The 115,343-nt window shown below is 66.3% G+C and carries 107 protein-coding genes, 4 tRNA genes and 2 pseudogenes (2 of these 113 cut by a window edge); 59 read left to right on the top strand and 54 right to left on the bottom strand.

Annotation, left to right across the window (positions count from 1 at the left end):
• Positions 1-64, top strand: partial view of a flavin-containing monooxygenase gene (locus AAFP35_RS16495; RefSeq protein ID WP_419222728.1) — the 3' portion only. It extends 1,535 nt beyond the left edge of the window; only the last 64 of its 1,599 coding nucleotides appear in the window; the start codon falls outside the window, past its left edge; its stop codon occupies positions 62-64.
• Positions 65-170: 106 nt separating this feature from the next.
• Here the strand turns inward: AAFP35_RS16495 and rplL are convergent, their stop codons facing one another.
• Together rplL and rplJ are read right to left on the bottom strand one after the other, a co-directional pair.
• Positions 171-560, bottom strand: a complete 390-nt coding sequence (gene rplL, locus AAFP35_RS16490) for a 50S ribosomal protein L7/L12 (protein ID WP_164310988.1) — start codon at positions 558-560, stop codon at positions 171-173.
• Positions 561-635: 75 nt separating this feature from the next.
• On the bottom strand, positions 636-1,160 hold the full coding sequence (rplJ, locus tag AAFP35_RS16485) for a 50S ribosomal protein L10 (RefSeq protein WP_419222708.1): 525 nt from the start codon (positions 1,158-1,160) through the stop codon (positions 636-638).
• 279 nt (positions 1,161-1,439) lie between these two features.
• Between rplJ and AAFP35_RS16480 the strand changes: the two genes are divergently transcribed.
• Both AAFP35_RS16480 and AAFP35_RS16475 read left to right on the top strand, forming a co-directional pair.
• Positions 1,440-2,669 carry a glycoside hydrolase family 76 protein gene (locus AAFP35_RS16480; protein WP_419222707.1) on the top strand — a complete coding sequence of 410 codons (1,230 nt, stop codon included), beginning with the start codon at positions 1,440-1,442 and terminating at the stop codon, positions 2,667-2,669.
• 154 nt (positions 2,670-2,823) lie between these two features.
• Positions 2,824-4,869: a CocE/NonD family hydrolase gene (locus AAFP35_RS16475; RefSeq protein WP_419222706.1), complete on the top strand. Its 2,046-nt coding sequence runs from the start codon at positions 2,824-2,826 to the stop codon at positions 4,867-4,869.
• A gap of 16 nt (positions 4,870-4,885) precedes the next feature.
• Here the strand turns inward: AAFP35_RS16475 and AAFP35_RS16470 are convergent, their stop codons facing one another.
• The gene (locus tag AAFP35_RS16470) at positions 4,886-5,386 is read right to left on the bottom strand and encodes a TIGR04338 family metallohydrolase (RefSeq protein ID WP_419222705.1); all 501 of its coding nucleotides are present in this window, start codon (positions 5,384-5,386) and stop codon (positions 4,886-4,888) included.
• Between the two features lie 80 nt (positions 5,387-5,466).
• Here AAFP35_RS16470 and AAFP35_RS16465 point away from each other — a divergent pair, with 80 nt between their 5' ends.
• A complete protein-coding gene (locus AAFP35_RS16465; protein ID WP_419222704.1) occupies positions 5,467-6,432 on the top strand; it encodes a hypothetical protein in 966 nt (321 codons plus the stop codon).
• Positions 6,433-6,452: 20 nt separating this feature from the next.
• Here AAFP35_RS16465 and AAFP35_RS16460 read toward each other — a convergent pair whose 3' ends face one another.
• The 10 genes from AAFP35_RS16460 to AAFP35_RS16415 all read right to left on the bottom strand — a co-directional run bounded on the left by AAFP35_RS16460 (position 6,453) and on the right by AAFP35_RS16415 (position 14,374).
• On the bottom strand, positions 6,453-7,310 hold the full coding sequence (locus AAFP35_RS16460; protein WP_419222703.1) for a DUF2786 domain-containing protein: 858 nt from the start codon (positions 7,308-7,310) through the stop codon (positions 6,453-6,455).
• Positions 7,311-7,422: 112 nt separating this feature from the next.
• Positions 7,423-7,881 carry a VOC family protein gene (locus tag AAFP35_RS16455; protein WP_419222702.1) on the bottom strand — a complete coding sequence of 153 codons (459 nt, stop codon included), beginning with the start codon at positions 7,879-7,881 and terminating at the stop codon, positions 7,423-7,425.
• Positions 7,878-8,324 carry a helix-turn-helix domain-containing protein gene (locus tag AAFP35_RS16450; RefSeq protein ID WP_419222701.1) on the bottom strand — a complete coding sequence of 149 codons (447 nt, stop codon included), beginning with the start codon at positions 8,322-8,324 and terminating at the stop codon, positions 7,878-7,880. Before AAFP35_RS16450 ends, AAFP35_RS16455 begins: the two co-directional genes overlap by 4 nt.
• An 11-nt stretch (positions 8,325-8,335) precedes the next feature.
• Complete coding sequence (locus tag AAFP35_RS16445) at positions 8,336-9,289, bottom strand: L-lactate dehydrogenase (protein WP_419222700.1); 954 nt, start codon at positions 9,287-9,289, stop codon at positions 8,336-8,338.
• A gap of 199 nt (positions 9,290-9,488) precedes the next feature.
• Positions 9,489-10,205: a 50S ribosomal protein L1 gene (rplA, locus tag AAFP35_RS16440; protein WP_419222699.1), complete on the bottom strand. Its 717-nt coding sequence runs from the start codon at positions 10,203-10,205 to the stop codon at positions 9,489-9,491.
• 414 nt (positions 10,206-10,619) lie between these two features.
• The gene (rplK, locus tag AAFP35_RS16435; RefSeq protein ID WP_419222698.1) at positions 10,620-11,054 is read right to left on the bottom strand and encodes a 50S ribosomal protein L11; all 435 of its coding nucleotides are present in this window, start codon (positions 11,052-11,054) and stop codon (positions 10,620-10,622) included.
• A gap of 127 nt (positions 11,055-11,181) precedes the next feature.
• A complete protein-coding gene (gene nusG, locus AAFP35_RS16430) occupies positions 11,182-12,036 on the bottom strand; it encodes a transcription termination/antitermination protein NusG (RefSeq protein WP_419222697.1) in 855 nt (284 codons plus the stop codon).
• A 75-nt stretch (positions 12,037-12,111) separates the two neighbouring features.
• A complete protein-coding gene (gene secE, locus AAFP35_RS16425) occupies positions 12,112-12,561 on the bottom strand; it encodes a preprotein translocase subunit SecE (RefSeq protein WP_419222696.1) in 450 nt (149 codons plus the stop codon).
• Between the two features lie 38 nt (positions 12,562-12,599).
• A tRNA-Trp gene (locus tag AAFP35_RS16420) sits at positions 12,600-12,672 on the bottom strand.
• A gap of 295 nt (positions 12,673-12,967) precedes the next feature.
• Entirely contained in the window at positions 12,968-14,374 is a 1,407-nt protein-coding gene (locus AAFP35_RS16415; protein ID WP_419222695.1) for a PLP-dependent aminotransferase family protein, read from the bottom strand.
• On the opposite strand from AAFP35_RS16415, the gene AAFP35_RS16410 reads away from it, so the two are divergent.
• Positions 14,373-15,320 (top strand): DMT family transporter, encoded by a 948-nt coding sequence (locus tag AAFP35_RS16410; RefSeq protein WP_419222694.1) that lies wholly within the window; start codon positions 14,373-14,375, stop codon positions 15,318-15,320. The genes AAFP35_RS16415 and AAFP35_RS16410 overlap by 2 nt on opposite strands.
• A gap of 123 nt (positions 15,321-15,443) precedes the next feature.
• Here AAFP35_RS16410 and AAFP35_RS16405 read toward each other — a convergent pair whose 3' ends face one another.
• From AAFP35_RS16405 to AAFP35_RS16385, 5 genes are all read right to left on the bottom strand, one after another.
• Positions 15,444-16,538 (bottom strand): fused (3R)-hydroxyacyl-ACP dehydratase subunits HadA/HadB, encoded by a 1,095-nt coding sequence (locus AAFP35_RS16405; RefSeq protein ID WP_419222693.1) that lies wholly within the window; start codon positions 16,536-16,538, stop codon positions 15,444-15,446.
• A gap of 294 nt (positions 16,539-16,832) precedes the next feature.
• Positions 16,833-17,000, bottom strand: a complete 168-nt coding sequence (gene rpmG, locus AAFP35_RS16400) for a 50S ribosomal protein L33 (protein ID WP_003929651.1) — start codon at positions 16,998-17,000, stop codon at positions 16,833-16,835.
• Positions 17,001-17,083: 83 nt separating this feature from the next.
• Positions 17,084-17,157, bottom strand: a tRNA-Met gene (locus AAFP35_RS16395).
• Between the two features lie 21 nt (positions 17,158-17,178).
• Positions 17,179-17,251: transfer RNA gene (locus AAFP35_RS16390), tRNA-Thr, on the bottom strand.
• Between the two features lie 135 nt (positions 17,252-17,386).
• Positions 17,387-17,467, bottom strand: a tRNA-Tyr gene (locus AAFP35_RS16385).
• A 293-nt stretch (positions 17,468-17,760) separates the two neighbouring features.
• Here AAFP35_RS16385 and AAFP35_RS16380 point away from each other — a divergent pair.
• Positions 17,761-18,252, top strand: a complete 492-nt coding sequence (locus AAFP35_RS16380; RefSeq protein ID WP_419222692.1) for a YajQ family cyclic di-GMP-binding protein — start codon at positions 17,761-17,763, stop codon at positions 18,250-18,252.
• A 45-nt stretch (positions 18,253-18,297) separates the two neighbouring features.
• Here AAFP35_RS16380 and AAFP35_RS16375 read toward each other — a convergent pair whose 3' ends face one another.
• The gene (locus tag AAFP35_RS16375) at positions 18,298-18,960 is read right to left on the bottom strand and encodes a hypothetical protein (RefSeq protein ID WP_419222691.1); all 663 of its coding nucleotides are present in this window, start codon (positions 18,958-18,960) and stop codon (positions 18,298-18,300) included.
• A gap of 97 nt (positions 18,961-19,057) precedes the next feature.
• Between AAFP35_RS16375 and AAFP35_RS16370 the strand changes: the two genes are divergently transcribed.
• Entirely contained in the window at positions 19,058-19,984 is a 927-nt protein-coding gene (locus tag AAFP35_RS16370; protein ID WP_419222690.1) for an oxidoreductase, read from the top strand.
• 47 nt (positions 19,985-20,031) lie between these two features.
• On the opposite strand, the gene htpX is transcribed toward AAFP35_RS16370, so the two are convergent.
• Together htpX and AAFP35_RS16360 are read right to left on the bottom strand one after the other, a co-directional pair.
• Positions 20,032-20,895, bottom strand: a complete 864-nt coding sequence (gene htpX, locus AAFP35_RS16365; protein ID WP_419222689.1) for a zinc metalloprotease HtpX — start codon at positions 20,893-20,895, stop codon at positions 20,032-20,034.
• Positions 20,896-21,036: 141 nt separating this feature from the next.
• Positions 21,037-22,056: a polyprenyl synthetase family protein gene (locus tag AAFP35_RS16360; protein WP_419222688.1), complete on the bottom strand. Its 1,020-nt coding sequence runs from the start codon at positions 22,054-22,056 to the stop codon at positions 21,037-21,039.
• A 102-nt stretch (positions 22,057-22,158) separates the two neighbouring features.
• Between AAFP35_RS16360 and AAFP35_RS16355 the strand changes: the two genes are divergently transcribed.
• Positions 22,159-23,478: a geranylgeranyl reductase family protein gene (locus AAFP35_RS16355; protein WP_419222687.1), complete on the top strand. Its 1,320-nt coding sequence runs from the start codon at positions 22,159-22,161 to the stop codon at positions 23,476-23,478.
• A 186-nt stretch (positions 23,479-23,664) separates the two neighbouring features.
• Entirely contained in the window at positions 23,665-24,627 is a 963-nt protein-coding gene (locus AAFP35_RS16350; protein ID WP_419222686.1) for an oxygenase MpaB family protein, read from the top strand.
• A gap of 87 nt (positions 24,628-24,714) precedes the next feature.
• Here AAFP35_RS16350 and AAFP35_RS16345 read toward each other — a convergent pair whose 3' ends face one another.
• Both AAFP35_RS16345 and AAFP35_RS16340 read right to left on the bottom strand, forming a co-directional pair.
• Positions 24,715-25,443, bottom strand: coding sequence for a demethylmenaquinone methyltransferase (locus AAFP35_RS16345; protein ID WP_419222685.1), 729 nt, complete (start codon positions 25,441-25,443; stop codon positions 24,715-24,717).
• Between the two features lie 99 nt (positions 25,444-25,542).
• Positions 25,543-26,685 (bottom strand): glycosyltransferase family 4 protein, encoded by a 1,143-nt coding sequence (locus AAFP35_RS16340; RefSeq protein ID WP_419222684.1) that lies wholly within the window; start codon positions 26,683-26,685, stop codon positions 25,543-25,545.
• Positions 26,686-26,785: 100 nt separating this feature from the next.
• Between AAFP35_RS16340 and AAFP35_RS16335 the strand changes: the two genes are divergently transcribed.
• Entirely contained in the window at positions 26,786-27,412 is a 627-nt protein-coding gene (locus AAFP35_RS16335; RefSeq protein ID WP_419222683.1) for a Type 1 glutamine amidotransferase-like domain-containing protein, read from the top strand.
• On the opposite strand, the gene AAFP35_RS16330 is transcribed toward AAFP35_RS16335, so the two are convergent.
• On the bottom strand, positions 27,364-27,903 hold the full coding sequence (locus AAFP35_RS16330; RefSeq protein WP_419222682.1) for a hypothetical protein: 540 nt from the start codon (positions 27,901-27,903) through the stop codon (positions 27,364-27,366). The two genes, AAFP35_RS16335 and AAFP35_RS16330, sit on opposite strands and share 49 nt — an antisense overlap.
• A 116-nt stretch (positions 27,904-28,019) precedes the next feature.
• Complete coding sequence (menD, locus tag AAFP35_RS16325) at positions 28,020-29,681, bottom strand: 2-succinyl-5-enolpyruvyl-6-hydroxy-3-cyclohexene-1-carboxylic-acid synthase (protein WP_419222681.1); 1,662 nt, start codon at positions 29,679-29,681, stop codon at positions 28,020-28,022.
• 89 nt (positions 29,682-29,770) lie between these two features.
• Here menD and AAFP35_RS16320 point away from each other — a divergent pair, with 89 nt between their 5' ends.
• Both AAFP35_RS16320 and AAFP35_RS16315 read left to right on the top strand, forming a co-directional pair.
• Positions 29,771-30,388, top strand: a complete 618-nt coding sequence (locus AAFP35_RS16320; RefSeq protein WP_419222727.1) for a class I SAM-dependent methyltransferase — start codon at positions 29,771-29,773, stop codon at positions 30,386-30,388.
• A 143-nt stretch (positions 30,389-30,531) separates the two neighbouring features.
• Positions 30,532-31,803, top strand: a complete 1,272-nt coding sequence (locus tag AAFP35_RS16315) for a saccharopine dehydrogenase family protein (RefSeq protein WP_419222680.1) — start codon at positions 30,532-30,534, stop codon at positions 31,801-31,803.
• Positions 31,804-31,857: 54 nt separating this feature from the next.
• Here AAFP35_RS16315 and AAFP35_RS16310 read toward each other — a convergent pair whose 3' ends face one another.
• Entirely contained in the window at positions 31,858-33,630 is a 1,773-nt protein-coding gene (locus AAFP35_RS16310; protein WP_419222679.1) for a hypothetical protein, read from the bottom strand.
• Positions 33,631-33,750: 120 nt separating this feature from the next.
• Positions 33,751-34,404, bottom strand: coding sequence for a PaaI family thioesterase (locus AAFP35_RS16305; protein ID WP_419222678.1), 654 nt, complete (start codon positions 34,402-34,404; stop codon positions 33,751-33,753).
• 484 nt (positions 34,405-34,888) lie between these two features.
• On the opposite strand from AAFP35_RS16305, the gene AAFP35_RS16300 reads away from it, so the two are divergent.
• Positions 34,889-35,845, top strand: coding sequence for a 1,4-dihydroxy-2-naphthoyl-CoA synthase (locus AAFP35_RS16300; RefSeq protein ID WP_419222677.1), 957 nt, complete (start codon positions 34,889-34,891; stop codon positions 35,843-35,845).
• Between the two features lie 287 nt (positions 35,846-36,132).
• A pseudogene (locus AAFP35_RS16295) lies at positions 36,133-36,237 on the top strand (1,4-dihydroxy-2-naphthoyl-CoA synthase); the annotation flags it as partial.
• A 74-nt stretch (positions 36,238-36,311) separates the two neighbouring features.
• Here AAFP35_RS16295 and AAFP35_RS16290 read toward each other — a convergent pair.
• Positions 36,312-37,175, bottom strand: a complete 864-nt coding sequence (locus AAFP35_RS16290) for a DUF559 domain-containing protein (RefSeq protein WP_419222676.1) — start codon at positions 37,173-37,175, stop codon at positions 36,312-36,314.
• Positions 37,176-37,270: 95 nt separating this feature from the next.
• On the bottom strand, positions 37,271-38,335 hold the full coding sequence (locus AAFP35_RS16285) for an LLM class F420-dependent oxidoreductase (protein ID WP_419222675.1): 1,065 nt from the start codon (positions 38,333-38,335) through the stop codon (positions 37,271-37,273).
• A 203-nt stretch (positions 38,336-38,538) separates the two neighbouring features.
• On the opposite strand from AAFP35_RS16285, the gene AAFP35_RS16280 reads away from it, so the two are divergent.
• From AAFP35_RS16280 to menE, 5 genes and pseudogenes are all read left to right on the top strand, one after another.
• Positions 38,539-39,771: an anion permease gene (locus AAFP35_RS16280; RefSeq protein ID WP_419222674.1), complete on the top strand. Its 1,233-nt coding sequence runs from the start codon at positions 38,539-38,541 to the stop codon at positions 39,769-39,771.
• A 20-nt stretch (positions 39,772-39,791) separates the two neighbouring features.
• Positions 39,792-40,076, top strand: coding sequence for a hypothetical protein (locus AAFP35_RS16275; RefSeq protein ID WP_419222673.1), 285 nt, complete (start codon positions 39,792-39,794; stop codon positions 40,074-40,076).
• A 32-nt stretch (positions 40,077-40,108) separates the two neighbouring features.
• Entirely contained in the window at positions 40,109-40,420 is a 312-nt protein-coding gene (locus AAFP35_RS16270; protein WP_419222672.1) for a DUF3349 domain-containing protein, read from the top strand.
• A 119-nt stretch (positions 40,421-40,539) separates the two neighbouring features.
• Positions 40,540-40,854: pseudogene (locus AAFP35_RS16265) on the top strand (DUF3349 domain-containing protein); the annotation flags it as partial.
• Positions 40,855-40,982: 128 nt separating this feature from the next.
• The gene (gene menE / locus AAFP35_RS16260) at positions 40,983-42,140 is read left to right on the top strand and encodes an o-succinylbenzoate--CoA ligase (RefSeq protein ID WP_419222726.1); all 1,158 of its coding nucleotides are present in this window, start codon (positions 40,983-40,985) and stop codon (positions 42,138-42,140) included.
• A gap of 178 nt (positions 42,141-42,318) precedes the next feature.
• Here the strand turns inward: menE and AAFP35_RS16255 are convergent, their stop codons facing one another.
• A complete protein-coding gene (locus AAFP35_RS16255; RefSeq protein WP_419222725.1) occupies positions 42,319-42,621 on the bottom strand; it encodes a hypothetical protein in 303 nt (100 codons plus the stop codon).
• Between the two features lie 115 nt (positions 42,622-42,736).
• Positions 42,737-43,111: a MerR family transcriptional regulator gene (locus tag AAFP35_RS16250; protein ID WP_419222671.1), complete on the bottom strand. Its 375-nt coding sequence runs from the start codon at positions 43,109-43,111 to the stop codon at positions 42,737-42,739.
• A gap of 79 nt (positions 43,112-43,190) precedes the next feature.
• Here AAFP35_RS16250 and AAFP35_RS16245 point away from each other — a divergent pair, with 79 nt between their 5' ends.
• The 13 genes from AAFP35_RS16245 (at position 43,191) to AAFP35_RS16185 (ending at position 59,883) form a co-directional block, all read left to right on the top strand.
• Positions 43,191-44,393, top strand: coding sequence for an MFS transporter (locus AAFP35_RS16245; protein WP_419222670.1), 1,203 nt, complete (start codon positions 43,191-43,193; stop codon positions 44,391-44,393).
• Between the two features lie 351 nt (positions 44,394-44,744).
• A complete protein-coding gene (locus AAFP35_RS16240) occupies positions 44,745-46,046 on the top strand; it encodes an NtaA/DmoA family FMN-dependent monooxygenase (protein WP_419222669.1) in 1,302 nt (433 codons plus the stop codon).
• A 19-nt stretch (positions 46,047-46,065) separates the two neighbouring features.
• On the top strand, positions 46,066-46,995 hold the full coding sequence (locus AAFP35_RS16235) for an LLM class flavin-dependent oxidoreductase (RefSeq protein ID WP_419222668.1): 930 nt from the start codon (positions 46,066-46,068) through the stop codon (positions 46,993-46,995).
• Complete coding sequence (locus AAFP35_RS16230; protein WP_419222667.1) at positions 46,992-48,293, top strand: NtaA/DmoA family FMN-dependent monooxygenase; 1,302 nt, start codon at positions 46,992-46,994, stop codon at positions 48,291-48,293. Before AAFP35_RS16235 ends, AAFP35_RS16230 begins: the two co-directional genes overlap by 4 nt.
• On the top strand, positions 48,293-49,600 hold the full coding sequence (locus tag AAFP35_RS16225; protein ID WP_419222666.1) for an NtaA/DmoA family FMN-dependent monooxygenase: 1,308 nt from the start codon (positions 48,293-48,295) through the stop codon (positions 49,598-49,600). The genes AAFP35_RS16230 and AAFP35_RS16225 overlap by 1 nt, the downstream gene beginning before the upstream one ends.
• A 304-nt stretch (positions 49,601-49,904) precedes the next feature.
• Positions 49,905-51,206 carry an NtaA/DmoA family FMN-dependent monooxygenase gene (locus AAFP35_RS16220; RefSeq protein WP_419222665.1) on the top strand — a complete coding sequence of 434 codons (1,302 nt, stop codon included), beginning with the start codon at positions 49,905-49,907 and terminating at the stop codon, positions 51,204-51,206.
• Positions 51,207-51,321: 115 nt separating this feature from the next.
• Positions 51,322-52,209, top strand: a complete 888-nt coding sequence (locus AAFP35_RS16215; RefSeq protein ID WP_419222664.1) for an ABC transporter ATP-binding protein — start codon at positions 51,322-51,324, stop codon at positions 52,207-52,209.
• The gene (locus AAFP35_RS16210) at positions 52,206-53,096 is read left to right on the top strand and encodes an ABC transporter ATP-binding protein (RefSeq protein WP_419222663.1); all 891 of its coding nucleotides are present in this window, start codon (positions 52,206-52,208) and stop codon (positions 53,094-53,096) included. Before AAFP35_RS16215 ends, AAFP35_RS16210 begins: the two co-directional genes overlap by 4 nt.
• 58 nt (positions 53,097-53,154) lie before the next feature.
• Complete coding sequence (locus tag AAFP35_RS16205) at positions 53,155-54,198, top strand: ABC transporter permease (protein WP_419222662.1); 1,044 nt, start codon at positions 53,155-53,157, stop codon at positions 54,196-54,198.
• A 5-nt stretch (positions 54,199-54,203) separates the two neighbouring features.
• Complete coding sequence (locus AAFP35_RS16200; RefSeq protein WP_419222724.1) at positions 54,204-55,040, top strand: ABC transporter permease; 837 nt, start codon at positions 54,204-54,206, stop codon at positions 55,038-55,040.
• Between the two features lie 85 nt (positions 55,041-55,125).
• Positions 55,126-56,853 carry an ABC transporter substrate-binding protein gene (locus AAFP35_RS16195; RefSeq protein WP_419222661.1) on the top strand — a complete coding sequence of 576 codons (1,728 nt, stop codon included), beginning with the start codon at positions 55,126-55,128 and terminating at the stop codon, positions 56,851-56,853.
• Positions 56,854-56,887: 34 nt separating this feature from the next.
• Complete coding sequence (locus tag AAFP35_RS16190; RefSeq protein WP_419222660.1) at positions 56,888-58,459, top strand: MFS transporter; 1,572 nt, start codon at positions 56,888-56,890, stop codon at positions 58,457-58,459.
• 101 nt (positions 58,460-58,560) lie between these two features.
• Positions 58,561-59,883 carry an MFS transporter gene (locus tag AAFP35_RS16185; RefSeq protein ID WP_419222659.1) on the top strand — a complete coding sequence of 441 codons (1,323 nt, stop codon included), beginning with the start codon at positions 58,561-58,563 and terminating at the stop codon, positions 59,881-59,883.
• Here the strand turns inward: AAFP35_RS16185 and AAFP35_RS16180 are convergent.
• The gene (locus AAFP35_RS16180) at positions 59,860-61,467 is read right to left on the bottom strand and encodes a GntR family transcriptional regulator (RefSeq protein ID WP_419222658.1); all 1,608 of its coding nucleotides are present in this window, start codon (positions 61,465-61,467) and stop codon (positions 59,860-59,862) included. The two genes, AAFP35_RS16185 and AAFP35_RS16180, sit on opposite strands and share 24 nt — an antisense overlap.
• A 98-nt stretch (positions 61,468-61,565) precedes the next feature.
• On the opposite strand from AAFP35_RS16180, the gene AAFP35_RS16175 reads away from it, so the two are divergent.
• Positions 61,566-62,579 carry a ketopantoate reductase family protein gene (locus AAFP35_RS16175; protein ID WP_419222657.1) on the top strand — a complete coding sequence of 338 codons (1,014 nt, stop codon included), beginning with the start codon at positions 61,566-61,568 and terminating at the stop codon, positions 62,577-62,579.
• A gap of 284 nt (positions 62,580-62,863) precedes the next feature.
• Here the strand turns inward: AAFP35_RS16175 and ribA are convergent, their stop codons facing one another.
• The 3 genes from ribA to AAFP35_RS16160 are packed head-to-tail and all read right to left on the bottom strand — an operon-like array spanning position 62,864 to position 65,138.
• On the bottom strand, positions 62,864-64,138 hold the full coding sequence (gene ribA / locus AAFP35_RS16170) for a GTP cyclohydrolase II (RefSeq protein WP_419222656.1): 1,275 nt from the start codon (positions 64,136-64,138) through the stop codon (positions 62,864-62,866).
• Positions 64,138-64,635, bottom strand: a complete 498-nt coding sequence (locus AAFP35_RS16165; protein ID WP_419222655.1) for a flavin reductase family protein — start codon at positions 64,633-64,635, stop codon at positions 64,138-64,140. The genes ribA and AAFP35_RS16165 overlap by 1 nt, the downstream gene beginning before the upstream one ends.
• Positions 64,635-65,138 carry an NADPH-dependent FMN reductase gene (locus tag AAFP35_RS16160; RefSeq protein ID WP_419222654.1) on the bottom strand — a complete coding sequence of 168 codons (504 nt, stop codon included), beginning with the start codon at positions 65,136-65,138 and terminating at the stop codon, positions 64,635-64,637. The genes AAFP35_RS16165 and AAFP35_RS16160 overlap by 1 nt, the downstream gene beginning before the upstream one ends.
• Positions 65,139-65,456: 318 nt before the next feature.
• Between AAFP35_RS16160 and AAFP35_RS16155 the strand changes: the two genes are divergently transcribed.
• From AAFP35_RS16155 to AAFP35_RS16145, 3 genes are all read left to right on the top strand, one after another.
• Positions 65,457-66,329, top strand: a complete 873-nt coding sequence (locus tag AAFP35_RS16155; RefSeq protein WP_419222653.1) for a 1,4-dihydroxy-2-naphthoate polyprenyltransferase — start codon at positions 65,457-65,459, stop codon at positions 66,327-66,329.
• Positions 66,330-66,500: 171 nt separating this feature from the next.
• Complete coding sequence (locus tag AAFP35_RS16150; protein WP_419222652.1) at positions 66,501-67,460, top strand: GmrSD restriction endonuclease domain-containing protein; 960 nt, start codon at positions 66,501-66,503, stop codon at positions 67,458-67,460.
• Between the two features lie 167 nt (positions 67,461-67,627).
• Positions 67,628-68,332 (top strand): hypothetical protein, encoded by a 705-nt coding sequence (locus AAFP35_RS16145; RefSeq protein WP_419222651.1) that lies wholly within the window; start codon positions 67,628-67,630, stop codon positions 68,330-68,332.
• 92 nt (positions 68,333-68,424) lie between these two features.
• Here the strand turns inward: AAFP35_RS16145 and AAFP35_RS16140 are convergent, their stop codons facing one another.
• The 3 genes from AAFP35_RS16140 to AAFP35_RS16130 form a co-directional block, all read right to left on the bottom strand.
• Entirely contained in the window at positions 68,425-69,510 is a 1,086-nt protein-coding gene (locus AAFP35_RS16140; RefSeq protein ID WP_419222650.1) for an acyltransferase family protein, read from the bottom strand.
• Positions 69,511-69,604: 94 nt separating this feature from the next.
• Complete coding sequence (locus AAFP35_RS16135; RefSeq protein WP_419222649.1) at positions 69,605-70,567, bottom strand: Clp protease N-terminal domain-containing protein; 963 nt, start codon at positions 70,565-70,567, stop codon at positions 69,605-69,607.
• The gene (locus AAFP35_RS16130) at positions 70,560-70,826 is read right to left on the bottom strand and encodes a helix-turn-helix domain-containing protein (protein ID WP_419222648.1); all 267 of its coding nucleotides are present in this window, start codon (positions 70,824-70,826) and stop codon (positions 70,560-70,562) included. Before AAFP35_RS16130 ends, AAFP35_RS16135 begins: the two co-directional genes overlap by 8 nt.
• 342 nt (positions 70,827-71,168) lie before the next feature.
• Here AAFP35_RS16130 and AAFP35_RS16125 point away from each other — a divergent pair, with 342 nt between their 5' ends.
• On the top strand, positions 71,169-71,843 hold the full coding sequence (locus AAFP35_RS16125) for an endonuclease domain-containing protein (protein ID WP_419222647.1): 675 nt from the start codon (positions 71,169-71,171) through the stop codon (positions 71,841-71,843).
• Positions 71,844-71,955: 112 nt separating this feature from the next.
• Here the strand turns inward: AAFP35_RS16125 and AAFP35_RS16120 are convergent, their stop codons facing one another.
• Complete coding sequence (locus tag AAFP35_RS16120; protein ID WP_419222646.1) at positions 71,956-72,939, bottom strand: TauD/TfdA dioxygenase family protein; 984 nt, start codon at positions 72,937-72,939, stop codon at positions 71,956-71,958.
• A gap of 123 nt (positions 72,940-73,062) precedes the next feature.
• A complete protein-coding gene (locus AAFP35_RS16115) occupies positions 73,063-75,408 on the bottom strand; it encodes an arylsulfatase (RefSeq protein WP_419222645.1) in 2,346 nt (781 codons plus the stop codon).
• A gap of 127 nt (positions 75,409-75,535) precedes the next feature.
• Between AAFP35_RS16115 and AAFP35_RS16110 the strand changes: the two genes are divergently transcribed.
• Genes AAFP35_RS16110 through AAFP35_RS16095 form a run of 4 tightly spaced genes read left to right on the top strand, consistent with a single transcriptional unit; the run spans position 75,536 to position 80,707 of the window.
• Positions 75,536-77,152: an ABC transporter substrate-binding protein gene (locus tag AAFP35_RS16110; protein ID WP_419222723.1), complete on the top strand. Its 1,617-nt coding sequence runs from the start codon at positions 75,536-75,538 to the stop codon at positions 77,150-77,152.
• Positions 77,149-78,108 (top strand): ABC transporter permease, encoded by a 960-nt coding sequence (locus AAFP35_RS16105; RefSeq protein WP_419222644.1) that lies wholly within the window; start codon positions 77,149-77,151, stop codon positions 78,106-78,108. The genes AAFP35_RS16110 and AAFP35_RS16105 overlap by 4 nt, the downstream gene beginning before the upstream one ends.
• A complete protein-coding gene (locus tag AAFP35_RS16100) occupies positions 78,105-79,043 on the top strand; it encodes an ABC transporter permease (RefSeq protein WP_419222643.1) in 939 nt (312 codons plus the stop codon). Before AAFP35_RS16105 ends, AAFP35_RS16100 begins: the two co-directional genes overlap by 4 nt.
• Positions 79,040-80,707, top strand: a complete 1,668-nt coding sequence (locus AAFP35_RS16095; RefSeq protein ID WP_419222642.1) for a dipeptide ABC transporter ATP-binding protein — start codon at positions 79,040-79,042, stop codon at positions 80,705-80,707. The genes AAFP35_RS16100 and AAFP35_RS16095 overlap by 4 nt, the downstream gene beginning before the upstream one ends.
• Before the next feature lie 102 nt (positions 80,708-80,809).
• Here AAFP35_RS16095 and AAFP35_RS16090 read toward each other — a convergent pair whose 3' ends face one another.
• Together AAFP35_RS16090 and AAFP35_RS16085 are read right to left on the bottom strand one after the other, a co-directional pair.
• Positions 80,810-81,607 carry a glycoside hydrolase family 16 protein gene (locus tag AAFP35_RS16090; protein WP_419222641.1) on the bottom strand — a complete coding sequence of 266 codons (798 nt, stop codon included), beginning with the start codon at positions 81,605-81,607 and terminating at the stop codon, positions 80,810-80,812.
• A gap of 12 nt (positions 81,608-81,619) precedes the next feature.
• Positions 81,620-82,687, bottom strand: coding sequence for a glycosyltransferase family 2 protein (locus tag AAFP35_RS16085; protein ID WP_419222640.1), 1,068 nt, complete (start codon positions 82,685-82,687; stop codon positions 81,620-81,622).
• Positions 82,688-83,008: 321 nt separating this feature from the next.
• On the opposite strand from AAFP35_RS16085, the gene AAFP35_RS16080 reads away from it, so the two are divergent.
• The 9 genes from AAFP35_RS16080 to AAFP35_RS16040 all read left to right on the top strand — a co-directional run bounded on the left by AAFP35_RS16080 (position 83,009) and on the right by AAFP35_RS16040 (position 94,348).
• The gene (locus AAFP35_RS16080) at positions 83,009-83,818 is read left to right on the top strand and encodes a glycosyltransferase family 2 protein (RefSeq protein WP_419222639.1); all 810 of its coding nucleotides are present in this window, start codon (positions 83,009-83,011) and stop codon (positions 83,816-83,818) included.
• Between the two features lie 11 nt (positions 83,819-83,829).
• A complete protein-coding gene (locus AAFP35_RS16075) occupies positions 83,830-85,056 on the top strand; it encodes a glycosyltransferase family 4 protein (protein ID WP_419222638.1) in 1,227 nt (408 codons plus the stop codon).
• 14 nt (positions 85,057-85,070) lie between these two features.
• Positions 85,071-86,402, top strand: coding sequence for a lipopolysaccharide biosynthesis protein (locus AAFP35_RS16070; RefSeq protein WP_419222637.1), 1,332 nt, complete (start codon positions 85,071-85,073; stop codon positions 86,400-86,402).
• Positions 86,399-87,757 carry a polysaccharide pyruvyl transferase family protein gene (locus AAFP35_RS16065; RefSeq protein WP_419222636.1) on the top strand — a complete coding sequence of 453 codons (1,359 nt, stop codon included), beginning with the start codon at positions 86,399-86,401 and terminating at the stop codon, positions 87,755-87,757. The genes AAFP35_RS16070 and AAFP35_RS16065 overlap by 4 nt, the downstream gene beginning before the upstream one ends.
• A 28-nt stretch (positions 87,758-87,785) precedes the next feature.
• Positions 87,786-89,123: a glycosyltransferase family 2 protein gene (locus tag AAFP35_RS16060; protein WP_419222635.1), complete on the top strand. Its 1,338-nt coding sequence runs from the start codon at positions 87,786-87,788 to the stop codon at positions 89,121-89,123.
• Between the two features lie 113 nt (positions 89,124-89,236).
• Positions 89,237-91,273 (top strand): hypothetical protein, encoded by a 2,037-nt coding sequence (locus AAFP35_RS16055; RefSeq protein WP_419222634.1) that lies wholly within the window; start codon positions 89,237-89,239, stop codon positions 91,271-91,273.
• Positions 91,270-92,643, top strand: coding sequence for a hypothetical protein (locus AAFP35_RS16050; RefSeq protein ID WP_419222633.1), 1,374 nt, complete (start codon positions 91,270-91,272; stop codon positions 92,641-92,643). The genes AAFP35_RS16055 and AAFP35_RS16050 overlap by 4 nt, the downstream gene beginning before the upstream one ends.
• The gene (locus tag AAFP35_RS16045) at positions 92,640-93,563 is read left to right on the top strand and encodes a glycoside hydrolase family 16 protein (protein ID WP_419222632.1); all 924 of its coding nucleotides are present in this window, start codon (positions 92,640-92,642) and stop codon (positions 93,561-93,563) included. Before AAFP35_RS16050 ends, AAFP35_RS16045 begins: the two co-directional genes overlap by 4 nt.
• Positions 93,560-94,348, top strand: a complete 789-nt coding sequence (locus tag AAFP35_RS16040; RefSeq protein ID WP_419222631.1) for an alpha/beta hydrolase — start codon at positions 93,560-93,562, stop codon at positions 94,346-94,348. The genes AAFP35_RS16045 and AAFP35_RS16040 overlap by 4 nt, the downstream gene beginning before the upstream one ends.
• Positions 94,349-94,455: 107 nt before the next feature.
• Here the strand turns inward: AAFP35_RS16040 and AAFP35_RS16035 are convergent, their stop codons facing one another.
• Together AAFP35_RS16035 and AAFP35_RS16030 are read right to left on the bottom strand one after the other, a co-directional pair.
• Entirely contained in the window at positions 94,456-95,589 is a 1,134-nt protein-coding gene (locus tag AAFP35_RS16035; RefSeq protein WP_419222630.1) for a PLP-dependent cysteine synthase family protein, read from the bottom strand.
• 8 nt (positions 95,590-95,597) lie between these two features.
• On the bottom strand, positions 95,598-95,930 hold the full coding sequence (locus AAFP35_RS16030) for a DUF4229 domain-containing protein (RefSeq protein WP_419222629.1): 333 nt from the start codon (positions 95,928-95,930) through the stop codon (positions 95,598-95,600).
• A 173-nt stretch (positions 95,931-96,103) separates the two neighbouring features.
• Here AAFP35_RS16030 and AAFP35_RS16025 point away from each other — a divergent pair, with 173 nt between their 5' ends.
• The 3 genes from AAFP35_RS16025 (at position 96,104) to AAFP35_RS16015 (ending at position 97,238) form a co-directional block, all read left to right on the top strand.
• Positions 96,104-96,328, top strand: a complete 225-nt coding sequence (locus tag AAFP35_RS16025; protein ID WP_419222628.1) for a BldC family transcriptional regulator — start codon at positions 96,104-96,106, stop codon at positions 96,326-96,328.
• A gap of 84 nt (positions 96,329-96,412) precedes the next feature.
• A complete protein-coding gene (locus AAFP35_RS16020) occupies positions 96,413-96,625 on the top strand; it encodes a hypothetical protein (protein WP_419222627.1) in 213 nt (70 codons plus the stop codon).
• 130 nt (positions 96,626-96,755) lie between these two features.
• A complete protein-coding gene (locus AAFP35_RS16015; protein WP_419222626.1) occupies positions 96,756-97,238 on the top strand; it encodes a helix-turn-helix domain-containing protein in 483 nt (160 codons plus the stop codon).
• Positions 97,239-97,271: 33 nt separating this feature from the next.
• On the opposite strand, the gene ccsB is transcribed toward AAFP35_RS16015, so the two are convergent.
• The 8 genes from ccsB to AAFP35_RS15975 all read right to left on the bottom strand — a co-directional run bounded on the left by ccsB (position 97,272) and on the right by AAFP35_RS15975 (position 106,014).
• Positions 97,272-98,285: a c-type cytochrome biogenesis protein CcsB gene (gene ccsB, locus AAFP35_RS16010; protein WP_419222625.1), complete on the bottom strand. Its 1,014-nt coding sequence runs from the start codon at positions 98,283-98,285 to the stop codon at positions 97,272-97,274.
• Between the two features lie 45 nt (positions 98,286-98,330).
• On the bottom strand, positions 98,331-100,070 hold the full coding sequence (gene resB, locus AAFP35_RS16005) for a cytochrome c biogenesis protein ResB (RefSeq protein WP_419222624.1): 1,740 nt from the start codon (positions 100,068-100,070) through the stop codon (positions 98,331-98,333).
• Positions 100,067-100,873 (bottom strand): cytochrome c biogenesis CcdA family protein, encoded by an 807-nt coding sequence (locus AAFP35_RS16000; protein ID WP_419222623.1) that lies wholly within the window; start codon positions 100,871-100,873, stop codon positions 100,067-100,069. Before AAFP35_RS16000 ends, resB begins: the two co-directional genes overlap by 4 nt.
• A 2-nt stretch (positions 100,874-100,875) precedes the next feature.
• A complete protein-coding gene (locus tag AAFP35_RS15995) occupies positions 100,876-101,514 on the bottom strand; it encodes a TlpA family protein disulfide reductase (RefSeq protein WP_419222622.1) in 639 nt (212 codons plus the stop codon).
• Positions 101,515-101,537: 23 nt separating this feature from the next.
• Complete coding sequence (locus tag AAFP35_RS15990) at positions 101,538-102,146, bottom strand: histidine phosphatase family protein (RefSeq protein WP_419222722.1); 609 nt, start codon at positions 102,144-102,146, stop codon at positions 101,538-101,540.
• Positions 102,147-102,163: 17 nt separating this feature from the next.
• Positions 102,164-103,495 carry a glutamate-1-semialdehyde 2,1-aminomutase gene (hemL, locus tag AAFP35_RS15985; protein ID WP_419222621.1) on the bottom strand — a complete coding sequence of 444 codons (1,332 nt, stop codon included), beginning with the start codon at positions 103,493-103,495 and terminating at the stop codon, positions 102,164-102,166.
• Between the two features lie 108 nt (positions 103,496-103,603).
• Positions 103,604-104,506 carry an SGNH/GDSL hydrolase family protein gene (locus AAFP35_RS15980; RefSeq protein WP_419222620.1) on the bottom strand — a complete coding sequence of 301 codons (903 nt, stop codon included), beginning with the start codon at positions 104,504-104,506 and terminating at the stop codon, positions 103,604-103,606.
• Entirely contained in the window at positions 104,503-106,014 is a 1,512-nt protein-coding gene (locus AAFP35_RS15975) for a PucR family transcriptional regulator (protein WP_419222619.1), read from the bottom strand. The genes AAFP35_RS15980 and AAFP35_RS15975 overlap by 4 nt, the downstream gene beginning before the upstream one ends.
• Positions 106,015-106,202: 188 nt before the next feature.
• On the opposite strand from AAFP35_RS15975, the gene gabT reads away from it, so the two are divergent.
• From gabT to AAFP35_RS15955, 4 genes are all read left to right on the top strand, one after another.
• Positions 106,203-107,564 carry a 4-aminobutyrate--2-oxoglutarate transaminase gene (gene gabT, locus AAFP35_RS15970; protein ID WP_419222618.1) on the top strand — a complete coding sequence of 454 codons (1,362 nt, stop codon included), beginning with the start codon at positions 106,203-106,205 and terminating at the stop codon, positions 107,562-107,564.
• A gap of 48 nt (positions 107,565-107,612) precedes the next feature.
• The gene (locus tag AAFP35_RS15965) at positions 107,613-109,082 is read left to right on the top strand and encodes an NAD-dependent succinate-semialdehyde dehydrogenase (RefSeq protein ID WP_419222617.1); all 1,470 of its coding nucleotides are present in this window, start codon (positions 107,613-107,615) and stop codon (positions 109,080-109,082) included.
• Between the two features lie 76 nt (positions 109,083-109,158).
• Positions 109,159-109,746, top strand: a complete 588-nt coding sequence (locus AAFP35_RS15960) for a YdcF family protein (RefSeq protein ID WP_419222616.1) — start codon at positions 109,159-109,161, stop codon at positions 109,744-109,746.
• Between the two features lie 150 nt (positions 109,747-109,896).
• Complete coding sequence (locus AAFP35_RS15955; RefSeq protein WP_419222615.1) at positions 109,897-110,817, top strand: hypothetical protein; 921 nt, start codon at positions 109,897-109,899, stop codon at positions 110,815-110,817.
• Positions 110,818-110,914: 97 nt separating this feature from the next.
• On the opposite strand, the gene AAFP35_RS15950 is transcribed toward AAFP35_RS15955, so the two are convergent.
• On the bottom strand, positions 110,915-112,078 hold the full coding sequence (locus tag AAFP35_RS15950) for an acyl-CoA dehydrogenase (RefSeq protein ID WP_419222614.1): 1,164 nt from the start codon (positions 112,076-112,078) through the stop codon (positions 110,915-110,917).
• Between the two features lie 103 nt (positions 112,079-112,181).
• Positions 112,182-112,934, bottom strand: a complete 753-nt coding sequence (locus AAFP35_RS15945) for a TetR/AcrR family transcriptional regulator (RefSeq protein WP_419222613.1) — start codon at positions 112,932-112,934, stop codon at positions 112,182-112,184.
• Between the two features lie 233 nt (positions 112,935-113,167).
• Here AAFP35_RS15945 and AAFP35_RS15940 point away from each other — a divergent pair, with 233 nt between their 5' ends.
• Both AAFP35_RS15940 and AAFP35_RS15935 read left to right on the top strand, forming a co-directional pair.
• Positions 113,168-114,316 (top strand): hypothetical protein, encoded by a 1,149-nt coding sequence (locus AAFP35_RS15940; protein ID WP_419222612.1) that lies wholly within the window; start codon positions 113,168-113,170, stop codon positions 114,314-114,316.
• A 152-nt stretch (positions 114,317-114,468) separates the two neighbouring features.
• Positions 114,469-115,343: the 5' end (the start) of an acyl-CoA dehydrogenase gene (locus AAFP35_RS15935; RefSeq protein WP_419222611.1), read on the top strand. It continues 1,174 nt past the right edge of the window; only the first 875 of its 2,049 coding nucleotides appear in the window; it begins with the start codon at positions 114,469-114,471; the stop codon falls past the right edge of the window.

The raw sequence follows: 115,343 nt of genomic DNA, 5'->3' as shown, positions 1-115,343 counted from the left end.
CGTCTACCGCGAGACCTGCGACGCGGTCGCCGCCGATGGTTATCGAGGGTTCACGATCAGCTGAGCCGACCCGAACACGACGAAGGGCCCCGAGTCGATGACTCGGGGCCCTTCGCGAGCGTGAGGTCGGTCAGTGACCGAATGTCACTTACTCGGTCGGAGACCGAATGTCACTTAACCGACACCGAGGCGCCGGCCTCTTCGAGCTTGGCCTTGGCGGCGTCGGCAGCTTCCTTGTCGACCTTCTCCAGGATCGGCTTCGGAGCACCCTCGACGAGGTCCTTGGCTTCCTTCAGGCCCAGGCCGGAGACGATCTCGCGGACCACCTTGATGACCTGGATCTTCTTGTCGCCCGCACCCTCGAGCACGACGTCGAACTCGTCCTGCTCGGCAGCGGCCTCGGCACCACCGGCAGCCGGAGCACCGGCAGCGGCGACGGCGACCGGAGCGGCCGCGGTGACCTCGAAGACCTCTTCGAACTTCTTCACGAAATCGCTGAGCTCCAGCAGGGTCAGTTCCTTGAACTGATCGATGAGCTCGTCAGCGGTGAGCTTCGCCATGGTGGCGTCCTTCCTGTCTTTCCCCGTACGGGGTGGTTCATCCCCGATGGTGGGGATTGGATTGTGCGGCGCGAACTACTCGCCGGCTTCGTTCTTCTTCTCCTGCAGTGCCGCGGCCAGGCGCGCCACCTGCGAAGCCGGCTGGTTGAACAGACCGGCAGCCTTTGCCAAGTTGCCCTTCATGGCACCGGCGAGCTTGGCCAACAGAACCTCACGGGTCTCCAGGTCGGCGATCTGCTCGATCTCCGCCACGGACAGCGCACGGCCGTCCATGGTGCCGCCCTTGATGACCAGAGCCTTGTTGTCCTTGGCGAACGTCTTGATCGCCTTTGCGGCCACCACCGGCTCGCCTTCGATGAAGGCGATCGCGGTCGGACCGGTGAACAGCTCGTCGAGCCCTTCCACGCCCGCCTCTGCGGCGGCACGCTTCACCAGGGTGTTCTTGGCGACGGAGTAGGTTGCACCCTCACCGAGGGAACGACGCAGCTCGGAGATCTGCTTGACGGACAGGCCACGGTATTCCGTGACGACCGTCGCCGTAGCTCCCTTGAACTGCTCAGCGATCTCCGCCACTGCGGCGACCTTGTCGGACTTGGCCATACTTCGCCTCCTCTCATCACTAGAGTTGGGTCGGGTTCCACCCGAGCCGGGAGAGGCGAGTCGCGAAATGCAATACGCCCCGGCACGCAGAAGGTCCGGGGCGTGAACAGGCGCATGAGTACGCTGTCAATCCTCGTTCTCCCTGCGTGGGCCGCCGAGCCGAGCGCTGCGCACTCGGGCCGGACCTTCGATCGGGATCACTCCCGACGACCGACGGTCTCTGGTTGAACCGATACGACACACGGATGTGTGCCACACCAAGCGGATAGGCTACCGGATGTGGGTGACGCATCCAAATCGCCGGCTGCCCGGCCGATGACCGCCAACGATCACGCCGCCGCGGCCGCGGAGTCGATCATCGACCGCCACCTCGGCCTCATGTTCGGGATACCCGGTACCCGACTGGCCGCGATCGCCTGGCCCACCGGTGGTTTCACCGGACGATTCGGCAGTTGGCATTACTGGTGGCATGCGCATCTCGTCGACCTCTTGGTCGATGCCGCGATCCATCGCCCGTCGGGACATCCGAGGCGCCACGAACCGACCGGAGCCGAGGACCCGTCGTTCGACCCCGAGGTCGCCGACGTCGTCATACGACTGCTGCGCGGGATCCGGTGGCGCAATCTCGGACGCTGGACCAACAACTACTACGACGACATGGCCTGGCTTGGGCTGGCGATCGAACGCGCCGACCGCCACCTGGGGCTGCGGCACACGAAGGCACTGAACACGTTGTCGGGGCGGATGGTCGAGGCCTGGCTGCCCCATCTCGGCGGTGGAATCCCTTGGCGCACGATGGATCTGTTCTTCAACGCGCCCGCCAACGGCCCGGCGTCGATCCTGGTGGCACGCACCGGCCACGTCGAGCGCGCCCGTGCCATGGCCGACTGGATGGACGCCACCCTGATCGACCCGGCGTCGGGGCTGGTCATCGACGGCGTCAAACCGGGCTCGCGCGGCGGCCCGCTGCAACCGGTCCCGGACATCTACACCTACTGCCAGGGCGTCGTCCTGGGCGTCGAGGTCGAATTGGCCCGGCGCACCGACGAACCCGTGCACGTCGATCGCATCGAGCGGTTGCTGACGGCAGTCGAGACGCACGTCTGTACCGACGGGGTGGTCCACGGCGCGGGCGGCGGTGACGGCGGCCTGTTCGCCGGGGTGCTCGCGCGTTACCTGGCCTTGATCGCCACCGATTTGCCCGGCACGGCGGCACGGGCACAGGATCTGCGTCGACGGGCCGCCGCCATCGTCACCAGCAGCGCAGAGGCCGCCTGGACACACCGCGTCGACACCGCCGACGGCCCCTTCTTCGGACCCGACTGGCGACGGCCTGCCACCACACCGCGCGACGACGGCGCCAAGGCAGAGTTCGTCGAAGGGGCGGTGCATTCGTCTCAGATCGCCGAACGGGACCTGTCGGTGCAACTGTCCGGGTGGATGGCGCTGGAGGCTGCGGCTGCCGTCGAACTCCACCGTCCCGAACACACGCCGACCATCACCAAATAGTGCCCGCCCGGTTAGCGAACCTATATAACCGCTGAGCTATCCTCGTCCGACGAGGTGACGCACGCCACACCCGCGGCTTGCGTGCACCCGTCACCAGCACGACACGGTGAGCGTTCGGCGAACGGGCGACGATGCCCGAGGCAGGTGATGCACCATGACGTACCAGTTGGACGGACAGAATCAGGCGGCGCACGACCCCACGGCACGCTCCGCGCAGCCCCACCGATCACGGTCCACGCGACCGGTCGGCGCCCCGCGCTTCGGCGCCCTTCCCCTCGGTGACCCCACCGGCGGCGCCGACGGCATCCGGTGGCGCGAACAGGTCGACGGCAAATCGCTGTATCCGCGCGTCGCCGTCGACCGTGACGTCATCCTCACCATGAGCGACGGAGTCCGACTGCGCGCCACGGTCATCCGACCGGCCAACAGGTTCGGCCAGACCGCGCTCACGCCGTATCCGGCGATCGTGAACATCAACCCGTACAACCGCGTGGCGATCGACCTTCTCGACCACACCCTGCATGCTCCGGTGCTCGGCAAGACGCTGCGTACCGCGTCGAGGTCGATCGACGGGACCGGCACAGGACTCGAGGGGTTGACCACGCTCACCAAGACGTTGTCCGGCGGCGTGTTCGACGTCTTCGGGATCAACCGCAACCTGGTGCGCAGCGGCTATGTGCAGGTGATCGTGGACGTCCGCGGCACCGGGGCCAGCCAGGGCAAATGGCAGATCCTCGGGCCGCGCGAGCAGCAGGATTCCGTGGAGATCATCGATTGGGCCGCCCAGCAGGACTGGTGCGACGGCGCCGTCGGGCTCGCCGGCTGGTCGTATTCGGCGATCAATTCCCTCCAGGCCGCCGACAAGCGTCCGCCGGCATTGCAGGCGGTGTTCGCGGTGGAGGGCTGCGACGACATCGTCCGCGACATCTACATCACCGGCGGCATGCCCTCGGCGTTCATCCCGGCCTGGCTGTCGGCGGTCAACCTGCTCAAGTGGGTGCCCAATCCTGCTGCGCCGGTACGGGATCTGCTGCGCGGCGACACACTGCGTTGGGCACGCGACCGGATCAAGTCCCCCGCCACCGAGATCACCTCGCTGCTCTGGGGTTTCCTGACCGCCCGCGACGACCGCATCTTCGACGATCCGTACTTCGACGAACGTGACCCCAAGGTCGACCGGATCGAGGTACCCACCTTCACCGTCGGGGCCTGGCACGACCTGTTCGGCCGCAGCGCCACCGGGGTGTACGAGCATCTTCAGATGGCGCCGGGCCGCAAGCAGATGTTGGTGGGCGACGGCTACCACATCGATGTCGGCTCCGGCTACGGCGGCAAATTCTCCCCGCCGCGCCTCGACGTGCTGGAACGGGCCTGGTTCGACCGATGGCTCAAGGGGCACCGCAACGGCGTCGAGTACTACGGCCCGGTCACCATGCTGCAGCAGGGCGGCGCGTGGACGTCGGGTGAGAGTTTCCCGCGGTCCGGGGTCGGGCCGCGGCGGTTGTACCTGACCGCGACCGGTTCGGGCACCGCCGGGCACGCCGCCCACGACGGGTCGTTGTCGTCGGCGCCGGTGGACCATCGGTCGTCGCTGGCGGTCCAGGCCGATGCTCGCGGCCTGCTATCGCGGGACATGACGCAGGTGACCGCGGGGGCGGCCATGGTGCTGGGTCCGTCGATGCGCACCGACGCCCGCTATCAGGAGGCCGGAGGTCTCACGTTCACCAGCGACCCGGTGACCGAGGCGACCACGATCAGCGGTGCGATGAACCTGCGGCTCAACGTCGCGACCACCGCGCACGAAGCGATCTGGGCGGTCACCGTCAACGACGTCGCCCCCGACGGGACGTCCACCGTGCTGACCAACGGGGCCCTGTCGGCATCCAACCGGGCCCTCGATCCGTCGTCGTCGACGTACGCGTCCGACGGCAGCCTGCTCGGCGCGCATCATTATCTGTCGCGCAAACGCAAGCTGCCGGTACCTGCCGACGAACCGGTTCGCATCGACGTGGATCTGGTGCCCACCGACGCCGTGTTGGAGCCGGGTCACCGCCTCCGCGTGGATGTCTACGCGGCCAGCTTCCCGCGCTATCTCACGGTGGTGCCGGATCTGATCAAGGCGCGTGGCCGCCGACAACGCCTGGTGCTCGATCCTCGGCACCCGAGCTACCTCACCTTCCTCTCCGGCGGCAGTTGGTGAACAATGCCTCGTCGGGTCACGTGACCCCGCTGTCGGCGAACACGACCCGATAGACGAAGCCCGCCTCGGGTCCGAGCGTCGATCCCACGAGGTCGATGAGGGTGATGGCGAACCCGCGACCATGGCTGGGTCCCGACGAATCGTCGAGATGGTGTGCGAGTTCGTGGAGGACGACGAGTTCGCGCAGCGCCCACCGCCCGTCGGCCGACGATGGGATGGCGATCTGCGGCTCGCGGCCGGGTGCCCTGATGTACTCGGCCGACCGGTGACCGCGCCGGGCCCGGATCGTCAACGGCTCGACCGCACGTGGAAACCGTTCCCGGACAACCGCCATGGCCAGCACTCGGTCCACGTGCGCGCGAACCGAGTCGACCGACGCGAACCGGGCCTCCACCGGCAGGGTCAGTTCGGTCCCGGCGATCTGCACGGTCCGGTCCGAACCGACCCGGTCGAACATGCGGTGCACCAGACGTTCGGCCTCGTAGAGTCGGCCGCGCCCGACATCTCGTGGGGTCATCGCCGCACCATCGGTCGCCGGTTACCATCTGACGCACGACCGCCCGACCTGGCCGCGGCGCCGGAGAGGAGTCGAACAGGGTGAGGAGTCCGACGACGCTCGCGGCGCGGGCACGTACTGCGGGGCTCGCGCTGGCGGAGCGGGGCCGAGCGCTTCCCGGGGCCGGGCTGGCTCTGCGCGTGCTGCGTGACCTCGCCGTCAACGACGTCACCGACCGGTCCATGACCCTTGCCGCGCAGACGTTCACGTCGATCCTGCCGGTGGTCATCCTGCTGACGGCCCTGCCCGGACACACCTTTGTCACCGATGCCCTCGCGGGGCTCGGCATCGATCCGTCGCGCGTGGACATGGTCTCGACGTCGTCGACGGAGTCGTTCACCGCGTTCGGGATACTCGGCGCGTTGATGACCATCGCAGGCGCGACGTCGCTGTCGCGCGCGCTTGGCCGCATGTACATGTCGGTCTGGCAGGTCGACAAGCTGCCCATCTCCGGCTGGTGGCGCTGGGTGGTGGTGATCTTCGTGATCCCGATCGGTGTGGTGGCCCAAGGCTTTTCGGCATACCTGCACGGCGTCAACATCACCGGCGTGACCGTCTCGGGTTACGGCGCACTGGGGGTGGCCCTCGAGATCTTGGCGACGTTCCTCATCTGGACGGCGATGTGGACGGCGCTGCCCCGGTTGCTGGTGTCCACCCAGGCACCCGCCCGGTTGCTGATGTTCAACGGCGCGGTGGCCGGCCTGTTCATCACCGTCTATCTCGTCGGCAGCCGCATCGCACTGCCGACGATCCTGCAGCAGACGACCGGCCACTTCGGCACTCTCGGCATGGTGTTCGCCGCGATCAGCTGGTTGTTCTTCTTCGCCATGATCGTGGTGGTGTGCGCGATCGTCGTGCACGCCGTCGTCACCGACGACGGCACCATCGGGACGTGGATGCGTACGCACGTGGGCGCGCCGCGACCCTTGCGCGCGACGCTCGACGCAGAGAATCGCGGCAGGCCAGAAACATTCGAGCCGACATCCCGGACCGACGAGACGAACTGACTGCCGAACACGCAGGACGCTCATGCCTCCAACGCGCCCCGAGCGCCACCGAACTCACGGTCGGGGCCGATCTTCGCCCGGCGGCCGGCATGGTCACCGGCTCGGCGAGCCGCCTCGGAATAACCCGCCGACGCGCTCGACGGCCGCCACGTGCCGCGTGCCGTGGACTCGGACCTGTAATAGTCGGCGACCTCGATCTCCTTGTTGCGCAACACCAATTCGGTGGTGACCCGCCCGTTGTCCGCCGGGACACGCGCCCCGTCCGGCCGGTTCTCGGCATCGGCGTCCAAGGCCTGCGCCCGAGCCTGTGCACGCGCCTCGCCGAGGCGGGTGCCGATGCGCTCGGCGAACGCCGACTGGAAGTTGAGACGCGCGGTGATCGGTGAGAGCGGCTTGGTCTCGACGACACGTCGGGCACGCCAGCCGGACCCACGCGTCACCACCCGGGAGAACTGTTCCCCCTTGTAGGCACCCGACCTGAGATAGCCGTCGCTGGCCGCGACCATCTGCACGACGAGCGAGGTGTACAGCGCCTCACAGGTGTCGATGTCGGCCTCGAATCCATAGGCCAGCACGAAGGTGGAGTTGCCGGCCACGTCGACGGTGACATCGTTGGCGCGGGCGATCGCCACGAACAGCTGGACGTAGGTCTTGAGCCCCCGCTTGCCCGCCTCCCCGATCGCGATCTGCCGTGACAGCGGCGTGGTCCGCGCCTGCGCCGCCGGATCATGCGCGCGGGCGACCGCCAGGTCGATCGATGCCGTCGTCGCCAGCCGCTGCGCGGCCTGCATGAACGTCTCCGCCTCATGCGGGTTGTCCGTTCCCTCGGCCTGCCGCAGCAGCGCCGCGATCCGGGTCAGCAGCTTGTCGTCGCGCATATGTATCAGACTATCGAGCGGCCCGATCGGTTCCATTCCGGCCGAAATCGGCACCGACGACGCTCGATTGCCGCCACATCCGATCGGCCGGTGACTCTCCCGCCCCCGACGATCACCCTTCCGGTGACCAGCGCGCGAGATCGTCGTCGGTGATCTCGCGGTCCGCGGTCCGCTGGGTGATCCGGATGTGATTGCCGAACGGGTCGCGCAACGCGCAGTCGATCCCGTACGGCTGTTCCTCGGGCACCTGGGTGAACTCGACGCCCTTCGCGAGCAACTCGGTGTAGGTGGCCCGACAATCGTCGGCCGACAGGATCGCCGCCGTGCCCAAGGCGCCCTGCGTGAGCAGGTCACGGACCTTCTCCGCGGCCGTATCCGACATCGCGGGCGGTCCCGGCACCGTCAGCAGGATCTCGCGATCGGGTTGCCCCGGCGCGGCGATGGTCAGCCACCGCATGAAACCCATGTCCACGTCGGACCCGACCACGAAACCCAGTTTGCCGACGTAGAAGTCGAGTGCGACGTCATGGTCGAGGACGAAGACGGAGTGGATGCTGATGCCGGTGATCATGGTTTCGACCGTACGGGCGGTGTCGTCGACGTCGCTTCTCCGAAACTGCTCGGTCGTGCATGGTCTTTGATGAAGCAGGTCGGGACCCTGGCGGCCGGCACGGATCGCCGGTATTCGCTGGGACTGCGGCCGATGATGGTCGCGAAGGTCCTGCTGAAGGTGCCCAGGCTGCCGTATCCGACCGCGAACGCGATGTCGGTCACCGACGAATCGCCGTCGCGCAGCAGCGCACACGCGCGTTCGATCCGGCGTCGCTGCAGATACCGATGCGGTGTCTCACCGAACACGTCGCGGAAGCGTCGGATGAAATGTGCGGGCGAGAGCACCGCGACCTGCGCCAGCGCCGGGATGTCCAGGGGCGAGGAATAGTCACGGTCGATCGTGTCGCGCGCGCGGAGGAGCCGACGGTTCTCCTCCTCGGTGGGACTCCATCGCACGGCCACGGGCTTGCCGGTCAGAGACCGAACTTGGCCTGCATCCCGCGCAGCGTCTCCGCCGACGACATCAGACCGGCCAGCTCGGACTCCGACATGGGCATCTCCAGCCGCGTCTGCGCCCCACCGCGATCGACGATGGTCGGCAGGGACAGACACACGTCGTCGAGACCTTCGTAGCCGGTCGCAACCGTCGACACCGGCAGCACCCGATGCTCGTTGTTCAGGATGGCCTCGACGATGCGGGTCGCCGCCAGGCCGATCGCATAGTTGGTGGCGCCCTTGCCCTCGATGATCTTGTACGCCGCGTGCACCACCTCATGATGGATCCGTTCGCGCGCCGCGGCGTCGATGGCCTGCTCACCGGGAAGCGGTTTCCAGTTGAGCAGGGGTACACCGCCGATGCTCGCCGAACTCCACAGCGGGATCTCGCTGTCCCCGTGCTCGCCGACGATGTAGGCGTGGACGTTCTGCACGGCGACGCCGCAGTGCTGCGCGATCAGGAACCGCAGTCGCGAGGAGTCGAGGACCGTGCCCGAACCGAAGACCTGGTGGTTGGGCAGCCCGCTGTACTTCAACGCCGCATAGGTGACGATGTCGACGGGGTTGGTCACCATGACGTAGATGGCGTTCGGTGCCACCTCGATGACCCCGGGCATGATCTTCTGGGTCAGTCCGATGGTGGCCTCGGCCAGTTCGAGCCGCGACTGTCCGGGCTGTTGTTTGGCGCCCGCGGTGAAGACCACCACGTCCGCGTCGGCGCATACCGCCACATCGTCGTCACCGATGATGTCGGCGCGCGGCACGAACTCCAGCCCGTGCGACATGTCGAGGACCTCGGCGGTGACCTTCGCGGTGTTGATGTCCATCAGCGCGATCGTCCGCGCCACACCCCGGATCAGGGATGCGTAGGCGACGGCGGTGCCGACCGCCCCCGCTCCGATGATCGCCAACTTGGTGGGTCGGGCCTCCATCACATCACCGCCTGGGTCGTCGTGATCGTCCGGTGTGCGCAGCGCACACCTGTTACGAGTCTTAGTCGATTCTCGGCGCACACGCCCGCCAATCGGGGATGTCGTCGTCCAGGGTTCATCGCGGCCATCTACTGGAAACGACGAACCCCCGACGTGACCGTCGGGGGTTCGTGGTGATCTACCGCTCAGATGTCGGTACTCAGGCCTGCGGGGCCTCCGCGAAGTTGCGGGTGACCGCCGGGTCGACCGGGATGCCCGGGCCGGTGGTCGTCGAGACGGTGACCTTCTTGATGTAGCGGCCCTTGGCGGCGGACGGCTTGGCGCGCATGATCTCGTCGAACGCGGCGCCGTAGTTCTCCGCCAGCTTCTCGGTGTCGAACGACGCCTTACCGATGACGAAGTGCAGGTTCGCGGCCTTGTCGACGCGGAAGTTGATCTTGCCGCCCTTGATGTCGTTCACAGCCTTGGTGACGTCGGTGGTCACGGTGCCGGTCTTGGGGTTCGGCATGAGACCGCGCGGGCCCAGGACACGTGCGATACGGCCGACCTTGGCCATCTGGTCCGGGGTGGCGATCGCGGCGTCGAACTCCAGCCAGCCGCCCTGGATCTTCTCGATGAGATCCTCGGCGCCGACCTCGTCGGCGCCGGCGGCGGTCGCCTCGGCGGCCTTGTCGCCTGCGGCGAAGACGATCACGCGGGCGGTCTTACCGGTGCCGTGCGGCAGGTTGACGGTGCCACGGACCATCTGGTCGGCCTTGCGCGGGTCGACGCCGAGGCGGATGGCCACCTCGACCGTCGAGTCGGCGTTCTTCGACGACGTGTCCTTGGCGAGCTGTGCAGCTTCCAGCGGGCTGTACAGCTTGGTGCGATCGACCTTCTCCGCTGCGGCGCGGTAGGCCTTGCTCTTCTGTGCCATTGCTCTGTTCTTTCTCCGTGTGTGTGTCTGTTCGGGTTAGTGGTTGTTGGGCCGAGCCGGCCCTCCCACGAGTTCTTCTCCGCTGATCGCGAGTTGCCGCCTGTCCGAGCGTCCCCTCCCGCTGATCGAGAGTTGCCGCCAGTCCGAGCGTCCCCTCCCGCTGATCGAGAGTTGCCACCAGTCCGAGCGTCCCCTCCCGCTGATCGAGAGTTGCCACCAGTCCGAGCGTCCCCTCCCGCTGATCGAGAGTTGCCACCAGTCCGAGCGTCCCCTCCCGCTGATCGAGAGTTGCCACCAGTCCGAGCGTCCCCTCCCGCTGATCGAGAGTTGCCACCAGTCCGAGCGTCCCCTCCCGCTGATCGAGTAGCTGCGAGCCGCTAGGCGAGCAGCGTATCGAGATCACTCAGCGACGAGTCAGCCTTCGACCGTGATACCCATCGACCGTGCAGTGCCGGCGATGATCTTCGCGGCCTGGTCGACGTCGTTGGCGTTGAGGTCCTCGGCCTTGGTCTTGGCGATCTCACGGACCTGGTCCATCGAGACCTTGCCGACCTTGTTGACGTGCGGCTCGCCCGAACCCTTCTGCAGACCGGCAGCCTTGAGCAGCAGCTTCGCGGCAGGCGGGGTCTTCAGCTTGAAGTCGAACGAGCGGTCTTCGTACACGAAGATCTCGACCGGGATGACGTTGCCACGCTGCGACTCGGTCGCTGCGTTGTACGCCTTGCAGAACTCCATGATGTTCACGCCGTGCTGACCGAGCGCCGGACCCACGGGCGGGGCCGGGTTGGCCTGGCCTGCCTGGATCTGGAGCTTGATGATCCCGGCGAGCTTCTTCTTCTTGGGAGGCATCTTGATTCCTTGTTTGTTTCTTGCTGATCCACGTCCGCTGGAGGCGTGGAAGTCTGTTGTCTGCTCCGGGAGGAGCGTCACGCTCGGCGAGAAGCGAACGTGCCTGCGCGGTTGGGCGCCGCGCGAGCTAGATCTTCTCGACCTGGTTGAAGTTCAACTCGACCGGGGTCTCGCGACCGAAGATCGAGACGAGCACCTTGACCTTGCGCTGCTCGGCGTTGACCTCGCTGATCGACGCGGGCAGCGTCGCGAACGGGCCGTCCATGACGGTGACCGATTCGCCGACCTCGAAGTCGACCTCGATGACCGACGTCGCCGCAGCGGCGGCGGCCTCGACACCCTCGCCTGCCGACTTGGCCGCAGCAGGCTTCTTGGTCTCGACGCGCGGCATGAGGAACTGCAGCACCTCGTCGAGCGACAGCGGCGACGGCTTGGAGGTCATCCCCACGAACCCGGTCACACCGGGAGTGTTGCGGACCGCACCCCACGAGTCGTCGTTGAGGTCCATGCGCACCAGGATGTAGCCGGGCAGCACCTTGCGGTTGACCTTCTTGGGCTGACCGTTCTTGATCTCGGTGACCTCTTCGGTCGGCACCTCGACCTGGAAGATGTAGTCGCCGACGTCGAGGTTCTGCACGCGGGTCTCGAGGTTGGCCTTCACCTTGTTCTCGTACCCGGCGTAGCTGTGGATCACGTACCACTCACCGGGTGCGCGCCGGAGCTGCTTGCGCAACTCCTCGACCGGATCGGCTTCCTCTGCGGGAGCGTCGGCCGCCTGCTCGGCATCGACCTCGTCGGCGGCTGCGTCGTCGGCGTCCTCGGCCGCTTCGCCACCGTCGACCGCTGCGGCGTCATCCTCGGCTGCCTCGACCTGTGCCTCGACACCAGGATCGTCGGTCTCGTCGACGGCATCCACCACGGACGTGTCAGCGTCGTCGATCCCCTCTGGGGTCGATTCGATCTCGTTCTCCGGGGTGCTCACTGCAGCCCACGCTCCTCTTTCGTTCGGTCGGCGGTTTGCGCCATCGCGGCCTCACCGTCGCCCGTTGCGGGCTCGTCAGCCGAATACCAGCAGGACGAGCTTGGCGAAGCCCAGATCGATACCCGAGATGAAGGCGGTCATGATGACGACGAACACCAGCACGACGATCGTGTAGGTGATCATCTCGCGGCGCGACGGCCAGATGACCTTCTTCAGTTCGGAGACGACCTGCTGCAGGAAGAGCCAGATCCGGACGAACGGATTGCGACTCTTCTCCGCAGGCGCCTTCTTCTTGCGTTCTGCGACCGCGACCGCGGATCCCCCATCGGAATCCGTGTCGCTGCCGGTGGCCGAAGCACTCGCCGAGGATCGACGGCGCGACGACCGCTTGCCCGACGGACGGAGTTCGGTCGACTCCTCCGCAGCGCCCGCGGCGTCCTCGCGACTTTCGAGCTCCTCCACGGCGTCCGCGGAGGATGCCTCCGCGGAGTCCTTGGCGCGGGCGGCTCGATCTCGCTTGCTCACCTTCGAGGTCCTCTCGTCAACGTGTGCCCTCACCAGGGCAGGGGCGACAGGACTTGAACCTGCAACCTGCGGTTTTGGAGACCGCTGCTCTGCCAGTTGAGCTACGCCCCTTTGCGGTCCCGAAAGACCGCGCGTCCAATTCCTCCTCACAAAACCAACGCGCCACCCTATGGGCAGCGCGCAAGTCAAGAGTCAATCAGACACTTCAGTGTAGAACATCGTCCGCGCCGAACCCAAAACGCCTCGACACGTCCCTTCTTCCACATCCGTGCCACGTCACCCAAACCGCCTCCCCGAGGGGCGCCGACCGGGGCGACCACTTCGAGCTTACGCATGCCGCGGCGGGAACCCGACCGCACCGGTCGGACGACGACGCGATGGACTCGGCTCACGGCGCCGCCACCGGCTACAGGGCACCGGCCAGGATGGCCACCGCGTCGGGGTATCGCTGCGCGGGTGCCGCGGCGAAGTTGAGGCGGACGAACGGCCCGGTCGGTTCGGTGGGAAACCACTCCCCACCGGGCGAGATCGACAGCCCGCGCGTCAACGTGCGCGCCGCGACCGCGTCCGGATCGGCGGGCATGCCATCGCTGCCGTGAGCGGGCAGCGACACCCAGACGTTGAACCCGCCGCGCGGCGGGTTCGGCACCTCGAGCATCGGGGCACCCGCCGCCAACGCCGCCAGCAGCACGTCGCGTCGGCCGCGCAGCTCTCGCTGCAGGTGCTGCAGATGGCGCCGCCACACCGGCCGCGTCACGACGTCGAGGGCCACAGCCTGCAGGATCGGCGACACATACAGATCCGACACCGTCAGCGCGTTCTCGATCCGCGACCGCGCCGGGCCACGGGCCAGCAGAACCGCCACCCGCACGGTCACCGACAGGCTCTTGGTCAACGACCGGATGTAGACGACGTGGCCGTCGGGCTCGTCGGAGACCAGCGGCCGAGGCGTGACGTCCATCGCCAGGTCGTGCGCCCAGTCGTCCTCCACGACGAACGCCCGGTGCGCCCGCACCACCGACAGGACGTCGTCACGCTGCGCAGGCGTCCACACGTCACCGGTCGGGTTCGCGAAGGTCGGTTGCACGTAACACAGCCGCGCCCCCGACGACGCGAATGCATCGTCGAGGTCGGCGGCACTCGGCGCACCGTCGGTGCGGGGCACCGGCACGATGACCAGTCCGGCCTGTCGGGCCGCGGCGATGGCACCCCAGTAGGTCGGCGATTCCATGACGATGGCATCCCCCGGGCCGGCGAGCGCACGAAACGTCGCCGACAGTGCGGCCTGCCCGCCGGAGGCGATCACCGCATCGGTGTCGCGCCACCCGTCGAGTCCGAGGTCGTCGACGAACCATCGTCGGAGTCCGGGGAGGCCCGCGGTCGGTGGACGTCGGAACGGATCGTCGGCGCCACCCCGGGCCAGCCGCGCGTACGCGCTGCGTAGCTCCCGCATCGGTAGCAGTTCTGCGTCGGGATAACCGCTGTGCATCGCGATGGTGTCGTGCGGGATCTGCCGCATCGACGAGCCGACCGGCGACTGACCGGCACGCTCGGGACCCAGGGCTGCGGTCTGCCAGGACACGTCCGGGGGCCTGCTCTCATCGGCCCTCTGTCGCACGAATGTGCCCAGGCCTGCACGGGTCTCGACCACCCCCTGCGACACCAGTTGCGTCAGTGCGCGCTGCACGGTCACCGGGCCGGCACCGAACCTGGCGGCGAGCGCCCGCGTCGACGGCAATCTGTCGCCGGGCTGCGCGGCCGCCGCGAGAGTATGCAGATGACGCACGATTCGAGCGCTGCTATCGTCTGACATGAATAGACATGATAGCGCTATCGGCACGAATGGCCCGGTGATATCGCCGGGTATCGCCTGGGGGCTGCTGGGTGTGTGCGCGTTCTCGTTCACGCTCCCGATGACTCGCGTCGCCCTGGCGGGCCTCGACCCCATGGTGATCGCCTGCGGCCGCGCCGTCGTCGCGGCACTGCTGGCGGTGGTCGCGCTGGCTGTCGGTGGTGGTCGTCTCCCCACCGGCAATCAGTGGCTGCGTCTGATCCCGGTGTCGCTCGGGGTCGTCGCCGGTTTCCCGGTCCTGACGTCACTGGCCCTACGCGACGTCGACGCCGGACACTCGGCGATCGTCATCGGACTGCTGCCGGCTGCCACCGCGGTGGTGGCCGTCCTGTGGACCCGCGAACGCCCGGGCCGACGATTCTGGCTGGGAGCCGCGGTCGGGGTCGTCGCGACCCTCGCCTTCGCGCTGGCCGCCCACGGCACGACGGCGACGATGGGTGCAGGCGATCTCTACCTGCTCGGGGCCGTCGTGCTGGCGGCCGTCGGCTATGCGCAGGGCGGTCGGATGGCACGCGAACTCGGCGCGTGGCAGACGATCTGCTGGGCATTGGTGCTTGCCGTTCCGGTGATGGCACCGGCGACGCTCATCGCGCTCGCCGGTCGCCTCCCCCACGCGACCGGCGGTCAATGGGCGGCGTTCGGCTATCTGTCGGCGGTCAGCATGTTCCTCGGCTTCTTCGCCTGGTATCGCGGTCTGGCGATCGGCCCGATGACCACCGTCAGTCAGATCCAGCTCGTCCAGCCGGTGCTGTCGGTCTCGTGGGCGGTCCTGCTGCTCGGCGAGCACCTCGACGCCGCGCTCGTCGCGGGCGGCATCGCAGTGATCGGCTGTGCCGCCTTCACGGTGCGCAGCCGGGTGGCACCGGCGCCGACGCCGGCAGTTCCCGAACGCTCCGCGGTCACCTGACGCCGACGTCCCGACGGGCCTCACCCCCGACAAACGCCGAGGGGGCACATCATCGGATGTGCCCCCTCGGCGTGAATCGTTGCGCAGTGAATCGGTTGCGCTGTGAATCGGTTGTGCTGGGGATCAGTTGAACTGGATCTTGGCCTGCGCGCGACCGAAGATCTTGCGATCACCCTGCTTGGCGACGATCGCGATCACGCCCTGGCGGGTCTCCGGGTCGAGCGACTTGATCTTGCCGGTGAAGTCGACCGCGGCACTGTCGTCTGCGGGCACGTACACGGGGCTGGTGAAGCGGACGTTGTACTCGCAGAACGCGGCCGGGTCACCGATGAACTCGGAGATGAAGCTGGCGCCCAACCCCATCGTCTGCATGCCGTGCGCCACGACGCCGTCCATCCCGGCAGCGGTCACCAGATGGTCGGAGAAGTGGATCGGGTTGGGATCACCGGCGACGCCTGCATAGTTCGTGAGGTTGCCGCGGGTGAGCAGGAAACGCTTGGCGGGCAGCTCCTGGCCGGCGGTCAGCGTGTCGAAGTCGATCGCGCTGTACGCCGACGGCGACTGGGTCGGGTCCGGGCGTTCGTAGCGGCCCGGTTCGGGCTCCACGGTGCGTCCCACCTGGCCGGTCTTGTCGACCTTCATCATCACGTGGTCGAGCGACTCGGCGAGCTCCGGGGCCACCTCCATGCCGGGGCGCGCGGCCAACGACGTGTACGTGGTCATCACCGGTTCGCCGTGCTGGTTCCAGATGACGTTCTTGGTGACCATCAGGTCGATCAGCTCGGGGCTGGTGACGTGACGGAAGGAGTCCAACGACACGTCGCACACCAGCTGGTCGCCGACCTTCATGGGCTGGTGATAGATCAGCCGCTGGTCGGTCTGCATGATCTGCCACAGGTCGTAGCCGGTGACGACGTCCTCGAAGAGTTTGCGCTGCGCGATGATGCCGAGCACCGAAACGTAGGTCGGGGCGGCGATCAGCGTGTCGTGACCCATCCGACGGGCCTCCGACTCATCCCAGTGGGTCGGATGCGCATCCTGCACGGCCATGGCGTGCTTGCGCACTTCCTCGCGCCCGATCTCGTAATAGTCGTCGACCGTGTAGTTGAACCCGACCAGCGAGCTCGTGTGGTCGGCGATCTCCTGCGGAGTGAGCTTCGCGGCGCCGTTGTTCAGCGCGTCGAGCCGCTCCTGGAGTTCGGTGTCGGTGACAGACATCGGATGCCGCTCCTTCACTCAGCCATCCATGTGGCTTGCAATCTCATGAACCGATCCTCGCAAAGGATCCGGGCTGGTTCACTCAGGTAGACGTTGCGCGCGTCGTTGCAACTGTGTCGCTACCGCTCGGTTGTACTGCCGTCCGTACTCTTCGTTCGCCACGAATCGGGCCGTTCGGGTCGATGCCCCCATTGTGCCGATCCCGTGGCTGTGCCGATCCAATGGCTGCGGGCTACCTCTCGGTGAGAAGTAGCCCGCGAAGTCCTTGTGTCGGAAAGGCCGACGATCGCTTCGTCAGCGCGATTCCTTGTGCGCCTGGTGCTTGCCGCAGTTCGGGCAGAACTTTTTGATCTCGAGGCGGTCGGGATCGTTGCGACGATTCTTCTTGGTGATGTAGTTACGGTGCTTGCACACCTCGCACGCCAAGGTGATCTTGGGGCGGACATCTGTTGAGGAGGCCACGTCGTTGCCTTCTTTCGGGTGGTACGTCGGTGGGCTCGGAGCCCATTTGTGCGTCGGCTCCGTGCTGGTCGGAACCGCTCGAGTAGCGGTGGAGGGACTCGATCCCTCGACCTCACGATTATGAGTCGTGCGCTCTAACCAGCTGAGCTACACCGCCATGTGGACTGGAGGTCCAGCGAGCCCCCTGACGGAATCGAACCGTCGACCTTTTCCTTACCATGGAAACGCTCTGCCGACTGAGCTAAGGGGGCGTGCCCGGGTCGCTCACACCGTGGTGTCGTGAGCGGCTCGAGAGCCTTAACGAGGTTACACGCAGATCTAGGCGCTCACCAAATCGCTGGTCACGATCGGTGGCGAGCGCCGAATATCAGCGTTTTACCACGTTGTGGCAGGTATAGGATTCGAACCTATGTAGCTTGCGCGACGGATTTACAGTCCGCTCCCTTTGGCCGCTCGGGCAACCTGCCGTGCCGTTCTTCCGGCCGGTTACCCGGTCGTTCGAACAACGCCGTGAAGAATACAACGAACTCACGGTATCCATGCAAACCCGCTGGTCAAAACGTTGAGCAATGTGCCGCGCGGTGAAGTTCGTCACGTAAATCGGACGGGCAGATGGCGGTCGCCGCATCGCCGAGCACCCTGCCGCCGGGCGCGCCGCGTTCGTCCGACTCGGTCTCGTTCGCGCACGCGCCCGATCTCACCGAGATCATCTCGCAACTCCGCTGACGGGTGCGTACGCGCGCCGACTACGCTGACCGTCATGGCTGATTCTTCGTTCGACGTGGTGAGCAAGGTCGACCGCCAAGAGGTCGACAACGCCCTCAACCAGGCCGCCAAAGAGCTCTCCCAACGCTATGACTTCCGCGGCACCAACACCGGGATCGATTGGTCCGGCGAGGAGACCATCGTGATCACCTCGGATGCCGAGGAACGCGCGCTGGCCGGGCTCGAGGTCTTCAAGGAGAAGCTCATCCGTCGCGACATCTCGCTGAAGGCGTTCGACGCCGGCGAGCCTGCGTCGTCGGGCAAGACGTTCAAGATCTCCGGGAAGATCGTCGAGGGCATCGACTCCGAGCATGCGAAGAAGATCTCCAAGAAGATCCGCGACGAGGGACCGAAGGGCGTCAAGGCGCAGATCCAGGGCGAGGAACTGCGGGTCTCGAGCAAGAAGCGCGACGACCTGCAGTCGGTCATCGCACTGCTCAAGGGCGAGGATTTCGGGATCGCGCTGCAGTTCGTGAACTACCGCTGACAGAACTACCGCTGACGCGGCGCCGACGGACCGAGTGGATCGGTCCTAGACGATGCCGAGCTCGCGCGCCCGCACGCCAGCCTGGAATCGTGATTGCGCGCCGAGAGCCTCCATCAGTTCGGCGACGCGTCGTCGGTACGTGCGCACGCCGAGATCCAGGCGCCGCGCCGCGGTCTCGTCCTTGACGCCCTGACCGAGCAGGTCCAGCACCTGCGGTGCCAGCCGACGGATGTCCTCGATACGCGCGTCGTAGGTGGCCAGGTCGGTCGCTGATCGCCACGCCGCCTCGAACAGAGACGACACGCCCTCCACGGCCTCGGGCTGGGTGATGACGCTGTAGCTGCGCGTGCCGGCGACCCGGTTGCCCGCCAGTATGACCAACCGCTGATCGACGATGATCGTCTCGTTGATCTCGTCGGCGGTGACGCGGATCTGCGCGCCGTGCCGGTCCCGGCGGTCGGCCAGGTGCCGGGCGGTCACCGGGTCGAGCAACATCCCCGCACGGTAGATCTTCCGGATTCGCATGTCGCCGGGGTGGCCACGGCCGGTCAGTTCGGGCGGCTCCCGCCGCGAACCGTGGGCCCAACTGAACGTCCACAGGTCGTTGGCCGCACACGCCATGTCGGTGGCGGAGGCGAACAAATGCTCGGTGCGTCGGAACAGTTCCTCTTCGCCACGCACGACCGTGACGGCATCTGTGGTGCGCATGCCGTCCATTGTGCGCCGCAGGCGACGTTCCCCGCGGGGTTGGCAGCTTACTGCCAACCGCGGTTCGCGCCACCCCGCGCGGTCCATGCTGGCAGTCATGACCACAGAAACCTCGAGCACCACCACGGCGACCGCCGATGCCGCAGGCACCTGGCCCCTCGGCGATCGCACCGTCAATCGGCTCGGCCTGGGCGCCATGCGACTGGGCGGCATGCCCTGGGACGCCCCGCGAAGTCGTGACGACGCGATCGCCGTACTCCGTCGCGCCGTGGAACTCGGCGTCGATCACATCGACACCGCGGCCTTCTACTTCACCGATCGACGCTCCTCGAACGAGCTCATCAGCACGGCTCTGCAGCCCTATCCCGAGCACCTGGTGCTCAGTACCAAGGTCGGTCCGAGCCGCTCCCGCGAGGGCGAGTTCGAACCGATGGCCCGGCCCGAACAACTGCGCGCCCAGGTCGAGGAGAACCTTCGTCAACTCGGCGTCGACCGCATCGACGTCGTCAATCTGCGCTGGGGCACCAGCATGGACAAGACGCCCGGTTCGCTGGCCGACCACCTCGGCGCGCTCGTCGAGCTACGGCAGGCCGGACTCCTCGGCGGGATCGGCATCTCCAACGTCACGGTCGAACAGCTCACCGAGGCAACCGAGATCACCCCTGTGGTGAGCGTGCAGAACCGCTACGGGATCACCGACCGTGCCGACGACGAACTGGTCCGGCGCTGCGGTGAACTCGGTATCGCCTTCGTGCCGTTCTTCGCCGTCGCGACCGCGACGGGCGCCTCCCCCGACCCTGCCGACAACACCGGGCGCCGCGAGATAGCGACCGTCGCCGCGGCGCACGACGCCACCCCGGCACAGATCCGGTTGGCGTGGACGCTGCACCGCGGCCCCCATGTGCTCGCCATTCCCGGCACGGGCAATCCGAAACACGTCGAGGAGAACATCGCCGCCGCCGGTCTGCGGCTGAGCGCCGACGATCTCGCCATCCTGGAGCGCATCGCGTCGCCCGGCGACTGAGCCGGCACGTGTTGACGCGGCCGGGCGCCTCGGGACGATCGACCGCGTCAGCGGCCGGCGTGCGGTCCGCGTCGCGCCATCTCCTGCAGACGCGCGATGCGATCGGCGGTCGGCGGGTGCGTGGAGAACAGCTTCGCCACGGCGCCACCCCGGAAGGGGTTGGAGATCATCAGGTGCGACTGGGCCTCGATCTTCGGGTCCTCGGGCAGCGGCGCGCGATCGATACCGCCGCTGATCTTGGCGAGCGCCGACGCGAGCGCCAACGGGTCACCGGTGAGCTCCGCGCCGGATTGGTCGGCCTGGTATTCCCGCGACCGCGACACCGACATCTTGATCACGGTCGCCGCGAGCGGACCCAGCAGCGAGATCATCAGCACGCCGAGCAATCCCGGGCCGTTGCCGTCGCGGTTGCCGCCGAAGAAGAACGCGAAGTTGGCGAGGCCGGTGATGATCGACGCCATCGCACCGGCGATCGACGAGATGAGGATGTCGCGGTTGTAGACGTGCGACAACTCGTGACCGAGCACCGCACGCAGTTCACGCTCGTCGAGCAACCGCAGGATCCCGGCAGTGCAGCAGACCGCGGCGTTCTTCGGGTTACGCCCGGTCGCAAAGGCGTTCGGCGATTCGGTGGGACTGATGTAGAGGGCGGGCATGGGCTGGCGGGCCGCGGTCGCCAGCTCTCGGACGATCCGATACAGGACCGGGGCCTCGACCTCGGTGACCGGCTGTGCACGCATCGACCGCAGCGCCAGCTTGGCCGAGTTGAAGTAGACGTAGGCGTTGGTGCCGATGGCGATGAGCACCGCGACCACCAGGATGGTGGGATTGCGGAAAAGAGCGCCGATGCCGACGATGATCGCCGACATCACGCCCATCATGACCGCGGTCTTCAGTCCGTTGAAGTGCATCTGTGCCTCGCTGTCGGGTGGCCCGGCGCCATCGCCCGGGTGTGTTCTCCTACGACAAACGAACCAGACGCCGGCTTAGTTTCCGGGTCGATGCCGCTCTCGCCGATCGGCCAGCGGCGACACTCGACCCGTTGACGAACGCTAGCCGGTCCGATCGATGGTGTAGCGCACCAACGACGACAACGCACCGTGCGCCGGACCGTCGGGCAGCTCGGCCAGCACACCCTGCGCCTCGGCGGCGTAGGCGTGCAGACGCTCGTGCGCCTGCGCCATCCCCGACGATGCGTTGAGCACCTCGATCGCCTCCGCGACGACCGCGTCGTCGGTCACCGCGACGGCCTTGCCGGTCGCCGGGTCGCACAGCAGCTCACGCAGGCGGGTCGCCGCGGTGTCGTCGGCACGCAGCGCGTAGAGCACCGGCAGCGTGTGCACGCCCTCACGGAGGTCGGTGCCGGGTGTCTTACCCGAATCACCACTGGCCGAACTGATGTCGATGATGTCGTCGGACACCTGGAACGCGGTGCCGATGATGTCGCCGAGACGGGACAGTCGCTCGATGTCGTCGGGGGTGGCGTCGGCGGCCATCGCACCGAACCGTCCGGCCGCCGCGATCAGCGAGCCGGTCTTCTCCCAGACGACGCGCAGATAGTGGTCGATCGGGTCGACCCCCGCAGCCGCGCCGACGGTCTCGCGCATCTGACCGGTCACCAGTTCGGCGAAGGTCTCCGCGATGATCCGCACGGCGTCGGGTCCCAGCGTCGACACCAGACGCGATGCCCGCGCGAACAGGAAGTCACCGGAGAGGATCGCCACACTGTTGCTCCACCGTGCGTTCGCGCTCGACGCCCCGCGACGCATCGGCGCCTCGTCCATCACGTCGTCGTGGTAGAGCGTCGCGAGGTGGATCATCTCCACGACGGTGGCCGAGGTGATCACCTCGGAGGCATCCGGGCGCGCGCCGAATCGGGACGCGAGGATGGCGAACATCGGCCGAAAACGCTTGCCGCCGGCCCGGGCCAGGTGCGTGGCCGCCTCCGTCATGATGTCGTCGCCCGACGACAGCTCCGTCAGCAGCAGGTCCTCGACCTGCGCCAACGACCCCCGCACCGTCTCGGCGAACTCATCGGTGCCCAGGTCGAGCCCGGCGAATGTGGACTTCACGCGCTCTGCCGCCCCATCTCGTCGTCGGTCGCCGCCGGCCCTGCAGGGTCGGCTGCCGTGCTGCCGAGCCTATCCGTTCGACCGCCCCGACATACTGGTCGGGTGAGCAGCGCGATACCGCAGGACGGCAAGCCGCCGACGACGAGGAACGCAGAGCCGGCCCGACCACCCGTCGCGGGGCCGCCACCTCGGCACGCCGACGTCCTCGTCGTCGGCGCCGGACCTGGTGGCTCCGCTGCGGCAGCCCATGCCGCGACGGCCGGTCACGACGTCGTCCTGCTCGACGCGGCCACCTTCCCGCGCGACAAGACCTGCGGCGACGGCCTCACCCCGCGAGCGGTTGCCGAACTCGATCTGCTCGGACTCGCCGGCTACCTCGACGACCGGCCCCGCATCGACGGGCTCGCCCTGCACGGTTGGGGCGCCGAGCAGAAGGTGCGGTGGCCGTCGGGACGGTTCCCGGCCTACGGCAGCGCCGTCGCCCGTACTGAACTCGACGACACGCTGCGCGCCGTCGCCGTGTCCCGGGGAGCGCACATGGTGCAGGGCACCAAGGCGGTCGACGTCACCATGCAGGGTGACCGGATCGCCGAGGTCATCGTCGACGACGGCACCGGCCGCACCCCGATCGCGGTACGCGAGGTCATCGTCGCCGACGGTGTGCGGTCCGGACTCGGCAAGGCACTGGGCCGCCGATGGCATCGCGACACCGCCTACGGTGTGGCGGCCCGCGCGTACGTGTCGTCGCGGCGGGCCGACGACAACTGGATGGGGTCCCATCTGGAACTGCGCGGCCCCGACGATGCCCTGCTGCCCGGCTACGGCTGGGTCTTCCCACTGGGCCGGGACATGCTCAACGTGGGAGTCGGTGCGTTGGCCACGTCGAAACGGCCGGCACACATGGCGCTGCGGCCGATCCTGGAGCACTACACGCGCATGGTCTCCGACGACTGGGCGATCGACTCCGCTCCGCAACGCCTCACTTCGGCGCTGCTGCCGATGGGCGGCGCGGTCAGCGGGGTGGCCGGACCGAATTGGATGCTGATCGGTGACGCCGCCGCGTGCGTGAATCCGTTGAACGGCGAGGGCATCGACTATGCGCTCGAAACCGGCCGCCTGGCCATCGAACTGCTCGACGACACACGTCGCGCACCCGACCACACCACCAGGTGGCGCGAGATCCTCGTCGACCACTACGGACTCGCGTTCTCCGCGGCCCGCCGCCTCGCCGGCTTGTTGACGGTCCCCCAGGCCGTACCCACCCTGGGCCGACCGGGCATCCGCTCGGCCCGACTGATGTCGATGGTGGTGCGCGTGATGGGCAACCTCATCACCCCCGACGACGCCGACCTCGTCGCCCGCGCCTGGCGTACCGCGGGACGTGTCTCCACCGTCGTCGATCACCGGCCGCCCTTCGACTGACGCGGCAGGCAAGCGATCACCGACCGTTCCCGGAGCCGCGAACGGGCCACCACAACATTCACCCGCGCCGAGCGTGCACCCGCACCCCCGGGCCGGTGAGCGTGCCCTCACACAGGACCGGAAACGACCCCACGCGAACTACCCGCCAACGACGCGTTGGAACAATTTTGGTGATATGTTCCAACCATGCCCTCCGTCTCCACCCTCGTCACCCGGACACGTGCTGCCGTGCGCGATCGCATCACCACCCGGTATCGCCTGCGCGGCGAGATCGCCCGCCTCGACGCGTCCGACGACGCGCAGCTCGTCGCCCAGAGTCTCGCCACCCGCGAGTTTCCGTGGGGCATCACCCAGTCGCTGAGCTTCGCACTGTTCCGCACCTATGCGGTGCCCTCGATCGGCGAGCTGCTCTACGACACCGGCGAGTTCACCGAACACCCCCAGAAGCGCTACGACGACACGGTGCTGCTGCTCGACGCACCGGTGGAGCACGGCTTCGACAGTCCGCGCGGGCGCGCCGGCATCCGCCGCATCAACCAGATGCACGCCATGTACGACATCTCCAACGACGACATGCTGTACGTGCTGTCGACGTTCGTGGTGTGCCCGGTGGAGTGGGTCAATTCCTACGAGTGGCGCTCGTTGACCCGACACGAGGTGGTCGGACTCACGAATCACTATCGGAAACTCGGAAAACACATGGCGATCAAGGACATCCCGGAGACCTACGAGGGTTTCAAGGAGTTCTACGAGAGCTATGAGACCGCGAACTTCGCCTTCAGCCCGAAGTCACTCGCGGTGGCCGACTCCACCCTCGACCTTCTCGGCACCTTCATGCCGTACCGGCTGCTTCCGCGGGCGGTCGTGCGTCGAATGTCGTTCGCACTCATGGACGATCGCCTCCTGCACGCCTTCGCCTACCCGAAACCGACCGCGATCGAACGGGTACTGGTTCGCGGCGGACTCAAGGCCCGCGGCCTGGCGATCCGACTGTTCGCCGCGCCGCGCCGCGACCCCCTCTTCGGCCGCATGACCAAGGAGGTCCGCGGTTACCCGAACGGCTACGAGATCGAGGATCTCGGCACATTCACCCCAGGATGCCCTGTCCCGCATGGCAATCCAGCAGAACCCAGCCTGATCGCCGAGTAACCGAGTACCCCTGACGGCCGCCATCCGACAGGCCTGCCCGTCGGCGGGCGCCGACGAAGCGGCGCCGCACGTCGGAGCCGCGACCACTCAGCGAATGGCCGAGTGGATCGCGGCGATCCCGCCGGTAAGGTTCTGCCAGCGCACCTGCCCGAAGCCTGCCTCGCGGATCAGGTCGCCGAGCCCGAATTGGTCGGGCCACGCCCGGATCGATTCCGCCAGATAGACATACGCGGCAGGGTTGCTGGACACCCTGGTCGCGACTGCGGGCAGGGCCTTCATCAGGTACTCCATGTACACCGTTCGAAACGGCCCGAACGTGGGCGTGGAGAACTCGCAGATCACCAGTCGCCCACCGGGTTTCAACACCCGACGCAATTCGGCCAGGGCGATGGGGACGTCATGCACGTTTCGCAGGCCGAACGAGATCGTCGCCGCGTCGAACGACTCGTCGGCGAACGGTAGCGCCATCGCGTCGGCCGCGACCTTGGGGACGTCCCGGTCGGCACCGGCCTTGAGCATGCCCAGCGAGAAATCCGCTGCCACACAGTGTGCGCCCGACGATGCGAGCTCCACCGTGGACACCGCGGTACCTGCGGCCAGATCCAACACGATGTCGCCCGGCCGCAACGCCAGCGCCTTGCGGGTCTTACGACGCCACCCGCGATCCTGCCCGAAGGAGAGCACCGTGTTGGTGAGGTCGTAGCGCTTGGCCACACCGTCGAACATCGCCGCGACCTCGGCCGGATCCTTGTCGAGCGTCGCCCGCTCGACGGCCGGGTGATCCTGCGGGGCCTGATCGGCCGAACCTGCTGCCATGGCGACTACGCTACCGGCCCGGCCCCCAGCTGCCGTCGGCCTGTGCACCGTCGCACACCCGATCATCCGAGAAGACCGCGGACGCCCATGCGACGGCGGTCAGCCCGCGAGCGGCATGGCCTCTCCGCCGGAGCTCACCGCCCGATAGTGGCCGAGCAGTTCCTCGCAGATCACCGGCCACGTGCGCGAACGAACCTCTGCCAGACCTGCGCGCCCGAACTCTGCCCGCAGATCGTCGTCGCGCAACACCGAGACGACCGACGGCAGGCGATCGGCGAACTCCCCAGGCTCCAGCAGATAGCCTGTCCGGCAATGGGACACGAGGTCCCGCGGCCCGCCGGCATCGGGGCCCACCACCGGCAGCCCGCTGGCCATCGCCTCCTGGACGGTCTGACAGAACGTCTCGTGTTCGCCCGCATGGGCGAACACGTCGAAGGACGCGTACGCCCGTGCGAGCTCGATGCCCCGCAGTTCGCCGGTGAACACGGCATGCGGCATCAGCTGCTCCAGGCGTCGGCGCTCCGGCCCGTCCCCGACGATGACGATCCGGATCGTCGGGTCACAGCCCAGTGAGGCCAGCCGCTCGACATGCTTCTCCGGCGCCAGCCGACCCACGTACCCGACGACGAGACGGTCCGTCGCACCCCACCCGGCGCGGACGTCCGCGGATCGGTGCAGCGGGGCGAACTGATCCACATCCACGCCGCGTCCCCACCGATACAGACGTGGGATGCCGTGGGCAGCAAGCATGTTCATGGTCTGCATGGACGGGGCAAGCGTCCGGTCACACATCGCGTGCAGTCGCCGCGTGTAGCGCCACGCCAACCGGGAGGTGACCGCCAACCCGTAGCTCTCGGCGAACCCGGCGACGTCGGTCTGGAACACGGCCACCGACGGCACGGCCAGTCGTCGGGCCGCCACGGCGCCGGCCAGCCCGACCACGAACGGCGACGCCAGATGCACCACGTCGGGTTCGACGTCGCGCAGTGTCCGGTAGAGGCCGGGTGTCGGGACGCCGATCGGCAACGATGTCACCCGCGGCACCATCACCGACGGCACCGGGTGCACCGGCGTGCGCCGACCGACCATCCGGGGCGCGCTCGGCGCACCGCGCGGCGTGTCCGGCGCGATCACCACCGCCTCGTGCCCGGTACGTTCGAGATGGTCGACGACCCGCAGTACGGAATTGACCACTCCGTTGACCTGCGGCAGGAAACTCTCTGCGACGATCGCTACCCGCATGGCGCCAGTGTCGCCGACCGGCGTGTCCGCGGTGGTCGTCGGACGTGACGACACCGGGAAGTTCGGGTGAACTCACGCACCACGCGGGCACAATGGTCACATGGCCGAACTGCTGCTCGTCAGCCGCTGGCTCGACGCCGTCCCGGCATTCGTCGCGGCCCACACCTCCCGCACCACCGCCGAACCGGTTCGGTTGGCCTTCGTACCCACCGCGTCGTCGATCTATCCCGATCGCGCCTGGGTCGACTACGATCGCCGCACCCTGCGGGGTTTCGGTTATGCGGTCGACGACGTGCACGTCGAGCATCTGAGTCCGGACGGGCTGGCACACTGCCTCGACGACACCGATGTCGTGTTCGTCTCGGGTGGCAACGTCTTCCATCTGCTGTCGGTGTTGCGCCGGACCGGCTTCGATCGACTGCTCACCGATCGGGTCCGCGCGGGCATGCCGTACATCGGCGCCAGCGCGGGCGCGGGTGTCGTCGGCGCCGACATCGGACCACTCGGTCTGCTCGATGATCCCGAGGTGGCCCCCGACATGTCCGACACCACCGGACTGGGGTGGATCGACGAGGTGGTGGTCCCGCATGCCGACGGCATCGTCGTCGGCAAGAACGTCATCGACGAGATCGGCGAGCGCTACGCGGCCGACCACACGTTACGGTTCCTCACCGATGATCAGGCGTTGCTGGTCTCCGGCGACTCCCGCTCGGTGATCGCGTCCTGATCGTCGTTCTCCTCGGACGCCGCACCCCACTCGTCCTCGGTTGCCGACGACGACTCGCGCTGCGCGGCCCGACGGGTCAGCCGCCGGTTCACCTCGGCGAGGGCGACCATGACCAGGCCGACGATGATCCACCCGATCACGGCGACCGAGATCGCCGGGACGATCGCCAGCGTCCAACTGCGGCCGGCCGGCCGCGCGAGGTCGGGGTTGGTGGCGTCGTATTCGACGCTGATCCGCTGCCCCTGGGTGAGCTCGGTCGGATACAGCAGTCCCAGGCGAGGGCTGTGGAACTGCCCGTCCGCCGTCTGGAAGTTGACCGCCGCGTGCAGTCGATCGGCCGACACCACATCGGCCATCACGATCGCCCGGTGCGCGTCGATCTGCGCGTCGTTGCGGTGGCATCCGGCCACCATGACGAGCGCCATCGTCGTGACCACCAGCCCGACCAGCAGCAACACGATCTGTACGCGCCGCAGGATGGTCGGATTCATGCGCACCACCTTATCGTCGTCGGTCCCGCTTCTCGGTGCTGGCCGACCTTCGGCTCCCGACCGCGGCCGCGTCGCCGGTCGCCGCCTCGTGCGCCGAGACCAGGGTGCCCCGACGGCTACCCCAACCTCGCACTGATCGCGGCGTGTACCTCGCGCAGCGCCGACCGGTCGGTGACCACCTCGATCACCTCGACGCCGCCCGACGGCGCCTCCTCGCCGAGAACACCCGAGAGCTCGCCCAACTCCACACGACGATGCGGCAGGTGGAACCCTGCGCACAACGAGGCGAGGTCGGTGCGATGCGGCGTCCCGAAGATCCGTTCGTACACTCCGGCGTACCGATCGACGTCGAAACGCGGATCGCCTTGTTCGAGCAGCCCGAAGATGCCGCCACCGTCGTCGTTCGCGACGACGATGCGCAGCGACCGCGGCCGGGGCTCGCCGGGGCCGATGATCAGCCCGGTGGCGTCGTGCAGAAAGGTGAGGTCGCCCATCAACGCCACGGTCCGCGCACCCGGAGATGTCCGGTCGAGGGCCATCGCGGCCCCGATCGCGGTCGAGTTGGTGCCGTCGATACCGGCGACACCACGGTTGGACAACACGCGCACACCGTCGGTGACCCGGCCTGCCAGCGCGACATCACGGATCGGGTTGCTCGCGCCGACGACGAGCTGATCTCCCGGCCGCATGGCCGCACTCACCGCACGCGCCACGTGCAGTCCCGTCGTCACATCCAGACCGTCGAGTTCGGTGTCCACCGCGGCCAGCACCTGCTGCTGCACCTGCGCGCACTCCTTGAGCCACTCTTCGCGCGGTTCGTCGAGCACCTCCACCCGGGTGCCCGTCGCGTAGACGTTGCCGGACACGTCCGGCCATCGCGGGCCGGTGGTCAGCGCGTAGACCCGTACGTCGGGGTCGGCGAGCAGACGTGACACACCCCGATGCAACGTCGGCCGACCGCAGATGATCGCCTGCCGGGGCCGTAGTGAGTCGAGCGCCAGCGGATGCAATTGCGTATGAGCATGCGGCGCAGTCGGTTCCGCCACCGTCGGGATGTTCGCCAGGGCCGGGTGCTCGCCCGCACCATGCCCGGACACCACCACGGTGTCCACCGACAGATCGATGGGGATCGGCACGTCCAGTCGCCCGACGGGGGCCTGGGTCCAGGGCAACCCGTCGGGCCGACCCGAGAAGGATCCCAGATCGCCGTCGGGATCCGATCCGGGATCGGGCACCAGCGGTTCGCGCAACGGGATGTCGAACTGCACCGGGCCCGCATTGCCGGTCCGTGCGCCACGGGCGGCGGCCAGCACGCGCCCGACCGCCGACCGCCATTGACTGTTGGTGTCCAAGTCTTCCTCGGCCAGGCCGAGACTGATCGTCGCGCGCACCTGCGTGCCGAAGATGCCGAACTGTTCGACGGTCTGATTGGCTCCCGACCCCAGCAATTCGTACGGCCGGTTCGCACTGACCACCACGAGCGGGACCCGTGCGTAGTTGGCCTCGAACACCGCCGGGCTCATGTTGGCGACCGCGGTACCGCTGGTCATCAGGATGGGTACCGGCCGGCGCGACGACACGGCGAGACCCAGGGCGAGGTACCCCGCGGAGCGTTCGTCGATGCGCACGTGCAGCCGCAACCGGCCCGCAGCATCGGCGGCATGCAGCGCAAACGCCAGCGGTGCGTTACGCGACCCGGGGCACAACACCGCCTCGGTCACGCCACAGCGGATCATCTCGTCGACGATCACGCGCGCCTGCAGAGTCGAGGGGTTCATGCCTCCCAGACTAGGACGTGCGCCGACGCGGATCCGCCATCGCGATCGTCACAGTGGCATCCGTCACGCCGAAGGCGCAGGATCCGTACATGGGTTTCTACGACGACCGCGTCCTCCCCCACCTGATCAACCTGACCTGCGGAATGTCGGCGTTGACGCCCCTGCGACGACGGGCCTGCGAGGGGCTCTCGGGCAGCGTCGTCGAACTCGGGTTCGGCTCCGGGCTCAACGTCGAGGTCTACCCGGAAGCCGTCGAACGCATCGCTGCGATCGAGCCGTCCGACGGCGGCTGGCGACTGGCGGGCAAACGCGTCGCCGCATCGTCTGTGCCGATCGATCGCGCGGGCCTCGACGGCCAACGCCTTCCGTTCGACGACAATTCGTTCGACGCTGCGCTCACCACCTTCACCATGTGCACGATCCCCGACCTGCCCGCCGCCCTCGCCGAGGTCGCACGTGTCGTCAAACCGGGCGGCACGGTGCATTTCCTCGAACACGGCCGCGCCCCCGACGAACCCGTGCGCCGCTGGCAGCGCCGTCTCGAACCGCTCCAGAAGAAGATTGCCGGCGGCTGTCATCTGACCCGCGACATCCCCGCCTCCCTCACCGACGCAGGACTCCGCGTCACCTCGCTGGATCAGTTCTACGAACCCGGAACGCCCCGGGCCTACAGCGCGATGAACCTGGGCGTCGCACAGATCCCCTGACCGACCGGACCGTCGCGACATCGACCGAAACGCCCCCGTGAGCCGTCGCCGAGCCGATATTGCCTGCCGGTGGCTCATCGGCCCGTATCCAGCACGCATGGCCCTCCTCGACTCAGCCGGGAGGCATGTCTAGAGTCGACCCCATGAACGGGGGATCCGCATCACAGAATGCCCGCGAGTTCGACGTCGTCGTGTTCGGTGTCACCGGCTTCGTCGGGGAACTGACCGCCCGCTACCTGGCCGACCATGCGCCACGTGGCACCAAGGTCGCCCTGGCCGGACGGTCGGAGACCAAACTCGCGGCCACCCGTAAACGTCTGCCCGCCCGCGCCCACGACTGGCCGCTGATCGTCGCCGACTCCTCGTCACCGGCCTCCCTGGACGCGATGGTCGCGCGGACGCGCGTCATCTGCACCACGGTCGGGCCCTACCTCCGCTACGGCGAGGCACTGGTCGTCGCCGCGGCGTCAGCGGGCACCGACTATGTCGATCTGACCGGCGAGGTGCCGTTCGTGCACTATTCGATCGCGAAGGCCCACGACACCGCGGTCGCCACGGGTGCCCGCATCGTGCACTCGTGTGGTTTCGACTCGGTGCCCTCCGACCTCGGCGCATACCTGCTCCACAAGAAGGTCACCGACGACGACGCCGGCACGATGACCGACACGACGATGATCGTGAAGGCCATGCGCGGCGGCGTCTCCGGCGGCACCGTGGACTCGATGCGCGTGATCGCTGAACAGGCCAAGGACACCGAGACCCGTCGCCTGCTGTTGAATCCGCAGGCATTGTCGGGCACCCCTGGCGACACCCCGCGCGTGAGCATGTCGTCGCAGCCCAGCGACATCGGGATCATCAGCGCCCGCAAGGTCGACCCGTCGCTGCGCGGCACTCTCGCCCCGTTCTTCATGGCCTCCTACAACACTCGGGTGGTGCGCCGCAGCGATGCGTTGCTCGACGGCGCCTACGGCAAGGACTTCCGGTACGCGGAGACGATGGCGGTCGGCAGCATCCCCGGCGTCTCGACGCTGGCGGCCGGGATCGTCGGCATCGGCACCGGGGTCTTCTTGGGCGCCATGAGTTTCGGCCCGACCCGCCGGCTACTCGATCGTCTCCTCCCCAAACCCGGCGAGGGCCCCAACGAGAAGTCCAGGAACAAAGGCTTTTTCGTCACGCAGACCTACACCACGACCACCACCGGCCGACGCTATCGGTCAGAGATGCGCGCCCAGGGCGATCCGGGGTACAAGGCGACCGCCATGATGCTCGGCGAGAGCGCACTGTCGCTGGCACTCGAGCGTGACGCGCTGCCGCCCCGTACCGGCGTCCTCACCCCGGCCGCCGCCATCGGCGATGTCCTCGCCGATCGCCTACGGGGCGCCGGCTGCACCCTCGAGGCCGTCGAACTGCGCTGAGACCAGGTCCGCTGGGCCATCCATCACCGGCGGCCGACGAAGTGCCACAACCGATCAGACGTGCACCGGCAGCGACGACTCCCCGTCGACGGTCACCGGATAGTCGGTGACGACCACCCCGTTCGGCCCTCCCTGGGCGACAAACGCACCGTAGAGCTGTGCGGTACCGGCGTGCGCCCCGGTCGTGATCCGTTCGCCCTGAACCGATGCGACCGCGTAGTCGCCCACCGCCAGCGCGATGGTGCGCGACCCACCGGGTTCCACGACGTAGAAATCGGTCTGCGGGAGCGACGACGACGTGCTGCCGGACATGACGGTGATCGCAATTGGATGGTCGCTGTCGTTGTGGACGGTGACGCCGTCGGCGCCGGTCGAGTAGTAGACGCCGTCGTCGCCGCCGTCGAGCCCGACGGCATCGGTCGGCCACAACATGCCGGTGGCGAGTCCGTCGGCCGGGTCCCAGAACGCGTCGTCGGGGTCGGCAATCGGCTCGTCCGCGTCGCGGATCGCGCCGCCGAACGGGTTGAAGTTGTAGCTCAGCGTCGAATCATCCTGCACCACAACCATTCCGTAGATGATCGCGCGCCCCGCCGCATCACGCTCGGCCTGCACGACATATCCCGAGATTGCCCCGGCGGCGTCGATGGTGGTCGATCCGCCGGCCGGTACGACGTAGATGCCCTGCCCGTGTGCGACGTTGTACTGGTCCACCGCGATGACCGCGACGTCGGTGTCGCCGGTGTTCGTGAAGGTGATGGTGTCGGCGTCCTCGTCGTAGGTGTAGGTGATCGCGTCGGCGTCGGCGATCCGGTAGTTGTCGCCGATCAGGACCTGGAAGTCGGACGGGTCGAGGTAGCGGTTGTCTGGATCGATCCCCCGCCACACGAACGGCGCGATGATCGCGTCGATCAGCTGCCCGAAGCCGACCCGATCGACCACTTGCTCGGCAATCATCTGTGCTCGGAGCTGTTGTCGCTCAGTGGAACCGAGAAGACCGATATGATCGGCGCCGTCGTCTCGACCACGTCGGTTCAAGACACCGGCGACCACCAGGCTCTGGTTGAGCATGATCACGCCGTCCTTGCCGGAGCCGTGGGTCAACCGATAGACGACCGAATCGGCACCCGGTGCGGCCGGGAGGAACTCCGTGAGCGGTGTGGTCACCGCACGGACCACGTCGAGGATCACCGCCCCCGAACTCGCCAGATCATGCTGCACCAGAGCAGATCTCACGTCCACGGTCGACGATGTGTGGACACCGTCGGTCCGATCCGGTCCGTCACCGGAATTCTCCGACGGTTCACGGGTGGCGTCGTTGCGCTCCGGACCGCCGGTGGAGGCGTCGGACGATTCACGCGTCTCACCGAGCGAATCATCCTCCGACGGTTGATCTTTCGAACCTTCGGTGCCTTCTGGGGTTTCCACCGAAGGCGTCCCGGGGGCATCGGGCGTGGTCGCGCCCTGTTCCGCGCCGGTGGAACCGTCCGCTGCCCCACCGGGATCGGTGACGTCGGACTCGGGCGCGCCCACGTCGGTCGAGGGTGCGGCAGGCGCGTCGGTGGATGGGCCGTCCGGCGCGTCGGTCTGGGGAACCCCGGATTCGTGGGTGTCCCCGGGCGTGACCGGCTCGGACGAGGAGCCGACGTCGTTCGATGTTTCCGCCGCCGCGTCCTGGTCGGCCTCTGTCGACGAGTTCGCGGTCGGCGCTGCGGTGTCGTCGGCGAACGCCGGTCCCACCGGCCCGGTGACGAGCAGTGCTGCGGTGAACCCGGTCGCCGCCGCCACGCGTCGCATCAGACGGGTCCTGGTCACAGACGATCTGGTCATCGACGCCCCTGCACTCGTAGGCCGGACTCACTCGGAACTATCACTGAGATAGACGCCGACGACGAGAACGTTACAAGCGGCCGCACCGCCGACAGGGGCTTCGGCGGACGGTGAGAACGACTACTGCTGGCCCGGGTTCAGCTTGATGAACAGGGCATCGAGTTCCGCGCACAACCGATCACCGTCGTGCAGGGTTCCCTTGATGTACACCTTGCGCCCCTCGACCTTCTCGGCCCAGGTGCGGCACTTCAGAGGCGTGTTGAGCGGGGTGATGGAGCGGTACTGGACCGTGAGATAGGCGGTGCGGCTGACACCCTGGATCGCCACGGCCGACGCGTAACCACCGAGGTCGTCGAATGCCACCGCGACCTGACCGCCGTGCGCGGCCGCGTTGCCGCCGAGGTGGAAATCGCGGAAGGTGACCGTCGCGAAGACGCCGTCGTCGTTGACCTCGGTGACCTCGAACGGCGGCAGGGTGATGTTGCCGCGGGCGGGCAGGTCGATACGGGTACCCGACGGTGAATGCCACTCGTCGATCCGCACCGCAGCGAGTTTCTCGTTGATGGCAGCGAGTTCGCCGATCAGTTCGTCGGTCAGTTCCGCCGACGGGCAGGCGTACCGGACGTTGTCCATCAGCGTGCGTACCTGCTCGCTGAACTCCCCGTACCGCGGACCACCGCGTTCGGTCGTGATGGCGGTGTGCGCGCGGAAGCCACCTTCGTGCGGATCCTCGACCTCGGTGGACGTATCGGGACTGACGGCGCCATCACTCATGGACCAACCGTATAGAACACCCGATCGGGACATGCGCCCCGGCCAGGCTCGACCCTGTCCGCGAAGGTTCCGATCAGGTGTTACGCGACCGACGAGGCCGGGTTGACCACGACCCGATGACACCACCAACCACGCCCAACGCACCAGTCAGGTGAGAACGATCCACGACCTGATGGCACCGCGAACCAGGCCTTCCGACCAGTTCAGGCCGACCCACAACCCGATCACGCCACCAGCCGCGCCAAACACGACCCGCCAGGTGAGATCGACCCACGACCTGATGGCACCGCGAACCAGGCCTTCCGTGACCGATCGGCTGGGATCGACACACCACTCGATGGCACCGCGCACCACGCCCATCACGACCGACAAGGTCAGGTCGACACACAACTCGATCACGGCGCCAAGCAGGCCCAACGCGACCGGCCAGGAACCGGCGACCTGATGCCGTCGCCGGCCGGCCCACAGGGATAGCCTCACCAGGGTGAGCACAGATGAGACCCCCCAGCCCTTCGAGCCTGCGCAGTGGGCCGTCGTTCCCGGTTTCGAGCTGACCGACATCACCTATCACCGGCATGTCGGTACCGACCGCGAGCACGGGATCGTGCGCATCGCCTTCGACCGCCCGGAAGTCCGCAATGCATTCCGTCCGCACACGGTCGACGAGTTGTACCGTGTCCTCGACCACGCGCGGCGCACACCCGATGTCGGCACCGTCCTGCTGACCGGGAACGGGCCCAGTCCCAAGGACGGCGGCTGGGCGTTCTGTAGTGGTGGCGACCAACGAATCCGGGGTCGGTCCGGCTACCAGTACTCGACCAGCCACGATTCCGACGTGGCCGCCGCCGGGTCCGAGACCGTCGACGAGGCGCGGGTGAAGGCCGAGGGCGGCCGGCTCCACATCCTGGAGGTCCAGCGACTCATCCGTACGATGCCCAAGGTCGTCATCGCGGTGGTCAACGGGTGGGCCGCCGGTGGCGGACATTCGTTGCACGCGGTCTGCGACCTGACCCTCGCCTCTCGCGAGCACGCCCGGTTCAAACAGACCGACGCCGACGTGGGTTCGTTCGACGCCGGATACGGCAGCGCCTATCTGGCCAAACAGGTCGGGCAGAAGTTCGCCCGCGAGATCTTCTTCCTCGGTGAGGCATACGACGCCGACACCATGCACCAGATGGGCGCGGTGAACCGGGTGGTCACGCACGCCGAGCTCGAACAGACCGCGATCGAGTGGGGCCGCAAGATCAACGGCAAGTCGCCGACGGCGCAGCGCATGCTGAAGTTCGCGTTCAACCTCACCGACGACGGCCTGATGGGTCAGCAGGTGTTCGCCGGCGAGGCCACCCGCCTGGCCTACATGACCGACGAAGCCGTCGAAGGACGAGACGCATTCCTGGAGAAGCGCTCCCCCGACTGGGACCACTTCCCCTACTACTACTGACCCGACAAACCCAGCTACCGACGGGCACCAGCTACACCAGGAGCCGCAGACGTCAGGATTATCCCTCCAACGACTCCCCCTGGGGTAGCTGATGCACACCACCCCGCCGACGCGGCCGACGATGCCGCCCACTCGCGATCGGCTCCTCGTCCTCCACCCATCGGCCGACCCGGCCGTCACGTCGATCCCGACAACCGACCGACCGGTCAATGTCGATCCCGACAACGGACCCACCGGTCAATGTCGATCCCGACAACGGACTGACCCGAGAGCAGGTACTCGACCGTCCGGCCACCCGCCTGGCGTACATGACCGACGAAGCCGTCGAAGGACGAGACGCATTCCTGGAGAAGCGCTCCCCCGACTGGGGCCCGTTCCCCCACTACTACTGATCCGCCAGATACCGACCCGACAAACACCAACTACCGACGAGCACCAACTACACCAGGAGCCGCAGACGTCAGGATTATCCCTCCAACGACTCCCCCTGGGGTAGCTGATGCACACCACCCCGCCGACGCGGCCGACGATGCCGCCCACTACGCACGATCGACACGATCTGCTCTTCGACCTCGACCCACTGATCGACCACCGCACGGTAGGTCAACCGGATCGTCAGATACCCCAACTCAGCGGCCACCCGATCCCGACGACGATCCTCCTCGAACTGCTCGGCAGTCCGATGAAACTCCTCACCATCGATCTCCACGATCAACCGATCCCCCACCAACAGATCGACCCGACCGACACCGTCGATCTCGACCTGCACCTTCGCCGAGATCCGACGTGATCGGAGCCGGAACCGCACCATCGACTCGGTGCCCGATTCCGCATGACCGTCACACCAGTCCAGCAGTTGCCGCACCGCAGCCGGCGCCGACGACAACTGCCCACGCAGATCCGCCTTCTCCATCTTGCGTTGGAAGAGAATCGAATCGCACACGACGACAAAGTCTTCGGGAGTCAGACACCGAGACGCATGCCGCACCGCGATGGGGATCTGATCGATCGCGCCGACTTCCGGCTCGGGGCGACCGAACTGTTGACAGAAGTCGTTACGAGTGCGGTTCGCGTGTTGATTGCCGCGCACGTGGATCGAGGTCGCCGCCGATTCCGGAACCCACACTCCGTGCTGACGCAGTGCCGACGCACAACTCAGCACCCCACCCCGACGAACGGCCTCGACCACCTTGGTGTCCGCGCCCTCGGTCGCATACCACCCGTGACGCAGGCGTTTCAGAGCCCCCGTCTTGACCAGGGCGCGAATCTGGGCTCGCCGACAACCCATGTTGATCAGTTCGGCCCAGCTGAACACCCCGAGCAAGTGCATGCGGTCGAGTCTCATCCACAGCGATCACCGTTCCGGCCGGTCACCAGGATCTGTGGACAACCTGGCCGCGACGGCGACGCTGTGGATGCAGTGGGTCAGCCCCCGAAGATCGCCCGCAGCGTCTCCATGTCCTTGAGACGCTCCGCGTGTGTCTCGGCCACCGGCGAGGCCAGGATGCAGGTGACCCCGGCGGAGCGGAACGCGTCGGCGCGCTCGGCGACCTCCGAGCGTGAACCGATCAGCGACATCGACCGAACCAGGTCCTCGGGAACCGCCGCGGCCGCCTCTGCCTTCTTGCCGTCGAGGTAGAGGTCCTGGATCAGCTTCGCCTCCTCGACGTAGCCGTAGCGCTGGGCCAGGGTGTTGTAAAAGTTCTTGCCGCGAGCACCCATGCCGCCGATGTACAGGGCGGCATGGTGACGCACCAGTGTCGTGGCCTTCTCGATCTCGGCCGGGTCATCGGAGATACGTGCCGTCGACTGGACGACGATGCCCAGCTCACCGAGCGACGGATCACGCTTGGCCTTGCCCGCCGCCAGAGCCTCACCGAACGCGGCCTGGATCTGCTCGGGGTGGAACAGGATCGGCTGGAACTCCTCGAACAACTCAGCAGCAAGCTCGGTGTTCTTGGGACCGATCGCCGCGAGCAACATCGGGATGCGCTCCCGCACAGGATGATTGATGATCTTGAGTGCTTTGCCGAGCCCGGAACCACCATGTTCCTCGTCGAGCGGCAGGGTGTAGTGCTTGCCGTGGAATTCGGTCTTGTCCCGACGCCACACCATGCGGCAGATCTCGGCGTGCTCACGTGCGCGGCCGACGGGGAAGTCGTACTTCACCCCGTGAAAGCCCTCGATCACCTGCGGACCCGATGCCCCGATACCCAGCACGGCGCGACCGTCGCTGATGTAGTCGAGCCCGGCGGCGGTCATCGCGAGATTGGTCGGCGTCCTCGAGAACATCGGCAGGATCGCCGTCTGCAGCTGCATCCGCTCGGTCTTGGCCGCGATGTAGCCCAGCTGGCTCACCGCATCGAAACTGTAGGCCTCGGGCACCGCAATCCGATCCACGCCAACGGATTCGAAATCCGCAAGATTGTTGATGGTCTCGCGGAAGTCGCCCGCGTAATTGATCGGCATACCCAGCGTCATCGCAGTCATGTCGCGGATTCTTCCACAGGGCTTGTCGCCATCACAGGGTGTCAGTCGCCGACGACCCGGAAGCCGGCGGTGACACACTGCCGTCGCTGATGTGAACTCTGGGTGAACAGCTGGATTTACTCCGGAAACACCGAGGTCACAGCTGTATTTTGCGATGTCCGATTTTTAGGTGCAGGCGCCCGCCGGGCCGCATGATTGTCGGCATGAGCGGAGAGATGCTGATTCTGGTGCTGCTGGTCGTCACAGCACTCGGCTTCGACTTCACCAACGGATTTCACGACACGGGCAACGCCATGGCGACGTCGATCGCCACCGGCGCACTCAAGCCGAAGGTCGCTGTTGGGATTTCGGCCATTCTGAACCTGGTGGGTGCGTTCCTCTCGGTGGAGGTCGCCGCGACCATCACCAAGGACGTCCTCAAGATCCAACAGACGTCGGGAGCAGACAAGGGCGACCTGATCGCCGGTCTCAACTCCACGACCGCCCTGCTGATCATTTTCGCCGGCCTCATCGGCGGCATCCTGTGGAACCTCATCACGTGGCTGTTCGGTCTGCCGTCGAGTTCCTCACATGCACTGTTCGGCGGGCTGATCGGTTCAGGGATCGCCGCCTTGGGGGCCAGCGGCGTCAATTGGCACGGCATCCTGTCCAAGATCCTCATCCCGGCGCTGGCGTCGCCGTTCATCGCCTGCCTGGTCGCCGCGTGCGGCACATGGATGGTCTTCGCGATCACCAAGCGGATCGCCGAGGGGCGTAAGGAGGCCGGCTTCCGGTCCGGCCAGATCGCGACCGCGTCTCTCGTCTCGTTGGCACACGGCACCGGCGACGCCCAGAAGACGATGGGTGTCATCGCACTCGCCTTGATCGCGAGCGGTCATCTCGACGCCGGGTCGGTCGGCCACGGCCTCCCGTTCTGGGTGGTCTTCAGCTGTGCCGCGGCGATCGCACTCGGCACCTACCTGGGCGGCTGGCGCATCATCCGCACCCTGGGCAAGGGCCTGGTGGAGATCTCGTCTCCGCAGGGCATGGCGGCCGAGGCTTCGTCGGCGGCGATCATCCTGACCTCCAGCGCAGCCGGCATGGCGTTGTCGACGACGCAGGTCGCGACCGGTTCGATCCTCGGTTCCGGCGTCGGCAAGAAGGGCGCTCAGGTGCGCTGGGCGGTCGCCGGACGCATGGTCGTCGCCTGGGTCACCACCCTGCCTGCTGCCGGTCTGATCGGCGCCGGGTGCTACTTCCTCGCCCACCTCATGGGCAACGTCGTGGGCTCGATCGTCATCTTCGCCGTCCTCGTCGCCGCCTCGGCGTACATGTACTGGCGGGCACAGCAGAACAAGATCGACTCCCACAACGTCAACGCCGATTGGGACGAGGAGAGCGACTCGATCGTCCCCGCCACGCTCGAGGACGCGCCCAAGCCGTCCGCGGTCGCGTGATCTGAAGGGACACCACAACGATGGACATCCTCGAATCGATCATCAAGGTCCTGGTCATCGGACTCGTGTTCGGTGCAGGCCTACCGGCTCTGTTCGCGCTGGGCCTACGGTTTCGCGCCGACGGGGCCGGAGCCACCCAGGCCGACGGGACCGTCTCCCCACCGAACCCCGCTCTCCGCGCGCTCGGCTACTTCTTCTTCGCGGTGGTGATCGCCGCGATCGTCCTCGGGCTGCTCTGGGTGACCCGCCAGACCCTCCTCTACTACACCGACATCCAGATCTTCCCGGACTGGGCCTACAAGTGACCCAGTCGCCGACCTCGCACCGAAAGGCAGGCATGGGTAACCCTTCGCTGTTCGAGAGCGCCGTCAACTGGATCCGCACCGGCTACCCGGAAGGCATCCCGCCCACGGACTTTCCGCCGTTGCTCGCCCTGCTGATCCAGTCGCTCGACGAAGAGCAGGTGACCGATGTCGTCCTGCGTCTGGCCCGCGACCACGGCATCGACGAGCCGCTCACCGAACAGCAGATCCACGACGCGATCGCCAAGGTGACCGCCGAGCAGCCGACCAAAGGTGAGATCAACCAGGTCGCGGGTCGACTCGCGTCCGCGGGCTGGCCACTGGCCACCCCACCGTCGGCATCCTGAACCTGCCGCACAGCGTCCCGGTCCGGCGTCTGGCCCCACGAGGCCCGGCGCCGGACCGCATACAATCGCGGTCAGGATCGACGAATATCCGAATGAACGAGCTGGGGTGAATCAAGGTGGTGGATCGGCCACAGTTCCTCGTCAGGATCATCGAGTGGCTCCGCGCCGGCTATCCCGACGGGGTCCCCCAGGACGATTACATCCCGCTGGTCGCGCTCCTACGTCGCCAATTGTCCGAGGACGAGGTCGAGGAGGTCTCGGCCGACCTGATCCGCAGCTCCGCGCCCCCGCCCGAGCCGATCTCCAAGATCGATGCCGGCGTGATGATCTCCAAGGTCACCCACGAACTGCCGCACGAAGCCGACGTTGCGCGCGTTCGACGCCGTCTGGAGTCGACCGGTTGGCCATTCGACGACGCCCCGCTCGATCCTCCGTCCGCGCCCACCACCACTCCCCCGTCCTATCCGACGGCAACCGATGATCCGCCGACGGCAACCGACAATCCCGCGACAGCAACCGACAATCCGTCGACACCCGACGATGATCCCGAGGAAGACCTGCCCTGAAGACTCTGCGCGCACTCGAACTACCCGCCGGACCCGAACTCCTCGATCATCGTGACGAGCTCCGAGCGATCCTCGACGGTACGTCGGCGTTCGTTCCCGTGCCCGACGATCGACGTGCCGCAGACGCCCTGATCGATGCCTTGGCAGTCGGCTACCCGATCGGCGACGAGACCTCACTCGTCATCTCGACCTCTGGCAGCACCGGCACACCCAAAGGCGCCCAGCACACCCCGACAACACTGTCCTCGTCTGGTCTGGCCACCGCGAAACACCTTGGCGGGACAGGCAACTGGCTACTCGCTCTGGCACCTCATCACATCGCGGGACTCCAGGTGGTGCTGCGCGCACTGGCCGCGGGGCACACGCCTGCGATCCTCGACCTGCGCAACGGTTTCGACCCCGAAGGATTCGCCACCGCGCTCGACGCACTCGACGGTCCACGTCGCTACACCTCGCTCGTCCCGACACAACTCATCAAGGCACTCGACTCACCGCGCGCCGTCCACGCGCTCCGGACATGCGACGGCCTCCTCGTCGGCGGCGCGGTGACGCCGATTCCGTTGCTGCGCAGGGCCGTCGACGAGGGCATTCCGATCATCCGCACCTACGGCATGAGCGAGACGGCGGGCGGATGCGTCTACGACGGCATTCCGCTGGACGGCGTGCGGATCCGCATCGACGATCCCGACATCGACGGCATCGGACGCGTCCTGCTGGGCGGTCCCATGGTCGCACTCGGATACCGCAACCGCCCCGAGCATCCCGCATTCGCCGAGCCCGGCTGGTTCCGCACCGACGATCTCGGCACCGTCGACGACGACGGCGTGCTGTCGATCATCGGGCGCGCCGACGAGGCCATCTCGTCGGGCGGACTGACCATCGTCCCGCAGGTCGTCGAGGCCATCATCGTCGAGGACCCCGCAGTGGCCGAGTGTGCCGTCGTCGGAGTCCCCGACGATCGACTCGGTGAACGGGTCACCGCCTTCGTCGTCCCTTCCGGCACAGGCACTCTCGATGCCGACCGCATCCGGGCCGCAGTCGCCGAACGACTCGACCGGTATGCCGCGCCACGCGAGGTCGTCGAACTGACCGAGCTGCCCACCCGTGGTCCGGGGAAGGTCGATCGGCGGGCGTTGCGCAGCGGCTCGCACTGACGACTCCCGACGCGTCGACCCACCGGGTCACCGCATCCGAAACACCCTCCACTGCAAACGAATCCGTACTGTCAGCACCGCCGACCGCCGATCGCACAGGAACATTGCATCGCGATCAGACAGACCGGCCGACACTCGGCGATCATCGCGGTGACAGGTCGGCGCACACGGCCACCGATCACCGCGTATCGGCCGGCCGTAAGGCCCACGCGGGCACCCAGTGGGTCACCTTCTCCTCGCGCCCCTTCGCGACGACGGTGTAGGAGACCTTGCCGAACCACGCGCCCCACTCATCGATTCCCCACTCGGTCAGCACACCGAGTCGAACCGAACGGATCTGCAAGCCGTCGGGGTGATACGTCCCCGAGAAATGCGGGGCCGACGGGAACAACGCGCCCAGGTCGATGAGCACCGCCCTGTGCCCAGCGGGAACAAACGCACGGCGCCGAGGCCGGCCGCTGTCGCCGCCGATCGACTGCATACCCACGCCGCCAGTATCGCACATATGTTCGATAGCGAGAACGCTGCGGACCCGCTCGCCCGCGAGGTCCGGACGGACGCAACCGCCCGACCAGCACCCGACGACATCCCCGGGGTCAGCCGGCCGCGACGGAAGCTTGCGTCCCGGATTCCTCGAGCAGCTGAGCGAGCGCCGCTCGGCTCGCGCTCAGGCATCGGATCTTGGCATCCAGATCGGCGATCTGGTCGGTGACCATGCCCGCGAGGATCTCGTCGCATCGACTCGTCCAGGCCACCTCACCGACCTGCCGCTCGATGACGATCTTGATGAATCGGGTCGGCACCCCCGACGCGCTCAGGTCTCGGATCATCTCGACACGATCGACGTCGGCGAGATCGTACTCGCGGTACCCGTTGGAGCGGCGCCTCGGTGTGAGGAGTTCTTGCGCCTCGTAGTAGCGCAGCATGCGCGGCGCGACCCCGGTCCGACGTGCCAACTCTCCGATTCGCATCCGTCCTCCACTCGCGCCCACAAGCGTGTGCCGATTCGGCCTTGACCTTCACACTGATGTCAATGTTTAGCGTAGCGGAATGACCAGCCGAGCGCTCCCCTCCACACCACCTACGCTGCGACGACGCCGGTTATGGCCGACGCTCGCGGTACTGACCGCGGCCACCATGTGGACCGTCACCGGGGAGATGCTGCCCTCCGGCGTCCTGCCGGCCATGAGCCGCGATCTCGGCGTCGCCGAGAGCACCGTCGGTGTCCTGGTGAGTGCATGGGCGATCACGATTGCGGTCGTCGGCATCCCGCTGGTTCGGGCGACTCTGCGGATTCCGCGCGCGATTCTGCTGACCGGCGCGCTCGCGGTCACCGCGGTCGCGAACATGGCCACCGCATTCGCCCCAGGGTTCGCGATGGCGCTCGTGGCGCGGCTGATCGCAGCAGGGGCGCACGGGCTGTTCTGGGCACTGGTCGTCGTCTATGTCGCCTCGATCGTCGAACCGGAACGTCTCGGACGTTCGTTGGCCATAGTGTTGTCGGGGCCCACTGTCGCCACACTGCTCGGACTGCCGGCGGGAGCCTTCCTGGCCGATGTGATCGGTTGGCGGGCAGTGTTCGCCGGGGTCGCCGTGCTGCTCGCGGCCACCGCCGTCGCGCTCTGGCTCATCCTGCCTCACACCGATCCCGAAACCGGCGCACCGCAGACGTCGGGCACATGGGATCGCAGTGCACCTGCCGTCCTGGTGGCCGTGGCCGGAGGCGGACTCGTGTTGGTGGGCCATTTCGCGGCATTCACCTACGTCGCGGTTCTCATCACCGGCCTCGGCGGACTCGACACCGCATCGATCCCGTTGTTGCTGTTGATCTTCGGCATCGCGGGTGGATTCGGTGTCGCACTCTCCGGCAAGGCGTCGGACCGTTATCCGTCCGGATCGGTCGTCGGCGCCGCCGCGCTCCTGGCCGCCGGTCTGGCCGCCCTGCGCATCGGCGCCGACGACACCGCGGTGTTCACCGCCGGTATCGCGCTGTGGGGCATGGCCATCGGCGCGTTCCCGCCGATCCTGCAAGCCCACGTGTTGCGTCTGTCCACGCCGCGATTCCGACCTCTCGCCGGCAGCATCGTCATCACCGTGCTCAATCTGGGCATCGCCGGCGGCGCCACCGTCGGCGGACTGATCCTCGCCCGGTCCCAATCGACCCTGGTACTCACCGCACTCGCCGCCGCACTTGCAGGTGTCGTCGTCCTGGCGATGGCCACGGGGCGCGAGTGGCATCGTGGTCGTGAGTGATGTTGCGCCATAGTTGATTCGCACTCAGGGTCGAGTTGGTGATCCGTTCGGCCGCCCGTCCCGGAGAGCCATCGGTTGCGAGATCCGCAGAATCGACTCGCATCGTCGTGCTGTCACGCATCGCTCAGCCGCAGTTCCAGAGCACAACGGTGGGCGCCACAGATGGCGCAATCAACGCTTCACGATCGGGTTGCACACCGGATACGAGCCGGTGATTGCATCGATCACACGCATGACGACACCCGACGTACGGCGTGGCAGTTCAAATGATCGCCGTGCTCGCGAATGGCTGCCGTCGTGGATCACGGCGCGACACCTCGTCATGCACGACAGGAAGGACGGACAACACAGATGCCGGCAGACATGTTCCATCTGGGATGGTTTTACTCGAAAGGCTTCGGCCCAAAGGCATGGAAGCACCGGTGGGCCGGGTCGTCAGTGGACCGATTCACGAAACCCGATATGGCAGTACACCTTGCGCAAGCCATGGAACGCTCCGGATTCGACTACATCATGCTCGAGGACTCCTCGAACGTCCCCTACACATATCAGGGCAGCCACGACGCGTACCTGCGTCATTCGGTCGACACCCCGAAACTTGACCCGACCGTGTTGGCGCCGTTCCTGACTGCCGCCACCGACAATCTCGGAGTCGTCGTCACGTGCTCGACGACGGAGTACCACCCGTTCATGCTCGCGCGGAAGTTCAACACCCTAGACCACGTTTCGGATGGCCGCATCGGGTGGAACGTCGTGACCGGATCGAACGACGGCGGTGCGCAGAACTACGGCCGCGACAGACAGTATCCCCACGACGAGCGTTACGACATGGCCGACGAGTTCATGGATGTCTGCCACGGACTCTGGAACGGATGGGACGACGATGCCTTGGTACTCGATCTCGAAGGTGGCGTGTTCGCCGACGGGTCGAAGGTCCATCCGATCGAGCACGTGGGGAAGTACTACCGCGTGCGCGGGCCCCTTTCCTCACCGCCTTCACCTCAGCGTTCGCCGGTGATCTGCCAAGCAGGCGGGTCAGAACGGGGGCGTCGGTTCGCAGGCCAGTGGGCCGAGACGATCATCTGCGCCGCCCGCGGTGTCGAGGCCATGAAATCCTACCGATCCGACGTCCGAGCCGAAGCAGTCGCCGCCGGGCGCGATCCCGACAGCATCAAGGTCCTCTTTCTCATCTCGCCCATCATCGACGAAAGCTTCGAGACGGCGGAAGCACGTCGCCGACATCGTTGGGACACAGCTGAACACGAGGTGGACTTCGGATTGGCAGCTCTTTCCCGGTCGACCGGCATCGATTTCTCCAAGTTCGACCTCGACGAGCCGATTCCTCCTCTCGAGACGAACGGCCACCAGTCCAGCGCGCGCCAGATGGAGGGCAAGATCCTCCGTGATGTCCTGCGGTACAACCGCACGCTGGAGACCGTCCCACTGACAGGAACAGCGCAATCCGTCGCCGGCGACATGGACGAATTGATGCAAGAGGTCGGCGGCGACGGTTTCCTTCTGGTGGAGAGCTATCACTCGCGGCGCTACATCGCTGAGATCTGCGACGGGCTCGTTCCAGAGCTCCAGAAGAGGGGACTCACACGTAAATCTTACGAGTTCAACAGTTTCCGCGAGAATCTGCTGTCATTCTGATCAGGGAAGAGGCTACTGAATGTTCATATCAGTCTTTGTCCGACCCATGTCATCGACCACGGTAACCGAAGGTCTCGACCTCGCGAACTCTCTGGAGGCGGCAGGTGCGGCGTCTGTGTGTTTCCTCGATCCCCACGACGGCGAGGACCGTTTTCTCACGTTCGAGTCGACGACCATGGCGGGCGCTGTCGCCGCCCGCACCGACACGATCGGTGTCGTAGCAGAGAACTCGTCGCTCTTCGGTTTTCCGTACCACTCAGCGAGGCGATTGGCCACGATCGACCACATGTCGAGAGGTCGATCGGGATGGCTGATGCGCACCGCACCTTCGAGTTCCGAGTCAGGAGCATACGAATGGCGTTCGGCGGCAGGGCGAGGCGAGGAGCTCCATCGTTCGACCGAGTACGCCGAGATCGCGCTGGAGCTCTGGAACAGTTGGGAGGACGGCGCGCAACAGCCCGACAAGCAATCGGGAGCATTCAAGGACGACAGCAGAATTCGCCCCATCGATTATCGATCGACGTCGTTTCGGGTGGCGGGCCCGCTTGATGTCCCCCCTTCGCCTCAAGGACGCCCGGTGCTGTTCGCCGAGGTCTCCTCGAAGGACGAGGCTGTGTATCTCAGTCGCTATGTCGACGTCGCGATCGTGATCGCCGAGGACGACGCAGCGGTGACGGAGCTCGCGTTGCACGTGTCAGGAGAGGATTCGACGACGGAGATCGTCGTCGCGGCGCATTTGTCGCCCGACCGGAGAACACTCTGCGCCGAAGACGCAGCGTCCCTCGTCGGTCAGCACGCGTTTGGGGGCGTCGCGCTCTACATGTCCCCCACTGAGGCGGCAGCCGCGGTCGAGATGATCGGGGCCACCGGGACCATTGCCCCCGGAGCGACATTGGCCGCCACGCTGGGAATCGCAGAGAAGTTCGTACACGGAGGGAACGCAGCATGACCGCGATGATGCATCTCAGTCTCAATCTCACCGAGTACGGACGACATTCGGGAGCATGGCGTCACCCGGCTGCCGATGTCTCGACAATCCCCAACCTCGGTGCATACATCCACGGCGCGCAGTGGGCGGAGCGAGGCTTCTTCGATCAGACGTTCATGGCGGACACTCCTGTCCACAGCTATGGCAACAGCAGCGTGACCGGAACCCGGGTCGATCCGTTGGAGATGGCATCGGCGATCACCGCTGCGACGTCACACGTCGGTGTCATCGCCACGCTGTCGACAAGCTACAACGAACCATTCGATGTGGCCCGTCGAGGCGCTTCTGCCGATCACATCTCTGGAGCGCGTCTGGGTATCAATTACGTCGCGTCGTCCGGGGATGCGACCGCACGAAACTTCAACCGCGCTCATCAGTTGCCTCACGATGATCGGTATGTTCGGTCGAACGAATTCATCGAAGTCGTGACGAAGCTCTGGGCGGCCGCCGGCACCGACGACGAGCAACCCCGACTGGTGACGCATCGCGGCAGGTTCTTCGACGTCGAGGCAGCGCTCGACATCCGCAGGCCACAGATGCACCGGCCGATCATCGTCCAGGCCGGGTCATCGTCCGAGGGAAGGGATCTGGCAGCACGATGGGCCGATGCGATCTATGCGGGCGGTTCCACTCTGCAACGCGCGCGAGAGTTCTATGCCGACATCAAAGCTCGGACCGCCGCCTACGGCCGAGACCCGAACTCGATCAAGGTCATGTTGGGCATCGCCCCGTTCATCGGACGAACGCAGGCAGAAGCCGATGCGCTGCACAGGACGCTCGACGAATTCCACGCAACGGGTGCGGATACGATCAGCCACCTGTCCGGACTTCTTGAATGGGACCTGTCTCGCTACGACCCGGATGGACCATTGCCTTTCGACGATCTGCCGGAGGTCATGTCCGCCAGTGTCAGTCAGGCAACGCTGTTCACCCGAATGGGCAGAGAAGAGGGCCTGTCCATCAAAGAGATCGCCTATCGCGCGTACGTGGGCGGTCTGGCGAACATGCAGTTCGTCACCACAGGAACTCCCGAGCGGGTTGCCGACACGATGCAGGAATGGTTCGAGGCCGGAGCCTGCGACGGCTACTCACTGGTCGCCCCCAACATCGGTCCCACGATCGAGAACTTCGTCACCGACGTGGTGCCCATCCTGCAAGAGCGCGGTCTGGCACGAACGAGCTACGACTCGTCCACGCTTGCTGGGCATTTCGGAATCAGCAGACTACACATGGGCGTCGGGGCAGAGGTGGCGGCCTGATGTCCAGACGATTCCATCTGGCATGGTTCACGTCTTTCACTCCCCCATCGTGGCGATCACCTTGGGGCGGTGGGACCGGCGACGAGTGGTTGACCGGCGACTATCACGTGTCGATGGTGCAGCAGATGGAGCGGGCCGGATTCGACTTCGTCATGTTCGAGGACTCGACCATGGTGGCCGAGGCAATGGGCGGTTCAGCGGAGATGGACCTCAAGCACAGCCTGCATTCCCCCAAGCTCGATCCGTTCCCGCTCTTGCCGATGCTTGCCCGAGAGACTCGGCACATCGGCCTCATTGCCACTGGTTCGACATCGTTCTACCCGCCCTTCATCCTGGCGCGAGCGATGGCGACCATGGATCATCTGACCGGTGGCAGGGTGGGTTGGAATGTGGTGACGTCGTCTGAGGACATCGCGGCGCAGAACTACGGTATGGACTCGCTCCCTCCCCACGACGAACGATACGACCGGGCTCAAGAGTTCATGGATGTCTGTAAAGCGCTATGGGATTCATGGGATCCGGATGCCATCGTCATGGATCGGCAGACCGGCCACTATGCCGATCACACCAAAGTCCGCCCGATCAACCATGTCGGCAAGTACCACTCGGTCCGCGGCCCGCTGAACATGCCCTCGGGCCCACAAGGGCACCCGGTCATCTGCCAGGCGGGTGGGTCGGACAAGGGCAGGGACTTCGCCGCGAGGAACGCAAACGCAATCGTGGTGACGCAACCGCTATTGCCCAAGATGAAAGAGTATCGCGACGACATACGTTCCCGTGCGGAGCGTTTCGGCAGAGATCCGAATGATGTCAAGGTCCTCTTCCATCTGTCCCCGGTCATAGGCGACTCAGAGCAGCACGCGCGGGACCTCCATCAGAACTTGTTCGGTATGGAGGATGACCTGGCCATCGAGCGCGTACTGGCGATGACCGCAGCCGTCACCGAGATCGATTTCAGCGCTTTCGATCTCGATGCCCCTTTCCCACAGGACCTCGTCACCAACGGGCACCAATCCGTCCTGTCTGATCTGATGGAACGAAACAGGGGCAAAACACTGCGACAGTCGCTGTCCGAACGAGCACAACTCGGTCCCCAGGTGGTGGGCACCATTGGATCGGTGGCCGATCAGATGGAAGCGATCATGGAGCACACCGGCGGCGATGGATTCCTGTTTCTCGCAGCACCGCACACCCGACGCTACATCGACGAGATCTGCTCAGGTCTGATTCCCGAACTCAGAAGGCGGGGCCGGACTCGTGATGGCTACCGGCACAAGTTCTTCAAGGACAACCTCCTCGATTTCTGAACGAACGGTTCGGCACGGGACTCAGAGCCGGGGCCCAGTGACATGGTTCACAGGGCCCCGGCCGTTCTTCGTTCGGCCGGTCCAGGCGGCGAAGTCCGCCGCCGGCGCCCGACCCGAGGACCGACCACGCAGGTCGGCCTGACCTGCACGCATTGTCCATCTCTGCTGGCGTAATTGTTACTTCATCGCATGCTAGCGGCGCCGTAGCAGGTTCTTCCTACTGTCATCCGTACGTGAGTCGGAGCGGGTGCTGCGACAGGCAGCAGTGGCAGGTCCGACCAGAAACCTGGAGGTATGGCAGCTTATGTCGGCGAAACCCTTTCACTTGGCGTGGTTCGGCGCAGATGGCTTCGGAGTGAAGTCGTGGGGTCGCACCTGGTCGGGACGCGGCGGCGTCGACTGGTCCAGTCCACAGATGTGGATCGACATGGCTCAGGCGCTGGAGAGAGCCCGATTCGATTTCATCATCATCGAGGACTCTTCTTACGTACCGGACGCGTACGGGTCGAGCTTCGAGGCCTATGTGAAGAGCGCGACGGCAACACCGAAGATGGACCCCAGCGTGCTCGCTCCTCTGATGAACTACTTCACCCGCCACATCGGAATCGTCCCCACACTGTCGGTGACCGAGTACCACCCGTACCTTCTGGCGCGGAAGATCAACACACTCGACCACATGTCACAAGGCCGGACCGGCTGGAATATCGTGACGGGCTCCAGCCATCGGTCGGCACAGAACTTCGGACTCGACAGCCAGATCGAACACGACAAGCGCTACGACATCGCCGACGAGTTCTTCGAATTGGCGTGCCGCCTCTGGGACTCCTGGGAAGAGGACGCTGTGGTGCTCGATGAGAAGACACAGACCTGGGCCGACCACACCAAGGTTCACACAGTCGACTTCGAGGGAAAGTTCTTCAAGTCGCGAGGTCCACTCAATGCACCGAGGTCACCGCAGGGACGGCCGACCTTCGTGCAAGCGGGTGGCTCCCCTCGCGGAAAGCAGTTCGCTGCCGGCTCCGCGAATGCGATCATCTGTGGCGTCGAAGGCGGGCCCGCAGCGATGAAGACTTTCCGCGACGACGTGCGTGCGATGGCGGTGGAGGCCGGTAGAGATCCCGACGACGCCAAGGTGCTGTTCCTCGTTTCACCAGTGCTCGGCGAAACCGATTCCGAAGCACAGGACAAGCAGGCGCGGCAGGTCGCGTTCGCCGAGGAGCATCCGGAGCTCGGGCTCCTTCACCTGTCACGCCATTCCGGGATCGACTTCTCCCAGTGGGGAATCGACGAGAAGATCCCTGAAGATGCGACCACGAACGGGCACCAACAGTTGATCGTCCAGTCACGCGGTAAGACTCCCCGGCAGATTCTCAACAAAGGCCTGGGCAACTTCGAGTTCGTCGGTTCACCCGACACCATCGCCGCACAGATGGACGAGGTCATGCAGGAGGTCGGTGGTGACGGTTTCCTGATCGCGAACCACGACCTCAACCGGCGCTACATCAGCGAGATCGCCGACGGGCTGACACCTGCGCTCCAGCGGCGCGGGCTGGTTCGCGAGGAATACAGCTTCGATCACTTCCGGGACAACCTCCTCGAGTTCTGATCGAAGAGCCCGGTGTAACCGCAGAATGACCGACCGCAGTGGCGCAGTCGGAGTGTCACCCCAACAGACAAAGGGACGAGCAGTCCACGCGCACCACCACAGAATCGAGAACGACATGACAGATACCGGCCACAACCTTCTCGCGGTCGAATCGGCTCGAGTCACCTACGCCGGCGATGTTGCGGCGGTCAAGGATGCCAGTTTCACCATCTCTCCTGGTGAGCACGTTGCCATCGTCGGCGAATCCGGCAGCGGAAAAACAACTCTCGCGCTCGCCATCGCAGGCCTTCTGACTGCGGGCGACGCCGAATGCTCCTTTTCTCGCTTCAGCTTCGACGGCTGCCCGGTGAGCCGTGGAAGGGTCAGCCCGATACCCCACCGCACACCTGGAATGTCGATGGTGTTCCAAAACGCCATGACATCACTCGATCCGGTGGCAACCGTCGGCGCCCAGTTCCGAGACGTTTTGCGCGGGCTCTCAAAGCTCTCTCGGAAAGAGGCGAGACGGCGGTCACTGACCTGGTTGGCGAGCGTCGGATTGCGCAACCCGGAAAGGGTTCTGAAGCTCCGGCCCTACGAGTTGTCCGGCGGCATGCGTCAGCGGGTCATGTTGGCGTTGGCGATGTGTGGTGAACCGAAGTTACTGATCGCCGACGAGCCCACCAGCGCGCTCGACGCATCCGTATCGCGCGACGTCATGGATCTCATCAGGTCGGTCACCGAACGATCGCACACCAGCCTGCTGATGGTCACCCACGACATTGACCTCTGCCGGATGTATGTCGACAAGGTGATCGTCATGTACAAGGGTGAGATCGTCGACATCTGCGCCGCGGACCGGATCGAAGACGAGGCGACACATCCCTACACACGTGCGCTGACCGAGTGTGTACCTACCCTGGCGAGCGCTGATCTCGATCGTCTTCCGACACTGGACCATTCGGCGCTCGTGCCCGTACACGACCGCGAGGGTTCGCTACTCGAGGGCGCGGTGCCGGCATGAAGCATCTGAGGCGGCCGCAGCCGGCCGCGCTGGTAGCGGCGCCGGACCAGCGCGACTCGCCGGTCACGCCTCCCGTGGTGACGCTCCAGACCGATCAGGTCACCCGCGTGTTCGGACACGGACAGAACGCGCACGTTGCGGTGAGGCCTCTCGATCTCGAGATCGACAGCCGTACCGCGCTCGGAATCGTCGGCGAATCAGGTTCGGGAAAATCGACACTCTCACGGCTCCTCGTCGGGCTCGATACACCGACGTCCGGTGCGATCTTCCTGGACGGCACCTCGATCAGCAGCATGATGTCCACTCGCTGGGGGCTCCGGAGACTTCGGCAGACCGTCCAGTTCGTCGCGCAGGACACCTTTTCCAGCTTCGACCCGCGGCGCTCGCTGCGCGATGCCGTCGCCACGCCCCTGCGAGTTCTCCGCGGCGTCACCGGCGATGATGCCGAGCTCGAAATGCGCGAGATCCTCGAGACGTTGGTGTTGGATCCAGTCTTGCTGGACCGGTATCCCTCGCAGCTGTCGGGCGGTCAACGCCAGCGGTTCTCACTGGCGCGTGCACTGGTGGTTCGACCACGAATCCTCCTGTGCGATGAAGTGGTGTCAGCGCTCGACGTCTCCGTTCAGGGAGCGGTGCTCAACATGATCCGCGACTATTGCGAAACTCACGGCGTCGGGCTGGTTTTCGTTTCCCACGGTCTCCCCGCCACGGCGTTCATCTCAACTTCGCTGATTGTCATGCGCAACGGTGAGGTCGTCGAGCGAGGCCGCACGATGGATCTGATCGAACAACCACAACACCCGTACACACAATCACTTCTCGATGCCTACCGCCGCGGACCTCGCGAAGTCGGTCCGGCCGATCTGGGTTTGGACACCGCCCCATGAACCCGAAACTGCCACAAGAATCCTCCAACCACGGCCGCAAGAGACTGGACGTCGCCGCATGAAGACCAAACTCGCCCGCCACCGATGGTGGGTCGCCAGAACGCTTGTTCTGCCCGTGCACATCATCGGTTTTGCCATCGCGGCGTTCTTCCTCGTTCGGCTGCTCCCCGGCGACCCGGTACTCGCACGGATGGACACGACCAACGGCTTCAGCCAGGGCGATTACGACCGGATGGCAGAGTCCATGGGACTGGACGGATCGATCTGGAGTCAACTGACGACGTTCGTGGGACGACTGCTCCACTTCGATCTCGGTATATCAGCCACCACCAATCAACCTGTGTGGCAGGAGATCATGACTCGGCTGCCGGCCACCCTCGAATTGATCTTCTTGGGCCTCGCCGGGGCGGTGATCGTGACCCTCGCGCTTGCCTTGCTCTCGGTTTCCACCACCAACAAGCGCGTGCAACGTCCACTACGCTTCTATGCGAACCTGACCGGTGCCCTGCCCGACTTCGCAGTGGCCATCCTCGGGATCGTCGTGTTCTACGTGGTGCTCCAAGTCGTGCCCGCCCCAATCGGTCGGGTGAACGCCGGTGAGCACATGCCATTGGTGACCGGGTTTCCGCTACTTGACACCGTGTTGACCGGCCGCCTCGACGTCTTTTTCTCGATGTCAGCCCATTACGCTCTGCCCATCCTGGTGATCGTCTTCATCCATGCCTCGGGATTATGGCGGCAGTTGCGCCTCGGTCTCGTGGAGCAGATTGAGGATCCGGCCACGTTGTTCAAGATCGCTTCGGGCGCAACACGTCGGTCAGTCTATTCCAGCGTACTGCGCCGTGCGTCGGCCAGTTCGATCGTGATGCTCGGCGCCAAGTTCGGAGCCCTCCTCGGAGGAGTCATCGTTCTCGAGCAATTGTTCGGCTTCGGTGGCGTCGGACAGTTCTCCATCGATGCCGTCAACAGCCTCGACTTCCTTGGACTGCAGGGCTTTCTCATCGTGATCGCAGCCCTGTGCCTCATCACCTTCTTCGTCGTCGATCTGGTCAACATGATGCTCGATCCACGTCGACGCCCGGGCCTGAAAGCGGACGCGTGAAACCGATGAAACTGCTGCGCTCTTCCCACCTGTCGCTCATGTCGGCCATCTCGTTGGGGGTCATCGCCTTCATCGTCCTGTTCGCACGTATGATCGCGCCGTACGATCCTGAAAAGGTTGTTGCCCAGGCAGATACGGCACCCAGCGCCGCCCACCCCTTTGGCACGGACTCAACCGGAATGGACGTCTTCTCACGTACGCTCGTGGCCGCACAGATCGATGTGACGCTCGCAATCGTCGTCACCATATCCGCCACGGTCCTCGGCCTGCTGGTCGGACTGATCGTCGGCATGAACGAGTCACGTGGCGGCTACGAGGGTGCCGCAAGCCGTGGCGCCAGTCGGACACTGGACCTCACTGACGCGATCCCGCCGCTCGTCATCGGGGTCGTCGTCGTTGGGTTGATGGGTGCCTCGACGGTGAGCCTGAGCATCGCACTCGCTGTGATCCTCATGCCCAACCAGGCACGCCTGACTCGCGCCGAGGTACTCAAGGTTCGCGGAGATGCTTACGTCGAGGCAGCGTTGATGGCCGGTCTGCGCCCGTGGCAGGTGACGCTGCGACACGTACTGCCGAACTCAGCTCGACCCGCAATCGAGAACTGCTCCAACATCTTCGGCTACTCGATCATCGTGCTGGCATCACTGGGATTCCTCGGTATCGGGCTCAACCCACCCACACCCGAGTGGGGGAACATGATCTCGCGCGGCGTATCCGACGTCATGCTCGGCAGCTGGTGGTCCGCCTTGTTCCCGGCTGTTTTCTTGATGCTCACCGTGATCGCCGCCGCATCGATGACCGACGCACTGACTCGCCTCAGCAGAGGTCCCGCGTACGCATGAACATGCACTTCCCTATGTGGCGCAACAGTCCTCATTCACACTCATCGACGGCCGGGATCCGGCATGCAATCTCATTGGAGGGTCAGTGACCACCACAATTCCGAATCCGTCGCAGGGCATTGGGCCGACGGACGGACCGCGCGCGCCGTACTTGTCACGGCGTAGTTTCCTCGCCGGCTCGCTGGGCATCGCCGCGGCGGCGGCCCTCGCGGGGTGCACGGACAGATCTGGTGCCACCGGTTCGGCAGCCTCCCCCGACGCCGCGTCCCTGGTTGTCGCGGTGCCCGCTCTGGCGCCAACCCTGGATGGCGTGGTGGGCGGCAACGGCATCAGTCTGGAATCGTTCGAGATGAACGCAAATCTCCAGGCCGGGCTGGTCCGCAACCCGTACGTCAAGGGCGAGACCGCCGGCACCGTCGTTCAGGATTTCAACACATACGTCGGCTACCTGGCAGAGGACTACACGGTCTCGGCAGACGGGCTCACCTATACATTCCGGCTGCGACAGGGGCTGCGAAGTCCGCTCGGCAACACCATCAACGCAGACGACGTCATCTACTCTTTCGAACGGAAGTGGCAGACAGCGACTTATGCTAAGTCCGCGTGGGCCGACTTCGGCGGGCCAGACGCCATCTCGAAGATCGACGAGCGTACCGTCGCGTTCCGAATTTCCACCGTCGGTTTCGGACAGACGTTCCTGGGGCTCCTCGCCAACCTCCAAGGGCACATCTACGATTCGACCGCCCTGCGGCAGCACTCGTCGCCGGACGACCCGTATGCGCTCGAATGGGCAGCGGCGAATGGCGGTTGGGGGCTAGGGCCCTATTACGTCACGTCGCAGATCCCCGACCAGCAGATGATTCTCAGCGCGAACCCGCACTACGCGCTCGGTGAGCCCCACATCCAACGGGTCACCCTTCGGGTTGTCACAGATGCCGGCACGCGAGCGGTCTTGGTCCTGAGTGGCGACGCCGATGTCGCTGAAGGGGTGCTGCCGAAAGACCAAGCCAAGCTGTCGGGCAAGCGCGGCGTGGTCGTACCGAGGGCACAGAACCCGATCGAATACGCCGACCTCACGTTGGTGACGAATAAGGCACCGTTCGACGACCTGAGAATCCGGCAGGCGTTTGCGTACGCCATCCCTTACGACGAGATCATGCGCCAAGTGTATTCCGGCCGCGCGGTTCCCATGGTCGGCAACATCAACCCATCGACATCGAACTACTCGACGGACCGGCTACCTCGATACACCTACGACCCGCGACGGGCGAAAGATCTTCTGGCACAGAGCAGCCGACCGCGCGGTGTCTCCTTTGGCCTCACCGTGTCCACCGCCACTCCTGACCTCGTGAACGCCTGCATCCTGATCAAGTCATACGCGGCGGATGCGGGCTTCGATGTGCAGATCGACCAGTTGTCTTCCAGCGAGTTCGGCACTGCAAGAACCAAAGCAACTCAGCAGGCGATCATCTACCGCAACCGCTGCCAGGTCCAGACCCCCGAATACGCGTGCACGACCTTCTTCAAACCCGACGATGATCCCTCGAGCCCGTCTCGATGGGACGACGAAATGAACGCAGAGTTCTGGACATACATCCAGAGGATCAGTGCCAACGGGGATCCGCTGTCCGTCGCGTCCGGACACCTTTGGGAGCAGGCGCAGACGCTCTTGATCGAATCCGCGACGGAGATCTTCATCTGTGCCATCCAACCCTCACAGGTGTTTCGGGATGGCGTGCAGGGCTTTGCATACCGCTCGGAGAACGCCATCGATTTCGGCAATGTCTCTCTGGGGTCGGTCAGTTCGTCGTGACCGCCGCCTTCGCGCGCACCCATGACCAGAATCGATGACAAAGGAAGTGTCCGTGTACTTCAGACAGCGTCGCGTCCATCGGCCGAGGCGACGTGGAGCACCACTGGACCCGATTTCGGATGCACCGCCGGGGTCACCCTATGCCGTGTTGTGGGTCACGAGCTTCGGATTGCTGCTCATGCTGGTGAACAACACATCCGTCAACGTGGCGCTGCCGCAACTGTCCGACGCGTTCGGTGCATCGACCTCGGTCGCAGGGTGGTTTCTGCTGGGATTCATGTTGGCGAACACTTCTTCGATACTCATCTTCGGACGCGTCTCGGACATGTTCGGACGCAAGCGAATCTATCTCTGGGGTCTCACCGCATTCATGATCGCGAGCCTACTCGCTGCATTCTCTCCGAACGCCGCAGTATTCGTCGCGCTCCGTGCTGTCCAGGGCGTTGCCGCAGCGACGATCGTCTCCAACACGACGGCGATCGTCGCCGACGCCTTCCCCTCGGACAGACTGACCCATGCCCTGAGCATCAATCTCACCGCTGCCGCCGTGGGCAACACCATCGGACCAGCCATCGGGGGTGTGCTCGTGTCCGCATTCGGATGGCAGTCGGTGTTCCTGGTGAACGTACCGTTCGGAGTGGTCGCCGTGCTCTTGGGACTCAAGTATGTGCCCACCAGGCGTGTTCACGAAGGAACGGGACGGTTCGATCTGAGCGGCGCCGTACTGTCGGTCGTCGGCCTCGCAGTGATTCTCTACGGACTCGACCGGATGTCTTCCCACGGGTTCGGCGATGTAATCGCGCTCGTGATGACAGGAGGTGGCGTTCTCGTTCTCTCCGTGTTCGTGCTCGTGGAACTGCGCATTCGTGATCCGCTCGTCGACATGACACTGCTCCGCGATGTGGGCCGGTCATGCGCGTACATCGCAGCATTCTTCAGTTCCTTTGCAAGAGCAGGGGTCACCGTCTTGGTGGTTCTCCATCAACAGATGGTCTGCGGCCGGAGCGCGGCACAAGCGGGACTGGTCGTCATGGTGATGGCCATCGCCATGACAGTCGCGACCCCGTTCGTCGGAAGGCTCACCGATGTCGTCGGTTCGAGATGGGTCATCGGCGTCGGCGGCGCGCTGGTCGTGGGAGGTCTCGGAGGTCTGGCCGCATCCACCGCGGAGTCGTCCCTGGTCATCACATCTGTGTGGCTGGTGTTCGTCGGTCTCGGTATCGGACTCTTCACCGCGCCGAACACAGCGGCCATCATGGAGAACGTTCCGGGGCAACGCCGGACGGTGGCGAACGCCGTACGGTCGATGTTGTTCAACACCGCTCAGGCGATGAGCACTTCGATCTGTCTCCTTGTGGTTGCAACGTCGGGAATCGCCAGCTTCGCCGTCGAGTCGAACACTCCGGCGGTCACGCAAGCATTCACCCTGTCATATCTGCTCTGCGCTCTCACCGCTCTTCTGGCCATGGTGTTCTCGTTGCTCCGGGCACGACCTCGGCGTGTGACCAGCCGCGAGACGGTCGTCGCGGCCGCCGATTCGCCAGCCTCGAAAACGGTTTTCGCACACCCTGTTGCGCGCACACATCTGTCGGACGACGCGGCATGACCCTGATCGAACAATATTCGCCGCGTTTACGTTCCGTTTCCAGGGCCGAGGTCAGCATCATCGCAACCTGCGGTCTGTCCGGGTTTGTGATCTTCGGGTCGTTGGCAGCATTGAATGTCGCTGTCCCGGCAATGTCGTCGGACCTCGAGGGAGGTGTCGGCGCAGCGTCGTGGGTCGTGGTCGGCTTCCTCTTGGCCAACTCGGCCACGATCCTGCTGTTCAGCAAGCTGTCCGACGAACTGGGCAGAAGATGGTTCTATCTCGGCGGAGTCCTGACTTTCGTGCTGCTATCGTTGGTCTGCGCGCTCACGTCGGACGACCGGGTCCTGATCATCGCCCGCGTTCTCCAAGGGCTCGCCGCGGCGAGTGCGGTCAGCAATTCGACAGCTGTCATCAGTGACGTGTTCGTTCCCGAGCGGTTGCCTTTCGCGCTCTCTCTGCACATCGCGATCAGCGGTGCGGCAACCCTTGTCGGCCCTGTCATTGGCGGCTACCTCGTGGATGCATTCGGGTGGCGTTCGATATTCTGGGCGATGATCCCGGTTGGAGTGGCCGCCTGCTGCGTGGGGTGGGTCGGTCTGAGGAACGTACACGCGCCACCACTGCGCCGGTTCCGTGTGGACATCGGCGGAGTGAGTACGTCGGTGCTCGGCATCGGTCTCCTGCTGTGCGGTACGACGCAGTTCGAAGACAGCGGACACAGCGGAGCGGGCCTTCTCCTGCTCGGCGGTGGAGCAATTCTCTTGGTGCTCTTCGTGATATGCGAACGGCACGTCGGCGACCCGATACTCGACCTTCGGGTGGTCACCGGTGGTCGGGGGCCGATGTATGCCGCCGCATTCTGCGCGTCATTCAGCTTCGGGGGCGTAGCTGTGGCCGTCGCCCTCTATCTGCAGATGGTGAAAGGCCTGAATGCCGGAGACGCAGGTGTGCTGTTGCTCCCCATGGGCTTCGCGATGCTCGCCGCTTCGTCCGTCACCGGTCTGCTGCAAAGGTGGTTGACCGCACGCATGTTGAATGTGTTCGGCGCCTCGGTGATCGGAGTATCCCTGCTCGGTCTGGCCGTTTCCTTCCACGTCGACTCCGACGCGGCATGGATCTGTGCCGCTTTGGTAGTGGCTGGAATCGGTGAGGGTTTGTTCATGGCATCGATCACGAGTCGGGTCATGGCCGGGGTGCCGGCACACCGACGGGCGGTGGCGAACGGATTTCGTTCGACACTGCATAACGGGGCGCTGGCCGCGAGCGCTGCGCTGGTCATCGCCACCATCAGTTCGACCGTCGGCAACGACGGGGGCGGCGAGGCTAACGTCGCAGCTGATTCCCGCCTGGGCTTCGTCACCGCCGCAGCGGTACTCGGACTCTGCGGTCTAGCCGGGGCCGCGCTTGCAGCGCGCGGGTCACACTCCACAGACGATCGATGAGTCCGTGTTCGGCCCGGCGTCGAACTCGAAGTGGCTCGCGAGGCTCACTCCGGACGCCACGTGATAGGTGTGACTCAGCTCGCGTGGCGCGCCCTGACCGTCGTGGATCAGCCGCTCCGAAAGCAGCAAAACCGAGCCTTGTTCAACGGCCAACCGTCGCGCCAGCTGTCCACTTGCGCGTACGGCATGGAGATTGTGAACGATTCGCCCGACAGGCTGCCCGTACGTTCGTCGGAACAACGACGAGAAATCCTCACCGCCACCACATGTCAAAGGGCGACGCGCCACATCAGTTGATGTGTAGCGGATATAGACACTGGTCGGTCGGCCGTCTCGGGAGATCAGGTACTCATCGATGCGTGTGGACGGATCGTCGGTCCGCAGGAGTTCACGAACGAAGGGCGGAGTCGGGATGCTCTGTGAAGCAAGACTTGCATCGCAGTACTGGTCCACACTGTCCGGCGGATAGAAGACTCCCCCGTTGAGAGTGCAGTTCACGATGGAACCCACCACGACGGTCGCGCGGTGTCGGCTTCGCCCGATGATGCCTTCGCCGGCGAGCTGGTTGAGCGCAAGGCGCACTGTGCTCCGGCTCACGGCGTAGGCTTCGGCAATCTCTTCTTCGCTCAACCGATCGCCCACCCGGTAAAGCCCCTCGCGAATCGCTGCCCGCAACTGAGCGTGGAGATCCGCTGAGGCTCTCCGACGGTCGGATATCGAAGAGTCAGGCGAATTCGAATATGAAGTCGGCCGACTCGGTACCCTCGTCGGCGACGCTTCCCCGGGGCCGTCACCCGCACCTCCGTCCGTGCCTGCCGAGAACGAGACCTCCGCAGCGATGTAATGGCTGATGCTGTACTCGCGGGGACGCCCATCCATCGCCCGCAGCACACGTGATTTCACGATCAACGGCGTGCCGGGCTCGGTGCGGAGAACACCTGCGGTGCGCTCGTCAGCCTCGGTGGCATCAACCCAGCAATCAATCGTGTCCAGGCCACACCCGTAAGTGCGCAGAAAGGACTGGCGAAAGTCCAGATGAGTCGCCGGGCTCGCCAGAAGCGGTCTCGCCGCGCCGTTGATCGTGAACCGTGTATGGATCATCGACGGACGACCGTCGAACATGTCCACGGCCTCCGTGACGTGCACAACCCCGTTGTCGGTCTCCAGAAATCTGCGGGTCACGGGGGTTGCCTGCACCCATCGCTGCTCGGTGACAACGACTTCGCGATGCGGTACAGACTTCTCGCCCCAACCCAACCCGTTGTCGAGCGGAACATCGACTGATGTCGCCACCACGATGGTGCCGTTGCGGGGCCTCCTTGTCACGATCCCCTCATCCGCCAACAGGCGCAGCGCGTCGCGAACCGCGTTGCGGCTGAACGTCAGCATCGGCACCAGATGGGTTTCGTCGAGCTGATCCCCCATACTCAGGAGTCCGGTACGCAGACTGCTGTAGAGCGCACCGTGCGCTCCAGGCACCGATGCGATGCGCGCACCATGATTGCGAGCACGCTCATGCGCTGCCCTACGCTCGATGTGGGTATCGAAATTACTCGGCATCTTCACCTTCCGGCTGGTGGACATCGACGCTGTCGATGCCAGTCTGCGGTACGCGTGTTTCGCCGTCGTTGCGATGAATTGAACTGCCCCGAACACACGCCCGCAGGTGCTCTGGTGGCGCAATGAGAGGGCAACAACCATTGATTACGCTCTGCCACATGCATTTTGTCATCTACGGAGCGGGCGCAATCGGCGGTGTGATCGGAAGCCACCTCCATCGGACCGGTATCCCGACGACGTTGGTCGCCCGCGGGCCACATCTCGATGCGATTCAGGAGAGCGGTCTGACGGTGGACGCCGCCGACGGCGCACGGACGTATCGGGTCCAGGGAGTCGCGAACGCCTCCGAGGTGGTTTGGCACACCGATTCGGTGGTCTTGCTATGTGTGAAATCCCACCAGACAGAAGTCGCGCTCCGTGACCTCCGAGCGCATGCCCCGCGAGACACCGTCGTCGTATCAGTCCAGAACGGCGTCGCCAACGAGGCGACGATACTGCGCGTGTTTCCCCGAACGTATTCCATCTGCGTGATGATGCCCGCAACGCATCTGGAGCCCGGCGTCGTCGTGCAGGGATCATCAGGCGCCCCTGGCATTCTCGATATCGGAACGTATCCCGGCGGCACGGACGAAACAGCGGCAGCAATCGCACGCGACTTGCGCGCAGCTTCGTTCATCTCCGAGGCACGCAGCGACATCATGGCATGGAAATACCGCAAACTGGTACGAAATCTCGGCAACGGCGTCGATGCATGCTTTGAGCCCGGATCCGGAGCCGCAGAACTCGAACGACGAGCGCAGCGTGAAGGCGAGACCGTTCTGGCCGCGGCCGGGATCGATCTGGTCAGCGACGCCACCGAGTTGGCGCGTCGGGGTTGTCACATCGTGCGCCGAAGCCCGTTCGACGGCAACCACAGCTCCACCTGGCAGAGCATCGAGCGCGGTAGCGACGACGTCGAGATCGATTACCTGACAGGCGAGATCACACTTCTCGGCCGACTCCACGGAGTCTCGACCCCGGTCAATGATCTTGTCCAGTCGGAGACTGCCCGGATGGTTCGAGAACGCCTCGCGGCAGGCAGTTTGAGCGCTGTCGAGGCGTTACAGTCGCTCGGGCCCGAGGCGATAGGTGCCTGATATCAGGTCATTCGGCGCCCACACACCCCACCACATCGACGAACTCATTTGTCGCCCAAGGGACGCGGCGCTCTCCGGCGAACTGCGTCTGCACCGACTGCGCCTCCCCCGCGCCCGGATGACCAGAACGCGGGGTGACCGTCCACCACCTCGAGATCTGCGGATCTGACCGGATCGGACCCGGGTTGCACGTCACCATCATTGACGGCATGAGTGTTTTCGACATCGCGTGACTGTGGGCAAACGGTCACACCCAGCGAGAGCCATGTCGGACCTGCGTCCGGTCAGCTGGTCTGACTGTCCCCTCCGGCAACGCCCTGGGGGCCCGGCCAGAAGACCTCGCCGGGAGGACTCCCGAGAAGATGCCCCATCCGCCGCCGTTTGGCATCCAGATAGCGCACGTTGGAGGGCACGATCCCCGCCACCAGCGGCACCCGTTCGACGACGTCGATACCTGCGTCGTGGAGTCCGCGGATCTTGTCGGGATTGTTGGTCATGACACGCACCTGATCGACCCCGAGATCCTGCAGGATCGCCGCAGCTGCCCCGTACTCACGGGCGTCGACCGGTTCGTCGAGTTCGATGTTGGCGTCCACGGTGTCCATCCCATTGTCCTGGAGTCGATATGCCGCAAGCTTCTTGAGTAATCCGATGCCACGGCCCTCGTGCCCCCGCAGGTAGACAAGGACCCCACCATCTCGACTGATCCGTTCGAGCGCCGCGTCGAGCTGAGGCCCGCACTCACAGCGTTGTGAACCGAAGGCTTCGCCGGTGAGGCATTCCGAGTGCACACGCACCAGAGGCGCCCGCTCGCGGAGATCACCACACACCAGCGCAACATGCTCGGCACCGGTCTCGGTGTCCCGATATCCGATCGCCCGCAGATCACCCACCGACGTGGGCAACACGGTCTCCGCCCCGCGACGTACCCGCGGGGGAACCGACCAGCGGGCCGGGTCGTGCTCACGGCGATAGTTGGCAAGTTCCTCGATGGTCAAGACCGGCAGGCCCATCCGCGATCCCAGCGAGGCCACCTGCGGGTACCGCATCATCGACCCGTCGTCGGCGACGAGTTCGGCGATGACCCCCACCGGGGCGACGTCGGCGAGAATGCACAGGTCGACCGCCGCCTCGGTGTGTCCGGGACGTTCGAGTACCCCTCCGGGACGTGCACGCAGCGGCAACACATGACCGGGACGGGTGAAGTCACGTGGTCCGGCATCGGAGGAGGCGAGCACACGCATCGTATGCGCCCGGTCCGCCGCCGAGATGCCCGTCGAAACTCCCTGTGCCGCATCAACGGTGACGGTATAGGCAGTCGTCTTGGGATCCTCGTTGTGCGCGACCATCGCCGGCAGTTCCAGAGCGTCGGCACGGTCGGCGGCCATCGGCGCGCACAGCAGGCCGGAGGTGTTCCGGACGGTCCAGGCGGTCCACTCCGTGGTGACCCGGTCGGCCGCGAGAATGACATCTCCCTCGTTCTCACGGTCCGCGGCGTCGGTCACCAGAACGGGCCGACCAGCGCGCAGCGCCTCGATGGCCTGCTCGACCGAGCCCATCAGATGCCCCCGACCAGACGGCGAAACTTGCTGGCATGGAACACCATCGGCGCGACCTCGTCGGCGATCTCGAAGTTGTCCACCGCCATCAACACGATGTCGTGATCACCTGCGGGGAGGTGATCGGTGACCTGGGCCTGGAGCCACATACTCGCCCCGCCGATGAACAGCGCTCCGGAGTCTGCGGTTCGGGTCGTCAACCCGGCGAAGCGGTCTCGTCCCTTCGCGGCCAGCGAGCGCGCCGCCTCATGGTGGTCCTCTCCCAGGACGCTGATCCCGATCCGCCGGCTCGTCCGCAGCGTCGGCCAGGTGGTCGAGGTGTGCTGGACGCAGAACGCCACCAGTGCCGGCTCCAGCGAGACGGTCACGAAACTACTCGCCGCCATGCCGATTCGCTCACCCTCGACCTCGGCACACAGGGCGACCACACCACTGGGATACCGGCCGTATGCGTGCCGCAGGGCGGTCTGGTCGAACGGAGCTGTCGCGGTTGTCATCACACACCTGCCTGGTCGGTGATCGGGGCGGTGAGCACGGCGGCCCAGCGCGTGGCGTAGTCGGCGATCGTCGGGCTCGTCGTGTAGTCGGAGTCGAGCACGTAGAGTCCGGGCGCGGGCAGTGTCGCGCCGAGTTCGCGCAACACGTGTTCGAGGAACATCGGCGCCATCGCGTGCCCGGGGCCGGCACCGAGCATCAGCGGTACCGCCACCACACCCGCGAGTCCGTCGCCGGTCGCGAACTGATCGAGGAAGAGCTTGAGGACTCCCGTGTAGGTGCCCTTGAAAGTGGGGCTGGCGAACACCACGAGATCCGACTCGCGGACGGTGGCGACGGCTGCGTTGACGGCCTGGTCACCCCATCCCATGAGGCCTGGCCCCAACGTGGTCACATCGACGATCTCGTCCGCATCCCGGCCGACCACTGCTGCAGCCAGGATCCGTGCCGCGTCGAGCGTGCGCGATTGCGCTTTGGGATTCCCCGCAACGACGGTTACCTTCACAACTCCTCCTGACGGTGCGTTCATTCTGCGTACGGGAACATTCGACCCGGCCGTCATGTCAGAGGTGAAACCTGCCGGTGGCCGGTTCATTTCGCCGGTTCACACAGCGAAGACCCGCAGGTCACCGACGATGCGGCGCTCCTGCCCGCCGCGATGATGATCCGACGTCCGCGAATCCGCCGACCACCAGAGCCCGTCCGCGGCGCGTACCGCCGGTCGATCACCTCGATGTGTTCTGCCGCGTCGTGGCACGGCCGGGCGGGTCAGGAGACAATGTCGGCGTCATTCCCGCGCGCGATGCGTGGAAAGATCGCAAGAATGGCAACACCCAAGGAGTGGATCGAAGGCGGACGACCGCGCACCCTGCCCAATGCGATCGCACCGGTGATCGCGGGTACCGGCGCCGCGCTGCGTCTGGGCGGGATCGACTGGTGGAAGTTCGTCCTCGCTCTCGTGGTGGCCCTGGGTTTGATCATCGGGGTCAACTACGCCAACGACTACTCCGACGGCATCCGTGGGACCGATGACGACCGCGTCGGACCGATGCGCTTGGTGGGCTCCGGCGCGGCCTCGGCGGCGGCCGTCAAACGTGCGGCGTTCATCTGCTTCGGCATCGCCGCCGTCTGCGGGCTGGTGCTGGCGGTCACGACGGCGTGGTGGTTGATCGTCGTCGGCGCGGTGTGTATTGCCGGCGCCTGGTTCTACACCGGCGGCAAACGACCCTACGGATATGCCGGACTCGGCGAGGTCGCGGTCTTCGTGTTCTTCGGACTCGTCGCGGTGCTGGGCACCCAGTTCGTACTCGCCGACGAGGTGGACTGGGTGGGACTCGCCGCCGCGGTCGGGGTCGGCTCGATCTCGTCGTCGGTGTTGGTGGTGAACAATCTGCGCGACATCCCCACCGATCGCGAGTCCGGCAAGATCACCCTCGCGGTCCGCCTGGGTGACAACAGAACTCGCGTGTTCTACGGCCTTCTCATGTGCGTGCCATTGGTGATGAGCATTGTGCTGGCGTTGATCGCGACACCGTGGGCGCTACTCGGCCTCATCGCCGCGCCGCTGGTGGGCATGGCCTACCGCCCGGTGGCGAAGGGCGCTGTCGGGCCGGGTCTGATCCCGTCGTTGGGGGCGACCGGCCAGGCGATGCTCCTGTGGGCAGTGCTCACCGCCGTCGGTCTCATCGTCGGCTGACAATGTGCGGTGCGGCGTTGCGGCCGTGGCTTCCCGACGGTGGTCTCGGACCCTGACCGGGGGATCCGCCGCCGACCGGAACCTCTGCTGCGGCGGACACCGGGTTAAGTCCGATCCACCATGCCGGCGCCGAGCGACCGGCCGGTAGGGTCGCGCATCATGGCTCGGTCGATGCGCAGAACTCAGTCGGTCCGGACCGGTCGACTCATCGTCGGCTCTGCCGCGGTTGCGCTGTTGGCCTCCACGACGGCCGGGTGCGCCGACATCATCGAGCGGGCGGACTTCGCAGCCGCCCCGTCCGCGCCCCTCAGCACTCCCGGCGACGACGTCTCGACCGCCGCGCCTCCTCCGTCACCCGGCGTGGACGCCAATGCCCGAGCACTCGCAGCCCTCGACACGCTGCCCGTCAAGGGCCGCGCCCCCAAGACCGGGTATGCGCGGGATCAGTTCGGCCAGGCATGGTCCGACGACGTGTCGGTCGACGACGGACACAACGGCTGCGACACCCGTAACGACATCCTCCGTCGCGACCTCGTCTCGGTCTCGCTCAAACCCGGAAGCTGCGCCGTGCAGTCCGGGACCCTGCACGATCCCTACACCGGCACCGCCATCGAGTTCCGACGCGGCCCGTCCTCGAGCGCCGTCCAGATCGATCACCTGGTGGCGTTGTCGGACGCCTGGCAGAAGGGTGCCCAGCAGTTGAGTGCCGAGCAGCGACGCAACCTCGCCAACGACCCTCGTAATCTGCAGGCCACCGACGGTCGCACCAACCAGAAGAAGGGCGACGGAGACGCCGCCACCTGGCTACCTCCGGCCAAGTCCTATCGCTGCGTCTACGTGGCACGGCAGATCGATGTGAAGGGCACCTATCACCTGTGGGTGACGCCCGCGGAGAAGAGCTCGATGGCACGTATCCTCACCCGATGCGGCGACTCGCCGGCAGCCGACTCCGCTACACCGGCCGGTCCACCGCCCGCCCCACCGGCACCCGGAACCACCGGTGACAGCGTCGATTTCGCCAGCTGCGCTGCGGCTCGCGCCGCGGGTGCCGCCCCACTGCGACGCGGCGACCCCGGTTACCGCTCGGGACTCGACGGCGACGGTGACGGCGTGGCTTGTGAGGGGACCTGACACATGCGTCCGGAACGCACAAGAATCCGGTCCGGAACTTCTACTTCTCCCCTGACCTGCACGGACATCGAGAGTTCACTCGTTCGACCTCGGCCACATCGCACTGCGCTGGTTTGATGACGCCGAGCCCCGACATGTGATTCGGGGACCAGACGAGAGGAATTCCCTTGACCATCACCGCGAGTCGGACCCGCTCGGGACCGATACGAGTGCATCTGTCCCGCACCGTGGTCACCAGATTGTCCGCGCTGGTGCTCGTCGTCGGGGTGGCCGTCGGTCTGACCCACGCAACGACCGTATCGGCTCCGGCGCATGCCGACGTCACCGGTTCGATCGCCTCGGTCGGCAAGGTGGTCGCCACGTACACGAAGAACTCGGGCGCCACCGCCTCGGTGAGCGCAGGCGAGTTCGTCGAAAACCAGGCCACCGGTGCGATCGAGGTGGTCGACAGTGCCGGCGCCGTGGCCGCCAGGTTCGTTCCCAAGGTGATCGTCGACGGTGTCGTCACACGCTTGACCGCGACGATCACCAACGGGGGCAAGACGGTGTCGTTCATCGCGGCGAACTCCATTCGAGTCGGGGCCAACATCGCGGCGTTCGGCGTCAATCAGGTCGGCAACGCCGCACAGCGATGCGCAAGCGCCGGACTGATGCCCGCATTGACCGCCACCATCGTCGGCGCCATCACCGCCGGGGTCGGCGGGTTCTTCGCGGGCGGATTCGGCGCGATCCCCGGCGCGGTCGGAGGCGCGGTGTTGAGCGGATTCTCCGGCTTCGGCGCCGCATGCCTGACCGCGGCCGCCAAGGGTGTCGTCGAGGACACACTCAGCGGCGAGATCCCCAAGCAGATCGTCGAGATCCCCTTCGGCTGAACAGTGTTGCCGCACCGCGGCGTGGCCTCCGCTCGGGTGGCCACGCCGCGGTGCGCTGGTTCGGATGACGGCGCGGGTGCCCGCTCCATCGTTTACGGCCGAACCGGCGACCGGTCGGATTCGGAGGGTTCCGCGGACCGTATGAACCCGAACACAGTGCGCACCCAGGACGGCGCCTCGTAGAGGTAGCGTAGGACCGGCAGGTCACGCACGGCCCGCCACAGCGCAAGCGAGGCGGCGACCGCGATCGCCATCACCAGCAGTGGCAGCACCGGACGCACGGCGTCGACGACCGGATTGTCGGCAACCCGGCGCAGCGCGCTGGTGAGAGCACCGATGAAGAGCACATGCGCGACGTAGATGGGCAGCGTCTGGCGCCCCATCCACGCGAGCGGCCGGGCCACCGGCCCCACCCTGTCGATCGTCCTGGCCAACAGGAGGCCCGCGATCAACGCGACGATCGCGAGCACGAACATCGGGCCCGGGACCTCCTCGAGACCGAACCACGTCACGACGACGTATCCACATGCGAAGGCGGCGATCGCCAGCGTCGTCGCCGGCAGACCACATCGTTGCACGGCGGGCAGGATCCGGTCTCGGAGGTGGCATGCCACCAGGAAGAACACGAAGTACTGCAACATGCCGTCGTAGCTGATATTGCCCAGGTCCACACCCGCGAAGAACGGGATCGACACGACCGCTGCGCCGCCGACCTGCAGCCACACCGGAACACGCAGCACGTCAAGCAGTTTCGCGGCGACGAAGAAGACCACGAGGGCGTGCAGGAACCACAGTCCGGTCTGCGGCCACAACGGTGCGATCGCCAGCCGCAGCAGCTTTGTCTCGTCGAGGGGCAGAGGCGAATCCACCAGGTGGAAGAACGCGAACCGGATCACACTCCACAGCCCGAAAGCCCACACCAGCAACGCGAGGCGGCTGCGCCACAGCCGACTCCACGATCTCGCGATCACACTGAGCGCGAACAGGCCGGATGCGAAGAAGAACAGGGGCATCCGGAACACCTTGAACACCTGGTTCACATCGACCCACATGTCGTCGGCAACACCCGCCGCGGTCAGGAAAAGGACCGAATGATAGAGCGCGACAAGGAGAATCGCGATACCCTTCGCGATGTCGACCCAGCGGGTGCGTGCCGAAACAGAAGTCCCCCGACTCATCTCACAATTGTCGGGGGTGGTGGGCGACCTCGCAACACGACGAGGGTGCCGCGCAGCCGAAAGGCCACACGACACCCTCGGTGTCACGGAACGGTCAGACCTGCGCCTCGGTCTCCGGCAGGCTCGCCAGCACGGCGGCCCGGAGATCATCGACGTCGGTGGTGGACTCGATCACCGCACGCGACGCATCGTCGGCGTTGTCGATGATGCCGAGCAGCAGATACTCGGGCCGCAGCCGCTGATCGCCACGTTCACGGGCGATCTCGACGGCCTTGCCGAAGGCCTCCCTGGTCTCGGCCGCGAAGCGAGGGCGCATCCCTCGACCGCGCGGTCCGCGTCGGCCACGGCCGAACTCCCAGGGTCCGTCCTCGGGGCCGAAACCGCCTCGCGGACCGAACGGGCCGAATCCTTCCGGACCGAACCCCTGCGGGCGGAACCCCTCTGGGCCGGCCTCTTCAGGACCGAATCCCTGTGGGCCGAATCCCGGCCGACCGAAACCGCGGCCGCCGGGTCCTTGCGGGCCGAATCCCTCGCGCCCTTGCGGACCGAACCCCGGCCGGCCGAACCCCCGTGGTCGGGGTCCGTGACCCTCGGGTCCGCAACCCGGACCGAAAGCACCCCGGCCACGGTGCGGACCGTGTCCACGACCACGGCCGCCCGGACCGCGTCGACCACGGTCGCGACGTTCGGCCCAGCCCTCGGACAGGTCTTCACCGAACCGACCTCGCACCGCATCGCGTACCTTGTCCAGGTCGATGCCGATGCTGCGCAGTGCTTCTCGGTCTTCTTCGTAGCGCTGCTCCGCCGACTCCTCGTCGGCGGCAGCGGTGGTGTCGTTCTCGTCGTCGTGCTCGGCGTGATACTTCTGGACCACCTCACGGGCACTCGCCAGGGTCAAGCCCTTCTCGGCGAGCAGCGTGAACAGGGGGCTCCGGGCGTTGCAGAGCATGCCCAGGATGATGTGGTCGTTTCCGAGCTGCCGGTGACCCAGGTCGCCGGCCTCCTGCGTGGCGAAAGCCAGCAGCATTCTGTCGTCGCGGTTGAATCGCTCAAACATTGTTCGTCTCTCCTCCCGGCCCGCTGTCGCGGGCCTCGCGGTGTGCATGTTTCTGGTGCACGGCCTGACGGCTGATCTGCAGAACCTCTGCGATCGACTGCCAGCTCCACCCATTGGCGCGAGCGTTGGCCACCTGGACTTCCTCGAGTCGGTCGGCCAGGGTGCGCAGCGCCCGGACAGCGGCCAGACCCCGGGCGGGGTCACTACCTGCCGCGTCGCCTGCGATATCGGCGCCATCGGTGTTCTCTTCGTCGTGCATGATGTCAGGTTATCTTGACGAGTCGTAGGTGTCAAGAATTATTGACGGGCTTGGATCATGGCGTTTGCGTTCCGCTCCGGATCTCGGAGCAAAACGCAAACAACGATCAAGGACGGGAACCACGGTGAGATTGACGGCGTCCAAACTCTCGTGGCCATCGACACCCGGGTTCAACACTTCATTGCCACGCATGACGGGGTCATCACCGCCGCACAAGCCGTCGACAACGGTGTCAGCAGGTCCGGCATCCAGCGCCGACTGGCCTCAGGTGAGTGGATCGGCATTGTCCGCGGCGTGTACATCGCAGCGGACCATGTCCGAACGCCCCGTGTGAGGATGCGTGTGGCGACACTGGGCACAGGCAATGGCGCGTCTCTCGCAGACCACGCGGCCGCCTGGTGGCAGGGGCTCACATCGACGTACCCCCGACAGATCGCCGTCATCACCCCGACGCGTGGACGACACAAACGTGCACCTGCAGGCGTATTGGTGAAATACCGCGCACTCGACCACTGCGACGTCACCGAGTATGACGGCCTACAGGTCACCGCCCCTGCTCTGACCGTCCTCGATGCGGCGCTCACACTCGATGCCAAGATCGTCGACGACGCGTTGCTGCGCGGGATCGTCACTCCACCCCAATTGCTCGAAGCATATACGCGATATGCACATCGCCGAGGCGCATCGGGGACCCGACGGCTGCTCGATGCGATCACATCTGGCGCTCGCTCCGAGGCGGAACGCCTGGCCGTGCGCGTCCTACAAGAAGGCTCGATCACGGGCTGGCGCGCGAATGTGGCCGTAGGGACTCACCTGGCCGATTTCGTGTTCGAGTTCGCGCGGGTCATCGTCGAGATCGACGGGTTCGCTTTCCATCGGGACGCGGAGACCTTCCAACGAGATCGCACCAAACGCAACGCGTGGATCGCCGACGGGTGGACGGTGCTCAACTTCACCTGGCACGACCTCGCTGACCGACCGACAGAAACCTGCACTCACATACGTGCGGTGCTCTAGGCCTTGTTTGCGTTTCGCTCCGGGATGCGGAACGAAACGCAAACACTCACCGACAAAACAGCCGGGACGCACCGTGAGGTGCGTCCCGGCTGTCCGCCGACGTTTCTGCCGCTCAGGCGGCGTAGACGTCGAGTCGCTTCGACTGTTCGATGTCGGAGTAGTGCGACGCGTCGCCCTGCAGGATCTGGCTCTGCTGGCCGTGGATGTCGACCGGGACATCACCGGCAAGGGTGATGCGGTGCAGTTCGCGCTTCTGGTTGCCGAAGTCGGCGATGCCGTAGTGCTGGGTGGCGCGGTTGTCCCAGATGACGACGTCACCGAGGCTCCAGTTCCAGCGGAAGGTGTTCTCCAGCTTGGTGATACGTGACTGGAGGAGCTGGTAGAGGTCACCGAACTCGGAGGCCTTGAGCCCGCGGAACTCCTTGGCGAAGTGTCCGAGCAGCAGACTGCGCTCGCCGGTCTCCGGGTGAACCCGCACGACGGGGTGCAGGGTCTGGTATTCGGTGCTGGTGAACTCCTGATAGTGCTCGGCCTTGGACGCCACGTCGACGCCACCGGTCGGCTCGGTCTGCGTGACGTAGTCGTAGAGGTTGCTGTGTGTTGCCCACAGTTCCTCGACGAGCGCGCGCAACGGCTTCGGCAGCTGCTCGTACGCGGCGACGGTGGATGCCCAGGTCGTCGCGCCGCCATATGACGGCAGCGTCACCGCACGCAGGATGGATGCCTTCGGGATGCGGTCGACGAAGGTGACGTCGCTGTGCCAGCTGTTGGCGGCGCCCTCGATGGTCAGCAGCTGGGTACCGCGTGACGTCACCGTCGGATGCGGCGCCGTCGGCTCGCCGAGCAGCTGCGCGAAGGCGTACTGCGAGTCGTCGTCGAGGTGATCCTGTCCGCGGAACACCACGACCTTGTTGACCGCCAGTGCCAACCGGATCGCCTCGGCCTGTTCGGCGGCCAGGTCTCCGCCCAGGCGCACCTGACCGATCTCGGCGCCGATGTGCTCACCGAGTTTGGTCACGGTGATCCCCGCATCGCGGTAGGCCACCTGTGCCTGCTCGTCGCGTTCAGCGCGATTGTCGATCTGCGCCAGCGTCATCTCGTCACGTCCTCTCTGGATCTTTCTGGGAATCGTTCGGGCGACGACTCCGTTGGAGTTCGAGCCCATTGCATCACTTGATCTTTCGAACATCCCCCGTATAAATCAGGGTGATCGGAAAGTTCAGTCCGCACGTGACTCGGCCAGTTCCTCGATCTCCCGACGCACGGGCTCGGGCACCCGCACCTCCCCCGGCCGATAGGTCACCGCTCGCAATACCGGGCCGAACTCGAACAGACCACGCCGACGACGAAGTTCGGCATCCACCGGGCCGCGCGCGTCGATCCCCACCGAGATGCCGGTGAACGGCGCCATCCCGACGAGTTGGAATCGATTGTCCAGCTTCGCAATCGTCTCGACGCGTCCATCGGCGACCGCCTCCACAACCAGATCCCACCGCACGTCGGGGCTCGCCACGGCGCGCAACAGCACCGAGGTGGTCCCGACTGGCAGAGGCCCCGACGCACGGCTGATCCGCCCGTAGCTGTTGAAGACGAGATGCGCCTGCCCCTGCTCGATGTAGAGCAGGTATCCGCCCTGTGGGTCTCCGTGTGCGACCAGGACTCCTTCGTCGTCGGGCGTCCATCCGACCAGCTCAGCCTCGACCTCGAAGTCGCGGTAGGCGATCAGGCGACTCGACCGATACCTCTCGAGTGTCGGGGTGCCGTTGAGGATCCGCACCGGCTCGCTCAACCGTTGTTCGGCCGGACGACGGCGCACCTGAGCCGCCTGCGAGTCGAACAGCGGAAACACGGTGTTGTGCCAGGCCGCATCGTCCCATGCCGCGGCGAGCTCGGCGACCTTGTCCGGATATTCGGCGGCGAGGTCGCGGGTCTCGGCCGGGTCCGCAACCACGTCGTAGAGCTCCCACTGCGGATCGTCGACCGTAGCCGGGTCGGTGCGCAGCGACAACAACTTCCACCCGTCGCGATAGAAGCCGCGGTGACCACCGAACTCCGCGTACTGCTCGGTGTGCGGAGACCGGGCGCCCCGATCGCGCAACACCTCGGCGATGCTCACCCCGTCACGCTCCTGCGCACGCCGACCGTGCCGGGTCTGCGGCGTCCGCACCCCGGCGAGGTCGAGTAGCGTCGGGGTCAGATCGGTGACGTACGAGAACTCCCGGCGCACACCGTTGTCATCCTGCGCACGCGGCAACCCCGCCGGCCACGATACGACGAAGGGCACGCGCACACCGCCCGCGAAGGTCTGGCCTTTGTAGAAGCGGAACGGCGTGTTGGAGGCCTGTCCCCACCCGCGCGGGTAGTGCACGCCGAGCGCCTCGGTGCCGATCAGTTCCTCATCGTGCGGCACGTCGCGCTCCCAGTCCGACGGCACCGGTCCGTGCACGAATTGACTGAAGTACGAGCGGGTTCCGGCGGGACCGCCCTCGGCCGTGCCACCGTTGTCCGAGGTGAACACGATGATCGTGTTGTCGAGTTCGCCCAGTTCCTCGAGGGTGTCGACGATACGCCCGACGCTCTGGTCGACGCTGTCGACCATCGCCGCGTACACCTCCTGGTATCGCTGGTACCGACGCTGCTCGTCGGCGTCGAGATCGTCCCACGCAGGTGCGTCGTACCCGGGTTCGGTGTTGCGCGCGGCGATCGGTGTGTCCGTGTCGAACAGGCCGTCGGCGACCTGTCGGTCGAACCGCCGCTGCCGTATGACGTCCCATCCCTCGGCGTACCGGCCGCGATACTTCTGCAGGTCGGAGTCCTTGACCTGATGCGGGCCGTGCATCGCGATATGCGCGAAGTAGAGGAAGAACGGTTGTTCGGCATCCTGTGCGCGTAGTGACTTGATCTGTCGCACCGCACGATCGGTGAGATCGTCGGTGACGTAGTAGCCCTCGGGATACTCGCGGACGTCGACCGGAGAGTTGTCGACGGTCAGTTGGTTGGGATGGAAGAACGAGTTGAGTCCCTCGAGTGAGCCGTAGTAGCTGTCGAAACCACGCTGCAACGGCCATGAATCGCGGGTCCGGCCCGGCCCCAGGTTCGCGTCCCGGACCAGGTGCCATTTGCCGATTGCGAACGTCGCGTACCCACTCTCGCGCAGGATCTCCGGCAGCGTGAGCACATCGTCGGCGAGTTCCAGGCGCAGTCCGGGGAACCCGGGATCCGAGTTGGCGACACTGCCGTATCCGGCACGATGCGGGTTGAGCCCGGTGAGCAGCGCGGCACGCGCCGGCGAGCACACCGGCGTGGTGTGATAGTTGCTCAGTCGAAAGCCGTTGCGTGCCAATCGGTCGATGTGCGGTGTGTCGATCTCTGCGCCGAACGGCGACACATCCGAATAGCCCATGTCGTCGATCAGCACCACCACGATGTTGGGCGCGCCCGGAGGTGTCTGGCGTTCGTCGGGCCACCAAGCCTGCGACGTCGAGGTCGTCCTTCCCACCGTGCCGCCGAATCCTTCGTAACCACGGGCATTTTCGGGGAGATCGGCCCCTTCTGGGTCGGTCATCGACAGTTCCTCTCATCAGCGGTCGGATCGCAGGTTCGCCACAGTGGCCGACCCGTCAGCCGGTGTCAATGGTTCGACGCCATCCAAAATTAAGCCGGGTGCTATGGGCGATGTCGTGACAGTGTTCGTGCCCGTGTCCACCAAGCTCATCCGTCACGGCGCCGCCACGGTGACCGCGCTGGTCGCATCGATACTCGTCGTACTGCCGACGGCGGGCTGCCAGTCGGCAGTCGAACAGCAGCGACAGAACGCGGCCGTGTCGCTCGCGCCCGGCGATCCGGTACCCCGCGGCGGTGATCTGCGCGTCGGGGCGCTGCGCGACCTGTCGCCCAAGACCTTCTTGCAGATCGGCACGGGCGGGCTCAACGGACAGGTGGTCGCCAACGTCTATGACACCCTGATCCGTTACTCCCGCGACTCCCTACGGGTCGAACCGGCGCTCGCCACCCGATGGGACCTCGCCCCGGACGGACGGTCGCTGACACTCGATCTCCGCCCGGATGTCACCTTCCACGACGGCCGACCGTTCGTGTCCGGAGACGTCGAGAACTCGATCAAGGCCTACCTCGGCGGTCCGTGGACTCCCCAGTTCAAGAGGACCGCGGGGGCCATCACCACCTTCGACACACGCGATCCACACCGGATCGTCCTGGGCTTCGCCCACCCGTTGAGCAACATCTTCGATCTGCTCGACTCGGCGCCGATCATCGACCAGAACACCCTGCCGCAACTCAAGGCGGGCACGACGTTCAACGGAACCGGCCCATTCCGCTTCACCTCCTGGCAGCCGAACGCGTCACTCCGATTGGAGCGCAACGATCGATACTGGGGCGGCGCACCCCCGCTGGATTCGGTCACCTTTGTCATCGTGCGTGATCAGGAGTCGCTGTACACCCGCCTGCGAACCGGCCAACTCGACGTCGCGGAAGGCCTCAGCTACCACGATCAGCAACTGGCGACGAGCCGCTACGGCTTCACGTCGGTCACCTACAAGGGTGCCGAGGCCCAGGAGTATCTCGGCATCAACGTCGCCAATCCCGCCCTGTCCGACCGCCGGGTACGCACCGCCATCGCCTACGCCATCGACCGGGACCGCATCATCGAGGACGTCTACCGTGGCAGCGGCTACCCGGTGAACGTGCCGTGGCCGAAATGGTCGCCCGCGTATCGGCCCGAACTCAACAACACCTATCGGCGCGACGTCGACAAGGCACGGAATCTCCTTGCCGGAGTCGGCCCGATCCCGACACTGACGCTGGACTATTCGCCCGAGGGAGTCGACGCCGTCGTCGCTCAGATCGTCCAGTCGAACCTGCGTGACATCGGCATCACGGTGCGCCTCATCCCCAACGACCGTACTGCGCAGTCGGCCAAACTCATCGGCGGCAAGTTCGGCGGTCTCTGGTTGTTACAGCATGCCTTTGCACAGTTCACACCGTCGACCCTGGCCGTCTCCGCCTACCCGTTCAACGCCGCGAAGAACTCGTCGAACTTCCGCAGTCCGGCGTATGCGGCGGCGGCGAACGCGGCGTGGACGGTACGCGACGGTGATTCCCCTGCCGCGCTGGCGGCGTATCGACAGCTCGACGACGTGTGGCTCAAGGACCTTTTCCTCGTCGAGATCGGCGTCATCCTGCAGAAACTCACCACATCCAGTGCGGTCGGGAACATCGACTGGGATCGACGAAACCAGATGCACCTGGCAGACACCTACCTGTCCACCAAGAGAAAGCAGCGCACGTGACCGGATATCTGCTGCGGCGCATACCGACTGCCGTCATCGTGTTGGTGGTCGCATCGCTACTGATCTTCGCCGTCCTTCGCTTGATCCCCGGCGGCCCCGAGGTCGCATTGGCCGGCCCCGACGCGTCACCCGAAGCCCTGGCCCACCTGCGCCACGAGCTGGGACTCGATCGCAGCTTCGTCACCCAGTACTTCACCTGGCTGGCGGGTGTGGTCACCCTGGACTTCGGGCAGAGCTATCAGGTCGGCGGCGACATCGGTGATCTCATCGGCTACGGCTTGCTCAACACCATCGTGCTGACCCTGTCGGCGCTGGTCATCGCCGTCGTGCTGGCACTCGCACTCTCCCTTGCCGCAACCATTTTCGACAACAGGTACGTCAATGCCCTGCTGACCGGGGTGAATGCCGCGGCCATCGCGCTACCGACGTTCGTCGTCGGCACCATCCTGATGTTCGCATTCGGTGTGCGCCTTCAATGGCTGCCGGCCGGCGGCATCCCGCCCAACGGGCTCGGCGACAGTCTGTCGATCACCGCGCAGTTCCTGCTGCTGCCTGCCCTGACCCTCGGGCTACCCGCGGGCGCCATGCTGGCACGATTCCTGACCGAGGCGCTGCGCACCGAGCTCCGGCAACCATATGTCGTGACGGCACGCTCACTCGGCGTCTCCCGCACCGCGATCGTCTTGAAGCACGCCCTGCGAAATGCATTGCCTCCCACGCTCACCGCACTCGGTCTCATCGTCGGCGCGTTGCTCGGCGGCGCCGTTCTCGTGGAGGCCATCTTCGGTTGGCCCGGTCTGGGACTTCTCACCCAGGAGGGCATCTTCGCCCGCGACTACCCACTGGTCCAGGTGCTGGTCCTGTTGTCGGTCACCGTGTTCGTGGTGATCCAGCTCCTCGCCGACATCCTGCACGCCTGGCTCGATCCCCGAATCCGATTGGCAGGTGCCTCATGACCCAACGCATCGCGGACACAGCGCGCGGCACCGATGTCGATGCCCCGGACACCGACCCGGTCGTCGCACCGGGTCTCATCCCCGAGACGCCTTCCGACAAGGAGGTGCGTCGGTCACGGACACCACTGTGGCGCAGTCTCATCGCCGGGCCGGGTCTGATCGGAACCGTCCTGATACTCCTCGTGGTGCTACTCGGAACCCTGGGGCCTCTGCTCACGCCTTTCGGTGCAGACGAGCAGATCGACGGGGCCTACCTCCTCGGCCCGAGCGCCGACCATTGGCTCGGCACCGACGACGTCAACCGAGACCTCGTCACGAGGGTCCTCTACGGCATCCGGATCGACCTGCTGATCATCTTCATCGCGGTCCCCATCGGCGCGATGCTCGGCACGCTGATCGGGCTGTCGTCGGTTGCCCATCCGGCGAGCGACGTCATCGCCCAGCGCGCATTCGACATCATCCTGGCCTTCCCGGCCCTCATTCTCGGCATCACCCTCACCGCGATCCTGGGTCCGGGGGCCGTGACCGTGGGCATCGTCATCGCCATCGCCGAGATCCCCGTCTTCGGCCGCCTCACCCGAACCGCGGTCCTACGCATCCGGGAGATGCCCTATGTGGAGGCGGCGCGGGTGAGTGGGGCTTCGACGAGTCGTGTCCTGCTGCGGCATGTGTTGCCGAACTCGTTGGAGGCGTTGGCAGTTCAGTTCGCGTTGTCTCTGTCACTGGCTGTCTTCATCGAGGGTGGGTTGAGCTACCTCGGTATCGGTGTGAACGCCCCGACGCCATCACTCGGCTCGATCCTCGCGGCCGGAAACGGCTATCTGGAGACCAACCCCTGGTTCTCCATCGGCCCCTTGCTGGTGATCTCGGCACTGGTGCTGGGGTTCTACCTGGTGGCCCAATCCATCTCGCGCGACCGGAGGAACATCCGATGACCGACACGGCCACCGACCACACGGCACCGGCCCTGCAGGTCGACGATCTGCGGGTCACCTTCGACTACCCGCGCCCCGCGGTCGCCGGGATCAGCCTGCGTGTCGATCGTGGCGAGATCCTCGCCCTCGTCGGTGAATCCGGGTCCGGTAAGACCATCACCGCCCGCGCAGCGATCGGCCTGCTCCCGGACACCGCGACCGCGACCGGGTCGGTGACCGTCGACGGCACACAGGTGCTGGGCTGCGACGACAAACAACTCGACGCGATCCGGGGCCGTCGGGTCGCGATGATCTTCCAGGAGCCGCAAACCGCACTGAACCCGGTGCAGACGATCGGCTGGCAGCTCCGTCAGGCCCTCCGAGCGCACGGCCGGATCTCCCGGGCCCGGGCGCGGCGGCGGGCCGTCGACCTTCTGCAACTCGTCGAGATCCCCGAACCCGAGATCCGGGTCGATCACTATCCACACCAGTTGTCCGGCGGCCAGAAGCAGCGGGTGGTGATCGCTCTCGCTCTCGCCAACGATCCGGTGCTGCTCCTCGCCGACGAACCGACCACCGCACTCGACGTCTCGGTCCAACGCGAGATCCTCGATCTGCTCGTGCGTCTGCGTGACCGGACGAACGCCGGAATCCTGCTCATCACCCACAACCTCGGCGTCGTCGCCGACATCGCCGACCGCGTCGTGGTGGTGCAGCTGGGCGAGGTGGTCGAGTCCGGCGATGTCTACGAGATCTTTGCCAATCCCACCGAGCCGTACACGCGTCAGTTGCTCGCAGCGGTTCCTCGTCTACCCACCGCCGACGACTCCGCGGGACCGTCGCCCGAGCACACCTCCGTCCCGCCGGCGCCCCCTGCGGCCGAGGTCGACGCGATCACCGTGGCGCATGCAGGCCGTTTCGGTGCCGCACCGCACACCGCGCTCTCGAACGTGTCCTTTGCCGTCCAGCGTGGGGAGGTCCTCGGCGTCGTCGGCGAATCAGGTTCGGGAAAAACAACATTGGGCCGCGCGATCGGCGGGCTCATCCCGTGCAGCTCGGGCCGCATCCTGATCGACGGACGAGACCTCGCATCGATCTCCCGCACCGAGTTGCGTGACGTGCGGCGTCGCGTGGCGTTCGTCCCGCAGGATCCGACCGCCTCGCTCGATCCGCGTTTCACCGTCGCCCAATCGATCCGGGAACCGCTCGACATCCAGCGCAGCGGCTCGCCTGCCGAGCGGGACGCACGAGTCGCGGATCTGCTGTCTGCGGTCCATCTCCCCCGGTCGTTCGCACACCGGCTGCCGCATGAACTGTCGGGAGGTCAACGGCAACGGGTGGCGCTGGCCAGGGCCCTCTCGGCCGACCCCGACCTGCTGATCGCCGACGAACCGACCAGCGCGCTCGATGTGTCGGTCCAGGCCAAGGTCCTCGAGCTCTTCGCCGAGCTACAACGCGATTTCGGTTTCGCGGCGATCTTCATCAGCCACGATCTCGCGGTCGTCGAGCAGGTCGCCGACCGGGTTCTGGTCCTGCGGTCGGGGCGTGTCGTCGAAAACGGCACCGCACGTACGGTTCTCACCACGCCGTCGGACCCCTACACCGACGAGCTCGTCCGTGCCGTCCCCTACCCGGATCCGGTCATCCAACGGCGACGGCGGGCAGCCCCTGCGACCTCCGTGTAGCGGCGGTCGACCCCTCGCCGACGGTCTTCCACGTGGCGTGCACGGTGGTCATCGTAGGATTCCTTGTGCCGCAAGCGGTCATCGCGCCGGGACGTGGCCCGGCTAGGGCGTGTATCGCACCCAGTCCACGACCATCCGCGCCGGGAAGTCCGTGGCTTCCGAGACCGCACCCGGCCAGCGCCCACCGACGGCGAGATTCAGGATCACGTGCATCGGTTTGTCGAAGACCCATCTGGCCTTCGACGGAATCGTCGACGGCGTGTAGACACTCACGATCCGATTGTCGATGGCCATCGCGATGACCCCCGGTCCGCGATGCACCGAGTAGGTGTGGAAACCGTCCCCGGGGTCGCCCCAGAACCTTCCGGAATCGGTTTTCTGCCAATGCTTTCCGGAGATCGTGGGACCGTGCAGAGCACTGTGCCACGACGCACCTTCGTTGATGAACTCCATCACGTCGATCTCGCCCGCGGCCGGATAACCGACCCGATCGACATCGGAACCGAGCAACCAGAACGCGGGGTGTAGGCCCTTGCCGGTCGGCACCTGGATGCGCGCCGACAACGTGCCGGTGATGAACGAGAACTTCCCGCCGGTGCTCAACCGCGCCGAAGTGATCGTGTTCCCCGACTTCCGCGCCTCGATGACGAGGTTCCCCTTGCCGTCGAGACGGGAGTTCTTCGCCGCGTTGGTGTAGATCTGCCGTTCGTTGTTACCCCAGCCGCCGCCGCCCACGTCGTATCCCCAGATCGAGCGGTTCACGCGGGAACCCGCAGGACCGGAGAACTCGTCGGCGACCGACGCGGCGGCGTGGGCGGTGGGGGATGTCGGGGTCGCCATGAGCCCCACCCCGACCGTCAGCGCGGTGACCGCGCCCAGCATGCGCGTCGTAGGTGTCATCGTGTGCTCCCCTCAGTTCGCCAGTCGGGATGCTCCCCGGCCGGATGTTTCGCCGTCGGCTCCGTCGTCGGTGAGGCTCTGCGAGCGTGGTGGGATCGCCGCGCCGACCACCCGTCCACGTGCGTAGCCGAATACGGTGACCAGGGCACCGGAGACGATCATGGCGAACTGGGCACCGAGGTCTCGACGCCCGCGCGCGCCGACGATCACGTCGGCCACCGCGCCCGGACCCCGGATGAGTCCCCACATCCGGTACACCAAGCCGCGCGGCAACACTCGCGCGGTGTACGTACGTTCGCTGGACAGACCGTCGGCGCTGCCGACGAGCCCAGAGACCGCCGCCTTCGAGATACCTTCGGCATGGCAGCGCCGAAAAAAGTACCGTGGCTCGATCCGGTCGTCGGTGACGCGGTGCGACACCGACATCTGCGGGTCATAGATCATCCGGGTCCCGGCGTATAGCTGGGCTATGGCGATGCACAGCTCGGTCTCCTCGCACCCCAGCGGAATCCTGCCGACGCGGCCGAGCCCGGTGTGGAAGCCCCCGGCGGCGAGGATGTCGTCGCGGCGCAGAGACATGTTGGCGCCGATGAAGTTCCGAACCGGGCCGGCTTGCTCCGGCTGACCCGGATAGCTACATCCGACAACCCAGTCGAACTCCGCTGGGAACCAAGCAGGACGCGCCCCGCCCGGCCACCGTGGTCGCGCGCCACCGCCGACACCGCGGACCGCGGGGTTGTCGTACCGAGCGACCATGTGGCCGAGCCAACCCGGGTCTGCAACGGCATCGTCGTCCAGAAAGGCCACCACCGCCGCCTCGGCCGCGACGACGCCGGTATTGCGGGCACCCGACAGTCCGCGCGGCCCGGAGTTGGCGATCACCCGCACCGGCGTCGTCGGCTGCACACGACGGACGAAGTCGCGCAGGTCATCTCCGAGCTCGTCGTTGTGGTCGGTGACGACGATCAACTCGGCAGGCAATTCGTCTTGTTTCACCACAGAAGTGATGGCAGCGCAGATATCGTTCCAGCGCCGGTGCGTATACGCACAGACGACGACACTGACGTCGCTGGATTTCATGGACCCCGATTCCATGGTTTTCGAGTATGCCCTCCAGAACGGTTCTTCCCAATGGACGATGCGGGCGAGTGAGAGCAATCACACCGACGTGTGCGATGGGACCGAGACGTCAATGATGAACTGGTCGATGCACCAAAGATGCTGGCGGAACGCCAAATCCACATCCCCGAGCGACCATCCGTGTTACCCGGAGTTCAAATGCCGTTAACTGCAGCCCGGCTGCATCCCTTGCATCCTTCTGGTGATGCGTACACGATTGGCGCACGGGACATCGTCGTTCCGCACCCACTGACCGACATTCATTTTTCGGGGGAAATGAGAATGCGGATACAACATCCTGATGTCACCGTGGTCATCCCTACGCGGAACGAGGCCAAGAACCTCCCGCACGTCGCGCGCCGTATGCCCGACGGGATCGCCGAGATAATCGTCGTCGACGGCAACTCCACCGACGACACCAAACAGGTCGCGGGCTCACTCTGGCCGCGCGCACGCATCATCGACCAGACGCGCAAAGGCAAGGGCAATGCGTTGGCCTGCGGGTTCGCCGCTGCCCGCGGACAGATCATCGTCATGATCGACGCCGACGGCTCGACCGACGCCGCCGAGATCCCGATGTTCGTCCAATCACTGTGTGATGGAGCAGATTTCGCGAAGGGTTCGCGCTTCACCTATCGTGGTGGCAGTTCCGACATCACCCGATTACGCCGACTCGGAAACCTCGGGTTGAACACGATCGTCAACCGTATGTACACCGCCGCGTTCACCGACCTGTGCTACGGGTACAACGCCTTCTGGCGACACTGCCTACCCATCATCGGACTGCCCGATCCCGCTCTCGGAGCCCCGCAGTGGGGCGACGGTTTCGAGGTCGAGACCCTGATGAACATACGGGTCGCTCAGGCGGGACTTCGCATCGACGAGATCGCGAGCTACGAACGCGATCGCATCCACGGCGAGAGCAATCTGAATGCCGTGAGCGACGGAATCCGTGTGCTACGCACCATCTTCGACGAGCGTTCTGCCCGATCACAGCCGGATCGATCCGCATCGGACGGGACCTTCCGAGAACGGTTCGCGGCGTCGCTGCCCGGACCGGACCTCACCGCGCAGGCGGGTCAGTCAGCCTGAAAGGCATTCTCGTGGAGAATATTTCCACGACGCCACCTCCTTGCCGGCACCACACGCTGCGGGTCCTGGTCCTCGACCAGGGCCCGGGCCTGTGGGGAGCACAGCAGTATCTGCTGCGTCTGCTCCCCCTGCTGGCCGAGGCCGGCGTCGAACTCACGCTCGCATGCCCACCGGAGCTCGAGCAGTACGAACACTGGCGGTCGCGGGGCCTTCCCGTGATCCCGTTGGCACTGCCCGTCTCCCGGTCCATCCGAGCAAACGGACGGATCAGCGCTCGGCGACTGGTATCCGAGATCGGCAGGTCTGCGGCCATGCCGAAGGCAGTCGCGCGTACTGCGGTCGACGGCGGTTTCGACATCGTGCTCGCCAACTCGCACTGGACCCATCTCGATGCCGCGATCGCCAGTCGCATAGGTGGGCCGCCCACGGTACTGACGTTGCACGAGACCACCATTCCCGGTGTCGGCCGTCGTATGCGCGACGTCGCGGTACGGGCGGCCGAGCACACGATCGCGGTCAGCGAGTCGGTTGCCGACACCGTCGGGCGCGGCGTGCGCCGACGGGTCTCGGTGATCCCGAACGGGGTCGACACCGAACGTTTCGCACCTGCCGACGCAGCGCGACGCCGGTCGGTGCGTGCCGAGCTCGGAGTGCCCGACGATCGTCGAATCGTCCTCGCCGCCACCCGACTCGACCCGACCAAACACATCGAGGACCTGGTGACCCTCGCCGAACAGCTCGGCGACTCGGTCTCGGTACTGATCGCGGGGACCACCAGTGTGCACGCAGACTATGAACGCGATGTACGCGCGCAGGCCGCACACCTCCCGATGGAACGGCTTCGATTCCTCGGAGCGCGCACCGACGTCGACCGACTCCTGTGTGCTGCAGACCTGTTCGTCCACACGGGGCTCGTCGAAGGCATGCCCCTCGGTGTCGTCGAGGCACAGTCCGCGGGTGTACCGGTCATCGCCTACGAGGCCGCCGGGGTCAGGGAGGCGGTGCTCGACGGCCGTACCGGTCTCGTGGTGGCGCCGCGTGATACCGCCGGACTGATCGACGCCGGCCGTCACATACTCGGATCACCTGTCGTACATGACGATTTCGCTCTTGCGGCCCGACAGCACGTCGTGGAGCGACATCGCTTGACCGACCAGGCGGTCGCCAACGCGCGCCTGCTCCGTTCGGTACACCGATCGGCAACCGGCTCGCGTCCCACAGGCGTCGGTGCGATGTGACGTCTCCACAACCGGTGGCCGCGCCCCCCGATCTCGATTCACCCGCGGTGGGCGTCCGAGATCGTCTACGCCTCGCCTTGTCCGGATCGATCGCCATCGACTCGATGGCCTTGATCACCACGTCCGTCTTGACCGCGGTGACCGGGATCGTGTTCTGGACCGTGGTGGCACGGTTGATCCCACCACACGAGCTCGGTGTGCAGACGGCCCTGCTCTCGTTGATGACCACGGCCGGAACCGTCGCCGCCTCCGGCCCGGGCAACGCGCTGACCGCGATGATCCCCGCGACGCCTGCGCGTCACCGGCGCATGTTGCTGCGCCGAGCCCTCGTCACCGTCGTCGTCACCGCCGGTGTGTGCGGGATGGTGGCGGCCGCCCTGGGCGCCTCCACCATCGACGGACCCCCGCCGGCTGCCGCAGTCGCACTCGTCCTGACCGGCGCGTTCGTGATGGCCTTCTTCGCGTTGAAGGACACGGTGCTGACAGCGTTGTCGTCGGCGCGGAGGCTACCCGCGCTCAACATGGCAGCGGCCGTGGTCAAGATCGGCCTCGTGCCGGTCCTGGTGATGATCACCTTTCCGCAGACCGCGGTGATCGCGACCCTCGGATCATCGGTGCTCGCGATCACCGTGGCCGTGGTTCTCATCCGACGCTCGATGGAGCTCGAGGTCCCGGCCGAGCGGTTCGTCCGCGACCACGACGGCAGACAACTCGTCGGGTTCGCGCTACGGGACGGCTCGGCGAGCCTGATTTCGATGGGGCCCTTGCTCGGCGCGCCGTTCCTCACCACCTGGCTGGCCGGACCGGTGCAGGGCGCGATCCTGGCGTTGATGTTGCCGATCTCCCAGGGTTTGGACTACGTCACCATCGGGACGGCGACTGCGCTCACCAAACACCTTCCGACCGCTGCGAATCCGGCGCGGATGGTGGCCAGGATCTGGGCGATCACCCAGGCCGCCGTGCTCGGCGTGGCAGTCCTGGTGCTGTTCGCCTTCTCCCCCGTCCTGTTCCGGTTCTTCGGCCACGACTACGACCACACCGTGCTGTGGACGACGCTCGCCCTGTTGTGTGTGGGATCGATCGCCCGTGTTCCCTTCGTCACCTGGGCGGCGATGCTACGGGCGACCCTGGCCACCCGCACCCTGCTCGTCACCAACCTCTCCATGAGCGCACTCTCGGTGCCGGTGCTGGTGATCTGCACAGACAGGTGGGGTGCTCAGGGCGCCGCCGCCGGCCTCGCGGTGGGTTCGGCGCTCCTCGGCGTCGTGGGTGCCCTGCAACTGATCGCCAACCGACGACGAGCGCGACGAGACGCGGCGTCATCCGAGACGGAGGTACTTCGTTGAGCAACGACGACTGTCTTGTCGAAGATGCACCACACATCGTGCTGGTCAATGCCTGGCATGACGACAACAAGGGTGACTCGGCGATCACGGCCGGGGTGATCCGACTGGCGGAGAGCGCGTTTCCGGGCAGCTCCCTGACGGTTGTCGGGCTCACCGAGGGCGCGGCCGCCACCGCAGACGGGATGCGTCACGTCGCGCGGGCTCACCCGCGGGTCCAGACGCTGCCGATGCCCATTCCGACCGAGTTACGCGGTCACGACCACGCGACGCCCGCGATCGACGTTCCGATCTGGTTGGGGCGCTTGGTGGCACCGACATTTGCCGCTCTTCGCGGACGGCCACATCGAGGCTACGCACGCATCTTCGCCGACGCAGATCTGGTGATCGGCGTCGGTGGTTCCAATCTGTACACCGACACATCCGTCCACCCGCTGGTCAGCATGGCCCGACTGTTCACCCTGTCCGTTCCGATCCAGACCGCAGGCCGACTCGCGATCCCCACCGTCCTCCTCGGTCACACCCTGGGCCCGTTTCCGTCGTCCCGCCCGGTCACCGCCCGAGTCGCGCGGCGGATGCTGCACGGTGCGGATGTGACCGTGGTCCGAGACGGTGCATCGCTGCAGACCGCGGACGTGCTCGGACTGCCCAACGCCGAACTCGCCCCGGATATGGCTTACGCGATCGAACCGGTGGTCTCCGAACGCGTTTCGACCATCATCGACGACCAGCCCGCACCGATGCACCGGACGGTGGTGGTCGCCATGCGGTCGCATCCGTCGTTGGGCGCCGACTCCGATGCCCGTGTCTGTGACGAAGTGGTCCGCGCCGTCACCGAGTTGCGCCGAGGTGGTCTCATCGACCATGTCCTCGTGGTGGCGCACACGCTGGGGCCCACAGAGATCGAGGACGACCGACCCATCTCCCGGACGCTGACCACGATGCTCGCGGAGCAGCGGGTACCCGCCACCTATCTCGATGCCGATCTGGGACCCGAGGAACTCGCGGGTCTCTATGGTCGCGCGGCTGCGATGATCGCGGTTCGTCTGCATGCCGCGGTGCTCGCCATGCTCTCCGGTACACCGACTTTCGCCATCGCCTACTTCTCGTCCAAGTCGGCCGGTGTGATGACGAGCGCCGGACTGGCCGACTGCGTCGGTGAGTTCGCCGACGTCACCGCCAACGAGATCGTCGGTGCGCTGGAACCGAGAATGACCGATCCGGGCTGTCGCAAGAGACTGGCACGCACCAGTCGCGAGCACCGGGATCACCTGATCTCCCGTGCTGCCGAATGGCTTCGAGGAGCCCGGCCACACAACAGGATTCGTGAGAGAACAGCAGACAGGGGTAGCAGATGACCACAGCGATCAGTACAGGGGCGCCGGCGTGAAGATCGACGTACTGCAGCCGGTGCTGCCTTCCGATGCACCGACCGACACCGCGGAGTCGCGGTGGGTCGGTGAGATCCAGGCGCACGACGAGTTCGCGGACACCGTGTCGTTGAAGAACGGCGCCGGCTATCAGCGGGCCCGGCTGCTCGTCCGCGACGGGACTTCCGTTCGCGGGTTCATCGAGGTCGGCGTGGAAGACGCGACGGTACTCGGTCGCGAGGTGGCCCGTGAGGCCTCACGGTTACCGCACGTCGGGACCGCGAACGACTCCGCGAACACAGTCGTCGCCGCGTCGGTGGTGTTGTGCACCCGAGACCGGACCGACGAGGCCAAACGCGTCATCGATTCCCTGCTGTCCATGGATCATCCGGATTTCGAGATCGTCGTCGTCGACAACGCTGCGTCGTCACTGGACACCTGGCGGTATGTCGACGGCCTCGGCGATCCTCGCGTACGGGTGGTACACGCCTCCGTGCCCGGCCTCGCGGCCGCGCGCAACCGTGGTCTCGAGGAGGCGCGGCGCGAGATCGTCGCGTTCACCGACGACGACGTCGTGGTGGACCGTCATTGGCTGACCTGTCTCACCCGGGCATTCACCGACGATCCCTCCGTCGCGTGCGTCACCGGGTTGGTACCCGCAGCCGAGCTGCGGACAGCCGCGCAGATGACCTTCGAGAACCGTGTCGGCTGGTCGACGTCGGTGCAACGTCGGACATATCGGCTGTCGGACAAGGCCATACACGGTGACCTGTTCCCCTTCCGGGTCTCCGACTACGGCACCGGCGCCAACTTCGCCGTGCGGCGTTCGGCCGCCATCGCGCTGGGCGGATTCGACGAGGCGCTGGGTGCCGGATCGCCGACCAAGGGCGGAGAGGACATCGACTGGTTCGTCCGGACTCTCGTCGCCGGCCACACGCTGGTGTTCGAGCCGGACGCCGTCACATGGCACCAGCATCGCGAGGACGACGCTGCGCTGCTGTCCCAAGCACACGGATACGGGCTGGGATTGGGGGCATGGATCACCAAGGTGGCGTTGGATCGTCACCTCGCCCCGCTCGCGCTGGCGCGGCTGCGCCACGCGACGGGGCACCTGGTCACTTCGGTGAGCAGGCGGTCGGTGGGGGTGTCGCAGGCTGCCCCGGCGGACTCGACGGGGGTCGCCGGGGCCGCCCGTGCCGAGGTGAGCGGCCTGTTGGCCGGCCCTCGCGCCCTGCTGACAGCGCGCGCCCAAGGCCGAAAGTCCGCACCGTTCAAACGCTTCCCGGCGGCGGATCCGGAGGCACCGGTCTTCGCGGCTCGCCCGATCCGAGGGGGACGACCATCTCCACACTGACCGAACCGATCTCTGTCGCGACCACCGCGGAGATCCCGATCCACACCCGAGCCCGAGGGCGACAGATCGGTCCGCTGCTGACGACACTGTCGGGCATTCTGGCCCTCGCCGGGATGATCCCGGCCCTGCCCGCCGGTGTGCGTGTCCTGTTGCTCGCACCGATGGTGTTGGTCGGGTTGGGAATTGCGGCGACGTGGCCCTTACACATCCCCACCCACTTGCGGTTCGCTCTGTACCCGTCGATCGGTCTCGCCGCGCCGATCGGTCTCGCCACATGTCTGTTGTGGCTGCGCAGTTACTCCGCTGCCGGGATCACCGTGACCTTGGCCGTCATCTGCGTCCTCTCCGGCACGATCGGATCGTGGGTGTACCGCGACGACGGGCCGTTGCGAGACGAATTCGGCCACAGTGTGTTCCGACTGCGGCTGACCTTGCGGTCGTTCTCGTCGGTGCGCACCCGCGCGCTCATCGTGCCGGTGATCATGTGGATCGTCGGACTCGCACTCCTCGCCGGCGAGGACGTCGGCCTGTTCGGCCTGATGTTCACCCCGGGAGGCGTGCTCGTCGGCGCTGCCGTGGTGGTGACCGTCGCGATCTTCGTGGCATGCGTCGTCGCCGGCGACACCGCGGGTGCGGTGGCCGCGATCGCCACCACCATCGGGTTCATCCGGCTGCCCGTGTCGATCCTCACCCAGGTGCCGATCTACGCATGGACCTACAAACACGTCGGACTCGTCGATTTCGTCTCCGACACCGGCGCGCTGCCACCGTCATTCGTGGACATCTACACCAGGTGGCCCGGATTCTTTGCGGGAGCAGCATGGTTCGGCTCCACCACCGGTGTCGACCCGGTCGACGCGGCGCACTGGTTCGCCCCGGTGATCCACGTCTTGATCGCAGCCGCGATCTGGAGTCTTTCTCGCTCGCTCGGTGTCTCGGTACGCGCAGGCCTGATCGCGGTGATGTGCGCCGAATTGGTCAACTGGGTCGGGCAGGACTACTACTCGCCCCAGGCGGTGTCGATGATCCTGGCGATCACCATCATCGCTCTGTTCGCCGGTTCCCGAAGTGCCACCGCCGCGGCGTATTTTGCGATTCCGCTGGTCGCCGTGCTGGCATGTACGCATCAACTCACCCCGGTGTGGGTACTGGGTTGCGCCGGGATGCTCACGCTGATCAACCGGGTACGTCCGATCTGGCTCGTCGTTGCATGCGCAGCGGTGTGGCTGGCCTACTTTCTGCCCCGGATGTCGTCGGTGATGAAGTACGGCCTGTTCACCGGTTCGAATCCGTTGAAGAATGCGAAGACGAACATCGGCTCGGCGACAGGCGATTCTGCCGCTCGAACGTTCACCGAGACCGTCGACCGCGGAGTCGCGTTCGCGGTCTGGGTGTCGGCCGTCGTGGCGTTCCTGTACTTGTGGCGTCGACGCAAACACGATTGGGCCCTGCCCATCGTCGCTTTCTCACCGGTGCTCCTGCTCGTCGGCCAGAGCTACGGCGGCGAGGCCATCTTCCGGGTGTTCCTGTACTCGCTTGTCGGGTGTTCGATCCTGGTGGGTGTCGCCCTCTCCGAGGTACTGCCGGATCGAACGAGCTCCGAAACCACTCGGACTCAGCGGTTTCCGCGGCTGCGATCGGTGATCGTCACCGTGGCCGTGAGCGCGGTCGCGGTGGGGGCGTTGCACGGCTACTACAGCGGTTGGGCCTACAACGTGATCACACCGTCGCAGGTCCAGTTGAGTCGGCAGATGCTTGCCGAGGCGCAACCGTCCACCGTCATCGTGCGCATGGCACCGGCCGGGTGGCCCGAACGACCCAGCGGAGACTACGTGCGGATCGCCGAAGCGAACCCGGGATACGACCGCCCCCTCGTCTTTCTGAAGAACTCGTTGTCGCGCGGGTTCCCGACAGACGAAGACCTCGACTTCCTCAACAACCTGGGGCGTTTCGCGGGTGGCGGCTTCTATCTCGTCCTACCACGCCAGATGTCGGTCTACAGCGACTACTTCGGCTACTTCCGACAAGGAGCCATCGAATCGCTGATCACCCGTCTCGACCGGGAGCCCAACTGGGTACGCACCCACGACGATCCGGACACCATCATCTTCCGCTATGAGCACCAACCGACGGCGAGCGAACCATGGTGAGCGTCTATCCGAAGAGACGTGTCGATCATCGGGTTCAGGCCGTCACCCCGACATTGTTCGACGCGGCCGCCGGAGCTTCTCGGGTCATCGTGAGCATGGGGCCGCTGACATTGCCGACGACACCCCAACTCACCGCGGAACTCGTTCGGCTCGCGGGGTTGTCGCGGGGCAATCGTCTCGGTTTGCGACGTGTCCCGCGTGCGCGGTGGCGATGGGATCCGGACGGCCTGGTCGACGAGGTCCTGGAGTGGTCGGAATGCTTCCCCGGCACCGAGAACCTCGACATCGCCGAGAAACTGACGCTGTTGCGGCGCACCACCCCGACACCGCAGGGCCTGCGTGTCTATGTGGCGGGAGAGCACTTGATCACCGATGTCTCGCACGCCGTGGTCGGCGGTGTGATGGTGGTCCGTCTGTGGCTGTATCTCAGTGTGTGCAGCTCGCACCCGACACCGCGATGGACATCGACCACGCCGCAGCGTCCACACCTCGTGTGGATGTTGTTGCGCCATCTGGCCCTACGGCCACAGAGCGTCGTCATGCTTGCTGCTGCGGGCCGGCGACGGCCAGTCGCGGCCCCGTGTGAACGTCCCTCGCGTCCATCGAACAGCGAGCCCATCGCGAGCGCCCGGCCCCGGGTCAGCGAGCCCACCAGCGTGACGAACGGCCCGCCGCAGCCGATGCCGACCACTCTCTCGGCTCAGATCGATGCCGACCGTCGTGCGGCCCTACAGGCCTGGCGTGACGCACACGCGTCGTCGTGCTCGATGGCGGTGGTGCTGATCACGGTTCTCACCCGCGCATTCCACACCGTCGGAATCCCGCTGGCGCCTTGCGTACACGTGGTGGTGGACGCCTCGCGGTACGACCGACGTCTGTCCGGCTACCTCGGCAACATGGCGGTGGGTCTGAACCTTCCGTTCGCCCCGCCGCACGACCCGCGGGCGCTGCAGCACGAACTCGCCGGCGCGATGTCCTCCGGCCGACCACTGGCTGCCATGCTCGCGATCTCGCTGGGCGAGTTGATGGCTCGGCGTCGCCAGGCCGATGGTGCCGACGGCGTCGAACTGCAGTCCACCGGACTCAGCACACTCTCGTTCAGTCATCTTCTCGGCCTCGACGACATGCCGGACGGCCACTGGATCGGCGGTTTCGACGCCCACCAGTTCACCGCGGTGAGTGACCCGGTCGACGAGCGCGGCATCGCGCTGCTGACACCCAAGATGCGTGACCGCTATGACATCTCGGCATCTTTCGACGAACGTTTCCACGATCCGGAGACCGTCCGGCACGCCCTCGACCTGGCCGCCTCGAACCCGGTGGCCCTGCTGACGTCGTCGACCGCCGTGGACTTTGGAGAACCCTCGTGATCACTCGACTCGCCCTCCGACCGGTGCAGGCCGCGCGCCGCCACGTCCGAGCATTGTTCCACTCCCCCAATGGTGATCACCGCGCCTCCGGTTGGGTGGCCTTCGGTACGATCGCGGTGAGTGTGTTGCTGGTGTTCACGGGAATGGACGCGGCGGCCAACGGAAAGCTGCAGTCCAACGATCTGCTCAAACTGCAGACGGACATGGGTCTCGTCGCCGCCGACGATTTCAGCGGCCCCCAGGGCACCGTGCCGAGCGCTCGGATGTGGAACATCCGGACCGGCGGGGGCGGCTGGGGCAACGACGAACAGCAGATCTACACCGACGCACCGGAGAACGTATCGTACGACGGGAACGGCAACCTGCAGATCACCGCACGCGGTGACGGTACGAAGATCACGTCGGGCCGCATCGACACGCTCGGCAAGCTGGACACCTCCACCGGGTTGATCGCCGTGCGGGCCAAGATGCCCGAGGGGCAGGGCATTCATCCGGCCATCTGGATGCTCGGGTCCAGCATCGACGTCGTCGGCTATCCGGAATCGGGCGAGATCGACATCTTCGAACAGGTCAACAAGCGATCCGACAACGCGGTCGGCGCCATCGGCCCCCGCACCGACCTGACCATCAAGACTCCCTGGAAGGTGCAGCGACCGCTGCGGCCCGACGAGACGGGCATGTCAGACGAGTTCCACACCTATTGGATCTATCGGGAGGCAGGCCTCATCCAGATCGGCCTCGACGGCCGGACCGTCATGCGCATCACGCCGAAAGACCTTCCTCCGGAATCGGTATGGGTGATGGATGATCCGTTCTTCCTGGTGCTCAACGTCGCTGCGGGCGGGCAGTGGCCGGGACGCGTGGATCCCGCGGCACTGCCCGCGACGATGACCGTCGACTGGGTGAGGGTGTACGGATGAGGGCGTCGGCACCGTTTCGGTGGGTGATGTGCCTGATCATGGTCGGCGGGGTCCTGTTGTCCGCCGGATGCGCCACACCCGAACAGAGCACCGACGATCTCGGTGAGGCCATCGTGACCGATCAGCTCGGTCCCGGCATGCGGGCCTACCGGCAGGAGAACGCAGCCCCTGCGGGGATCGTGGTGTGGTTCCACGGGATGGATTCGGATGGAACCGAATTCGAGCACGACCCCCGTCATCGACACTTCGCCGAACCGTTCCTGCGCAGCGGCTGGGTGATCGCGTCGGCGTCGGCCGGAGGTAATTCGTTCGGCAACGATGCGGCGATCACCGACTACCGTCGGCTCATCTCGGCCGCCAAGACCGAGTACAAGACGACCCGTCTGCTGTTCGCATCGGAATCGATGGGTAGCGTGGCCGCGCTGAGGCTCTATGCCGCACCGGAATTCGCACACATCGAGGGTCTCGTCGGTATCTCCCCGCTGACCGGCATCCCGCCGACGCTGCGTGGCGTCGACTTCATCGCCTCCGCCTGGAACGGTTTCGTTCCGCAGCGAGCCGATCCCCTCTCGTCGAAAGCTCCTGTGTACGAAAACCGTCGGTTCTTGTTCTTCTACTCGACAGGCGACTCGGTCGTGCCCGCCGGCGCCGGTTCCAGGGCGTTCGCCATCCGTTTCGGCAAGGTCGCCGATGTCACGTTGGTGGTCTGCCAGGGAGGTCACGTCGACGCCAGCTGTTACGGCGGCGACGCGGCATTGACGTTCGCCGAGAGTCAACAGAGCTGAGCTCGTGGGCAGTCTTCCGCCTGTTTTCTCACCTTCCGCCCTGTGCACGGGGCGGAAGGTGGGAAAGCAGGCGGAAGAACGTGGCAGCGAGCAGAACGCGGCGCGGATCAGTCGGTGGCAGCGGTCCAGTCCCCGGTGGCGAAGAACTCGTGCAGCACAGCGGTGGCGGCGGAGAGGTCGAACCCCTGCGCCGCGATCCAGTCGTCGTCGAAATAGGTGTTGGCGTACCGGTCTCCGGAGTCGCACAGCAGCGTCACCACGCTGCCGGATCGACGCGCGGCGACCATCTCCGCGACGATCTGCAGTGCACCCCAGAGGTTGGTCCCGGTGGACCCGCCGATGCGGCGGCCCAAGCGGTCGCCGACCATGCGCGCGGTCGCGATGGATGCGTCGTCGGGCACACCGATCATGCGGTCGATCACCTGGGAGACGAAGGAGGGTTCCACACGGGGGCGGCCGATGCCCTCGATGCGTGAGCCTGCCTCGGACGTCAGAGACCCGTCGGCGGTGTCGTAGGCCGGTAGGAACACCGAGTTCTCCGGGTCGACCACGGCCAGCCAGGTGGGGTGCCGACGATAACGCAGGTACCGGCCGAGGGTGGCCGATGTGCCACCGGTGCCGGCGCCCACGACGATCCACGTCGGGATCGGGTGATCCTCGTCGGACATCTGCGCGAAGATCGATTCGGCGATGTTGTTGTTGCCGCGCCAGTCGGTGGCACGCTCGGCCATCGTGAACTGATCGATGAAATGGCCGCCGAGTTCGCGTTCGAGACGCAACGCCTCGGCGTACACGTCACCGGCATGCTCGACGAAGTGACAGCGGCCGCCCTGCCGTTCGATGAGTGCGGTCTTCGACGGCGACGTACTCGAGGTCATCACCGCGATGAACGGCACACCGATGAGGTCGGCGAAGTAGGCCTCGCTGACCGCGGTGGACCCCGACGACGCCTCGATGACGGTGGTTCCTTCACGAACCCAGCCGTTGCAGATCGCGTACAGGAACAGTGACCGCGCCAGCCGATGTTTGAGCGAGCCGGTCGGGTGGGTGCTCTCGTCCTTGAGATAGAGGTCGACGCCCACGTCGCGCCCGTCGTCGTCGACCCATCGAGACCACTTGGGCAGCTGTACGCGCAACAGGTGTGTGTCGGCGCTGCGCCGCGCGTCGGCCTCGATCAGCCGGACCGCGTTGTCTGCCCACGCACGGTCGGCGCGATGGTCGACGACCCTCGTCGGTTTCACCGGCGGCGTCAGTCGGAGTTTCCGCGCAGTCGGGACTGCAGATCGTCGTGCCGCCGTTGACGCGCGGCGTCGACCGATGCGATCTGCCCGTTCACCCGCAGCCGCAGCGACTTGAACGCCACCATGCCGACGGGCAGCGCGATCAGCACACCGAACACCGCGGCCACCAGCAGCGGCACCTGCACTCCGACGAGGGCTCCGACGCCCATGATGACCGCGGCCACGACCACCACCAACAGGAGGCGTGCCAGGGTGTACAGCGCAACCCAACCGGCCACGCTCCCGACGGTCGCGTTGCTGTCGGTGGGGGCCGCGCTCGCGGACGAATTCTCCTTGCTCACGACCACCAGGATACTTCCCTGCTCGGTACCGGGTCGCCGAGCGTCGTACGCCCGGAATGACGGTTTTGCACTCTCTTTACCAATTGCTGACCGTTCGAGTACCCGGGTGTTCGGCGTGTATCCATGAAATCGGCCCCGATACCCATCGTCGAAGGCAGAGACAGAGGAACACAGTGACCATCACCGACGCAGTAAGCACCAACGGAATCATCACCCCCGGCCTCGCGAGCCAGCACACGCTGACCCCTGGCCAGGTCGCCTCCATGTTCAACGTGAATCCGAAGACGGTTGCACGCTGGGCCAGCTCGGGGCTGTTGGGTTCGATCCGCACGCCGGGAGGTCATCGCCGCTTTCGCGAGTCCGACGTGGTGGAACTGCTGAATCGACGCACCCACTGACCTGACAGCGCCTCACCGCGCTGACCTGACAGCGCCTCACCGCGCGATGGCAACCTCACGTACGCTTGTGTACGGGAGGTTGCCATGACGTTTCTGTTCGTCCTGATCGGTCTCACGGCGGTCGGGTATCTCTTGTGGCGCGCCTTCGGACCGCAGTTCACACCCCCTGAGGATCAGGTCGAGCGGCCGACGCGCCGCCCCTCGGGTCCCGTAGGGCCCGACGACGATCCGGATTTCCTCCTCGACCTCGACCGTCGTACACGCGGCCCCAACGGCGCCGACGGCGACGAACTCTGACCGGGGACAACCTACGCCCGCGTACCCTACCTTGAGGTAGGGTAATCTCTCTCCATCACGCGGGAAGCCCGGTCTTGGGTGGTCGGCGAAAGGCATACGAGATCAACGAATCATGCGGGGATGATCGCGGTTGACTTCCGCGGATCAGCGGGCGGTGGGCCCGACACCAGACGACGACCACAGCTTTGCGGACAAGCTCGGCTATCTGTTCGAGCATTCCCGGGACGAGAACGGTGTCCCCTACACCGGTAAGAAGATCGCCGAACGGGCCAACAGCCTCGGTTATTCACTCTCCGACGCATACATCTCGCAGTTGCGGACGGGCAAAGCCCGGACTCCTTCGTTCCGAACCGTCGAGGCCGTGGCACGCGCCTTCGAGGTCAGCGTCACCTATTTCCTGGCCAATCCCGACGAGGATCTCGAGAGGGTTCGTCAGCAGCAGGACTACGTCGAACTGCTCGCGAGCACTGGGACACATTTGTCCGGTATCGACGTGCGCAGTTTGTGCCCGGACACCATCGACGTGCTGATCGACCTGCTCAAGCTGGTCAAGGCGCAGGCCGTCGAGTTCAAGGACGGCCCCACCGACGACGACGCGGCGTCCGCATCCTGAGCCGGTGCCGTCGGGAACCCCGGTGGGGACCGCTCAGAGACCCGCGTACGAGTGCAGGCCGCTGACCACCAGGTTGATGATGAACAGGTTGAACAGCAACGCCACGAATCCGGCGACGTTGATCCACGCGGCCGCGGTGTTGCGCCACCCGGCCGTGGCACGGGCGTGCAGATATGCGGCGTAGATGACCCACGCGATGAACGAGACCGTCTCCTTGGGGTCCCAGCCCCAGAAGCGCCCCCAGGCGGCTTCGGCCCAGATGGCGCCGCAGATGACGCCGAGACCGAACAGCGGGAACCCGAACACCACGCACTTGTAGGCGAGCCGGTCGAGGGTGTCGGCACCGGGTATGCGATCGACGACCCGCCGCACTCCGGCCACGAATCCGCGGCCGCCCTGGGCCTCGTCGCTGTCCGGACGACCCCAACGCATCTTCACGAGATAGAGCAGGCTGGCGACGCCCGACACGAGCAGCACACCCGAGGAGATCGAGATGATCGAGACGTGGATGGCGAGCCAGTACGACTTGAGGGCGGGCACCACCGGAGCGGCCTGCGTGTAGAGCCAGCGGCCGCCGATGAACATCAGCAGGCTGACCGGCAACAGGACGAAGCTCAGCAGCGGACGGTGTTCGGGCTTACGCAGCACGATGATGCCGGCCAGAACGCAGGCCGCGCAGGTCAACGAGATGAACTCGTACATGTTGCCCCAGGGGGCACGATCGGTGGCCACGCCACGCAACACGATCGACGCGATGTGCGCGGCGAAACCGACGATGACGACCGGGTAGGCCATGTTGCCGAGACGTTCGCCGAAGGACCGGCGCGGTGCCTCTTCGATGACGCCAGGGGCGCGGTCGGCCACTGCCACCGACGACCCACCCGCCATGACGAGCTGTTCGGCTGCCGCGAGTTTACGGCTGCGCGCGCCGGAGAGAGCGGCCAAGAACAGGACCATGGCCAGCACGTAGATGGTGATCGCGGTGCCGAACAGTAGATCGGAATACCGTGCCAGGGTCTCGTCGATGTGAACCGAACCTGTGTTCATCGCACTCGTCCTCCAGTTCCTCTGCCCAGTGGTGCCACGCCGCGATCAGAGTCGGCGCAACCGACGACGTGACCGCTGCTCCGTGTCCGGATCGGTCGGGTCACGCAACAGGTCGTGCGCCTGCTCCTCGAAGCCCTCGCCCCAGCCCGCCTGATCGGTACGAGCCAAACCGGCAATTTCTACTACAGTACGTCGTTTCCCGTCGTTCCCCGAATCTGCATCTGCGGTGACCGGTGTCAGACGTGCCCAGATCCGTCGTCGACGGACCAGCAGCGAGACCAGGAGTCCGGCGAGCATCACGATCGCCGACACCAACACCCAGACCTGAGCGGGGTCGTGCGAGACCTGTACCGACACCCACCGCTTGTAACCGTCGAAGCGCACCGACGTTCCGTCGGCCAACGCATGAGTCCGGCCCTGCGCGAGGTTGACCTGCGCACGTTGCTGCAGGCGCCCCTGGTCGACCAGCGTCTGATCGAGCGAGTACGCGTTCTGGGGTTTGCCGGTGTCGAGTCCGGTGTCGCCCTCGTAGATCCGGATCGCGACGTACGGATCCTTCGGGACCGGCGAGGACGAGGTGAGCAAGGTGCCGTCGAAACTCGCGGTCGGCGCGAACAGTCCCTCGAGGGCCACCTGATGCGATCGTCGTTCGTCCTCGTTCGGGTACATGCCCGCCGGGGTGTCGAATCGCACGGCCCCCGACGACAACATCGTCTGCATGTTGTCGTAGATGAACGGCACCGTCTGGGTGCGCTGCTCGCCGTTCGGGAAGGTCACCGTGAACGTCGGCGCGAAACCGTTGCCGAGCACGTACACACGATCGCCCGCGATGCGCAGCGGCTCGTTGACGCGAATGGTCGACGACTTCCACGAAGCCGCGTCCGACCGTGTCCCCTCGGTGTGGCGTACGTCGGCGGTGTACATGTCCGGCTGTCCGCTCGGCAGGAACGTGGCGTCGAAGTTGTCCACCCGGAAACAGAACGGCGTCAGGTCGGTTCCGTCGACGAGATTGCCGGCCCGGAACGAGTCGTAGACCGCCGTCGAGGTGTTGCACAGACCCTGTTCGCCGTCGGCGACGAGCGTGCGCGTGCCCTCATAGCCGTACAGCTTGCCGACCGCGATCGAGACCAGCAGCGCCAGCAGGGCGAAATGGAACACCAGGTTGCCGAACTCGCGGAGGTAACCCTTCTCCGCCGACACCTCGACGACCGCGGGCTCGTCGGCGCGGCCCGTGACCTCGGTGCTCGCGGCACGACCACTCGACGTGGCGGTGCGGACCGTCGTCTGGCGTCGCCAGCCGCGCAAGTTCGCGGCGATGTGTCCCGCAACCTGCTCCGGATCGCCGTCGACCTCGTATTCGACGTGGCGCGGCAGACGTTTCAGATTCCGTGGCGCGGCCACCGGCTTGGCCCGCAGGCTGTGGAAGTGTTCGATCATCCGCGGGGTGAGGCACCCGACGAGCGAGATGAACAGCAGGACATAGATCGCGGTGAACCAGGTGCTGCCGAACACGTCGAACAGCTGGATGCGGTCCATCCATTCGCCGATCCACCCGTGATCGTTGATGTAGGTCAGCGTCTTCTGCTCGTTGAGATCGCGTTGGGGCAGCAGCGCGCCGGGGATGGCCGCCAGGGCGAGCAGGAACAGGAGCACCAGGGCCGTGCGCATCGACGTCAGCGAACGCCACAGATTGCGCAGTGGCCACAACACCCGCCGGCGGATCCAGTGCGGACGGCTCGGTCCCGGTGTCGTCGGGGCCGGCTCGGTGGTCACGGTGTCGGTCATACGGGTAACTCCGTGTCGGTGATGAAGGCGTCGCGCACCCACACGATGAACTGGTCCCACATGCCGGTGACCAACGCGATGCCGACTGCGATGAGCATGATGCCGCCGAACACCTGGATGGCGCGGGCGTGGTTGCGCAACCAGCCGAGCGAACGCAGCGCCCACGCCGACGAGAAGGCCAGCACCACGAAGGGGATGCCGAGGCCGGCGCAGTAGGCGACGATCAGCGCGACGCCCTTGGCGGCGGTCGCGCCCTCGGTACCGCTCGCGGTCGCGATCACGGCGGCCAGCGTCGGCCCCAGGCACGGCGTCCAGCCGAGCGCGAACACGGCACCGAGCAACGGCGCACCGACGATGTTGGACACACGTCGCGGCGCGAACCTGAACTCGTGCTGCAGGGCGGGCACGAGACCGATGAAGACCAGCCCCATGGCGATCGTGACGACGCCACCGATCCGTTGCAGCAGCTCACGATTCACCACGAACGTGCTGGTGATGCCGAGGACGGTCGCGGTGGCCGCGACGAAGACGACGGTGAACCCGAGGACGAACAGCGCCGCGGCGATGGCGACGCGGGAGCGTCCGTTCTTGGTGGATTCGCCGACGTTCACCGCGGGTGCCTCGGCACCGACGAGACCGGCCAGATACGACAGGTAGCCGGGCACGAGCGGCACCACGCAGGGTGACGCGAAGGAGACGAGGCCGGCGACCACGCACGCGGCCAACGCCAACAGCAGGGGGCCGCTCGACACCGTCGTGGCAAAGGTGTCCCCGACGGCGGCCTGCGGCGTGAGCGCGAGCATCGTCATGGTCGGCCCGGGGCGCTCGAAGCCGGGCCGGGCGTCTGCGCCGACGATGCGGTGGGCTCGGCGGCCACCTTGCGCACGGTGGCGTCGAGTTCGTCGGCGGTGATCGCCTTGAGGAACACCGCGGCGGGACGGTGCTGCCGGTCGAGGACAACCGTCGTCGGCACCACCGCGGTCGGCGTGGTGAGCGCGGACAGCGTCATGCCGTCGAAGTCGTAGATCGACTCGAACCCGACGTTGCGGTCGCTGACGAAGTCCTTGGCCGACTGCCGATCGTCACGGAAGTTGATGCCCAGGAAGCCGACGCCGAGATCCTTGGTCTGTTCGTAGACCCGTTCGAGATCGTCGGCCTCGCCGCGGCACGGTCCGCACCACGAACCCCACACGTTGACGACCACGACCTTGTCGGCGTACTCGGGATCGCCCAACGACAAGGTCTCGTCGGTGAGCAGATCCGGTCCGGACAGGTCGGCGACCTTCTTGCGGCCGACGGCCGGGTAGGTGATCACGGTCTGACCACCGGGCGAGACGAACTGGAAGGTGTCCCCTTGTGCGACCGCGTCGTCACCGGTACCGCAGCCGCTGACCACACCGATCAGCACTGCCAACACCGCAATGAGCAGAGATACCTTACGCACGCTCGTCCTATCGCACCGTCGCGTCACGCTCCGGTGACCAACGGGTCCGACGCGCCGGCCGGCTCGGAGTAGATGATGTCGACGAGAGCGTCGCCCTCGTAGATGAGACTGGTCAGCGAGGCCAGCGAGCACTGCCGACGACGCGGGTCGTGCCACAACCGCTGCCCCTCCAGGAACCGGCGCAGCGTGTACACCGGCAGCTGATGGCTGACACAGACGGCTTCGTGCCCGCGAGCGGCGTCGCGCGCCTTGTTGGCGGCGGCCAGCATCCGGTGGGCGAGTTGGATATACGGTTCGCCCCACGACGGGGTGAACGGGTCACGCATCTTCGGCCAGTGCCGCGGTTTGCCCAACGCACCGTCGCCGACCGACACCTTGAGGCCCTCGAAGACGTTCTCCGCCTCGATGAGCTCGTCGTTGGTCAGGATCGACAACCCGTGTGCACCGGCGATCGGCGTCGCGGTCTCCTGCGCGCGTTGGAGTGGTGACGCGAACACAGCGGTGATGTCGTGGTCGGCGAGCGCCCCGGCCACCTTCTGCGCCTGGATGCGGCCGGTGTCGGAGAGCCGGAAGCCGGGCAGGCGACCATAGAGGATTCCGTCGGGGTTGTGCACTTCCCCGTGCCGCATCATGTGGACGATCGTGTTGGTCACTGGTTTCCCCCCGGGGCTTTAGCCTGTGCGGCGGCGCGGGCTGCGGCCGGCAACGCATCGGCGATTCGTGAGAAAGCATCCTCGTCCAGCGCCGCCGAGACAAACCAGGCTTCGAACGCGCTCGGTGGTCCGTAGATGCCGTGTTCCAACAGAGCATGGAAGAACGGCGCGAACCGCCAGGTGTCGCTGGCCTGGACGTCGGCGTAGTCGGCGAGCGGTGTGGTCTTGTCGGTGAAGAACACGCTGAAGAGATTGCCTGCGAGTTGCACGCGGTGTGCGACGCCTGCGTCGGTGAGCGCCTCGGTGAACAGCGCGGCCAGCCGTTCGGCGTTGGCGTCGAGCGCCTGGTAGACGGCGGCATCCGCGGTGCGCAGGGTGGCCAGTCCGGCGGCCACCGCGACCGGGTTCCCCGACAGCGTGCCCGCCTGGTACACCGGGCCGGTCGGCGCGAGGTGGTTCATCACGTCGGTGCGTCCGCCGAATGCGGCTGCGGGCAGCCCGCCGCTCACCACCTTGCCGAAGGTGTAGAGGTCGGCGCCCACGCCTTCGAGGCCGTACCAACCGGAGGGGCTCACCCGGAAGCCGGTCATCACCTCATCGATGATGAGCAGCGCGCCGTGCCGTCGGGTCAGTTCGCGCAGACCGGCGTTGAAGCCGTCGTGCGGGGCGATCGCACCCATGTTGCCCGCGGCCGCCTCGGTGATGACCGCCGCGATGTCGTCGCCGTACTCCTCGAATGCCTTCGCGACAGCCTTCAGGTCGTTGTACGGGAGGACCACGGTGTCGTGCGCGGAAGCACCGGTGACGCCCGGTGAGGTGGGCAGCCCGAGCGTCGCGACACCAGAGCCGGCGTCGGCGAGCAGCGCGTCGACGTGACCGTGGTAGCAGCCGGCGAACTTGATGATCTTGGGTCGGCCGGTGAACCCGCGGGCGAGACGGATGGCCGACATGGTGGCCTCGGTACCCGAGTTGACCAGCCGGACCTGCTGTACCGGATCGACGCGGTCGATGATCTCCTCGGCCAGATCGATCTCGGCCTCGGTGGGGGCGCCGAAGGACAGGCCACCCGCGGCGGCCTTCTGCACGGCCTCGACGACCACGGGGTGGGCGTGGCCGAGGATCATCGGCCCCCAGGAACTGACCAGGTCGACATAGTCGTTGCCGTCCACGTCGGTGAGGTGACAGCCCGACGCCGATGCGATGAACCGCGGGGTGCCACCGACCGCGGAGAACGCACGAACCGGGGAATTGACGCCCCCGGGAGTCGCCTGTTGCGCGCGCTGGAAGAGTTCAGCGGACCTGGCGGCGGCATCAGCGGATCGGGTCACGACCTACAGTGTTCCAAACCGCGATCGCGGGACCAAAATCGTTCAGGCTGCTCTCAGCCTGGTCACGTCCCTTTTGTCGGTGACACTCGGACCCGATGTGGCCGTCGCTCACCCACCGAGTGTCGCGCTGACCTGGTCGGCGATCGCCTGTTGGCCTGCCTCGTTCGGATGCAGCGGCGCGGCTCCGGTCGCCCCCGTCTGTGGCTCGACCCACTTGCGGCCGGGCGGTGCACAGGCGTCGTGGCCGTCCGAGACGCCCGACATGTCCACATAGGTCACCCCGGTCTGGCCGGCCGCACGCTCGATCGCGTCGTTCAGCACGGCCTGCAGGTTGCGCAGATAGGGCACGTCACCAGTGGCGATACCGACGGCCGGACGGCACCCACCGGTGGCCGGCAGAATCCACGGGTAACCGATGACCAGGACACGTGCGCGCGGGGCCTTGGCCCGCACCGCCCGAAACGCTGCGATCAGTGCCGGGTACGTGCGCTTGTCGACGATGTCGACGAACTGCGAACCGTGGCGGTCCTGGCACGGTGATCCGGTCGGGTCGGTGTCGGCGACGTCCGAACATGCCCGGATCGCGTTGGTGTACACGCCGCTGTCGTTGCCGCCGATCATCAGCGTGACCAGATCGGCGTCGGCGGTGACGGCATCCAATTGGGCTGGGACACCGTCGTATTGGGCAGTGAACAGGTCACCGGTGTCGGCGCCGCTGCAACTGACGTCGTCGAGTCGGTAGCCCCGGGCGCCGGCCAACAGATGCGCGGCGTTGCGCGACGAACGCAGACACAGCACCGACGACCCCTCCACGAGAGGTGGCACCCCGGCGGCCGCGCTGTAGCTGTCACCCAGATTGATCTGCACGGGCACCGCCGGTGCCGACGAGGGCGAGGGCGAGGGCGACGAAACCTGTTGGCCACCACCGTCGTCGGAAGCACAGCCGACCGCCAGCAGGGCCACGACCAGAAGGGTGACGGCGGCCGTCAGCCTCGGCGCTGGGCGCCTCATGCCTGCGCCCCGGCGAGCAGCATCAGCAACAATTCCGCGCGGGTACGCGCATCCGTCAGATCCACCTCGAGCAATGTCTCGACCCGTTCCATCCGATGGCGCAACGTGTGCCGGTGCACCCCTTGCGCCGCCGCCGCGACGCCCCAGTTCCCGTTCGCCTCCAGATACGCGGTCAACGCCTCCCGCAGGCTCGTACCGTGCCGACGGTCGTGATCGAGTACCGGGGCGAGACGTTCACCGTAGACCTCACCGAGTGTTCGTCGGATCGGATCCATCGTCAGCAGCGATCGACTCCCCTGCAGGTCGACGAGTTGCCCCGGCGAGGCCGACCGCCCCGCCAGCAGTGCCTGCCGGACCGATTCCGTGAGTTCGGGGACGGCGCTGCGGCCACCGATTCCGGCCGAGACCGGTTCGTCGGCGTTGAGTGTCTTCAGCAGCCCCGCCGTGAGATCGGGGCCGTCGTCTCCGCGTAGCAGAACCACGACCTCGACGCCGGTCCGGTGGACGAACACCGGACGCCAACGGTCCTCGAGTTCGTCGACGAGTCGACGCCTGCCACGCACGGCCGCCCGTTCGTCGACGAAACGGAACGCCACCGCACGGACCTGTCCTCGTCTGTCCGCGGCGCGGGCGAGCAGACGCAGCGTCGTCGCGCCTGCCCGCACATCACCGTCGAGGGCCAGCGCGAGGACATCGTCGTGCAACTCCACGAGATCCTCGGCGACCTGCCGGGGCTTGGCCTGTTCGATGGCGAGCAGGGACACCGCATGGCCGATCAACATGCGCGCGACGTCGTCGAGCGCGCCGGAGGCGGAGACCGCGAGGTGCCCGATGGTGCGACCGCCCGCGGCGACGCGAGCGACGGTGATGACGCGATCGTCGGTCACCAGCACCGCGCCCGCCGAGGCAGGGTCCCGCACCAGCCGATCGTGGATGCTGTCGAAGACGTCGGCGGCGACCGGCCTCGGCGCCGATGCCACCACGGCCAGCCCTGGGTCGAGCAGGACCACGCTCGACGCCACCGCCTCGGCGAGTTCGGCCACCACGGCCGCGGACCCACCAGCCGTCACGGCTCTGGTCATCCGGGGTTGCGCCTTGGTCGCGGCCACCAGCCTCGAGGAGCGTTGCGCGGCGATCTGGTCGAGAACGGCACGGGAGACCGCAGAGAACGGAACCGGCAACGGCACCTCGAACAGTGGCAGGCCGAGGTCGTCGGCGGTGGCGATCATCTCCGGTGGCGCCTGGGAGAACCCGAACCCGACGCCGAGGCCGACCGCCGCGACACCGGCGTCGTCGAGGCCACGCAGATAACTGGCCCAGGCCGACGGTTCGTCGGCCAGACGCAGACCGGTGGTCAAGAGCACCTCGCCGCCGAGCATCCACTCCCCCGCGCTGAGCAGTTCGGAGGTCACCGCACAGTCGACGGGCCGATCGAGACCCGGCGTGCCACCGCGGAGCACGAGTCCGAGACGACGCTGCGCCATCAGCCATCGCACCGTGGCGGTCACGGACGCACACATCCGGCGGGGCAGGCGGTCACCTCGACAACGCTACCAGCGCGTATGGACAGTATGGCGCGATTGCAGTGCCTGGTTGTACAGATTGTCAGGTCCCCTCCGGCGTTGCGCGGCGAACACTGGGAGACGGCGATCAGGGATCGCTGCGGTCGCAGAAGTCGGATGTGGAACGGAGCGCCATGGTCATCGCCCACCGCCTGCCCCAACGCCGACATCTGGTCACCGACGTCCCCGGTCCGCGCTCGCGCGATCTGGCCACCCGGAGACAGTCGGCCGTGGCCGCAGGCGTCGCACCCAGCGCACCGATCCAGGTGGTGGACGCCGACGGCGGGGTGATCGTCGACGCCGACGGGAACTCGCTGATCGACCTGGGCTCGGGCATCGCGGTCACCTCGGTCGGCGCGAGCAACCGCACGGTGGCCGATGCCGTTGCCGCACAGGCACATCGTTTCACCCACACCTGTTTCCTGGTCACCGGTTACGAGGGATACGTCGCGGTGTGCGAGGAGCTGAACAGGCGGACTCCGGGCGACCACGACAAACGCAGCGTCCTGTTCACCTCGGGTGCCGAGGCGGTCGAGAACGCCGTCAAGATCGCGCGACTGGCCACCGGGAGGCCCGCGGTGGTCGCCTTCGACCACGCGTATCACGGACGCACCAATCTGACCATGGCGCTGACCGCGAAATCCGTTCCGTACAAACATGATTTCGGCCCGTTCGCACCCGAGGTGTACCGGATGCCGATGAGCTATCCGTTCCGCGACGAACTGGGCGCCGACGGTGTGGCGGCCGCCCGCCGGGCGATCACCTTGATCGACAGCCAGATCAGCGCAGACAAGGTGGCCGCGGTGATCGTCGAACCGATCCAGGGCGAGGGCGGATTCGTCGTTCCCGCACCGGGATTCCTCGGCACTCTGGCCGAGTGGTGCCACACCCGGGGTGTGGTGTTCGTCGCCGACGAAGTGCAGAGCGGGTTCTGTCGGACCGGCGACTGGTTCGCCTGCGAACACGAAGGTGTGGTCCCCGACCTCATCACGACGGCGAAGGGCATCGCCGATGGCCTACCCCTGTCGGCGGTCACCGGACGCGCCGACCTGCTCGACGCGGTCCACCCCGGCGGATTGGGCGGCACCTACGGCGGAAATCCGGTGGCCTGCGCGGCCGCGTTGGCCACGATCGAGGAGATGGACACCAACGACCTGTGCGCACGCGCACGCCACATCGGGACGATCGTCACCGACACGCTCACCGAGACGGCCACGGCGCTGGCCGCCGACGGACACGCGGTGATCGGCGAGGTGCGCGGCCGCGGCGGCATGATCGCCGTCGAGTTGGTGCGGCCGGGCACCACCGAACCAGATCCCGCCCTCGCGAGATCCGTGGTGGCGCAGGCACTGTCGCGAGGCGTCGTGTCGCTGACGTGCGGCACCTACGGCAACGTCGTCCGACTCCTCCCACCACTCGTCATCGACGACGGGTTGCTGCGCGAAGGACTCGGCGTCATCACCGATGTGCTGACCGAGACCGCGGCATCGAGCTGACGGCACACACCGACCGGATCACCCACAACGCAGGAGGATGGAAACAAGATGAGCGACAAGGCAATCGTCGACCCGCAGGCCGTGCTCGACGGGGTCCCGACCGGGCTGTGGATCGACGGCGAATCCGTGCCGTCGAGTTCCGGCGCCACGTTCGCGGTGTACGACCCGGCCACCGAGGAGGCACTGGTGTCGGTGGCCGACGCCACCGTCGACGACGCCCGACTCGCAGTGGACAAGGCGACCGCCGCCGCACCCGATTGGTCGGCGACCGCACCCCGGGAGCGGGGTGAGATCCTGCGGCGCGCCTTCGATCTGCTGACCGAGCGTGCCGACGATCTGGCCCTCATCATGACCCTGGAACTCGGCCGCGCCCTGCCCGACAGTCTCGCCGAGACCAAGTACGGCACCGAGTTCCTCCGGTGGTTCGCCGAGGAGGCGGTACGGATCGGTGGCCGCTTCAACCGGGCACCCGCCGGCAGCGGCCGCATCCTGGTCACCCACGATCCGGTCGGTCCGTGCCTGGCCATCACGCCGTGGAACTTCCCGCTGGCCATGGGCACCCGCAAGATCGGGCCCGCCCTTGCCGCCGGCAACGTCATGGTGGTCAAGCCCGCCCACGAGACCCCGCTGACCATGCTGGCGCTCGCGGAGACGTTCGCGGAAGCCGGGCTGCCGCCCGGTGTGCTCTCGGTCTTGCCCACCTCGAACGCCGGTGAGGTGTCGAGCGCGATCATCACCGACGACCGCATCCGCAAGATCAGCTTCACCGGTTCCACGCCGGTGGGCCGCGATCTGTTGGCGCAGGCCGCGCCGCGGGTGCAGCGCACGTCGATGGAGTTGGGCGGCAACGCGCCGTTCATCGTGTTCGACGACGCCGACGTCGATGCCGCGGTCGACGGCGCCTTCGCGGCCAAGATGCGCAACGGCGGGCAGGCGTGCACGGCCGCGAACCGTTTCCTCGTCCAATCCGGGGTGGCCGAGGAGTTCACCGCCAAGCTCGTCGAGAAGATGTCCGCGGTACGACTGGGCCCCGGGTACCGGGACGGCGTCACGTTGGGCCCGCTGGTCAGTGCCAAACAGCGCGACAAGGTCGCCGAGGCCGTCGAGGGTGCGGTCGCCGACGGTGCGCGCGTCCGGCTGGGCGGCAAGGTCCCCGAGGGCACGGGTTTCTTCTACCCGGCCACCGTGCTCGACCAGGTCGACCCGTATGCACCGGTGACCCGCGGAGAGATCTTCGGTCCGGTCGCGGTGATCAGCAGCTTCGAGTCGGAATCGGATGCGATCAAGGCCGCGAACTCCACCGAGTTCGGTCTGGCCGCCTACTTCTACAGTCGCGACCTCGAACGCTGCATGCGGGTCTCCGATGCACTCGACTCAGGGATGGTCGGGGTGAATCGGGGGGTGATCTCCGATCCGGCCGCTCCGTTCGGCGGCGTCAAGCAATCCGGTATCGGACGAGAAGGCGGCAGCGAGGGCATCGAGGAGTACCTGACGGTGAAGTACATCGCGCTGACCTGAGGCGTCCGCGCGCATCGTCCCAGGCCGCCACTTTGTTACCATTGACCTCATCGTTCTCATCAGTAAACTCGGCCGCATGCGTCTTCGACTCCTTGTCACCCTGACCGCCGTCGTCGCCGTCCTGGCCACCGGATTCGGGGCAGGCGACTCCCTGGCCGCGCCGGCACGCAAGAGCGTGGACATGCCGATCATCGACACGGGAAGCACCGCGGGCGAGCAGTTGGCGCCGAACAGCATCTTCCTCTGGCAGAACCCGGGCGCGCGCTACATCGTCGTGCTCGGCGCCCAGATGGGAAAGTTCGGGCAGACGCCGCAAATCCTGAATCAGCGCCTCAACACCGCATCCAAGCTGGGCAAGCAGCATCCGTTCAACCGGATGATCGTCTCCGGCGGCAACACATGGTGGCTGCCGGTCTCGGAAGCACAGTTCATGAACGTGGGCCTGCTGCGTCGCGGCGTGCCGCCGTGGCAGATGGTCAACGAGGGTAAGTCGACCTCGACCGTGCAGAACGCCAGCTACACCGTCGGGATGCTCAAGGCGATGGGCGCCAACGGTGCGTTGATCGTGACCAACGGTTTCCACATGCCGCGCGCGATCAAGGACTTCCGCGACGCCGCCGCCAAGCAGGGCGCCCGGATCGAGTTCCGTCCGGCTTACGCCTGAGCCGTTCGCGGCCCGGTCGCGACAGACAAGAAACCTCACCCGTCGTCACGAACCTTTGACTCGCCAAAGGTCGCTTGCGACCGGTGAGGTTTCTGTCTTCGGTGCAAACACCAGCGCAACCATCGAGGCGTGCAGCGCGTCTGATATTGCATGGATGGTTTTGCAAGATTGCGGGGCGCCGCCAATCGATCCGAGCTCATCACCGCCGGCTACGCCGACCACGAGATCCGCTCTGCGGTCCGCGCAGGAGTGCTGACGCAGCTGGCCTCGGGAGTCGTCATCGCCTCCGATCAGCTCGACGGGACTCCCGAGCAACGGCATCGCGAGCTGGCGATCGCGTGGGCCCGGCGTAACCCGTCGGCCACGCGCGCGCTGGGTGACGCAGCCGCTGCTGCGGTGCTCGGACTTCCCGTATGGGGTCTGGATACGAGCCGTGTGGTGTTTGTCGAGGCCGCGACGAAGTCACGTTCGAGGACGACCTCGGCCATGCGCGTGGTCGCCGATCGGCGACCACCTGCGATCACTGTCGTGGACGGCGTCCCGGTGGTGACACCGGCTCGTCTCGTTGTCGACCTCGCGCGGCGGGCCGATCGCATTCCGGTCGTCGCCGTCGGTGACGCGGCGCTACACGCACAGCTGTGCACCCTGGACGACCTCGCCGAGGAACTCGATCTCATCGACGGCATGACAGGTGCGGCGCGCGCCCGGCGAGTGATCGGCGAACTCGACGGGCTCGCGGAGTCGGTGCTCGAATCACGTAGTCGGATGGAGATTCTCGATGCCGGATTACCACCGCCGGAACTTCAAGTCGACCTCTACGACGTGTGGGGCCACCTGGTAGCGCGGGTGGACTTCTACTGGCGCGAGCAACGCGTCGTCGGAGAAAGCGACGGCAAGTCGAAGTATCGGGGTGAGGACGGTCGCGATCGCGCGCTTCACGAGCGGGGACGCACCGACGCCATCGTCGAGCTCGGCAACCGGGTGGTCCACTGGGGTTGGGAGGACGTGAACAAGTGGACGAGACTGATCGCAAGGCTCACAAGGGCGCTGTCGACGCCGAGCGCAGCCTGACCAGACAAGAACCTCACCCGTGACGACAGACGTTCAGCGCGACTGACGTCCGTGGCGAAAGGTGAGGTTCTTGGTTGGTCAACGGCGTTCTGGGCGCTCAGCGCAGCAGCGCGCGACTCATCACGACACGCTGGATCTGGTTGGTGCCCTCGTAGATCTGGGTGATCTTGGCGTCGCGCATCATCCGCTCGACGGGGAAGTCGCGGGTGTAACCGGCACCACCGAACAGCTGCACCGCATCCGTGGTGACCTCCATGGCGACATCGGAGGCGAAGCACTTCGACGCCGAGCTGATGAATCCGAGGTTCTTCTCACCGCGTTCGGCACGCGCCGCCGAGGTGTAGACCATCAACCGCGCGGCCTCCACCTTCATCGCCATGTCGGCGATCATGAACTCCACACCCTGGAATGCCGCGATCGGCTTCCCGAACTGCTTGCGCTCCTTGACATATGCGATCGACTTGTCGAGCGCACCCTGCGCGATGCCGACGGCCTGCGCACCGATGGTGGGGCGAGTGTGATCGAGGGTGGCCAAGGCGGTCTTGAAGCCGGTGCCCTCGTCACCGATGATGCGGTCCTCCGGGATCGTGCAGTCCTCGAAGTACAGCTCGGCGGTCGGCGAGCCCTTGATACCGAGCTTCTTCTCCAGCGGTCCCACGGTGAAACCCGGATCGTCCTTGTGCACCATGAACGCGGAGATCCCGTTGGCCTTCTTGTCCGGGTCGGTCACGGCCATCACCGTGTACCAGGATGACTTGCCGCCGTTGGTGATCCAGCACTTGGAACCGTTCAGGACCCAGTTGTTGCCGTCCTTGCGCGCACGCGTTTTCATCGACGCCGCGTCGGAACCGGCCTCGCGCTCGGACAACGCGTACGACGCCATCGCCTCGCCCGACGCGATCGACGGCAGCACCTGCTTCTTGAGTTCGTCGGATCCGTTGAGGATCAGGCCCATGGTGCCCAGTTTGTTGACCGCCGGGATGAGCGACGACGAGGCGCACACGCGCGCAACCTCTTCGATCACGATGCATGCGGCGACGGAGTCGGCGCCCTGCCCGTCGTACTCCTCGGGCACGTGGATGGCGTTGAATCCGGACGCGACCAGCGCATCGAGCGCCTCCTGCGGGAACCGGGCCTCCTCGTCGACGGCCGCTGCGTACGGCTCGATCTCCTTCTCGGCAAGTGCCCGGATGGCTTCACGCAGTGCCACGTGCTCCTCGGGCAACTCGAAGACGTTGAACTCGGGATTTCCAAAACCCATGACGGCTCCTCACGAAGACTTCATTCCGGCACTCAGTGCCAGACTTACGGCTTTCCCTCAGTGGAACATGGCACGCAGTGCCATGTCAATGCGACCGATATCCCTATTGTCCCTGTTGGCGGCCGTTCGCACGTAGTTGTTCTTCGATCGCACGCGTGACCTCCGGGGTCGGGGTTCCCGGCGGGTAGGTCACGACGGTGACCACCGCGGGTTCCCGATCGACGCCCGGCTCCGGCGTCCCGAGAGCGGCCCGGATGCGTGACAGTTCGTCGCGCAGTCGCGGCAGCGTGGCGTCCTCGTCACCGCGGATCATCGAACGCAGCAGATAGTTGTGCGCCGAGGTGACCGCGGCCGCGTATCCGACGATGCGCACCCTCGATTCGTCGGGCAGCCGCCGACGTAGGTATTCCTCGAAGATGCGCTGGTAGCGGTAGGTGGTCACGAGTTCGCGGTCACGCAACGCCGGGACACGCTGCACCACGCGCAGGCGACGCACCGCCAGCTCACGGGTGTCCCGGAAATGGACGAAGACGATCTCGGCGGCGGCACACACGTCGGTCCACGGATCGGCGCCGTCGGGGGCCTCGTCCGGCGCGAATTCGTCGGCCGACAGTCGCTCGCCGACCTGCGCCAGCAGCGCCTCGTGATCGGCGAAGATCATGTCCTCTTTGGACCGGAATTGCCGGAACAGAGTGCGCCGGGACACTCCGGCGGCCGCCGCGATCTGCTCGACCGTCGTGGACTCGTAGCCCTGCTCGGAGAACAACCGGATCGACTCTGCGACCACCTGGGTCCGGAAATCGGATTCGCCGACGCCCGCGCCGTCGTCCTGAGATCCTGCGTCACTGAGTGCCATTCGTTCAGTATCGCGCGTCCGTCCGTCCGGCCGGACGACATCCGCACAGGCGGCGTCGACAATCCGTCGCACCATCCCGGGTCTTCGTCTGTCGACACACCGCGCCACCCGGGCGCCGACCACGACGGGGCGTTGCGAACGTTTCTGGTCGCCACTGCCGCGACGGCGGTGGCCGACGGCGCGATCACGGGCACCAGCGGGAACATTCGCCGGACACACGGCATCTGATCGGTATGGCACGTCAGACCGATCGCACCGCATCCCCGACCCCCGCATGCCAGACCCCACTGCCCGGTGGCGGGGTCCGTACGCAGACCATCGTCACCGACGCGATGGTCGGCGACATCGCCCGGACGACCTATCTGGGTAACCGGTGGATCTGGATCATCCTCATCCCCGCCTTTCTCGGCGTGCCGCTGGCCGTCGGGTTCTACAACGCGGTGCGCGAGGGCGTGCTGCTCGGTGTGTTCATGCTCGGGTCATCCGCAGTCACCGGGCTCTTCGTCACCGCGCTGTTCGGGCTCGGTCTGCTCTACGTCACCGCACCGCGGGCGCAGCGCCTGGCGACGCCTGCCGGCACACCGATGTTCGCCGACTTCGCGCCGGACAGCATCGGATTCGGGCGCGGAGACGAATACACGGCGGTCGCACTGGGTGAGATCACCGCGGTCCGCCACGTCGGCCGCGGTCTCTACATCACCTCGTCGACCGGCTCGCCGCTGGTGATCCACGACGACCTCGTCCCGCCGCAGATCGGCCGCGACCTCCTCGCCCGCTTCGCCCGTGATTCCGTGACTGCCGCTCCCCCGCGATCCTGGTCACCGTCACCGGTCATCGGGTCCGATGCGCCGACCACACCGCTGCGCCCGGCCCCCGGACCTGTCGGCCTCGCCCCGACCGACGGGACCGTCCGCACGCACGCCATCGCCGATGCCGGGCTCGCAGATCGGCTCGCCCGCGCGCAACGGCAGGCCCCCAGCACGCGTATCGCGTTCGCCGCGTCGTTCGTCCCGCTGCTCGCCCTCGGATTGTTCGCCATCCAACGCAATCTCACGATCGGCGACATCGCCATGGTCGGTGCGCTCGTCGCATTCGCACTGATCGCGGTCGTGTCGGCGCTGTGGGTCCGCGGCCCGGCCATCTTCCGGCGGCGCGTGCCCGCGGGCACACCGATCAGTGCTGATTTCGGACCGCAGTGGCTGACCCTGAGGCTCGGCGACCACACGGATTCGGTGAGCTGCGACAGCATTTCCCGGGTCTCCCGGGTGGGCGACGCCTTCTTCGTCAGCCGCAGGGGCTCGGCGCCGGGTCTGCTCATCCCCGCGGAGTTGGTCCCCGCTCCCGTCGCCGACGATCTGCAACGGCGGTTCGGACGCCGGTGACGCCCCGGTGCACAGCCGGCCACATCTGCGCCGATCTGAGCGTCGGTCGGCGGATGTCGGCGAATGTCGGGGGCGAGGATCGCACCGCCGAGCACCGGTAACGCCCGCCACTAACCGCCCTACACCGGCAGTCGAGTACGTACCGTGGACCCATGGCCACAACGACGGAGAGTCAGCCCGGCGCCACCGACCGGGAGCCGGAAGTCCGAGACGATCCAGAGGCGGTCACCCCGCCCACCGACGACCTGTCCGACGACGAGCGTGCACTGCTCGTCGACAACCTGCGATACGCCCTTGACGGTCGCTGGCGCGCGACCCGGGACACCGTGCGTGAGCTCTCCGCTCGCGGTGATTTGCTCCCGGATCCGTCCCGCACCCTCGACGAGGCCCGGGCCCGGATTCTCGGCGAGATGCGCGAGCTCGCCCAGAGCGGTTTCGCCACAGCAGGTTTCGCCGCCGACCACGGTGGCACAGGCGATGTGGGCGCTTCCATCACGGCGATCGAGATGCTCGGATACGCCGACCTGTCGCTGATGGTGAAGTCCGGTGTGCAGTGGGGACTCTTCGGCGGAGCAGTGGAGAACCTCGGCACCGCACGCCATCACGATCGCTATGTCGCCGGCATCATCGATCTCGATCTGCTCGGCTGTTTCGCGATGACCGAGACCGGTCACGGATCCAACGTGCAGGCGCTGGAGACCACCGCGACCTACGATCCGCAGACCCGCGAGTTCATCATCGACTCGCCGACCCCGTCGTCGCGCAAGGACTACATCGGTGGTGCGGCCCAGCACGCGACGACCGCCGCGGTGTTCGCCCAGTTGATCACCGCCGGACCGGGCGAGGAGCCGGAGAGTCGGGGCGTCCACTGTTTCGTCGTGCCGATCCGCGATTCCGACGGCAACGATCTGCCCGGCGTGACCACCAGCGACTGCGGATACAAGGGCGGCCTGCCCGGTGTGGACAACGGGCGCATCATGTTCGACCACGTGCGCGTCCCGGCGGAGAACCTGCTGAACCGGTACGC

It is taken from the genome of Gordonia sp. CPCC 206044 (assembly GCF_048537895.1).
Taxonomy (GTDB): Bacteria; Actinomycetota; Actinomycetes; order Mycobacteriales; family Mycobacteriaceae; genus Gordonia.
Note: the sequence above shows the minus strand (reverse complement) of the source record. Positions and strands in the feature narration are given on the sequence as shown.

Coding starts and splice junctions, on each gene's coding strand:
- AAFP35_RS16410 (WP_419222694.1), top strand. CDS start 14,373: ATGAATAGACATGATAGCGCTATCGGCACGAATGGCCCGGTGATATCG.
- AAFP35_RS16315 (WP_419222680.1), top strand. CDS start 30,532: ATGAACGGGGGATCCGCATCACAGAATGCCCGCGAGTTCGACGTCGTC.
- AAFP35_RS16140 (WP_419222650.1), bottom strand. CDS start 69,510: ATGAGTCGGGGGACTTCTGTTTCGGCACGCACCCGCTGGGTCGACATC.
- AAFP35_RS16330 (WP_419222682.1), bottom strand. CDS start 27,903: ATGAATCCGACCATCCTGCGGCGCGTACAGATCGTGTTGCTGCTGGTC.
- AAFP35_RS16130 (WP_419222648.1), bottom strand. CDS start 70,826: ATGCACGACGAAGAGAACACCGATGGCGCCGATATCGCAGGCGACGCG.
- AAFP35_RS16000 (WP_419222623.1), bottom strand. CDS start 100,873: ATGCTCGCGCTCACGCCGCAGGCCGCCGTCGGGGACACCTTTGCCACG.
- AAFP35_RS16155 (WP_419222653.1), top strand. CDS start 65,457: ATGGCAACACCCAAGGAGTGGATCGAAGGCGGACGACCGCGCACCCTG.
- AAFP35_RS16335 (WP_419222683.1), top strand. CDS start 26,786: ATGGCCGAACTGCTGCTCGTCAGCCGCTGGCTCGACGCCGTCCCGGCA.
- AAFP35_RS16255 (WP_419222725.1), bottom strand. CDS start 42,621: ATGCAGTCGATCGGCGGCGACAGCGGCCGGCCTCGGCGCCGTGCGTTT.
- AAFP35_RS15965 (WP_419222617.1), top strand. CDS start 107,613: ATGAGCGACAAGGCAATCGTCGACCCGCAGGCCGTGCTCGACGGGGTC.
- AAFP35_RS16115 (WP_419222645.1), bottom strand. CDS start 75,408: ATGACCGACCCAGAAGGGGCCGATCTCCCCGAAAATGCCCGTGGTTAC.
- menD (WP_419222681.1), bottom strand. CDS start 29,681: ATGAACCCCTCGACTCTGCAGGCGCGCGTGATCGTCGACGAGATGATC.
- AAFP35_RS16090 (WP_419222641.1), bottom strand. CDS start 81,607: ATGACACCTACGACGCGCATGCTGGGCGCGGTCACCGCGCTGACGGTC.
- AAFP35_RS16180 (WP_419222658.1), bottom strand. CDS start 61,467: ATGTCCACCAGCCGGAAGGTGAAGATGCCGAGTAATTTCGATACCCAC.
- AAFP35_RS16175 (WP_419222657.1), top strand. CDS start 61,566: ATGAGAGGGCAACAACCATTGATTACGCTCTGCCACATGCATTTTGTC.
- AAFP35_RS16285 (WP_419222675.1), bottom strand. CDS start 38,335: ATGACTGCGATGACGCTGGGTATGCCGATCAATTACGCGGGCGACTTC.
- AAFP35_RS15990 (WP_419222722.1), bottom strand. CDS start 102,146: ATGATGCGGCACGGGGAAGTGCACAACCCCGACGGAATCCTCTATGGT.
- AAFP35_RS16320 (WP_419222727.1), top strand. CDS start 29,771: ATGGGTTTCTACGACGACCGCGTCCTCCCCCACCTGATCAACCTGACC.
- AAFP35_RS15960 (WP_419222616.1), top strand. CDS start 109,159: ATGCGTCTTCGACTCCTTGTCACCCTGACCGCCGTCGTCGCCGTCCTG.
- rplA (WP_419222699.1), bottom strand. CDS start 10,205: ATGGCACAGAAGAGCAAGGCCTACCGCGCCGCAGCGGAGAAGGTCGAT.
- AAFP35_RS15945 (WP_419222613.1), bottom strand. CDS start 112,934: ATGGCACTCAGTGACGCAGGATCTCAGGACGACGGCGCGGGCGTCGGC.
- AAFP35_RS16460 (WP_419222703.1), bottom strand. CDS start 7,310: ATGCGCGACGACAAGCTGCTGACCCGGATCGCGGCGCTGCTGCGGCAG.
- AAFP35_RS16455 (WP_419222702.1), bottom strand. CDS start 7,881: ATGATCACCGGCATCAGCATCCACTCCGTCTTCGTCCTCGACCATGAC.
- AAFP35_RS15980 (WP_419222620.1), bottom strand. CDS start 104,506: ATGAGGCGCCCAGCGCCGAGGCTGACGGCCGCCGTCACCCTTCTGGTC.
- AAFP35_RS16270 (WP_419222672.1), top strand. CDS start 40,109: ATGGGTAACCCTTCGCTGTTCGAGAGCGCCGTCAACTGGATCCGCACC.
- AAFP35_RS16290 (WP_419222676.1), bottom strand. CDS start 37,175: ATGCACTTGCTCGGGGTGTTCAGCTGGGCCGAACTGATCAACATGGGT.
- rplJ (WP_419222708.1), bottom strand. CDS start 1,160: ATGGCCAAGTCCGACAAGGTCGCCGCAGTGGCGGAGATCGCTGAGCAG.
- rplK (WP_419222698.1), bottom strand. CDS start 11,054: ATGCCTCCCAAGAAGAAGAAGCTCGCCGGGATCATCAAGCTCCAGATC.
- AAFP35_RS16305 (WP_419222678.1), bottom strand. CDS start 34,404: ATGAGTGATGGCGCCGTCAGTCCCGATACGTCCACCGAGGTCGAGGAT.
- AAFP35_RS16100 (WP_419222643.1), top strand. CDS start 78,105: ATGACCCAACGCATCGCGGACACAGCGCGCGGCACCGATGTCGATGCC.
- AAFP35_RS16225 (WP_419222666.1), top strand. CDS start 48,293: ATGTCCAGACGATTCCATCTGGCATGGTTCACGTCTTTCACTCCCCCA.
- AAFP35_RS16040 (WP_419222631.1), top strand. CDS start 93,560: ATGAGGGCGTCGGCACCGTTTCGGTGGGTGATGTGCCTGATCATGGTC.
- AAFP35_RS16190 (WP_419222660.1), top strand. CDS start 56,888: ATGACAAAGGAAGTGTCCGTGTACTTCAGACAGCGTCGCGTCCATCGG.
- AAFP35_RS16135 (WP_419222649.1), bottom strand. CDS start 70,567: ATGTTTGAGCGATTCAACCGCGACGACAGAATGCTGCTGGCTTTCGCC.
- AAFP35_RS16150 (WP_419222652.1), top strand. CDS start 66,501: ATGCGCAGAACTCAGTCGGTCCGGACCGGTCGACTCATCGTCGGCTCT.
- ccsB (WP_419222625.1), bottom strand. CDS start 98,285: ATGAACACAGGTTCGGTTCACATCGACGAGACCCTGGCACGGTATTCC.
- AAFP35_RS16250 (WP_419222671.1), bottom strand. CDS start 43,111: ATGCGAATCGGAGAGTTGGCACGTCGGACCGGGGTCGCGCCGCGCATG.
- AAFP35_RS16095 (WP_419222642.1), top strand. CDS start 79,040: ATGACCGACACGGCCACCGACCACACGGCACCGGCCCTGCAGGTCGAC.
- AAFP35_RS16085 (WP_419222640.1), bottom strand. CDS start 82,687: ATGAAATCCAGCGACGTCAGTGTCGTCGTCTGTGCGTATACGCACCGG.
- AAFP35_RS16020 (WP_419222627.1), top strand. CDS start 96,413: ATGACGTTTCTGTTCGTCCTGATCGGTCTCACGGCGGTCGGGTATCTC.
- AAFP35_RS16275 (WP_419222673.1), top strand. CDS start 39,792: ATGGACATCCTCGAATCGATCATCAAGGTCCTGGTCATCGGACTCGTG.
- AAFP35_RS16245 (WP_419222670.1), top strand. CDS start 43,191: ATGACCAGCCGAGCGCTCCCCTCCACACCACCTACGCTGCGACGACGC.
- AAFP35_RS16215 (WP_419222664.1), top strand. CDS start 51,322: ATGACAGATACCGGCCACAACCTTCTCGCGGTCGAATCGGCTCGAGTC.
- AAFP35_RS16405 (WP_419222693.1), bottom strand. CDS start 16,538: ATGTCTGTCACCGACACCGAACTCCAGGAGCGGCTCGACGCGCTGAAC.
- AAFP35_RS16055 (WP_419222634.1), top strand. CDS start 89,237: ATGATCCCGGCCCTGCCCGCCGGTGTGCGTGTCCTGTTGCTCGCACCG.
- AAFP35_RS16200 (WP_419222724.1), top strand. CDS start 54,204: ATGAAACTGCTGCGCTCTTCCCACCTGTCGCTCATGTCGGCCATCTCG.
- AAFP35_RS16210 (WP_419222663.1), top strand. CDS start 52,206: ATGAAGCATCTGAGGCGGCCGCAGCCGGCCGCGCTGGTAGCGGCGCCG.
- AAFP35_RS16080 (WP_419222639.1), top strand. CDS start 83,009: ATGCGGATACAACATCCTGATGTCACCGTGGTCATCCCTACGCGGAAC.
- AAFP35_RS16310 (WP_419222679.1), bottom strand. CDS start 33,630: ATGACCAGATCGTCTGTGACCAGGACCCGTCTGATGCGACGCGTGGCG.
- AAFP35_RS15955 (WP_419222615.1), top strand. CDS start 109,897: ATGGATGGTTTTGCAAGATTGCGGGGCGCCGCCAATCGATCCGAGCTC.
- resB (WP_419222624.1), bottom strand. CDS start 100,070: ATGACCGACACCGTGACCACCGAGCCGGCCCCGACGACACCGGGACCG.
- AAFP35_RS16350 (WP_419222686.1), top strand. CDS start 23,665: ATGCCCTCCGTCTCCACCCTCGTCACCCGGACACGTGCTGCCGTGCGC.
- ribA (WP_419222656.1), bottom strand. CDS start 64,138: ATGGGCTCGGTCGAGCAGGCCATCGAGGCGCTGCGCGCTGGTCGGCCC.
- AAFP35_RS16230 (WP_419222667.1), top strand. CDS start 46,992: ATGACCGCGATGATGCATCTCAGTCTCAATCTCACCGAGTACGGACGA.
- htpX (WP_419222689.1), bottom strand. CDS start 20,895: ATGCACTTCAACGGACTGAAGACCGCGGTCATGATGGGCGTGATGTCG.
- AAFP35_RS16445 (WP_419222700.1), bottom strand. CDS start 9,289: ATGGAGGCCCGACCCACCAAGTTGGCGATCATCGGAGCGGGGGCGGTC.
- AAFP35_RS15940 (WP_419222612.1), top strand. CDS start 113,168: ATGGCACGTCAGACCGATCGCACCGCATCCCCGACCCCCGCATGCCAG.
- AAFP35_RS16470 (WP_419222705.1), bottom strand. CDS start 5,386: ATGACCCCACGAGATGTCGGGCGCGGCCGACTCTACGAGGCCGAACGT.
- AAFP35_RS16205 (WP_419222662.1), top strand. CDS start 53,155: ATGAAGACCAAACTCGCCCGCCACCGATGGTGGGTCGCCAGAACGCTT.
- AAFP35_RS16165 (WP_419222655.1), bottom strand. CDS start 64,635: ATGACAACCGCGACAGCTCCGTTCGACCAGACCGCCCTGCGGCACGCA.
- AAFP35_RS16370 (WP_419222690.1), top strand. CDS start 19,058: ATGACCACAGAAACCTCGAGCACCACCACGGCGACCGCCGATGCCGCA.
- AAFP35_RS16475 (WP_419222706.1), top strand. CDS start 2,824: ATGACGTACCAGTTGGACGGACAGAATCAGGCGGCGCACGACCCCACG.
- rplL (WP_164310988.1), bottom strand. CDS start 560: ATGGCGAAGCTCACCGCTGACGAGCTCATCGATCAGTTCAAGGAACTG.
- AAFP35_RS16340 (WP_419222684.1), bottom strand. CDS start 26,685: ATGCGGGTAGCGATCGTCGCAGAGAGTTTCCTGCCGCAGGTCAACGGA.
- AAFP35_RS15950 (WP_419222614.1), bottom strand. CDS start 112,078: ATGGGTTTTGGAAATCCCGAGTTCAACGTCTTCGAGTTGCCCGAGGAG.
- AAFP35_RS16235 (WP_419222668.1), top strand. CDS start 46,066: ATGTTCATATCAGTCTTTGTCCGACCCATGTCATCGACCACGGTAACC.
- AAFP35_RS16240 (WP_419222669.1), top strand. CDS start 44,745: ATGCCGGCAGACATGTTCCATCTGGGATGGTTTTACTCGAAAGGCTTC.
- gabT (WP_419222618.1), top strand. CDS start 106,203: ATGGTCATCGCCCACCGCCTGCCCCAACGCCGACATCTGGTCACCGAC.
- AAFP35_RS16345 (WP_419222685.1), bottom strand. CDS start 25,443: ATGGCAGCAGGTTCGGCCGATCAGGCCCCGCAGGATCACCCGGCCGTC.
- AAFP35_RS16120 (WP_419222646.1), bottom strand. CDS start 72,939: ATGACGCTGGCGCAGATCGACAATCGCGCTGAACGCGACGAGCAGGCA.
- AAFP35_RS16375 (WP_419222691.1), bottom strand. CDS start 18,960: ATGCGCACCACAGATGCCGTCACGGTCGTGCGTGGCGAAGAGGAACTG.
- AAFP35_RS16220 (WP_419222665.1), top strand. CDS start 49,905: ATGTCGGCGAAACCCTTTCACTTGGCGTGGTTCGGCGCAGATGGCTTC.
- AAFP35_RS16280 (WP_419222674.1), top strand. CDS start 38,539: ATGAGCGGAGAGATGCTGATTCTGGTGCTGCTGGTCGTCACAGCACTC.
- AAFP35_RS16380 (WP_419222692.1), top strand. CDS start 17,761: ATGGCTGATTCTTCGTTCGACGTGGTGAGCAAGGTCGACCGCCAAGAG.
- AAFP35_RS16415 (WP_419222695.1), bottom strand. CDS start 14,374: ATGTCAGACGATAGCAGCGCTCGAATCGTGCGTCATCTGCATACTCTC.